The organism is Dyadobacter sp. SRI_021 (assembly GCF_057586235.1).
The window spans coordinates 115,344-230,686 of sequence record NZ_JBYCZM010000006.1 but is presented as its reverse complement, the minus strand read 5'-3'; the positions used below and the strand labels follow the sequence as shown (position 1 = coordinate 230,686).

The 115,343-nt window shown below is 52.2% G+C and carries 89 protein-coding genes (2 of these 89 cut by a window edge); 42 read left to right on the top strand and 47 right to left on the bottom strand.

Features of this window, described 5'->3' with window-relative positions; genetic code table 11:
- Together AC2YIT_RS19935 and AC2YIT_RS19930 are read left to right on the top strand one after the other, a co-directional pair.
- Positions 1-2,391: the 3' portion of a caspase family protein gene (locus AC2YIT_RS19935; RefSeq protein WP_487280330.1), read on the top strand. The gene continues 1,665 nt to the left of window position 1, outside the view; 2,391 of the gene's 4,056 nt are visible here — the last part of the coding sequence; its start codon lies beyond the left edge, outside the window; its stop codon occupies positions 2,389-2,391.
- Positions 2,392-2,494: 103 nt separating this feature from the next.
- Positions 2,495-3,280, top strand: a complete 786-nt coding sequence (locus AC2YIT_RS19930) for a hypothetical protein (RefSeq protein ID WP_487280329.1) — start codon at positions 2,495-2,497, stop codon at positions 3,278-3,280.
- Between the two features lie 68 nt (positions 3,281-3,348).
- Here AC2YIT_RS19930 and AC2YIT_RS19925 read toward each other — a convergent pair whose 3' ends face one another.
- Positions 3,349-3,672, bottom strand: a complete 324-nt coding sequence (locus tag AC2YIT_RS19925) for a winged helix-turn-helix transcriptional regulator (RefSeq protein WP_487280328.1) — start codon at positions 3,670-3,672, stop codon at positions 3,349-3,351.
- Positions 3,673-3,784: 112 nt separating this feature from the next.
- Between AC2YIT_RS19925 and AC2YIT_RS19920 the strand changes: the two genes are divergently transcribed.
- The 3 genes from AC2YIT_RS19920 to AC2YIT_RS19910 all read left to right on the top strand — a co-directional run bounded on the left by AC2YIT_RS19920 (position 3,785) and on the right by AC2YIT_RS19910 (position 8,912).
- Positions 3,785-4,228: a DUF6194 family protein gene (locus AC2YIT_RS19920; protein WP_487280327.1), complete on the top strand. Its 444-nt coding sequence runs from the start codon at positions 3,785-3,787 to the stop codon at positions 4,226-4,228.
- 584 nt (positions 4,229-4,812) lie between these two features.
- Positions 4,813-6,336 carry a sulfatase family protein gene (locus AC2YIT_RS19915; RefSeq protein ID WP_487280326.1) on the top strand — a complete coding sequence of 508 codons (1,524 nt, stop codon included), beginning with the start codon at positions 4,813-4,815 and terminating at the stop codon, positions 6,334-6,336.
- A gap of 194 nt (positions 6,337-6,530) precedes the next feature.
- Positions 6,531-8,912, top strand: coding sequence for an ABC transporter permease (locus AC2YIT_RS19910; protein ID WP_487280325.1), 2,382 nt, complete (start codon positions 6,531-6,533; stop codon positions 8,910-8,912).
- A 17-nt stretch (positions 8,913-8,929) separates the two neighbouring features.
- Here the strand turns inward: AC2YIT_RS19910 and AC2YIT_RS19905 are convergent, their stop codons facing one another.
- Positions 8,930-10,510, bottom strand: a complete 1,581-nt coding sequence (locus tag AC2YIT_RS19905) for a Na+/H+ antiporter (protein ID WP_487280324.1) — start codon at positions 10,508-10,510, stop codon at positions 8,930-8,932.
- Between the two features lie 151 nt (positions 10,511-10,661).
- On the opposite strand from AC2YIT_RS19905, the gene AC2YIT_RS19900 reads away from it, so the two are divergent.
- The 4 genes from AC2YIT_RS19900 to AC2YIT_RS19885 are packed head-to-tail and all read left to right on the top strand — an operon-like array spanning position 10,662 to position 15,398.
- Positions 10,662-11,612, top strand: coding sequence for a tyrosine-protein phosphatase (locus AC2YIT_RS19900; protein ID WP_487280323.1), 951 nt, complete (start codon positions 10,662-10,664; stop codon positions 11,610-11,612).
- Between the two features lie 55 nt (positions 11,613-11,667).
- A complete protein-coding gene (locus AC2YIT_RS19895; RefSeq protein ID WP_487280322.1) occupies positions 11,668-12,762 on the top strand; it encodes a PCMD domain-containing protein in 1,095 nt (364 codons plus the stop codon).
- 12 nt (positions 12,763-12,774) lie between these two features.
- Positions 12,775-13,518: a porin family protein gene (locus AC2YIT_RS19890; protein WP_487280321.1), complete on the top strand. Its 744-nt coding sequence runs from the start codon at positions 12,775-12,777 to the stop codon at positions 13,516-13,518.
- A gap of 17 nt (positions 13,519-13,535) precedes the next feature.
- Positions 13,536-15,398, top strand: a complete 1,863-nt coding sequence (locus AC2YIT_RS19885) for a M61 family metallopeptidase (protein ID WP_487280320.1) — start codon at positions 13,536-13,538, stop codon at positions 15,396-15,398.
- Positions 15,399-15,434: 36 nt separating this feature from the next.
- Here the strand turns inward: AC2YIT_RS19885 and ppsA are convergent, their stop codons facing one another.
- The 4 genes from ppsA to AC2YIT_RS19865 all read right to left on the bottom strand — a co-directional run bounded on the left by ppsA (position 15,435) and on the right by AC2YIT_RS19865 (position 26,450).
- Complete coding sequence (gene ppsA / locus AC2YIT_RS19880; protein ID WP_487280319.1) at positions 15,435-18,035, bottom strand: phosphoenolpyruvate synthase; 2,601 nt, start codon at positions 18,033-18,035, stop codon at positions 15,435-15,437.
- A gap of 3 nt (positions 18,036-18,038) precedes the next feature.
- A complete protein-coding gene (locus tag AC2YIT_RS19875; RefSeq protein WP_487280318.1) occupies positions 18,039-18,500 on the bottom strand; it encodes a MarR family winged helix-turn-helix transcriptional regulator in 462 nt (153 codons plus the stop codon).
- 149 nt (positions 18,501-18,649) lie between these two features.
- Positions 18,650-23,941: a S8 family serine peptidase gene (locus AC2YIT_RS19870; protein WP_487280317.1), complete on the bottom strand. Its 5,292-nt coding sequence runs from the start codon at positions 23,939-23,941 to the stop codon at positions 18,650-18,652.
- A gap of 100 nt (positions 23,942-24,041) precedes the next feature.
- The gene (locus tag AC2YIT_RS19865) at positions 24,042-26,450 is read right to left on the bottom strand and encodes an ABC transporter permease (RefSeq protein ID WP_487280316.1); all 2,409 of its coding nucleotides are present in this window, start codon (positions 26,448-26,450) and stop codon (positions 24,042-24,044) included.
- 365 nt (positions 26,451-26,815) lie between these two features.
- Here AC2YIT_RS19865 and AC2YIT_RS19860 point away from each other — a divergent pair, with 365 nt between their 5' ends.
- The 7 genes from AC2YIT_RS19860 to AC2YIT_RS19830 are packed head-to-tail and all read left to right on the top strand — an operon-like array spanning position 26,816 to position 38,819.
- Positions 26,816-27,493, top strand: a complete 678-nt coding sequence (locus AC2YIT_RS19860) for an RNA polymerase sigma-70 factor (RefSeq protein WP_487280315.1) — start codon at positions 26,816-26,818, stop codon at positions 27,491-27,493.
- 45 nt (positions 27,494-27,538) lie between these two features.
- A complete protein-coding gene (locus tag AC2YIT_RS19855; RefSeq protein ID WP_487280314.1) occupies positions 27,539-28,582 on the top strand; it encodes a FecR family protein in 1,044 nt (347 codons plus the stop codon).
- Between the two features lie 20 nt (positions 28,583-28,602).
- Entirely contained in the window at positions 28,603-31,980 is a 3,378-nt protein-coding gene (locus AC2YIT_RS19850; protein WP_487280313.1) for a SusC/RagA family TonB-linked outer membrane protein, read from the top strand.
- Between the two features lie 32 nt (positions 31,981-32,012).
- Positions 32,013-33,626, top strand: a complete 1,614-nt coding sequence (locus AC2YIT_RS19845; RefSeq protein ID WP_487280312.1) for a RagB/SusD family nutrient uptake outer membrane protein — start codon at positions 32,013-32,015, stop codon at positions 33,624-33,626.
- Positions 33,627-33,631: 5 nt separating this feature from the next.
- Entirely contained in the window at positions 33,632-34,735 is a 1,104-nt protein-coding gene (locus AC2YIT_RS19840; RefSeq protein ID WP_487280311.1) for a glycoside hydrolase family protein, read from the top strand.
- 59 nt (positions 34,736-34,794) lie between these two features.
- A complete protein-coding gene (locus AC2YIT_RS19835; RefSeq protein ID WP_487280310.1) occupies positions 34,795-36,804 on the top strand; it encodes a beta-L-arabinofuranosidase domain-containing protein in 2,010 nt (669 codons plus the stop codon).
- A 41-nt stretch (positions 36,805-36,845) separates the two neighbouring features.
- Entirely contained in the window at positions 36,846-38,819 is a 1,974-nt protein-coding gene (locus AC2YIT_RS19830) for a glycoside hydrolase family 127 protein (RefSeq protein ID WP_487280309.1), read from the top strand.
- 3 nt (positions 38,820-38,822) lie between these two features.
- On the opposite strand, the gene AC2YIT_RS19825 is transcribed toward AC2YIT_RS19830, so the two are convergent.
- Positions 38,823-41,249 carry an ABC transporter permease gene (locus AC2YIT_RS19825; RefSeq protein WP_487280308.1) on the bottom strand — a complete coding sequence of 809 codons (2,427 nt, stop codon included), beginning with the start codon at positions 41,247-41,249 and terminating at the stop codon, positions 38,823-38,825.
- 283 nt (positions 41,250-41,532) lie between these two features.
- Between AC2YIT_RS19825 and AC2YIT_RS19820 the strand changes: the two genes are divergently transcribed.
- Genes AC2YIT_RS19820 through AC2YIT_RS19810 form a run of 3 tightly spaced genes read left to right on the top strand, consistent with a single transcriptional unit; the run spans position 41,533 to position 44,954 of the window.
- Positions 41,533-41,922, top strand: coding sequence for a YybH family protein (locus AC2YIT_RS19820; RefSeq protein ID WP_430849576.1), 390 nt, complete (start codon positions 41,533-41,535; stop codon positions 41,920-41,922).
- A 32-nt stretch (positions 41,923-41,954) separates the two neighbouring features.
- The gene (locus AC2YIT_RS19815; protein ID WP_487280307.1) at positions 41,955-43,886 is read left to right on the top strand and encodes a hypothetical protein; all 1,932 of its coding nucleotides are present in this window, start codon (positions 41,955-41,957) and stop codon (positions 43,884-43,886) included.
- 24 nt (positions 43,887-43,910) lie between these two features.
- Positions 43,911-44,954 carry a ferritin-like domain-containing protein gene (locus AC2YIT_RS19810; protein WP_487280306.1) on the top strand — a complete coding sequence of 348 codons (1,044 nt, stop codon included), beginning with the start codon at positions 43,911-43,913 and terminating at the stop codon, positions 44,952-44,954.
- Positions 44,955-45,002: 48 nt separating this feature from the next.
- On the opposite strand, the gene AC2YIT_RS19805 is transcribed toward AC2YIT_RS19810, so the two are convergent.
- A complete protein-coding gene (locus AC2YIT_RS19805) occupies positions 45,003-45,920 on the bottom strand; it encodes a VOC family protein (protein WP_487280305.1) in 918 nt (305 codons plus the stop codon).
- Between the two features lie 145 nt (positions 45,921-46,065).
- On the opposite strand from AC2YIT_RS19805, the gene AC2YIT_RS19800 reads away from it, so the two are divergent.
- Together AC2YIT_RS19800 and AC2YIT_RS19795 are read left to right on the top strand one after the other, a co-directional pair.
- A complete protein-coding gene (locus tag AC2YIT_RS19800; RefSeq protein WP_487280304.1) occupies positions 46,066-46,467 on the top strand; it encodes a DUF3574 domain-containing protein in 402 nt (133 codons plus the stop codon).
- A gap of 106 nt (positions 46,468-46,573) precedes the next feature.
- Positions 46,574-47,047: a hypothetical protein gene (locus tag AC2YIT_RS19795; RefSeq protein WP_487280303.1), complete on the top strand. Its 474-nt coding sequence runs from the start codon at positions 46,574-46,576 to the stop codon at positions 47,045-47,047.
- 62 nt (positions 47,048-47,109) lie between these two features.
- On the opposite strand, the gene AC2YIT_RS19790 is transcribed toward AC2YIT_RS19795, so the two are convergent.
- A complete protein-coding gene (locus tag AC2YIT_RS19790; protein ID WP_487280302.1) occupies positions 47,110-47,961 on the bottom strand; it encodes a glycosyltransferase family 2 protein in 852 nt (283 codons plus the stop codon).
- A 38-nt stretch (positions 47,962-47,999) separates the two neighbouring features.
- A complete protein-coding gene (locus AC2YIT_RS19785; RefSeq protein ID WP_487280301.1) occupies positions 48,000-48,470 on the bottom strand; it encodes an Lrp/AsnC family transcriptional regulator in 471 nt (156 codons plus the stop codon).
- Positions 48,471-48,578: 108 nt separating this feature from the next.
- Between AC2YIT_RS19785 and AC2YIT_RS19780 the strand changes: the two genes are divergently transcribed.
- Positions 48,579-49,493, top strand: coding sequence for a DMT family transporter (locus AC2YIT_RS19780; protein ID WP_487280300.1), 915 nt, complete (start codon positions 48,579-48,581; stop codon positions 49,491-49,493).
- Positions 49,494-49,587: 94 nt separating this feature from the next.
- Here the strand turns inward: AC2YIT_RS19780 and AC2YIT_RS19775 are convergent, their stop codons facing one another.
- The 4 genes from AC2YIT_RS19775 to AC2YIT_RS19760 form a co-directional block, all read right to left on the bottom strand.
- The gene (locus AC2YIT_RS19775; protein WP_487280299.1) at positions 49,588-50,001 is read right to left on the bottom strand and encodes a rhodanese-like domain-containing protein; all 414 of its coding nucleotides are present in this window, start codon (positions 49,999-50,001) and stop codon (positions 49,588-49,590) included.
- Between the two features lie 219 nt (positions 50,002-50,220).
- Positions 50,221-50,817 carry a DUF6134 family protein gene (locus AC2YIT_RS19770; RefSeq protein WP_487280298.1) on the bottom strand — a complete coding sequence of 199 codons (597 nt, stop codon included), beginning with the start codon at positions 50,815-50,817 and terminating at the stop codon, positions 50,221-50,223.
- 318 nt (positions 50,818-51,135) lie between these two features.
- Positions 51,136-51,966 carry a sterol desaturase family protein gene (locus AC2YIT_RS19765; protein WP_487280297.1) on the bottom strand — a complete coding sequence of 277 codons (831 nt, stop codon included), beginning with the start codon at positions 51,964-51,966 and terminating at the stop codon, positions 51,136-51,138.
- A gap of 341 nt (positions 51,967-52,307) precedes the next feature.
- A complete protein-coding gene (locus AC2YIT_RS19760) occupies positions 52,308-53,144 on the bottom strand; it encodes an SDR family oxidoreductase (protein WP_487280296.1) in 837 nt (278 codons plus the stop codon).
- 120 nt (positions 53,145-53,264) lie between these two features.
- On the opposite strand from AC2YIT_RS19760, the gene AC2YIT_RS19755 reads away from it, so the two are divergent.
- The 3 genes from AC2YIT_RS19755 to katG all read left to right on the top strand — a co-directional run bounded on the left by AC2YIT_RS19755 (position 53,265) and on the right by katG (position 57,308).
- Complete coding sequence (locus AC2YIT_RS19755) at positions 53,265-53,864, top strand: Crp/Fnr family transcriptional regulator (RefSeq protein ID WP_487280295.1); 600 nt, start codon at positions 53,265-53,267, stop codon at positions 53,862-53,864.
- Positions 53,865-53,920: 56 nt separating this feature from the next.
- Entirely contained in the window at positions 53,921-54,820 is a 900-nt protein-coding gene (locus tag AC2YIT_RS19750) for an SDR family oxidoreductase (RefSeq protein WP_487280294.1), read from the top strand.
- Positions 54,821-55,034: 214 nt separating this feature from the next.
- Positions 55,035-57,308, top strand: coding sequence for a catalase/peroxidase HPI (gene katG, locus AC2YIT_RS19745; RefSeq protein WP_487280293.1), 2,274 nt, complete (start codon positions 55,035-55,037; stop codon positions 57,306-57,308).
- A 53-nt stretch (positions 57,309-57,361) separates the two neighbouring features.
- Here the strand turns inward: katG and AC2YIT_RS19740 are convergent, their stop codons facing one another.
- The 15 genes from AC2YIT_RS19740 to AC2YIT_RS19670 form a co-directional block, all read right to left on the bottom strand.
- Positions 57,362-58,897: an AMP-binding protein gene (locus AC2YIT_RS19740; RefSeq protein ID WP_487280292.1), complete on the bottom strand. Its 1,536-nt coding sequence runs from the start codon at positions 58,895-58,897 to the stop codon at positions 57,362-57,364.
- On the bottom strand, positions 58,878-59,891 hold the full coding sequence (locus AC2YIT_RS19735; protein ID WP_487280291.1) for a hypothetical protein: 1,014 nt from the start codon (positions 59,889-59,891) through the stop codon (positions 58,878-58,880). Before AC2YIT_RS19735 ends, AC2YIT_RS19740 begins: the two co-directional genes overlap by 20 nt.
- Positions 59,888-60,541 (bottom strand): diacylglycerol/polyprenol kinase family protein, encoded by a 654-nt coding sequence (locus tag AC2YIT_RS19730; protein WP_487280290.1) that lies wholly within the window; start codon positions 60,539-60,541, stop codon positions 59,888-59,890. Before AC2YIT_RS19730 ends, AC2YIT_RS19735 begins: the two co-directional genes overlap by 4 nt.
- A gap of 19 nt (positions 60,542-60,560) precedes the next feature.
- Positions 60,561-61,658 (bottom strand): DUF3419 family protein, encoded by a 1,098-nt coding sequence (locus tag AC2YIT_RS19725; RefSeq protein ID WP_487280289.1) that lies wholly within the window; start codon positions 61,656-61,658, stop codon positions 60,561-60,563.
- A complete protein-coding gene (locus tag AC2YIT_RS19720; protein ID WP_487280288.1) occupies positions 61,655-64,135 on the bottom strand; it encodes a PEP/pyruvate-binding domain-containing protein in 2,481 nt (826 codons plus the stop codon). Before AC2YIT_RS19720 ends, AC2YIT_RS19725 begins: the two co-directional genes overlap by 4 nt.
- Positions 64,135-65,106, bottom strand: coding sequence for a UbiA prenyltransferase family protein (locus AC2YIT_RS19715; RefSeq protein WP_430849618.1), 972 nt, complete (start codon positions 65,104-65,106; stop codon positions 64,135-64,137). The genes AC2YIT_RS19720 and AC2YIT_RS19715 overlap by 1 nt, the downstream gene beginning before the upstream one ends.
- Entirely contained in the window at positions 65,103-66,380 is a 1,278-nt protein-coding gene (locus AC2YIT_RS19710) for a hydroxymethylglutaryl-CoA reductase (protein WP_487280287.1), read from the bottom strand. The genes AC2YIT_RS19715 and AC2YIT_RS19710 overlap by 4 nt, the downstream gene beginning before the upstream one ends.
- Positions 66,381-66,475: 95 nt before the next feature.
- Positions 66,476-66,868 carry a DUF3471 domain-containing protein gene (locus AC2YIT_RS19705; protein WP_487280286.1) on the bottom strand — a complete coding sequence of 131 codons (393 nt, stop codon included), beginning with the start codon at positions 66,866-66,868 and terminating at the stop codon, positions 66,476-66,478.
- Positions 66,799-67,794, bottom strand: coding sequence for a serine hydrolase domain-containing protein (locus AC2YIT_RS19700; RefSeq protein WP_487280285.1), 996 nt, complete (start codon positions 67,792-67,794; stop codon positions 66,799-66,801). Before AC2YIT_RS19700 ends, AC2YIT_RS19705 begins: the two co-directional genes overlap by 70 nt.
- A gap of 81 nt (positions 67,795-67,875) precedes the next feature.
- Positions 67,876-73,197, bottom strand: a complete 5,322-nt coding sequence (locus AC2YIT_RS19695) for a S8 family serine peptidase (RefSeq protein WP_487280284.1) — start codon at positions 73,195-73,197, stop codon at positions 67,876-67,878.
- A 414-nt stretch (positions 73,198-73,611) separates the two neighbouring features.
- A complete protein-coding gene (locus AC2YIT_RS19690; RefSeq protein ID WP_487280283.1) occupies positions 73,612-74,877 on the bottom strand; it encodes an erythromycin esterase family protein in 1,266 nt (421 codons plus the stop codon).
- A gap of 78 nt (positions 74,878-74,955) precedes the next feature.
- Entirely contained in the window at positions 74,956-75,852 is an 897-nt protein-coding gene (locus AC2YIT_RS19685; RefSeq protein WP_487280282.1) for a histone deacetylase family protein, read from the bottom strand.
- A gap of 225 nt (positions 75,853-76,077) precedes the next feature.
- Positions 76,078-77,790, bottom strand: a complete 1,713-nt coding sequence (locus AC2YIT_RS19680; RefSeq protein WP_487280281.1) for a SusD/RagB family nutrient-binding outer membrane lipoprotein — start codon at positions 77,788-77,790, stop codon at positions 76,078-76,080.
- A gap of 23 nt (positions 77,791-77,813) precedes the next feature.
- Positions 77,814-81,158 carry a SusC/RagA family TonB-linked outer membrane protein gene (locus AC2YIT_RS19675; RefSeq protein ID WP_487280280.1) on the bottom strand — a complete coding sequence of 1,115 codons (3,345 nt, stop codon included), beginning with the start codon at positions 81,156-81,158 and terminating at the stop codon, positions 77,814-77,816.
- A gap of 51 nt (positions 81,159-81,209) precedes the next feature.
- Positions 81,210-81,401 (bottom strand): hypothetical protein, encoded by a 192-nt coding sequence (locus tag AC2YIT_RS19670; protein ID WP_430849635.1) that lies wholly within the window; start codon positions 81,399-81,401, stop codon positions 81,210-81,212.
- Between the two features lie 445 nt (positions 81,402-81,846).
- Here AC2YIT_RS19670 and AC2YIT_RS19665 point away from each other — a divergent pair, with 445 nt between their 5' ends.
- From AC2YIT_RS19665 to AC2YIT_RS19655, 3 genes are all read left to right on the top strand, one after another.
- Positions 81,847-85,026, top strand: a complete 3,180-nt coding sequence (locus tag AC2YIT_RS19665) for a SusC/RagA family TonB-linked outer membrane protein (protein ID WP_487280279.1) — start codon at positions 81,847-81,849, stop codon at positions 85,024-85,026.
- A gap of 19 nt (positions 85,027-85,045) precedes the next feature.
- A complete protein-coding gene (locus AC2YIT_RS19660) occupies positions 85,046-86,593 on the top strand; it encodes a SusD/RagB family nutrient-binding outer membrane lipoprotein (RefSeq protein ID WP_487280278.1) in 1,548 nt (515 codons plus the stop codon).
- A 136-nt stretch (positions 86,594-86,729) separates the two neighbouring features.
- Positions 86,730-86,852: a hypothetical protein gene (locus AC2YIT_RS19655; RefSeq protein ID WP_487280277.1), complete on the top strand. Its 123-nt coding sequence runs from the start codon at positions 86,730-86,732 to the stop codon at positions 86,850-86,852.
- 86 nt (positions 86,853-86,938) lie between these two features.
- On the opposite strand, the gene AC2YIT_RS19650 is transcribed toward AC2YIT_RS19655, so the two are convergent.
- Together AC2YIT_RS19650 and AC2YIT_RS19645 are read right to left on the bottom strand one after the other, a co-directional pair.
- Positions 86,939-87,124 carry a RagB/SusD family nutrient uptake outer membrane protein gene (locus tag AC2YIT_RS19650; protein WP_487280539.1) on the bottom strand — a complete coding sequence of 62 codons (186 nt, stop codon included), beginning with the start codon at positions 87,122-87,124 and terminating at the stop codon, positions 86,939-86,941.
- 18 nt (positions 87,125-87,142) lie between these two features.
- Complete coding sequence (locus AC2YIT_RS19645) at positions 87,143-87,385, bottom strand: hypothetical protein (protein WP_487280276.1); 243 nt, start codon at positions 87,383-87,385, stop codon at positions 87,143-87,145.
- Positions 87,386-87,411: 26 nt separating this feature from the next.
- On the opposite strand from AC2YIT_RS19645, the gene AC2YIT_RS19640 reads away from it, so the two are divergent.
- On the top strand, positions 87,412-88,449 hold the full coding sequence (locus AC2YIT_RS19640) for an alpha/beta fold hydrolase (protein ID WP_487280275.1): 1,038 nt from the start codon (positions 87,412-87,414) through the stop codon (positions 88,447-88,449).
- Between the two features lie 195 nt (positions 88,450-88,644).
- Here the strand turns inward: AC2YIT_RS19640 and AC2YIT_RS19635 are convergent, their stop codons facing one another.
- Complete coding sequence (locus AC2YIT_RS19635; protein WP_430849645.1) at positions 88,645-89,001, bottom strand: winged helix-turn-helix transcriptional regulator; 357 nt, start codon at positions 88,999-89,001, stop codon at positions 88,645-88,647.
- A 104-nt stretch (positions 89,002-89,105) separates the two neighbouring features.
- Between AC2YIT_RS19635 and AC2YIT_RS19630 the strand changes: the two genes are divergently transcribed.
- Positions 89,106-89,858: an SDR family NAD(P)-dependent oxidoreductase gene (locus AC2YIT_RS19630; RefSeq protein WP_487280274.1), complete on the top strand. Its 753-nt coding sequence runs from the start codon at positions 89,106-89,108 to the stop codon at positions 89,856-89,858.
- Between the two features lie 398 nt (positions 89,859-90,256).
- On the opposite strand, the gene AC2YIT_RS19625 is transcribed toward AC2YIT_RS19630, so the two are convergent.
- Positions 90,257-90,745, bottom strand: a complete 489-nt coding sequence (locus AC2YIT_RS19625; RefSeq protein WP_487280273.1) for an SRPBCC family protein — start codon at positions 90,743-90,745, stop codon at positions 90,257-90,259.
- A 102-nt stretch (positions 90,746-90,847) separates the two neighbouring features.
- On the bottom strand, positions 90,848-91,465 hold the full coding sequence (locus AC2YIT_RS19620; RefSeq protein ID WP_487280272.1) for an FISUMP domain-containing protein: 618 nt from the start codon (positions 91,463-91,465) through the stop codon (positions 90,848-90,850).
- 149 nt (positions 91,466-91,614) lie between these two features.
- On the opposite strand from AC2YIT_RS19620, the gene AC2YIT_RS19615 reads away from it, so the two are divergent.
- Positions 91,615-91,764, top strand: a complete 150-nt coding sequence (locus AC2YIT_RS19615; RefSeq protein WP_430849653.1) for a hypothetical protein — start codon at positions 91,615-91,617, stop codon at positions 91,762-91,764.
- Positions 91,765-91,770: 6 nt separating this feature from the next.
- Here the strand turns inward: AC2YIT_RS19615 and AC2YIT_RS19610 are convergent, their stop codons facing one another.
- From AC2YIT_RS19610 to AC2YIT_RS19595, 4 genes are all read right to left on the bottom strand, one after another.
- Positions 91,771-92,247, bottom strand: a complete 477-nt coding sequence (locus AC2YIT_RS19610; protein WP_487280271.1) for a GNAT family N-acetyltransferase — start codon at positions 92,245-92,247, stop codon at positions 91,771-91,773.
- 86 nt (positions 92,248-92,333) lie between these two features.
- Complete coding sequence (locus tag AC2YIT_RS19605) at positions 92,334-93,167, bottom strand: DUF2306 domain-containing protein (protein WP_487280270.1); 834 nt, start codon at positions 93,165-93,167, stop codon at positions 92,334-92,336.
- An 84-nt stretch (positions 93,168-93,251) separates the two neighbouring features.
- Complete coding sequence (locus tag AC2YIT_RS19600; protein WP_487280269.1) at positions 93,252-93,854, bottom strand: Crp/Fnr family transcriptional regulator; 603 nt, start codon at positions 93,852-93,854, stop codon at positions 93,252-93,254.
- Positions 93,855-93,876: 22 nt separating this feature from the next.
- Positions 93,877-94,881, bottom strand: coding sequence for a virulence RhuM family protein (locus AC2YIT_RS19595; RefSeq protein ID WP_430849661.1), 1,005 nt, complete (start codon positions 94,879-94,881; stop codon positions 93,877-93,879).
- Between the two features lie 240 nt (positions 94,882-95,121).
- Between AC2YIT_RS19595 and AC2YIT_RS19590 the strand changes: the two genes are divergently transcribed.
- From AC2YIT_RS19590 to AC2YIT_RS19580, 3 genes are all read left to right on the top strand, one after another.
- Entirely contained in the window at positions 95,122-96,111 is a 990-nt protein-coding gene (locus AC2YIT_RS19590; RefSeq protein ID WP_430849663.1) for a TonB family protein, read from the top strand.
- 103 nt (positions 96,112-96,214) lie between these two features.
- Positions 96,215-96,964 carry an OmpA family protein gene (locus AC2YIT_RS19585; RefSeq protein WP_487280268.1) on the top strand — a complete coding sequence of 250 codons (750 nt, stop codon included), beginning with the start codon at positions 96,215-96,217 and terminating at the stop codon, positions 96,962-96,964.
- A gap of 133 nt (positions 96,965-97,097) precedes the next feature.
- Positions 97,098-98,087 (top strand): beta-ketoacyl-ACP synthase III, encoded by a 990-nt coding sequence (locus AC2YIT_RS19580; RefSeq protein WP_487280267.1) that lies wholly within the window; start codon positions 97,098-97,100, stop codon positions 98,085-98,087.
- Positions 98,088-98,157: 70 nt separating this feature from the next.
- Here AC2YIT_RS19580 and AC2YIT_RS19575 read toward each other — a convergent pair whose 3' ends face one another.
- Positions 98,158-98,571 carry a LytR/AlgR family response regulator transcription factor gene (locus AC2YIT_RS19575; protein ID WP_430849669.1) on the bottom strand — a complete coding sequence of 138 codons (414 nt, stop codon included), beginning with the start codon at positions 98,569-98,571 and terminating at the stop codon, positions 98,158-98,160.
- 339 nt (positions 98,572-98,910) lie between these two features.
- Between AC2YIT_RS19575 and AC2YIT_RS19570 the strand changes: the two genes are divergently transcribed.
- Genes AC2YIT_RS19570 through AC2YIT_RS19560 form a run of 3 tightly spaced genes read left to right on the top strand, consistent with a single transcriptional unit; the run spans position 98,911 to position 101,851 of the window.
- Entirely contained in the window at positions 98,911-99,981 is a 1,071-nt protein-coding gene (locus AC2YIT_RS19570) for a sensor histidine kinase (protein ID WP_430849671.1), read from the top strand.
- Complete coding sequence (locus tag AC2YIT_RS19565; RefSeq protein ID WP_487280266.1) at positions 99,978-101,057, top strand: sensor histidine kinase; 1,080 nt, start codon at positions 99,978-99,980, stop codon at positions 101,055-101,057. The genes AC2YIT_RS19570 and AC2YIT_RS19565 overlap by 4 nt, the downstream gene beginning before the upstream one ends.
- Entirely contained in the window at positions 101,054-101,851 is a 798-nt protein-coding gene (locus tag AC2YIT_RS19560) for a LytR/AlgR family response regulator transcription factor (RefSeq protein WP_487280265.1), read from the top strand. The genes AC2YIT_RS19565 and AC2YIT_RS19560 overlap by 4 nt, the downstream gene beginning before the upstream one ends.
- 6 nt (positions 101,852-101,857) lie before the next feature.
- On the opposite strand, the gene AC2YIT_RS19555 is transcribed toward AC2YIT_RS19560, so the two are convergent.
- Positions 101,858-102,457 (bottom strand): RNA polymerase sigma factor, encoded by a 600-nt coding sequence (locus AC2YIT_RS19555; protein WP_487280264.1) that lies wholly within the window; start codon positions 102,455-102,457, stop codon positions 101,858-101,860.
- Between the two features lie 406 nt (positions 102,458-102,863).
- On the opposite strand from AC2YIT_RS19555, the gene AC2YIT_RS19550 reads away from it, so the two are divergent.
- Positions 102,864-103,937, top strand: a complete 1,074-nt coding sequence (locus tag AC2YIT_RS19550; protein WP_487280263.1) for a sensor histidine kinase — start codon at positions 102,864-102,866, stop codon at positions 103,935-103,937.
- Positions 103,938-103,948: 11 nt separating this feature from the next.
- Positions 103,949-104,677, top strand: a complete 729-nt coding sequence (locus AC2YIT_RS19545; protein ID WP_430849681.1) for a LytR/AlgR family response regulator transcription factor — start codon at positions 103,949-103,951, stop codon at positions 104,675-104,677.
- A 6-nt stretch (positions 104,678-104,683) separates the two neighbouring features.
- On the opposite strand, the gene AC2YIT_RS19540 is transcribed toward AC2YIT_RS19545, so the two are convergent.
- A complete protein-coding gene (locus AC2YIT_RS19540; RefSeq protein WP_487280262.1) occupies positions 104,684-105,631 on the bottom strand; it encodes a hypothetical protein in 948 nt (315 codons plus the stop codon).
- A gap of 230 nt (positions 105,632-105,861) precedes the next feature.
- Positions 105,862-106,542, bottom strand: a complete 681-nt coding sequence (locus AC2YIT_RS19535) for an outer membrane beta-barrel protein (protein ID WP_487280261.1) — start codon at positions 106,540-106,542, stop codon at positions 105,862-105,864.
- 211 nt (positions 106,543-106,753) lie between these two features.
- On the opposite strand from AC2YIT_RS19535, the gene AC2YIT_RS19530 reads away from it, so the two are divergent.
- Entirely contained in the window at positions 106,754-107,122 is a 369-nt protein-coding gene (locus tag AC2YIT_RS19530) for a VOC family protein (protein ID WP_487280260.1), read from the top strand.
- Here AC2YIT_RS19530 and AC2YIT_RS19525 read toward each other — a convergent pair.
- The 3 genes from AC2YIT_RS19525 to AC2YIT_RS19515 form a co-directional block, all read right to left on the bottom strand.
- Positions 107,119-107,805: a hypothetical protein gene (locus AC2YIT_RS19525; protein ID WP_487280259.1), complete on the bottom strand. Its 687-nt coding sequence runs from the start codon at positions 107,803-107,805 to the stop codon at positions 107,119-107,121. The genes AC2YIT_RS19530 and AC2YIT_RS19525 overlap by 4 nt on opposite strands.
- 153 nt (positions 107,806-107,958) lie before the next feature.
- Positions 107,959-108,861 (bottom strand): dihydrodipicolinate synthase family protein, encoded by a 903-nt coding sequence (locus AC2YIT_RS19520; RefSeq protein ID WP_487280258.1) that lies wholly within the window; start codon positions 108,859-108,861, stop codon positions 107,959-107,961.
- Between the two features lie 52 nt (positions 108,862-108,913).
- A complete protein-coding gene (locus tag AC2YIT_RS19515) occupies positions 108,914-109,375 on the bottom strand; it encodes a cupin domain-containing protein (RefSeq protein ID WP_487280257.1) in 462 nt (153 codons plus the stop codon).
- A 100-nt stretch (positions 109,376-109,475) separates the two neighbouring features.
- Here AC2YIT_RS19515 and pdxR point away from each other — a divergent pair, with 100 nt between their 5' ends.
- Positions 109,476-110,897, top strand: a complete 1,422-nt coding sequence (pdxR, locus tag AC2YIT_RS19510) for a MocR-like pyridoxine biosynthesis transcription factor PdxR (protein ID WP_487280256.1) — start codon at positions 109,476-109,478, stop codon at positions 110,895-110,897.
- Between the two features lie 107 nt (positions 110,898-111,004).
- Here the strand turns inward: pdxR and AC2YIT_RS19505 are convergent, their stop codons facing one another.
- Positions 111,005-112,042 (bottom strand): sugar phosphate isomerase/epimerase family protein, encoded by a 1,038-nt coding sequence (locus AC2YIT_RS19505; protein WP_487280255.1) that lies wholly within the window; start codon positions 112,040-112,042, stop codon positions 111,005-111,007.
- Between the two features lie 24 nt (positions 112,043-112,066).
- Positions 112,067-114,805: a PQQ-dependent sugar dehydrogenase gene (locus AC2YIT_RS19500; RefSeq protein ID WP_487280254.1), complete on the bottom strand. Its 2,739-nt coding sequence runs from the start codon at positions 114,803-114,805 to the stop codon at positions 112,067-112,069.
- Positions 114,806-115,038: 233 nt separating this feature from the next.
- Here AC2YIT_RS19500 and AC2YIT_RS19495 point away from each other — a divergent pair, with 233 nt between their 5' ends.
- A protein-coding gene (locus AC2YIT_RS19495) for an NUDIX hydrolase (RefSeq protein WP_487280538.1) crosses the window boundary here: on the top strand, positions 115,039-115,343 show its beginning. Its footprint extends 460 nt past the window's final position; the window shows 305 of its 765 coding nt (coding positions 1-305); the start codon lies at positions 115,039-115,041; its stop codon lies off the right edge, out of view.

The following is a 115,343-nucleotide window of genomic DNA, read 5'->3' as shown; positions in this document are numbered from 1 at the left end:
GCCCAGTTGGCACAGCTAACGGACGTCAATGATGAAGCCGATATCCGCTATCAGAATTTTCTCCTGCGCGTACTCGTCCCCTACATTGCGTACAGAATGGAAGATAAGGGCAAATACGCCATTACGATCCGCAAACTCGCCGATCCTACTTTCAATTTCAAAACATTACTGGATGAAGCATTCGCTGAGCTGGATACCGAAGAACTAACGGAATTGTATCCGGAATTCGAAGGCAAACGAAGGGAACTGGGCCTGGGCATACTCACCGGCCTGGACGAAAAAGAGCAGCGCTCCGGAAAAGTAAAGCAGTTCCTGGTCGAGCGCCTCCGCGTACTGGTCATGGAAGGTGACGATCTCCGGTTCCTGCACCAGAATTTCAGGGACTTCTTCGCGGTATGCCATATACGCAACATGACGGAGGCCGCAATGGTGCGACGGGTACTGCCCGATGTGTTTTTCAGAAACTATATCCCGGTGTACCTCCGGCGGCTATTGGGAGAAATAGAGGGAGAACATCAATCGGTACCGACCTGGAATACCTCCAAAGGTCGCTTGGAATTGCTGGAAAGGGAAAACATGCTGTCGCGCCTGATGGATTTGTGCCGGACTGATTCGGGGATCACCGCGGGAGAAGCAGAACGGGCATTTGTGATCCGGAATGTGATGATGATCTGGCTCGATCTCCGCCAAAGCCTTGCCGGCGCCAATCTCACCCGGCTTGACTTACGCCAAATCCAGTTTAACGGTCTCCCGTTAACTCGCCACCAGGGCAGCGCCTACCTTCCCGCGCGGTTTGAGGGCAGCGTACTCGACGGCGACAGCTTCCTTTTTAAAGGACATTACGGGCAAATTAACCAGGTGCATTACAGTCGTGATGGCCAAAAACTGCTCACGGCGTCGGATGATGGTACCGTCAAAGAATGGCTTGCAGCTACGGGTAAACTTTTACAGACGTTTTCGGGCCATAGTGATAAAGTGGTATCGGCCAGATATAGTGCCGACGACCAGAAAGTGGTTTCAGCATCCTACGATACGTTCGTTAAAGAATGGTCGGTAAGCAGCGGCATGGAACTGGCCAGCTACGAACATTTGCATTCGAAGGTCAACGACGCGGTCTATTCGCCGGACGGCACGAAAATCCTCACGTGTGCCGACGATAAGCTGCTCCGGGAATGGAGCCTGGTTACACGGGAATGCATTACTACCTACGCCGGCCACAGCAAGAATGTATCGGCGGTGTGTTACAGTCCGGGGGGAGATAAAATCCTCTCCGCTTCCGCGGATGCTACCGTCCGGGAATGGTCTGTCAAAACAGGAGAATGCCTTCGGGTATTCAACGGCCATACCGAAAAAGTCAACAGCGTTTGTTACAATCCCGATGAAACGCACATGCTATCGGCATCCGACGACTGCTCGATCATCGAATGGTCTGCGGAAAGCGAAGCTCCCTCCCGCTTTTTCAAAGGACATTCCGACCAGGTATATCATGCCGTTTACAGTGCCGACGGCCAAAGAATCCTCTCCGCATCGAAAGACAAAACCCTGAGGGAATGGTCGGTCAAAACCGGTCTGGAGAGCCGCACGTATTCAGGACACACGGACAGGGTGAACTTTGCAAGTTATTCGCCCGACAAACCCCGGGCCGTTTCTGCTTCCGACGACAAATCGATCCGCGAATGGAGCCTCGAAACCGGCATACAACTCTTCGCGATCAGCGGGCAGTCCGACTGGGTGGTTAACAAATGCGTCGTTAGCCCGGACTCCAAAAAGTTGCTTACCGTTAACTACGATCGTACTTTCACCGAAATATACATCACATCGGGCATTGCCTTGCAGACATTCCGTGGGCATGAAAAATGGCTGCACCGCGCAAGGTACAGTCCCGACGGCACGAAAATCATCTCAACCTCCGACGACCTCACGATCCGTGAATGGCTCGTCGACACCGGGGAATGCATTCGCATTTACAGAGGCCATTCACGGGGCGTCGAGGATGCGGTTTACAGTGCCGACGGCACCCAAATTTTCTCCCGGGATTTCGGGCACAACTTCCGCATTTGGTCGGTAGCTACGGGTGACTGCCTGGAAATCGTGGACGACGACCCGAAAAAAAAGCAACTGCAATCGGATATGCAGCTGTTGATCACGGAGGCTGCCAAGCCATTCAATATCAAATGCCGGTACACGGAAATCACGGTGAAAGACGCGGTCTCAAAACCCCTGCTTTCGTTTGTGAACGTCTCGGGACTGCTTGTACAAGGTTGCGATTTCCGGGATGTCGATCCGGCCTCGAATTTCTCCGAGGCCGTCAGGAAAAGCCTGAGAAGTTACGGCGCCATTTTCAGCGACGCGGACGAGGCCGCCTGGGAGCGCGCAAAAGAGGTATTATGAATAACTCCCTTATCATTTATCGAATGGTTTCGTAGAAATAGTCCTATCTTTCCACTCCATGGGCAGCACTGAAATACCGTAAACTTATAACACTATCACCAAAATGGAATCCATCGATCCAAAGCAGTACGTCAGAGAACTTGTACTTCAAAATTCCAGGGAATCGTTCATGACCGAAAGCGAGCGCGAATTCCTTTCGCGAGATCTCACCAGCACCGAAATCGAAACACAAACCAATGTCGAACAGTCGTTTATGAACGACAAAAGCCTGGTATCGTTTGTATCGGAGGTGTCGGAACAGCGGCGGCAGGACGTACTGCATTCTGTATTGCTGGCGCAACTGGCCGCCAACAAGAAATTTCCGGAAGAGGACCAGATCAAAGACTGGTATGATGAATTCGTGAATGTGCTGAGCAACATCGGCTGGGCCTTTCAATCCGCGAGTTTCACGCCATTCACTTCAGAAGGCTCTACGATCGAAGTCGATAAAGCCATTATCGATCTCGTGGCCGGTGCCGTCGGCGGCTCGGCGCTCGTACCGCTCGTGACCAAAACCCTGGACGCCATCAAAGGTCTCAGCGATACCAGCGGCAAGTTTATCGCATTCGAGAAAAATACGCACACCGCTACCAAAGGGGCATTCCAGATCGGGATTGCCCAGGAGGTGAACGGCACGGTGTCGCTTCAACTGGGCACCTTCCTGATCACCTCCTCCGACACGATCAAGCAGATTCTGTTCTTCAAATCATCCACCAGCCGAACGACCCTTGAATTCTGCTCGCGCGTAGGCACGCTGGATGACACCACATACGCAATGGTCCGGGACGCAGTTCAGGCTAAACTAGGACTGAAAGCAACTGATTTTATTGCAGGTATTGATTTGAGCTAAATGCGATTCTACGACAGGCCGCATTTGTGCCGCGATCGGGAGTCCGGTGCTGCATGAATGCGGTTACGTCACATCTCGTTTACCGACCATTGCTGTACCGCCACAATCACCGGCTGCAAAGCCCTGCCTTTCTCGGTAAGACTGTATTCCACCGTTGGCGGGACGGTCGCGTAGGCCTGCCTGTGAACCAGTTCTTTGGATTCGAGGAGCTTCAACTCCTTTACCAACATTCGTGTGTTGATCCCCGTCACGGCTCTTTCCAACTGTTTGAACCGCATCGTTCCGCCCATCAGGGTATTGATGATCGACATCGTCCATTTGCCTGAAATCAAGTCCATAGCCGCCTGGAATGGACATTCAGTGTTCGGTAATTCCATTTTTTCTTCGGCCATAACCATCTGTAATTCAGCAAAGCTTTACTTTTCACCCCTAAGGAACAAAAGGATAACTACTTGCAAAAGTAACCGTATGCGGGCAATTTCGCATTAAACAAACAACCAGGTTATGCAATTGACAGCTATCAGAGACCGGATCCAAAGCGAATTTGAAAATGTACGAGAGGTGGAGGCCGGCGGCGACTATTTTTTCATGTATAAAGACGAAGAGAAATTCCCGTTTGCCACCATTGTGACGAGCGATAACGACTTTGACAGTGTGTCAAACCTCAATCGCGAGGGTTTTTACCGGCTCAATATCGGTATCGACAAAGCGACTTTCCAGCATTTATTTGCCTCTATACCTGCTAAACCGGGAATCGGCGGTTATATGGATTCCGGAATTGATTTCACCAAACAGGATACGCTCTTTCCTCACCCATTCTACGGAACAATGTATTGGGTAAGCATCGTCAACCCAACCGAGGAGTCGTATCCGCAGCTCAAAGGGTTCCTGGAATATGCCTATGCCAAGGCTAAAAACAATTATGAAAAAGGGCACCCTCCGGCTTAGCCTTAACTCACCTGATTATGCAAATGATCGTCATTTCAGGAAACACGTACCCTGGCTGCGTAACAAGCGGGTTTAGTCTGGACTCGGATGGATTACAGCTTTTCCTGAGGTCGATGCATTCAGGCCGATCCGGCTTGCCGCATAATATAAAATACTGATTATGAAAACAATTTGCCTGATCGATAGGCGAAATGGCGCGAAGGTCTGCCTTCATGACTAAATATCCACAGGCCTCCGGCCAGTCAGTACCGAAAAGGCGTTACTGCGGTATAGACCGGCCAGAGGCCTGTGAATAGTATGTGCAAATCAGGAGATTTGCACCAGTGCAACACGTGATCGGCCAAGCATTCAACTTTACCGGCGCCGATTTCGAAAAATGGACGAAAGAAGCCGGTTTCCACAGAGTCGAAGTGATCCCCTCGCAGGCATGTCCAGTGAGGCTGTTGCTTGTAAGTAAAATACCGTTAACTAATAAATTCACATCAAAGCGGTTAATTCCTTCTACAATTTTCCTTAGACAGTAAAATTAGTTCGTATTTCCTGCAACTGATTTTACTGTCACCTTCAATTCAACAACCGCGAAAATGACTTTTAAGGAACGCCTCAGTAACCTGTCCGGCAAGCCGGATATTCTCATCATCCTGACCGACCAGGAAAGAGCCACGCAGCACTTTCCCGAAAACTGGGAACAGGACCATCTCAAAACACTCACCTTCCTGAAAAAGAATGGTTTCAGCTTCGACAGGGCATTCTGCAACACCTGTATGTGCTCGCCCAGCCGCTCGACGCTGCTCACGGGCCTTTACCCTGCCCAGCATCACGTGACGCAGACCCTCACCGAAGGCGGCAGGTATTCACCGGCCGAAATCGAGTTGGATAATACCCTGCCCAATATCGCCCGTATGCTTTTTGAAGAAGGCTACGACGTGCAATACCGTGGAAAATGGCACGTCAGCAAAGGTTCGGATGGCGGCAGTCCGGCGGCTTCCGATATCGCGATGTACGGTTTCAGAGGCTGGATCGCCCCCGATGCGGGTGAGGACACTGCCCCCGAGAATTTCGGCGGCGGATTTGCCAATCACGATAAGGCATACGTGCAGCAGGCCATTGCTTACCTGCAGAGCGTCCGTGAAAGAAGGAAAAAGGGTGACAGGCAACCCTACTGCCTTGTGGTGTCGCTCGTGAACCCGCATGATGTACTTTGTTATCCCAAAGGCTTCAATTATGGCTATGGCAACGATTTTCTGAATGGGCCTATCGGGCTGCCGGCGACTGTGAATGAAGACCTCGCAACTAACGGTAAACCTTCCGCGCAGGCGCAGGTGAAAGCGACGGGCGCATTGAGCCTGGGCCCGCTCCATACGCAGGATAAGCAGACCAATTACATCAATTTCTACGGAAACCTGCTGCGTGTAGTCGATACGGAGATAGGCTTTCTCATTAAGGAGCTTTACCGGGAAGTGGAAGGCAGCAAACTGGCCGATCAGGCGCTGGTAATCCGGCTGGCCGACCACGGCGAAATGGGTATGGCGCACGGAGGCATGCGGCAAAAAGCATTTGTTGCCTATGAAGAAGCAACGCGGATCCCAATGGTCATTTCCAATCCGGTCCTTTTCCCCGAAGATGCCAGTCACAAATCCACCGAACACCTGTCTTCACTGATTGATATCCTGCCTACGATCGCCGCATTTGCCGGCGCGACACCGCCGCAGGGAATAAGGGGTATAAGCCTGTTGCCCCTGCTTGAAGAAGACAAACCGGTTCAGGAAGCGATCCTTTTTACTTTTGACGATACCAAAGCCAGTGCTTCCAACAAGCCCAGTGTAGTAAAGGCAGCCAACCGCATCCGTGCCGTGCGTACGAAAGACTGGAAATACACGCATTACTTCGATGCCCTCGGCGGCTATCCCGATGAATATGAACTGTACGACCTGCGCCAACCCGACGCTACCGAGTACGAAAACCTCGCCCACAAACCTGAATTTGCTGACATCCGGAAGAAAATGGCATTGCTGCTGGAAGAGCAGGTAAGGCAGAAGCTCCTTCTCAACCCCGAACCATTCGATAAGGAGAAATTTCTGGAATGGTACGAGCGGCAGGGAGAGTAACACGGCTGTCGGCTGTCGGTTGTCGGCTGTCGGCTGTCGGCTGTCGGCTGTCGGCTGTCGGCTGTCGGCGAACGTCCTGGTTTGTTAAACGTTCATTTTCGAACAGGAATATCCAGTTATTTATCTGTTAATCAGTAAATTAAAAATCGGGAATAAATTTTGCACGGGCCGTACCGAACCCTATCCGGACTTCTATGCTTAAAAACTATCTCAAACTGGCTTTTCGTAACCTGGTTAAAGACAAATTTTACAGCCTGATCAATATTCTCGGGCTTACCATCGGCGTCACCTGCGGCATGCTGCTGTTCCTGTACGTGGTGGATGAGCTAAGTTACGACCGGTACCACGAAAAAGCTTCGAGGATTTACCGGATCGTTTCGTACATTCGCGAACCCGACAAAATCAACAAATGGGTCAGCACGCAACCACCGCTGGTTAAAACTCTGAAACAGGATTACCCGTTCGTGGAGAGCTACGTGCGGTTTTTTCCCAACGGACGGATGGCATTCCGCCAGGGTGAGCGCCGGTTTTACGAGGAGGATATTTACGCGGCCGATTCCACGGTCTTCGATGTTTTTACCTACCATTTCATAGAAGGTAATGCCAAAGCGCTGCAACAGCCGGGCAGCGTGGTGCTCACGCGTCGCGTTGCGGAGCGGTTTTTCGGCAAATCCCCGGCCCTGGGCCAGATACTTCAAACCAACGACAGTACTTCCTACAAGGTGACCGGCGTGATCGAAAACGTTCCGAAAAATTCGCATTTCACATTCAATGCATTGGTGTCGCTGGACCAGAACCAGCGCAATGCCGACGGATGGGGCGGTTTTTATATCAACAGCTATTTGCTGCTGTCTAAAAACGCAGACCTGAAAAAACTTGAAGCGGGCTTCCCCGGGCTTTACGAAAAATATATGTCAGGGATTTTCAAACGGATGGGCATTCACATTACGTACCAGATGCAGCCGCTCACGAGCATCCACTTGTACTCCAAATTCGATGGCGAATCCAACGGCGATATCGGGTATGTGTACACGTTCAGCGCGGTTGCTTTCTTTATGCTCTTGATCGCCAGTATCAACTATATGAACCTCGCTACCGCGCAGTCGGCCCGGCGGGCGAAAGAGGTGGGTTTACGGAAAGTAATGGGCTCGCTAAAAGGCGCGCTCATCCGCCAGTTCCTCACCGAATCCATCCTGATCACGCTCATATCCCTGGTAGCCAGCCTCATTCTGGTGGCATTGCTGCTGCCATTTTTCAATAATGTCTCCGGCAAAGCGATCAGCTACATGCAATTGCTAAGCCCCCAATTTATGCTCATCGGGCTGGCCGTGGTGGTGTTCACCGGGCTGGTCAGCGGCAGCTACCCGGCATTCTACCTGTCGTCATTCGAACCGGCCAGCGTATTGAAAGGTACATTCAAGGCGCGCGGCGGCGGTTTTTTCAGGAAAGCGCTGGTAGTCACACAGTTTTCGATCTCGCTGATCATGCTGATTTGCACCTGGATCGTCTACCAGCAGCTCAACTACATGCGGAACAAGGACATGGGTTACGACCGCGATCAGGTGCTGACGATCGACTACCAGGACGCTCAACCGAAAGACAAATACAACGCATTCCGGAAAGAACTGCTTGATAATCCGAATATCCAGAGCGTCGCATCCGCGTCGGCACCGGTGAGCAACATTGGCGGCAGGATCATATTCACCGTCGAATCCAATACCGGAATGAAGGAAATGGCTTTCAAACCGACGGCGATCGATCATGACTATCTCAAAACAATGGGCATGAAACTGGTCGCAGGCCGGAATTTTTCGGACGAACTGCCTGCTGATACGGCTAACAGTGTACTCGTCAACGAGGCTGCCGTGAAGCGGATGAACTGGAAAGACCCGATCGGCAAGAAGGTTATGCTCGGTACCGTACCGGCCGACGGCAAAAATCCGCCGCCGACGACCCAGGTAGCAGGTGTAGTGCGTGATTTTCACCAACAGTCGCTCTATAACCCGATCGAACCGATGATCATGGTGTACCGCCGGGCCAATGGTGTGATTCACATCAAAATCAAGACCCGGAATACCGCCGAAACCTTGGCATACATTGAAAAAAAATGGCAGCAAACGTACCCCGACAAGCTGTTTGAGTACCGTTTCCTCGACCAGGATTTTGAGAATGCCTACCATGCCGACGAGCTGCGCGGGAAAATCTGCACCGCATTTTCCGGCCTCACCATCCTGATCGCCTGCCTCGGGCTCTTCGGCCTCGCCACATTCACGACCGAGCAGCGCGTGAAGGAAATAGGCGTCCGGAAAGTGCTTGGCGGCTCGGTTTCCAGCGTGGTACTGCTGTTGTCCCGGGACTTTACGCGGCTCGTGCTGCTCTCCTTCCCGATCGCGATACCGGTGGCTTATTTTGCTATGAACCGCTGGTTGCAGAGTTTCCCCTACAAAGCGGACATGAGCGTCTGGATTTTTATCGCTTCCTGCGTTGCTACGCTGCTGATCTGCTGGCTGACGGTCATTTACCAATCCCTGAAAGCGGCACTGGCCAATCCGGTCCAATCGCTGCGTTCGGAATGACGCATTCGGAGGATATATCACTGCATTTTTAACCGTTCTTCTTCGAGGTCAATCAGGAAAAGCTGCTCCCGGATGATTTCTTCATCCATGGCAGGGTCCTTATTGGCCTCGACGATAAATTGGCGCTGGGTTTCTAGCATTTCGAGAAATATCACTTTGGTTTTTTGATTCATCCAGTCGTCGTCGGACGCTTTGAGCTTCTCCTCCCAATGCTGCAAAAGCTTCCGCATGCCGTCATGGCCATCGAAGTCGCGCTCGTACTTGCCCCGCAGGAATGCGTACGTATGCTCGCGCAAGCCTTGTTTCAGGCGCTTCCGCATGTCCTCGGGCGATTCGACGGCCAAACGTTCGAAAATGTTGGCGTGCTCGATGATGTACGGCAAGGTGAGGCCCTGAACCAGTAATGTGAGCAGGATTACCACGAAAGTGATGAACAGTATCAGGTTCCGGTAAGGGAATTCGGTTCCGTCTGCCAGCATGACCGGTATCGACAGCGCGGCAGCCAGCGATACCACGCCCCGCATACCTGTCCACCCGAGGAACATCGGAATGAGCCATTGCCTTCGCCGGGAGCTTGCGCGAGGTACCACGCCGGGCCGGAAGATCATCGTGGCAATCATCGCGGCATAAGAGCTGATCAACCTCGCCACTACCAGCACGGCCGTTACCAGTGCGCCATAGCCGATGGCTGTCTGCAATGGGATGCCTTTTGACCTCAGTCCCTCCACAATTTCAGGCAGTTCCAGGCCGATCAGCAGGAACACAATGCCATTCAGGATAAACACAAAGCTCTCCCAAACGCTGTAACCGCGGATGCGGCTGGAACTGCTCAAAAATTGCAGACGCCGGTTAGCCATAAACAGCCCTCCGCTCACCACCGCCAGCACACCCGAGCTATGCAGCTGCTCGGCTATCCAGTAAAGAAAATAGGGTTCTATTAATGTAAATGCAATGTCCGAGGGCGCGTCGGTGGGTAAGCGCCGGTGCGCCTGCACGAAAAACCAACCCAGTGCCAGGCCGATGCCCACACCCCCGATCACCATCCAGAAGAAGCTCAGCGTCGCATCCTGCCAAACGAACTGCCCCGAAGCCACCGCCAGCAATGCGAAACGGAAAATAATAAGCGAGGAGGCGTCGTTCAGCAGGCTTTCGCCCTCCAGAACGGCCGAAGTCGAAGTCGGGATCTTCACAAACCGGGTAATGGCACCGATGCTGACCGCATCCGGCGGCGAGACAATGCCGCCCAGCAGAAAGCCCAGCGCCAGCGTAAAACCAGGGATGAAATGGCTCGTAACGATGGCGACGGACAGTGCGGTGAAGAAAACCACCAGAAAGGCAAAGCAGCTGATGATCCGCCACCACTTTTTCATTTCCTTGAATGAAATTGACCACGTCGCTTCAAAAAGCAGGGGCGGAAGCATGATGAAAAAGATCAGGTCCGGATCGATTTTAACCACGGGCAGCCCCGGAACAAGGCTGGTCAGCAACCCCGCCACGACCAGTAATATGGGATAAGCAACCCGCAGCTTGTTGGCCAGCATACCCAGCAGGACAACTGCCGCGACCATCGCCAGTAAAAACGGTAAAATACTATGCATGAAAATCGGCGTTTCTTGATCATGCAAAATAGAAAAACGCGCGGAATCCGGCCGCTTTTCCAAACCTAATTCCAGCGTATTCTGTTGCTCATTTTACATGGCCCCATTGCAGCAAGCAAAATAAAGGGCCTTCTTACATCAACAACCTGTCATGAACACCCATCCATACAGCAATACCCTCATTAAAATACCACAATTCCGGGCCTGGTGGCTTTACGCAACTCTCGGTAGTTTCATGCTTTCCTGCAAAGTGAGTGTGCCTGCGGAACACGACGGGAAGGCGGCATATCACAACCTCCTTACCCACGGCGGCGACTCGGCTGCGGTTGCCCAACGCTACCTGGGTTTGGAAAACACCGTTAATTTCAGAGATCTTGGCGGATTAAAAACGAAGGACGGCAAAACCGTTCGAAAAGGGCTGATCTACCGTTCCGACAATCTTTCGAAACTCGAATCGAAACAATTCGATCAATTCAATGCCTTGCGTATTGCCAGCGTGTACGACCTGCGCACCGACCACGAAATCGAAGGAAAAGAAGATCATTTGCCATCCAATGTGCGCTACCGGCATACTCCTGTCGTGGAAGATAACGCCGGGGAGATCAAAGGATTAAAAAAACGGGTACTCAACGGCGAAATCACCGAACAGCAGGCAAAGGACATGACCGCCAGGTTCTACGCCGACGCGATAACCGTGCACGTGGATACAATTAGGAAGATCTTAAATGACATAACCTCCTCCGACCAGCCCGTACTCTACCACTGTTCGGCCGGGAAAGACCGGACGGGCATTGTCTCAGCCCTGATTTTGTCCATTTTGAATGTCGACCGGCAGCTGATCGTCGATGATTATATGCTATCCAACTACTATCGTCGCAACCGGGCCGAAAAAACGCTGGGCAAGGCAAAGCTGGGCCGGATTATCAAGCCAAAACTGAATATGGACGCTATCGAGGTTCTTTCCACCGTCGACGAGCGCTTCATCCACGCTACCTTCAACGCCATCGACAGTACTTATGGCGGGATCGACCCATTCATCGAAAACCAGCTCGGAATCGACCAGGCAACCCGATTGAAATTGGTGGCCAAGTTTACCGAATGATCGATACCGGCGGTGATAAAATTCCCCTGAGCGAAAAAATTGTTTAGTATTGCGTATGAAAAGTACAGTACTATTGGCCATGCTGGGCACGTTCCTGACCGTATCCGGGTGTATCAAACCGGAAGCGGAAAACATGGAAGCGGACATTCTGGTGATGACTTTACCTGATTCAGTACTGATATCGCCCCCGTCCATTACCAATACCAGCGTTACCGCGTTCGTCAATTTTTCAAAGCTCAATATTAAAGCCGTCGCACCGCAGTTTACTATCACGGAGGGCGCCAGCATACAACCTGCCTCCGGTATGCCGCAGGATTTTTCCAAACCTGTGACTTACACCGTTACCTCCCAGGATGGCCAGTGGAAAAAGCAATACCGGGTGAGCCTCCTGCAAAACCTCGCGCCGGACTATTTCACGTTCGAAAACTGGACGGTCAACGCCGATGGTAACTACTATGTCCCCTATGAGCTGGTCGAAGGCGAACACCAGAATATCTGGGCTTCGGGCAACAGCGGTTTTTCGCTGATCGCGCCGGAGAAGCGGCCCGAAGCCTACCCTACCCAACGTAGTACCGATGCTGCGAAAGGCCAGTATGCCGCTTATCTTGAAACCAGGTCGACCGGCGCGTTGGGTGCGCTGGTGGGAATGCCCATTGCGCCGGGCAATCTCTTTCTGGGCAGTTTCGACGCTGCCAAAGCGCTGACGGCTCCACTGGAAGCCACTATTTTCGGCGTTCCTTTCAACAAAAAGCCGCTGCGGCTGACGGGTTTCTATAAGTACGTCTCGGGCGGGCCGGTTACTGATAAAACAGGTAAGCCCGTTACACCGGAGCAGCAAGACGTTTGCGACATTTATGCCGTGCTTTTCAAAGCGAGTGCGGAAAAACCGTTCCTCAACGGCGCTAATATCCTCATCGATCCCAGCGTGGCAGCTGTTGCGCAGCTGGCTTCGGGTACACCCACATCGGGCACCGGTTACCAGGCTTTCGACCTCGCATTCAACTATAAATCCGAAGTTAACCCCGATGACCTGGCTGCATTTGCCTATAAAATTGCTATCGTGTTTTCTTCCAGTAAAAACGGCGCGGTTTTTGAGGGAGCCGTCGGCAGCAAATTGTATATCGACGACGTGAAGATCGTTACGCAATAATATTTCAAAATCATGAAACGTCTCCGTTTGTTGCTCCTTTTGCTGACCATTGCGCTCGAAACTACCGCTCAGAACGGGAAGAAGCTTTCGCTTAATGCCCGGGCGGGATTTTCCATCGGAGCAGCAGCGCCCGCGGGCATACCGGCGTCGATCCGGGAAATTGAATCCTACAAGCCGGGTTTCCAGCCCAGTCTGGAAGCAGGGCTCGGTTACCGGTTCTCGACGCATTTCGGATTTGCTACCGGCCTGCGCTGGGAGCAAAAAGGGATGACGACGGATGCGCGCGTTAAGGCTTACTACACCACGTTCAACGAAGCGGGCAACGACGGACACGAGTCGGTTACCGGCTATTTCTCCGGGCGCGTCAAAACCAGGGTAAGGAACAGTTACCTCACGCTGCCATTGCATTTGACCTTCCATAACAACAGTTCATTCACATTCAAAGCAGGCGGGTTCGTGTCGCTGCTGCTGGATAACCGCTTCGACGGCGGCGCGCGCGACGGGTACATACGTAACGAGACGCCCATAGGCGAGCGGGAGGACATCGATGCCGCCTCGTACGACTTTTCGGAGAATGTGAGAAAGATCAATGCCGGTATCGAAATCGGTACCGACTACCGCATTAATTCAGGCCTTTTTGCATCGGCGAACCTGAACTATGCATTAACACCCTTGATGGAGCCCGGTTTCCGGAGTATCGCTTTCGGGATGCACAATATTTACCTTAACCTCGGAATCGGATACCGGTTTCACTGAACGCTATTAAAATCCCTATGAAATCACATTTTTTGCCCGGGCTGTTGCTCACCGCCATTCTGTACTCCTGCGCAGGCAGCAAACCCGGCCCCGCTTCCGGTTCTAAAGCAGTGGAAGTAAGCATTGACCTCGTCAATGTCGATGCCGATCGTGTGCGCGTTACCGTCACGCCGCCCGCGCAAACCGGCGATGTTGCTACCTACAATTTTCCCAAGATTATCCCCGGCACCTACGCCATTGCCGACTACGGCCGGTACGTACAGGATTTCCAGGCTTTCGATAAAAAAGGCAAACCGCTGCGCGTAACCCGTACCGACTCGAATACCGTCAGCATTTCACCCGCCAAAAAACTCGCCCGCATTTCCTACCTCGTTGGCGATACCTTCGATACGGAAGTGGAAAGTGACCCTTTTGGCGAAAACAATAAAACCATTTTTTCGCCTGCCGGGACCAATATCGAGGCCGGGAAGCATTTCCTCCTCAATATGGCGGGGTTTGTGGGTTATTTTTCAGGACAAACCGAAACCCCGTACCGGATTACCGTTTCACACCCTGGGACGCTTTACGGCACCACGGCGCTCGTAGACACCGACAATGACGCTCGCAAAGATGTGTTCCAGGTCCCGCGCTACCCGGACGTGATCGATAATCCCGTGATGTACGCCGCGCCGGATACCTTTTCTTTCAAAGTGGACGGCATGGAGGTGCTGTTGGGTATTTACTCGCAAAGCGGTAAAACGCAGGCGTCGTCTTTGAAGCCCGATCTCGAAAAGATGATGCGCGCGCAGAAGAAATTCCTGGGAAAAATCAATGACACACCGAAGTACGCCGTGCTCACCTACGTATCGTCGGGTGCCGCCAACGACGCCAAGGGCATAGGCGCGCTGGAACATAATGCCTCGACGACGGCGGTTTTCAGGGAGCCGATGAAAAGCAAAGACCTGATCCACGTGATCAGCCATGAGTTCTTTCATACCATCGCTCCATTGAAAGTGCATTCGAAGGAAATCCACTATTTCGACTTCAATGCACCCAAAATGAGCCAGCATTTGTGGTTTTATGAAGGTGTTACCGAGTATTTCTCCAACCTTTTCCAGGTCAATCAGGGGCTCATCGGCGCGGATGCTTTTTATGATCTGATGGCTAAAAAAGTAGAACAGTCCCAATCGTATTCCGATAGCCTTTCTTTCACCGAAATGAGCCGGAATATCCTGGATCCCAAACTAAAACCCCAATACCCGAATGTTTATGAAAAAGGCGCACTCATCGCCATGTGCCTCGATATCGTGATCCGCGAGAAAACCCAGGGCCAGCGCGGCCTGCTGTGGCTCATGGGTGAATTGTCCCAAAAATATGGCTCTCAAAAGCCGTTCGACGATGCCGAACTGATTCCGGTCATCACGCAGATAGCCGGTCCGGAAGCAGGTGCGTTTCTGGACAAACACGTGGTCATGGGCGAACCAATCCGTTATGAGGATTTCGTCGGCAAGGTAGGTCTCAAAAAACAGACCATTCCCTTCCCCGAGCCGATCGTTTTTCTGCGCGATGACGTCATTTACATTAAGCCCGACGCCTCGCGCACCCACGTACTCGCACACGCAGCCGACAACCAGAATGAGTTCTACAAAAGCCTGGGAATACAGGACAACGACATTTTCGTGGAGTTTAACGGAATACCCGTTGACCCCAAAAACCTGATGGCCCTCGTTTACCTCGGCTACGACCTCGACGAAGGCAGTCCGATCACCGTTAAGGTGAACCGCAATGGCCAGGATGTGGAACTGAAAGGTACCGTAAAACTCAATTACAAAGACGGCGACGGCTTCCGGTTCGGCGACGAGTCGAAAAAGGCGCTGAATGAGGCCTGGTTGAAAAACTAAGCAATTATTTCCTGCTTAACCCGTGTGTACGTGACCTTAAAGGAGCTCGATGTATCCTTCCGTCCCGTGCACACGTATTTTTTGCCCGTCAGTGATGAGCCGGGTCGCATGATCGACTCCCACCACAGCCGGCAGACCATATTCCCGGGCGATCACCGCCCCGTGGGTCATCAATCCGCCCACTTCCGTTACCAGTCCTTTGATAGCCACAAACAGCGGCGTCCAGCTCGGGTCCGTAAACGCGGTGACCAGGATATCACCTGGTTCCAGGTCGGCATCTTCCATTTTCAGTACCACGCGTGCCCGCCCCTCGATCACGCCCGCGGACACGCCCAGACCTGCGATGGCGCCCTCCGGCAGGTTCTCATGGCTATGTTTTCCGGTCACGACTTCGCCATCAGAGGTCATCACGCGCGGCGGCGTGAGCTTTTCGAAGCGAGCGTAGGCTTCTTTGCGCTGGTCAATAATATCGTAATCTGCTTTCCCCGAAAGGATCACCCCGCGTATTTCTTCGAATTCCAGATAATAAATATCCTCCTTCTCCCGGAGTACATGGGCGTCCACGAGCCGGGCAGCTTCCTGCATTAATGCCTTTTTGTATACGAAATACCTGTTTACAATGGCATATTTGGGGTACTCGCGATAACCCGCCAGGCTACGCATCAACCCGATCATCCGCTGGGTCTCCTCTGCCTTTTGCTCACCGTCGGGCAATTCCCGCAGGCGGCTCAGCAGCTCCGCCTCTTTCCGGGCGGCCTCCTGTTGGCCTTGTTCGAATTTACGTTTGCCGGCGCCGGGTTCCTGGTTCCTGATATTACTCAGGATCAGCGGAACCAGAATGGAGGGATTTTCGCTCCAACGGGTCCTGGTGATATCGATCTCGCCCGCGCAACGCATGCCGTATTTGACCAGAAATGCATTGATCGCGTCTATTGCCTCCCTGCCGCCATGCAGCTCCCGCATTCCGTCCATGAAGTGATCGTCATTCACATCCCGTAGGTAGTTTACTACTTCCGGATACGGCCTGATCGCGTCGGCTACATCCAGCAATGCCAGACCCATTTCGGATGTGACATTATGGGGGACCGATTGCGAAAGCGTATCCGCCACGTTTTTCTCGCCTAGCCACTCACTCATTTTTTCATTAATCCAAAGGGCGGCATTCATCGCCGTCACGATCACTCCAAAGCTCTCCGGATCGGCCTGGCTCTTCCTTTGCTGGAAATCGTCCAGGATAAAATCGATCAGCTCTGTCCTGGACCGGGTGCGGATGTTTTCCTCTAATGCCGCTATCGATGCCTCGCTGCGACCGATCAGTTGCTGCACAATGGACGGATCGTAGTGGTTAAGCGCAAAAAAATCGTGTGGCGGCGGCCCCTGAGCGGGTTCGCCGACGGGAGGTTCATTCATATTAATGTCCAGGAAATCCCCGCGTTCCAGAATTTCCATCACCGCTTTCCGCACCAGCGGGTCGGATTTGCCCAGCACATCCAGCACCACTTTTCTGCCCATAGGCGAAACCAGGTCCTGCGCGACATCCACGAAAATTCTTCCCCCGGCAACGGCCATTTTCCGGGGCGACGTCAACTGCCACGTCGACAAGCCCAGCGGCTTCATCGCGTCGGTCATCATTTGCTGATGGCCTACCGATACGTAAAGATGGTTTTGCCCGTCGTTCGCTTCGGGAATAGGGTACAAAGTCGTAATCGGCCGGCTTTGTACGATGTGAAATGTGCCATTGGCGAGGCACCATTCAATATCCTGCGGGCTCCCGAAATGTGTTTCGATCCGTCTGCCCAGGCGTTCTAGCTGCAAAATCTGATCGTCCGTGAGCGTTTGAAGCCTTTGTTGTTCCGGTCCGAGTTCCTTCTCGTACGTACCACCTGCCTGAGATGCATAAATCGCCATTTTCTTGACGGATACCTTCTTTTCGATAATCTCGCCTCTGCGAACTTTATACACATCCGCATTCACGAGGCCGGAAACCAGTGCTTCGCCAATCCCGAAACTGGCATCGATAGAAACGACCTTCCGGTTTGAACTCACCGGGTCCGCTGTAAACAGAATGCCCGAAGCCTGTGGGAAAACCATCCGTTGAACCACCACCGCCAGGCTCACTTTGCGGTGATCGAAGCCATTCTGGATCCGGTAAGCGATCGCCCGGTCGGTAAACAGCGACGCCCAGCATTTGCTCACGTGCTGCAAAATGGCATCGCTTCCGACGATATTGAGATAGGTATCCTGCTGCCCGGCAAACGACGCATTCGGCAAGTCCTCCTCAGTCGCGCTCGACCGCACGGCATAGGCATCCCCTTCGCCAAGCTTTGTGAGGTGATGAAGGACCTCCTCCCTGACATTCCCCGGGATTGCTGCCGCTTCGATCACACCGCGGATTTCGCGTCCCAGTGCCATGATTGCCTGCGTATCCCCCATCTTTACGTTGGCCAGCCTTTCCAGCAGGCTGCCGATTTCCACACCGCTGATCACCTCGCCAAATGCGTCGGTCGTAATGCAAAAACCATCCGGTACTTGAATTTCGCCGATCCGAGCGAGCTCGCCCAGGTTAGCGCCCTTTCCTCCCGCTACCGCGATCTGCGTTTTATCAATCTCTTCAATACCAAGAATGTAAGCCCCCATAGTTCACTGCTGTTTAGTATTGAATTTACTGGTCGTGTCATTCATCACTTCAATCGCCTTCGAGAAGTAGCTTTCTATAATCTTCAATTCCGCCTCTGAAAAAGAAGCGATCAGCTCACCCGACCGCTGTCGGAACTCCTTATACAACGGCTCGAAAACCGCCATGATCTTTTCATTATTCGGTTCGACGATCACCTTCCGGCGATCGCCCTCGCCAAACCGCCTCCTGACCAGGTCTTTCTGTTCAAAACGGTCGATCAGGCCCGTTACGGCGCCCGTGGTAAGGCCGGTCAGCTGCGAAAGCTCACCGGCTGTCATCTGCCCTTTCTGCATGATGAAACCCAGGTACTTGTGATCGGTACCGGACAGCCCGGCCTGCCGGCCAATGGCTTCGTGCATCTGGATGGAGTCGAATGCGTATTGCTGGCTCAGCTTCCGCACCCGTTCAGTCAGCTCCTGGCTCATATTTATCTTTGTTTCTAAATATCTTAGTTGCAAAGATACTTTATTTCAAATAGTACTTCAAATGGCGAGGGAAATTATTTTCTTCCCAAAACCAAAAATCCCCGCCAGCGCGCGCCAGCGAGGATTTGATTTCTGGTAACTACTGACTTTTACTTCCTGATGATTTTAAAAACCCGCTCGCGATCTTCTGAAACGACTTTAAGCAAATAAATGCCAGGCACCGTCGCTTGCGTGGAAAGGCCTATTTCCTTTTGCTGTGCACGTCCGTCAGCCACTGCTTTGTCTGTAAAAACAACCCGCCCTCCGACATCGAAAACACTGAAATGTAGCACCTTTCCGGCTTTTTCCTCGAATTCCACAAAAATCCGCTTCTCCGCCGGGTTAGGAAATACCTTCCATAACTTTTCGCCTTCGAAATTGACAGCACGGACGCTGGAATACGCAAAGCTCCCATCCGTATCGACCATTTTCAGGCGGTAATAACTCGTACGTTCCGCCAAGGGCGCATTATCCGTAAATGCATACCGTGAATTTCCGCCCTGCCCAGGCAACTCGCCGACTTTTGTAAACCTGTTCTCCAGAAGCCCTTCCTGGTCCTTCGCCACCTCGACCTCGAAATGACTGAACGCCTCCTCGCGGGCCGTTTGCCATTCTACCAGGACCGTTTGTTTGTTCTCCGCATCCGTGCGGGGCTTGGCGGTGAAGGTGGTGAGGGTAACCGGCATTGGGTCGCCAAGCCCCAGAAATCCCTTCGCCAGCCAGAATTCGGAGAAGGATTTGGTTTGAAATTCTGCGTAGTAGCCATCGTAATACGGCACTATTTTTACGTCCGATGGCCGATAATACGCCCATCCTTTCCCGGTATTATTCGTCAGGTCGCCGTCTTCGTTGCTGCCCGAGTACTTGGTTATCCCCAATTCAAATGCGGAGCCGGGTTTGAACACACCCGTTATGTCCGGCGCGCTGACCAATCGTTCAATGTCCGAATCCGCAAAATACAGACGCACTCCCACCGGCTCGGGGAAGCTCGGTTGCGACATGGTGAATTTGAAATTTCTTCCCAGGTAGTATTGCCCGTTAACGTGATGGGCTTCACCATAATTGACATACGTGTTGATCACGATCTTCCCCAAATTCTGTCCATTCGGATTGATCGATGCGGTAATGCCAAAGTTCACCATATCTATCCATTTGTTTCCGCTGGCCTCGTCCAATACGCTCGTTTCCTGGCCGTAAGGGTTGTAATAAACCGGACTATATCCGCTATGTATATGAATATCGTCGATGGCAATCCCCTCGGTACCGAATCCCTTCCTGGTTTTTATCACAAACCTCAGTCGGAAGTACTCGCCGGAGTTTGACAGATAAGCGGAGCCTACACGCCAGCGACTTCCATCTTCGGGATATACCGAACTTGTCGCATATACTTTCTGCCAGCCATTCCCGTTGGACATTTCAATTTCGAGTAAATCACAAAACCCATTTTCGCAGACCTCGGGGTCTATAGCATAACTGAAACTCAAACGAGCCCATTCAATAGACCGCGCGAAGAAGCAGGGAGAATAAAGATACGCTACACTGTCGCGCGGATCCACTCCGCCAAAGTCGGTCGCCCACGCGGTCACACCGCTTGCCGCATTTTTGATTTTAACCGCATTAGGTGTTCCCAATTGCCAGACAGGCTTTGTGTCGATCGTTTGCCAGCCGCCAGGGCCATGCTCGAAGTCTTCCAAATATGGAAATTCCGCTATAACCGGGGCACTGATCAGCACAGTTCGCAGCGCATTGTCTGCTGGGTTGACGTCAGACATTTGTGTAGCCCGAGCCTCTACGACGTGGTCGCCTTCCGCACTCATACTGGATTGAACATCGCACATGACCAGCGAACTCTCACCTGCTTTCAGCAAGAATTTGGGAAAGTTATACCATTCAACTCCGTCGACAGTTACCTGTAACGGCACATTATACAGATCATGCGCACCTTTATTGGTCACTTCTACACCGACCCGGTAATCGCTGCTGCAGACGGGGAGTTCCGGCCTCTCGACCCGCGTCACGGCAACATCTGTGCGGGTTGTGTACAGCCTCACGTCATCTATCAAATGCCACGACTCAGAACCGGTGGCCACATATTGGTGCCACTTAACCTGAAAACTGGTTGAAAGCTCCTGGGAATTCCTTTTCAGCAGTTCAGTTACCATGACTGTCCCCAGATAAAAATTTTTGTCGACCGGCAAATTCCACATATAATGGTAGTCAAAAGCAAAAATCCAGGGATCGGTGTCCTTTCCTCTTATGTACACGCCCTCGTCGGCGTTAGGGGAGTAGTAAATACTTCCCGCAAACCGGAAATCGAGGCGTACCTCTTTCCCCTGTGCCGCGTAATCTGCCAGATTATACGTGCCAATAACCGTCGTTGAATACAAACCGTTATTCCTGGAATCGGTATCCAGGATCAATGCCTTGTCTCCCGAGTAGGTAACATCGGGACCAATATAAGTTCTCAACCGGGCAATGCTTTTTTGCGATGAAAAATCGTACCCGGGTGCATTGTCTAAACCGGATCTGTCGGAACGCACGGTTGAAACCGGCAATGATTCAAAATCCTGCGTGTGAGGGAGCGTAATGGCGGGATTGGGAAGATGCCTTGCCTCTACGACCAACTGATTATTGCCCAGGGCAAGATCATCATCCATTTTTACAAAAACATTGACCACATACGCCCCGATCGCTTGCATGTCTGCCGTTTTGGTAAATGTATAGGCAAGATACCCCAGCGCAGGAATTCCGGAAGTAACCGTCTCCCAATGAACAGCCGCCCCGGCCCCACCAATTGAATACCCTACCTGAAAAGGCTTTGTTACGGGTTGGTCATCGAAATTTCGGATGCCAATGGTAATCGCCTGGGTCGGTGAAAAAGCGGTTGACGTCAGCATTCTGCCGGCTGCTTTGGGCGATACAAGTGAGTCGATACTTATATCGTTATCCGAAATACTGCCCACACAGGTGCCGCTGTCAGGCTTGTACTTGATGGCGACCGCTCTCCGGCCGGGAATCCCATTCAACCGTGGCCGAACAGAAAAATAATATGTTGAATCACGGGATAGTGAATTGAACGTGTATTTCAGTTCTGTCGTTACGTCGACCGGTTTCATTTCAGCACCCTGTAAGCGCATTACTTCGTAGTCCGTGGCACCGTTGACCTTTGTCCATTGAAGTGCCGCGTAACCGGGGCATTGTACCAGCTGCATTGTAACGACCGGCAGCGCCATAATGGAAAACGCACCGCTCTCGCGGATGGCGCCCGTTTCGTTTTGAACCAGCCTGATTTTTGCCGTCGTCGTAAACGCGTCGGGCACTGTCCAGCTGAAACGTGTTGTCCCGGCTGGAATAGCCGCATTGATCGAAGACCAGGAAGCGCCGTTGTTGAGTGAATAGGAAAGCGCATAGGTACTTGCGGGATTTTCGTAGCTATCCCAAGAAAGGTTGACCGCATCTCCCTTTGTGAATCGCTCTCCGCCGACGGGATAGGTAAGTACCGTAGACCTTTCAATGATATCGTACACAACGAAATACTCCTGCGAACCCGTCGGGATATTATGGCCGGCGACTTTAACCGTATAGGAACCTGCTTCCGGGTTGGCGATTGCGACCTGCTCCGCGTTGTTAATGCTGTCCGACGATGCAACGGCTGGACTTGCCGGAGCTGCGGGATTCGGAACTAGCGGGAGCTGTACGCCTCCGCCCGGCCGTACCAGGTGAAGGTCCAGGTTATTGACCAGCTTTCTGCCCCCAGCCACCACCGCCGAAGCGGGGTCGTGCCAATACAACATCACTTTCAATACAGAAGTACCGGCAGGCACGTTTACCTGGAACTCGGCAGTTCCCTGATTGGCCAGGGTACCTGTAAAATAGTTTCCTTTTTCCATCATGATAACCGAACGAAGCAAGTTCATCATCCCGAAACCGTGAACATAATCCGGTCCTGGTAATCCCCAATCGCTTGCTCCATTCAATAACAGAGCTTTGACCAACCCACCCTTGGGATTGTTTTGACCATTGAGTTGCCGATATCGCTGATAAAGCAGAGCTGTCCCGCCAGTCACCGCCGGCGAAGCCATACTCGTACCCGAACCCGACTGATACGCGTCATTCGGTATCAAAGAGAAAATAGATCCCCCCGGTGCGACCAACTCCGGTTTGATCCGGCCATCCGAGGTCGGCCCGCGGCTGGAAGCAGGAGAAATGATGCCGTTTGCTCCCGTCCTGCCAACGGTGATCACATTTTTTGCAGTTGCATCGAGTCCTTGCACAGTTCCATATCCGACCGGTAATCCGCTGATACATGAAGCTTCCAACCCACTGTTCCCTCCGGCAAAAACATGCAGCAAGTTTGGGAGTTCACCTGCCTGCCTGTCCAGAATACTGCTGCTTTCGAAGTAATCGCCGAACCACGAGCAATAATTTCCCATACCATAAGCACTATTGGTGACGACCATCCCGAAATCGCGCACATGGGCCGCAGCCTCGAACCAAATCCCGCCAGGAAGCCGCTTCACAATTTTTGCCTTGGGTGCATAACCGCGGTATTTTTCATTGACAATACCTGCTCCGGCAGCTGTCCCCGCAATATGCAGTCCGTGCCAGTCGGTTACCGTCGGTGTAGTGCTGATTACACGGCCCGTCAGATCCGCATGGTCGTCGAGGTTACCGGTGTCCCCAATTCCGATCGTCACGCCTTCCCCATCCAGTTTACGCCCGCCGGGAAGGGTGGAGTTCAACACATTTGCCCTGCTGTCGGCCACGCTTTTGTCGTTCAACAGCTCTAATGGTGGCATAATGGCCTCGATATACTCCACCCACGGCAAGGCCGCGAGCTGTTCCAGCCGATTCGTATCCAGCCGAACTTCGAGCACCTGGTATCGGCTCAGGGTTTCAGAAATGATTTCGAAATTATGCTTTTGAAGATCCTGCCTGGCATCCGATAAGGAAATAGAACGCGGGTAACTGATGGAAACATCCACTTTACCGGGCACTTTCAGGGTGTGTGCAGGAAGTGTCGGGGCAGTTAATGCCGCATGAATTTTCTTGTCGGCCGTGAGTTCGATAATGGCCCGGGCATTGGCTGAAACGAGCAATGCGGCATCCGGCGCCTGGCGGATTACAGTGGTGTATGCATTGTCGGGAACATATTCCAGCAGCTCGATGCCCGCATTTTTCAGCTGTGCAACAGCCTTTTCGCCGGGTATGTCGTTGAATTGGATAATAACCAGCTTTCCGATTGCGGGTAATGCATTTTCGCGGAGCGTTGCACCGGCTGCCGCACCCGACAAATTAGCCGGAGGCGAAAATGTCCCGTTTCTCAAATACAGCTTGTAATTAGCATTTTTCTGAGCAAAAAGGGCGTGACCGTACAGCAAGGCGACAATTAGCCAGGTCAAGTGGCGGAATTTGGGCAAACACATACAGAAAGAGGAGACGCAAAGAGTTATTTTCCTTCAAATCTAAATAATCTTTTTGTCTACTCTCTGTTACAAAAATTTATTCTGCCCGCAACGACACCACCGGACTGATCAACGCCGCCTTGATGCTCTGAAAGCTAATGGTACACAGGGTGATAATCATTGCGCCGAGCCCGGTAGCCGCGAAGATCCACCACGAAGGCTCAATACGATAAGTGTATTTTTCCAGCCAGTGACCCAGCAGGTAATAGGCCACAGGCGAGGCCAGGCCAAATGCGATCGTGACAAGCATAATGAACTCGTTCGAGAGCAGTTTCCAGACATTGAAAACCGATGCACCCAGCACTTTCCGGACGCCGATCTCGCGGGTGCGCTGCTCGGCAATGAAGGACGACAAGCCGAAAAGCCCGAGGCAGGAGATCAAAATGGCGAGGACGGCAAAGAAATAGGCCAGCTTGCCGACACGTTCCTCGGCTGCAAATTTCAATGCATAGTCGTCGTCGGCAAACTTGTATTCGAAAGGTGCGAGCGGGATCAGCTTTTTAAATACGGACTCAATGCGGGGCAGGGCTTCGCTGACGCTCATGTTGGGATTGATCCGGATATGCATCCAGTTGGGGCCACCATGCGCTCTGATCATGAACATCGTCGGCGCGGTAGGCTCATAAGGCGATTCCATCACCACATCCCTGATTACCCCGATGATACGGTAATGCATCACAGGCCGGTCCTGGAATTTCCAGCTTACCGGCTCCCCGATCGGGTCTTTCAGCCCCATGTATTTCATTGCTGCTTCATTGATCACCATTCCCGACGAATCCGACGCCAGCGTTTCGGAAAAATCCCTGCCCTGCACAAACTTCCAGCCGACAGTGCGGCCATATTCGGAACTGACCATCAGTGTGCCGAAACTTTCATTGGCAGCAGGGCTTTTTCCACGCCATTCGAACCCGTCGTTGCCGGACCACACTTCGGTAACTTTCCCCATCGATTCGGCGATATCGGTTACGGCGCCGGTACTCCGCAGCTCGTTTTTGAGCAAGTCGTGCTTGCCGTAAAAATCCCCCGACTTCATCTCTACCATCAGCAGCCCTTCCCGCGTGTACCCCGCAGGGCGGTTTTTCGCAAACTGGATCTGGCGGAATACGATAATGGTGCCGATCACCAGCGTGACGGAAACCGTGAACTGCACTACTACTAGCACTTTACGCGGAACCGATGCAAAACGGCCGACGCGAAATGTTCCTTTCAGAACCTTCACAGGCTGGAACGACGACAGGTACAATGCAGGGTAGCCTCCCGCAAGCATACCCGTGAGCACTATAAAGCCCAGGCTCACCGCCCAGAAACCTACATTTGTCCACGGGATCGATATTTGCTTGGCCGCCAGCTCGTTGAACCACGGAAGCGCCAGCGATACCGCCCAAAGCGCCAGAAGGAATGCGAGAATCACCACGACAAACGATTCACTGAAAAACTGGTTGATCAGCTGCTTCCGTACCGAGCCCATTGACTTACGTATGCCAACTTCCTTCGCCCGTTTTTCCGATCGGGCGGTGGAAAGGTTCATGAAGTTGATACAGGCAAGCAATAGCACGAATGCGCCGATAATGCTGATCAGCCACACCATTTGCAGTGGACCTTCATCAGGCTGGCCGCGTTTGAAGTTATGCAAATGCCAGTCGCGCATAGGCAGCAGAAATACTTCCGGCTTGTTTTTAGCTTCGGCAGGAAAGCCTGCCAGGTTCTTCATTTCGGCGTTCTTAATATCCGCAGAAACCAGCTCAAAGTCGGCATCCGGACGGAGTTCGACATAAATTTTCATGAAATGATTCTGCCAGTCGGTCATGGCACGCTCCCTGATCCACGGATTGTCTAGCTCCCAAAGCACAAATGGTGCCAGAAATTTGACCTGGTTGAACTGGGTGTTCTGAGGAAGATCTTCGTAAACGCCCGTAACCTTGGCATCCAGCTTGTTGCTGATCTTAACAGCCCGGTTTACCGGGTCGATATCTCCGAACAATGCGAGGGCAGTCGATCTCGAGAGCATGATCGAATGCGGGTCGCGCAGGCCCGCGCGGGTACCGTATACCATTTGCAAAGTCAGCATTTCGGGCGCTTCCGGGTCCATGTAGAGCCCTGAACGCGAAATCTTGCTTTCTCCTGCCGACAGCACGGCACCTGCGTCCCAGGAAGCTGCTATGATGTGCTTGAAGTACGGCCTGTAATTGGCCTTCAGTTCGGTCATCAACGGATATTGCACCGACGAATTGATCCCTACCCCATGCTCGCCGAACTCCCGCGAACGCACCTGTGCAATGCGCGCGTAATTTTCGTGATAGGTATTGAACGAAAGCTCGTCGTAAACCCAAAGCCCGATGAGCATGGCCACCGCCATACCGGCAGCCACCCCGCCGATATTAATGAAGGAATACACCCGGTTTTTAGCCAGCTGGCGAAGCGCGATTTTCAGATAGTTACGTAGCATGGTCCGAAGCAGTTTAGGGATAGATGGTCAGGGGTGGTCAGGTGTTGTTTCGTTTATCAAAAAAAGTAAGCCTAATACGTTGAAAGCCGGTTCTGGCGTGCTGAAAAGCTTTTATATCAAGAAGTTGTCCAAATACGGACACTCGGCGTTCATCAGCGGACTGCTGGTAGAGGTATATAATTGATTGTCAATGGAGAATACAATGCGGCTCAGTTGATAGAAATTGTCGCCAGCCTGGCCCGGGGAGGCGGACAAAACCGCATTCAGGTCGCAAAAAATCCCAAAAAAAATAAAAATTTCACAAAATGACCGAGGGTAGCGTCGGCGCAGAGTACTCTTATGAATAACCTACTTACATGATTTGTATGAACCAGAAGTATTCCGCAGAAAATAAGACTGGTGCAAGCGAGCCGACGGGGCCGGGATTCGATTTTCCAGGTATCCGGAAGCCCCCGGCGGACTTTGTCGATTCGGAATTGTTTATCAAACAGGCATTCATCACCGATCCCGCTCGCGGGTACGAGTTGCTTTTCAAGCGCTACTATAAGCAGCTTTGCAGCCATGCGGTGCGGTTTGTCTATGCCCGCGACGTCGCTGAGGATCTTGTGGTGGAGGTATTCAGCCAGTTTTGGTTGAAGCAGCTGCATACGGCAGTGACTACCTCCTACCGTTCCTACCTGTTCACGACGGTCCGGCATGCGGCATTTCATCATATGCGAAAGAATTTCGGGAAAGAAACGGTCACCGATGGACTGGCCGATCTCCCGCTCGCTACACCGGCCAGTTCGCCCCAGCAAGAACTGCAATACCAGGAGCTGGTACTGAAAATCGAGCAGGTAATCCGGTCGTTATCGCCTCAGAACCAGAAGGTGTTCCTGATGAGCCGCTTTGAAGGGAAACGCAATACGACCATCGCCGAAGAGCTCGGCATTTCAGTCAAAACCGTCGAAGGACACATTACCAAGGGGCTGTCGATCCTGCGGAAAGCATTGCAGGATCACGGGCTGCTCTCACTGATCCAGATTTTACTCCTGTTCGTCTGACGGTCTAACGCCCTCGGATATATGTCATACAGAATTTAACGAAGCATGAAAAAAACACTTCTCTCCAAACAGGTCATCCAGAACTTCTTCGAAGGGAAAACTACCCGTATGCAGAACATTCTGATCGGGGAATGGCTGGAAAACCCCGCCAACCGCGAGCTGTATTTTCAGTGGCTCGACGAATGGGAAACCGAAAATCCGCAATTCACACCGGATGTAGAGCAGGCCTATCAACGTTCATTGTATACCGTTCAAAACAATATGGGTGTTCCGCAGCCGGATAGTGCCGCTGCCGACACGTCGGTGAGAACCTACCGGGACGTATTGAGAGGTCGGCTCTTAGTATTCAAATGGGTTGCCGCTGCTTCCGCTGCGCTCATCATGGGCGCTTATCTGCTGTCCGATTTCTGGTTTTACAAACAATATGAAACCGGTTACGGAGAGATTAGGACGGTGGTCCTGCCCGACAGCAGCCGTGTCACGCTGAATGCTAATTCCGTGCTTAGCGTCCCCCGCTTCGGGTTCGGCGGCGGCACGCGCGAGGTGAACCTGAAAGGCGAGGCGGAATTTGCGGTGAAGCATACCGTCGATCACAGCAAGTTCATCGTCCGGACACCGGACAAGCTGGAAGTCAAGGTACTAGGAACGGAATTCATCGTATATAGCCGCGAACGCGGCTCCAAAGTGGTACTTAGCCAGGGCAGCGTGCAATTGCGTTCACTGAAAGAGGCAAATCCCAAACCGATGCTAATGAAACCCGGGGACGTAGCCACGATGTCGTTGCAAGGTGCACTTACCCTCAAACACAGCGGGAGCCTCTCAGCGCATCAGGCCTGGAAACAGCGCCTGTTCATGTTCGAAAACACCCCTGTTTCGGAGATCGCGTACCAGATCAGCGAGCACTTCGGCGTGAACGTCGTGGTAGCCGATTCCACACTCGCCCGACGAACCATCGGCGGTACGTTCAATGCAAGCGACCCCACCAATGTCCTGAAAGTCCTTTCCGATGTCCTGAATGCACGGGTAACCCACTCGCCCGCCGGAGCCGACCACGGCGAGACTTTCGTACTTGACACAAGCCATTTGTAATTTCTTAATCATCCATAATCATGACGAAACTATTACACGTTAAAGTTCTGGTAACCTTAATGGCGGGATGTCTGTTGAATGGCGCCCCAATTAAAGCCCAGCTCATGGCCCAGAATCGTCCGCCCAAAAGCAGTACAGCGCCCACGATCATCCCGGGCAGCCGGATAGCGCTGCGGGACGCCCTGATGCAAGTTAAAAAGCAATACAAAGTCGATATCCTGTTTGAAGAAAAGCTGTTGGAGGGCCTATTCGTATCACCAGCCCAGGTGCAGGCCGGACAAACGATCGAGAACAAGCTCAGCAATATTCTGCCGGCCGGGCTGCGCTATAAAAAGGTCAGCAAACAAACTTACCTCATCCTCACGACCGCCGAAGAAGGCAAACCCGGCGCGCAACAAATCGAGCTGATTGCCCCGGAGGAAACCCCGTCTGCCACACAGCAGACATTCACAATGTCGCTCCAAAGCAATCACTCCCTTTTGGAAATGGCCCGGAAAGCGGCGGACAGAACCATTTCCGGCGTCGTGAAAGGAGACGGCGGCGAAGCGCTCCCGGGTGTGAGCGTGCTCATCAAAGGCACTACGCGAGGAAGCACCACCGATGCCAATGGTAAATACAACATTGCCGTCAGCGACGATCCCAAGGCTGAAATAACGCTGGTATTCTCGTATGTCGGCTATCAGAACCAGGAGGTGATCGTCGGCAGTCGCTCCGCTATTGACATTACGCTGGTCCCTGACCTGAAAAGCCTCGCAGAAGTGGTGGTAGTAGGTTACGGAACGCAGAAACGCGAGCAAATCACCAGCGCCGTTGCGAGTGTCAAATCAGAGGACTTCGTAAAAGGCCCGGTGCAGGACGCAGCCCAGCTCATTCGCGGAAAGGTAGCCGGGCTGAGCGTCATTACGCCCAGTGGTGACCCTACCGCCGTTGCGCAGATCACATTGCGGGGCAATGCCACCATCAATGCGAGTTCAGACCCGCTCGTGCTCATCGACGGCGTGCCGGGAGGGCTCAACACCGTCGCGCCGGAAGACATCGAATCCATCGACGTGCTGAAAGATGGCTCGGCCGCCGCTATCTACGGTACCCGCGGCACCAACGGGGTAATCCTGATCACCACCCGGAAGGTGAAAGGCGAAACCCCTCCGACTTTGGAAGTGAACTCCTATTTCACCACACAAAGACTTACTCGCAAGCTCGATTTCATGGATGTAAATCAGTACCGCGCCCTGGCCGCCCAGGGTAAACCCGGCGCCATCGACTACGGCCATAGCACCGACTGGCTGAGCCAGGTAACCCAAAAGCCATTATCTCAGGTACATAATGTCAGCCTCCGCGGCGGCTCGCGCACCACCAACTATATCGTGAGCATGGAATACCGCCGGCTGAACGGCATTATGAGGAAATCGGACAATTCGACGGTGTTTCCGCGCATCGAGGTCAACCACTCGATGTTCGACGGTCTGCTGAAAATCAATGCGAACCTGAGCGGTTACCAGCAGAAATACTTCTCCGTCGACGGCGGCCCGTATTCCGGCCTCGTTTACCGCAATGCACTCACATTCAACCCGACCGAGCCTTTGAAGGACGCAAACGGCAAATGGACCGAGCGCACCGACAAAACAGATTACATGAACCCCGTTGCGCTGATCGAGGAAACGAATGGGCTGAACCGCAACAACAACCTGCGCACATACGGGACCATTTCGCTCGCGCCGGTGGAAGGACTGGAAATCAAAGCTTTGCTTGCGCGGGATATGTTCAACAGCACGCGGGGATATTATGAAACCAAAAACCATTATTCCACCAGCCGCAACGGCCGGAACGGCTTTGCCTCACGCGGTACCACCCGCACGCAGGACGATCTGTTCGAGTTCACGGCGAACTATAACAAGTCCATCCGGGATCACAACTTCGTCGTCCTCGCGGGGCATACCTGGCGGCGCTACAATACGGAGAACTACTGGATGCAGAACTGGGATTTCCCGACCGACAATTTTTCCTACAACAACATCAACGCCGGGCTTGCATTACGTCGCGGGCAGGCTCCGGAACTGTCGGAGCAGTCGGAGAACAAGCTCATCAGCTACTTTTTCAGGGTCAATTACAGTTTCATGAACAAATACCTGCTCTCGGCGAGTATCCGTCATGAAGGTTCCTCCCGCTTCGGGGCTAATCACAAATGGGGCAGTTTTCCGGCATTCTCGCTAGGCTGGAATCTAAAAAAAGAGGCATTTCTGGAAAAAGCCAATACGGTTTCGAACCTGAAACTCCGGGCAGGTTATGGTGTGACCGGTACCGAGCCGGGCAGTTCTTATATTTCTTTGAATAAAATCAATTTCAATACCAATGTACTGATCAACGGCCAGTGGGTGCAGACGATCAACCCGTCGAACAATGCCAACCCGGATCTTCGCTGGGAACGCAAGGAAGAAGTGAACATCGGTATCGACTACGGTTTCCTGAACGAGCGCCTGTCAGGCTCGATCGACCTCTACCGTCGCACCACCCGCGACCTGATCGCCAACTTCCCCGTGCCTACGCCGCCCTATTTGTACAGCACCATCACGGCCAATGCGGCTTCCATGGAAAACAAGGGGGTAGAAATCCAGGTGAATGCGATCCCGTTCCAAACCACGGCATTCCGCTGGGTCACGTCCGTCAATTTCTCTACCAATGCCAACAAGATCCTCTCCTTATCGGACGACAAGTTTGCATTAGCCAGCGGCTACTTCGATACCGGCAACACCGGCGAGCCCATTCAGCAAGCCACACACCGCGTGCAGGTAGGGCAGCCGCTTGGTAATTTCTGGGGTTTCAAAACCATCGACATCGACGAAACCGGCCACTGGATCATCGAAGGCAAAAACCGTGAGCCCAAACCCATCGCCCAGCAGCAGGCCGACGACAAGCAGATCATCGGAAATGGCTTACCCAAGCGCTATTTGAATTGGAATAACACATTGACGTACAAAAACTTTGACCTGAACATCACTATGCGCGGTGCATTCGGCTTTCAGATTCTGAATATGACCGAGATGTTCTGGAGCGCACCCGTGATGCTTACCCGCGGGAATCTCCGCGCCAACGCCTACGACCCTATTTACGGCAAACGTCCGCTAGCCGACGACCAGTCGCTGAACTACGTGAGCTACTATATCGAAAACGGCAACTACTGGAAGATCGATAACATTACTGCGGGCTACAATCTCCGGTTGAAGAACAAATACCTCCGCCACGCCCGCATTTACCTGGCAGTCGCCAACCTCTACACGATCACCGGCTACAAGGGGATCGACCCGGAAGTGGGTATCAGCGGGATGGCACCGGGCATCGACGATAAGAACCGCTACCCCGCCACAACCAGCTTCACCGCGGGGGTCATGCTGACATTCTAGTTTTATTCAAATTCCTCAAAAGACTATTGACAATGAAACCATTGAAACAATATATAGGAACTGCGTTTTTGCTCATGATCGCTGCAAGCGGCTGCAACAACGACCTGACCGAAAAAATCTACTCCGAAGTAACGGAAGATACTTATAACTATTCCAGCGCCTACCAGGCTATGAGCATCGGGTACGCCAATATGCGCAGCCTGATCTCGCACACGCACTGGTACATGGCGCAGGAGTCGACAGCCGATGGCATTGTAATGCCTGCTAACGCGTCGGGCTGGGACGATGGCGGGATTTACAAGCGTATGCACCTGCACACGTGGAATTCGGAAAACCCGCAGATCAGCAACATGTGGAATACCTTCTACTCAGGGGTGATCAATGCGAACCGGCTCATCGACCAGCTATCGAACGACAAAATCGCCATTCCAACAGGCGTTACCAAAGAGGCGCTGATCTCCGAAATGCGGGCGGTACGGGCATTCTTCTACTGGCTCATTTGCGACAACTTCGGCGATGCCCCGCTCATTACCGACCGTTCCGACGCGTTGCTTGAAAAAACAGCCAGAAAGGACATTTACCAATTCATTGTCAAGGAATTAACCGAATCAATCCCTACACTCAGCGAAGACCGTAACACGCTGCTGTATGCGCGGTTCAATAAATGGGCGGCCAAAACGCTGCTCGCGAACGTGTACCTCAACGCCGGCATTTATGCAGGAGAGACCAAGTGGGAGGAGTGCCTCTTGCAGTGCAACGACGTGATCGCTTCTGGTAAATACCAGTTAGAAACGGGTCTCGCAGCGCCTTTTGTTACCGAAAACCAAAATTCGCCCGAGATCGTGTTTGCAATCCCGTTTGAAGAAAACCTGGCCGGCGGATTCAGCGCCCATATGTTTTCGTGGCACGCTTCGCTGAAAAACAAAGTCAATATGCTGGCCACGCCCTGGGGTGCAGGCTCGGCGAAGGGTGTGCCCCAGTTTATCAATACGTACGATGCCGACGACCAACGCCTGAAATCGACCTGGATGATCGGTCCGCAGTTTGCCGCGGATGGAATTACCCCGCTGAAAGGCTCGTACGATCAGGCCGGCAAGAATGTCGTGCTCACCAACGAGCTGCCGGACGGACTGTACACCGGCGAGGCGGAAGGTTACCGGATGAATAAATTTGAAGTAAAAATGCAGGCGCAGGGAAGCCTGGGCAACGATTTCCCGGTGTTTCGGTATGCGCAGGTGCTCATGATGAAAGCCGAATGCCTCTTGCGTACGGGCAAGGCCAACGACGCGGCCACGCTGGTGTCGCAGGTACGGGCACGGGCGTTCGCCGCCAAACCCGCTAAAGCGACGGTGACCGGCACAGACCTTCAAAAAGGCAGTGCCTACCAATATGGGTATGTTGAAAATTACAAAGTAGTTGATCCCGGCGATGCCAAGGCGGTACAGTACGGCAGGATGCTCGACGAGCTTGGCTGGGAGTTTGCCTGGGAGGGCTTTCGCCGGCGCGATATGATCCGGTTCGGGGTTTATACCACCAAAAGCTGGCTGTCGCACAAACCCAACGGCGCTTTCAGGGCCGTATTCCCCATCCCGCAGATCGCCATTAACTCCAACCCGAAATTGAAACAGAACCCGGATTACAACTAGCAGATATGAAGAAAGTGCTGATCGGCTGTGCATTGTTTTTGACGGCGGGCTTTGTTTGGGTCGGCGGAGCGGTTGCCCAATCGGGCGATGGCCGGTCTGGCGACGAAACCAAAGTCCCGCAACAAGTAATGCAGTACATTTTTGAGGAAGTAAAAACCCCTTACAAATACGGTGTGGTGATCCCCCAGCCCGACAAAGACAAGATGGTCGACAGCCCGACCGTGTTCCGGAAGGGCGGCATCTGGTACATGACTTACATTATATTCGATGGCAAAGGTTATGAAACCTGGCTCTCCAAAAGTGATAACTTACTGCAATGGACTTCGCTGGGCAGGATTATGTCTTTCACCGAAAACACGTGGGACGCTACGCAAAAAGCGGGCTATGTGGCCCTGATTGATACTGAATGGGGCGGCAGCTACGAAGCCGAAAAGTTCGCAAACAACTATTGGCTCTCCTACCTCGGCGGCTCTGAAAAAGGTTACGAGGCCGGCCGGCTAGGCATCGGCATCGCTACCTCCCCCGACTTGACCAAACCGAACGAGGTAAGCCGCCTGCCAAAACCCGTACTCTCGGCCATTGACAAGGACGCCCGCTGGTACGACGACAAAACGATTTACAAAAGCCTCGTCATCCGCGACAAGGCCCGCAAAACAGGCCATCCGTTTGTGATGTACTACAATGCCAAAGGCGAAAAAGGCGACGACAAGGGTAACGGCTTCGAAAGCATCGCCATGGCCGTCTCCGACGACATGACGAATTGGGAACGCCTCGGCGACAAGCCATTGATCACACGCCATACCGGCATTTGCGGCGACGCTCAGATCGCGAAAATCGGCGATGTATATGTGATGTTCTATTTCGGGGCGTTCTGGAAACCGGGTGCATTCGAACGGTTTGCCTGCTCCTACGACCTTCAAAACTGGACAGATTGGGCCGGCCCCGACCTCATTTCCCCGACAGAACCCTACGACAAAACCTACGCCCACAAGCCCTGGGTCGTCAAATGGAACGGCGTGGTATACCATTTTTACAACGCAGTAGGCGAAAACGGCCGCGTCATCGCACTAGCCACTTCCAAAGATTTAAGAGCCAAAACCAATCCCTGACCACACCTGACTATTCGTGTACAATTCGTGCCTTCGTGGTATTCCAACTAAAACCGAAAATGAAAAAACTCCTATTGTTCGCGGTGCTGCTGGCAACCCTGCAAACCACAGCCCAACCCACCAAAGAAGCCACCTACACCCAGGCCAAAGCCCCGCTGAGGCCCAACCCATACAGCGAGCTGCCGCTAGGCGCCATTAAACCGCAGGGCTGGCTCAAAGAAATGCTCGTTCGCCAGAAGAACGGCTCCACCGGTAAGCTCGACGAACTGTACCCGCTCGTCATGGGTAAACGCAACGGCTGGCTGGGCGGCGATGGCGACCAGTGGGAACGCGGCCCCTACTGGATCGACGGACTGCTCCCTCTCGCCTACATCCTCGATGACCAAGAGCTCATCGCCAAAACCAAACCCTGGGTGGAATGGGCCATTGCCAGCCAGCAGTCCGACGGCTATTTCGGTCCGTCCAAAGACTACGGTCACGAGCCGGGCGTACAGCGTGATAACAGCCGCGACTGGTGGCCCAAGATGGTGGTATTGAAAATTTTAAAACAATACTATTCCGCTACCGGCGACCAGCGGGTCATTACTTTGATGACCAACTATTTCAAATACCAGCTCAAAGAACTCCCTTCAAAACCGCTCGATAACTGGACATTCTGGGCGAGGTACCGCGGCGCGGATAACCTGGCTGTCGTGTATTGGCTTTATAATATTACCGGCGACAAGTTCCTGCTCGACCTCGGTAACCTTATCCATTCACAGACCTTCGACACCAACGCATTTCTGAACACGGATATGCTTTCGACGCGCGGCAGCATACACTGTGTCAACCTCGCCCAAGGTATCAAAGCGCCGCTAATCTATTTTCAGCACCATCCTGAACAGAAATACCTCGACGCCACCAAAAAGGGCTTCGCCGATCTCCGCAAGTTCAACGGCCTGGCGCACGGCCTGTACGGCGGCGACGAAGCATTGCACGGGAACGACCCTACTCAAGGCTCAGAGCTTTGCTCGGCCGTGGAAATGATGTTCTCGCTCGAAAGCATTCTCGAAATCACCGGCGATGTAGGCTATGCCGATATGCTCGAAAAAGTGGCGTTCAATGCTTTGCCGACGCAGGCTTCCGACGATTTTATGACGCGCCAGTATTTCCAGCAAGCCAATCAGGTAATGATGACCCGCCACCAGCGTAATTTCGATGTGAACCACGGCGGCACCGACGTGTGCATGGGCCTGCTCACCGGCTACCCTTGTTGTACTTCCAATATGCATCAGGGATGGCCGAAGTTTGTCCAGAATCTCTGGTACGCCACCGCTGACAAAGGTATCGCGGCACTTACTTATTCTGCCAGCGAGGCGAACATCAAGCTGCCTGGCGGCATCAGTGTGGCCGTGAAAGAGGAGACCTCCTACCCTTTCGAAGAAACCATTAAATTCACCGTGAATCCTTCGTCGAAAGCGGTGTTTCCCTTCCATATGCGCATTCCTGCGTGGTGCAAAAAGGGGGCAGTCAAGGTGAATGGCAAGCTCTGGCTCGAACCAGACGGCAACCAGATCGTGAAACTCACGCGTGAATGGGAAAAGGGCGACGTGGTGGAACTGACATTACCCATGCATATCTTTAAAAATACCTGGGTTGAAAACTCGATTTCCGTGGAACGTGGGCCACTTACTTATGCATTGAAAATAGGCGAAACTTCCAAACTGGTGAAAAACGACAAAGACCCGATCGATTACGGTGCGAGCTATACGGAACTGCGGCCGACCACGCCCTGGAACTACGGATTGATCCTCACGCCCGACAACAAACTGGAAGAACAATACAAATGGGAGGTGGTGAAACCGGTTTCTAATTATCCCTGGAACCCGGAGAATGCGCCTTTGCAGATCAAAACCAGGGCACGCCGTATTCCTTCCTGGGGATTGTATAATGAAATGGCCGGCCCGGTTCCGTACAGTTTGACGTACCAACTGGAAACCGAAGACAGAGAGGAGGACATTGTGCTCATCCCTTACGGCTGTACCAATCTGCGGATCTCACAGTTTCCTTTGGTGCACCGGAAAAAGTAGAGTCCTGAAAAGCAGGATTTTGAATTAAACCAAACCTTGAAATGCATTTAATCTCCAAAATATACGCTACCGCCGCGCTCGCATCGTGCCTGCACGCGACGCCATTCCAGGTACAAGCCCAGCAGCGCATTCAACCCGTGCGGTTCTCCGAAGTCAACATTACCGACCATTTCTGGAAACCCAAACAGGAAAAGGTAGCCACGGCCACATTGAATGCCTGTATCATTCAAACCGAGGAAAAATCGGGCCGCATCCGGAATTTCGAGAAGGCGGCACGCCGGCAGGGGGAAAAGCACGAAGGCATTTATTATGACGACAGCGATGTGTATAAAGCCATCGAAGCCATGGCCTATTCACTCAAAAATCGCCCCGACGCCGCATTGGAACGCAAAGCGGACGAATGGATCGACAAAATCGCGGCCGCCCAACTTCCGGACGGCTATTTGAATACCTATTACACATTAACCGACCTCAAACAGCGCTGGACCGACATGGAAAAGCACGAGGATTATTGTGCCGGGCATTTGATGGAGGCAGCGGTGGCTTACTACAACACCACCGGCAAACGCAAACTGCTCGATGTCGCTATCCGCTTCGCCGACCATATTGATTCTACCTTCCGCGTGGCCAACCGGCCGTGGGTATCCGGCCACCAGGAAATCGAGCTGGCGCTGATGAAAATGTACCACCTCACCCAGGAAGACCGCTACCTGAAACTCGCCGACTGGTTCCTTGACCAGCGCGGCCACGGATATGGCAAAGGCAAGATCTGGGACGAATGGAAAGATCCCAAATACTGCCAGGACGATGTGCCGGTAAAGCAGCAGAAGGAAATCACCGGCCACGCCGTACGCGCGATGTACCAGTACACAGGCGCAGCCGACGTAGCGTCCGTTACGCAGGACCCCGGCTATATGAACGCCATGACAGCCGTGTGGGAAGACGTCGTTTACCGCAATATGTACCTGACGGGCGGTATCGGCTCCTCCGGCCATAACGAAGGATTCACCGACGACTACGATCTTCCGAACGGTTCCGCATACAGCGAAACCTGCGCCTCGGTGGGCATGGTGTTCTGGAACCAGCGCATGAACGCGCTCACCGGCGAAGCCAAATACATCGACGTCCTCGAACGCAGCCTGTACAATGGCGCGCTGGACGGCCTGAGCCTGAGCGGTGATACTTTCTTTTACGGAAACCCGCTTTCTTCGATGGGTAACAACGCGCGCAGCGCCTGGTTTGGAACGGCTTGCTGCCCTTCCAACATTGCCCGGCTTGTGGCGTCCGTCGGGGATTATATTTATGGTAAATCAGATGGGAAGATTTGGGTAAACCTTTTTATAGGCAGCAATACCAGTTTCCAGATGGGTAAAACTGCTGTCCCGCTCAAAATGGACACCAATTATCCCTGGGACGGGAATGTAAAAATCAAAGTTACGCCTGCACAAAAAGTAAAATATGCGCTGAATATCCGCATTCCCGGTTGGGCAGCCGAAACCACCGTTCCCGGCGGGTTATACAATTTTGCAGGCGCCGGTAACAGCAAAATCGAAATACTGCTGAATGGCAAGCCTGTCAATTATCAAACGGACAAGGGTTATGCGGTGATCGACCGCACCTGGCAAAACGGTGACGAAATCGAAGTGAGACTGCCCATGGAAGTACGCCAAATCAAGGCGCGCAATGAAGTGAAAGCCGATGCCGACCGGATCGCCCTGCAACGCGGCCCACTGGTGTACTGCGTGGAAGGCGCCGACAATGCAGGTGAAGTATGGAGCTTGCTCGTTCCCGAAAACCCTTCATTCAACATCCAGAAAGGCCTGATCCTGAACGAGCCCGTCGTCTCTATCCGGGCCAACCTGCAAGTTATAAAACCCACGCCCGATGGCCTGAGCGTAAAGTCGGAACCGCAAACCGTCACCGCGATTCCATATTATACCTGGGCCAACCGTGGCCGCGGCCCAATGCAGGTGTGGCTGCCGGTGAAGATGAAAAATATCAGGATTGCGGAGTAAGCCCTATTCACTCCGCAAACTCCTCACCGGATCGAGCATCGCCGCCCGCAGGCTCTGAAAACTCACGGTAACCAACGCGATGGCGGTCATGAGCGAGCCCGCCGCCACGAAAAGCCACCAGGATACGGAGATTTTAAACTCGAAATTCTGCAACCATTGGTCCATCAGGTACCAGGCAACAGGTGAAGCGATGATGATCGCCAGCAAAACCGGTTTCAGGAAGTCCCGGGAAAGTAAAGCCACAATGCTGCTCACGGACGCTCCCAGCACCTTTCTTACGCCGATCTCCTTGATCCGCTGCTCGGCGGTGAAGGTTGCGAGACCGAACAGCCCCATACTCGCTATCAATACCGCCAAAATGGTCGCGACCTCTATAAGCCGGGCTGTGCGGGTTTCGGATTGATAGGCTTGTGCAAGGGTTTCGTCCAGGAAACTGTATTCAAAGACCTGGTCGGGGAATGCCTTGGTCCAGGCTTTTTCAATGTCTGCCAATGCGGTTTGAATAGACGTTGATGTAGGATTTTCGCTTTGTAACTTGATGCCGGCCTGGTAAAAATTATTAGGAACGACTTGAAAAACGGTCGGATCGATCTTCTGATGCAGCGAGTTAACATGGAAGTTGCGGACGACACCCGCGATTGTGGCAAACTCGTTGCCATCGCCGTAATAGACCCTCTGCCCGACTGCCGCCCGGGGATTGGTGATGCCGATCCGGCCGAGAAATATTTCATTGACAATAACCCTGAAATTCCTGGTGGTATCGCTGTCTTTCAGCGGCTCACCGGCCAGCATTTGAATGCCGTAAGTATCAAAATAATGTGAATCGCCCATTTTCATCTGGGTTTTCACCTGAACCACCTTCGGCCCCTGCCGGTATTCCATCGCCTGTATCCAGTTGCTTTCGGCGGAGGCGCTGTTGAATGAAAAGCTCACGTCCCTGATTTGCGCGGAACGGATCAGCTGTTCGCGAAAAGTGTGCAGTTTTTCGGGCCTGTTGTCGGGCAAACCTACGGTAATGATGGCCGATTTGTTGAAACCGAGGTCCGCGTTGCGAAAGAAATCCAGCTGCCGGTCGATCAGCATCGCGCAGCAAATCAGCACGAGCGAAACAGCGAATTGCACCACTACCAGCCCTTCCCGCATTGAAAACCACTGGCCGGCAGGTACTATCGCATGGCTTTTCAGCGCCCAGATCGGCGCCATGCCCGACAACCGTAAAGCAGGATAAATCCCTGATAATAAAGTAGTTAACAGCAACAGAAAACCCGCAAACAGCGCTGTGGAGCCTGTAAAAAGATCGTCCAGTGTCAATGGGATGGCAAGCGCCGCCACCAGGACCGGCAATAGCAACACGCTGATTATCAATGCCAATACGCCACCAAAAAGTGTAACAAAACCTGCTTCGGTGAGGAATTGGTAAATCAGCGATTTGCGGCTACTGCCCACCGCCTTGCGTATGCCCACCTCCTTCGCGCGCTTGAATGCACGCGCTGTGCTGAGGTTAATGAAATTGAAGCAGGCAATCAACAGAACGAGCGCGCCTATAACCGAGAGTGTTTTCAGCAAGCCCACATTCGCGCTCCTGCCGCCGAGGTTACCCGTGTAATGGATCTCAGACAGATGATTGAGCTTGAAACGCTTGTCGGGAAGCGCCTCCCTACCCATGTATTTCACTACTACCGATTTGAAGCGTCCGGTGAGCTGCTCCGGGGCAACGCCTTTTTTTAACACTACAAATACCTGAAAGTTGTCATTCCAACCATTCCATTTATTCTCCTCGAAACCGGGGTCTATCTGCTTTACCGTTGTGAACGACACCAGCATGTTGAACGGGAAACTCGTGGTAACCGGGTAGTCCTCTACGACGCCGGTGACGGTCAGGTCCTGCTTATTATCCATTCGGATCGTGTTTCCGAGCACATCGACAGTCCCGAAATACTTTTCCGCGTAAGCGCGCGTGAGCACGATCGCGTTCGGTTGCGACAATGCGCGGGCGGGATTGCCTGCGACCCAGGTATAGTCGAGCGTTCGAAAGAGGGCATTATCCGTAAATACGACCGATTCGCGGAACCTCCTTTCCCCGGCGCTCCGACGGCCGTAGGCGGTCGCGCCGCCAGCTGCCATCGTCTTGCCGTCTCTCTGCATAATCGGGGCGATGGCTTCGGCTTCGGGCAGGTCTGTGCGGAGCGCATTAGCCATGCCCGTATAGGTACCAGGGTAAGTATGGTTTTCCTTGATATTTTCGGTTTCAACCCGGTAAATCCGGTGCAGGTTCGATTGCGACAAGTCGTAGCTCGTCTCGTGCCGTACTACCAGAAAGACCATTAATGCGCAAGCCATTCCCACGGCGAGCCCGGTTACATTGATGAAAGAATAGCCTTTGCTGTTGAAAAAGCTCCTGAAAGCGATGGTAATGTGATTTTTGATCATGACCGGGCCGGAAGTTTTAGATTCATTCCCGCACCACTAATGGCGTGCCTGTCTTGGTAAAACCTTCCCATGAAGCTGAGGCCCTACTTTTTATCAAAAGACTTTACAAAAATGTCCGCTTTTGAACGGCAGGCGTACCAAAACGGACAGAATATCTGAAAGCCGCACGCACTACCGAACCACGCCCTTGGAACCGTTTAATAACTAATTCTACAAACAAATAGAATTAGTAAGTAAATAATAATACACCAACCACTTCCTTTTCCAAACAATCTTTATCTCCATGAACATAGACAACGACAGACAACAAATTGAAAAACTGCGGCTGATCGTCCAGGAAGCGGAAAACACCGGCAACCTCGAAATGATGACCGCCATCCTCGCTGATGAGATCACCGTCATTGCTCCCGGTTCTCCGGTTATCCATACAAAAGCCGGCGGCGTTGAATTCCTCCGTGCGTGGTTCGATGCATTTTACATTCAGATATCCTACGAATCACAGGATATCAAGGTCCGCGGAGATCTTGCTTATGAATGGGCGATTTATCAACAGACTACTACCGACAAACAAACCGGTGAAAAAGCCTCGGAAACCGGCAGGATGCTTTGGATCTACAAAAAATACAACGGAGCATGGCTGCAACATTTCATCATCTGGAATACAGCCGCTTAAAGAATTTTATCCTCACAATAAATTAAAACACCATGTCTTATCTTCATGCGCCAAGGCTCGTGTTCACGGGCGATTTCCTGTCCGATGTCAGCACGGTCAACAACGACACGGCCCACTACAACAATGCCACCTTCCAACCCAACTTCCAGGACCCGGGCCAGGGTGCGACCAATGGCTGGTGGAATCCGGAAGGAGGCGCAGTTTTCGATTTTCAGAACTGCACGGTAAAGCAGATTTTCCTGCCGGATGGCATCACACAGACTTCGCAGTCCGACGACATTATTATTGGCCAGGCCGTAGCGGGTGCCGAAGGGCGCCCCACGGGTAAAATGGTAGACCTCGACCCGGATGCCCAGATGTACTCCGCATTATGGTGCGTCCAGCTCCGCATTTGCACGGCCAATGGCGACCTGCTTTTCAAAGGCGATATCACCACCACCTCGTTCCGCGATCTTCAAATGAGACAGCTCGATGGCGGTAAGAGCAACGGACAGCCGTTGGGGGCAACCTGGACCTCGGTGATTACCAACATCGAGTGGGGTCCCCTTGCGGAACAGTCAGTTTTCCTGAAAACATTGCGCGCGACTACGCAGAACAACACTCTTGCCATTAACATGAACCCGTTCGGCTATTATTACAGCCATAACGACGGCCGTTTTTCGCTGGGCAGGATCATCGGTTCTATCGGCCCTTATTTCGAAGGCGAGCCGCTCACTTTTGCGCCCGCGCGCAGGTTGTACGGTATCAACTATACGCCAAGCGCCCGCGGTACCTTTTTCAGCACGTCGAATTTCCTGGTAGAACCCGGTCCCAATCGCGTAAGCATCGACTTTGGGGCGAGCTTTCCGGTAGCCGATTCCATTGGCACGATTAATTACAAACAAGATCTCCGCCTGGCCGTCAGCAAAGTGCCGCAAACCGGCGTAGCAAGCCCCCAGACGCCCACTTTTTACATTAGTCCAAATGATTTTATCGAAATCGGGGCACTGGATTATCAGTCCGACCCGAATTGGCTTAACCAGACAGGCGGGATCGTTTCTTTCAGCAATTTGCCGGACGCGACAATTTCAGCACTGAGCAACAGCCAGTTGCTGTTAATTACACCATCGTCAAGCCGGCCGGAACAGTTTGCGATTATCGCACGCGAGGCCATCGACGGGCTCGTAGCCCGGGCCGATAATTTCATCCAGCGCCTGGATGACGGTCAGTCGGTGAATATCGATTTTTACGCCTACCAATGGGGCAAACCGCTCCCGGACACCGGCATCACAGTTACGGTAGACCCTCCCACCCCGGATACCCCCAAAGGCCCGAAAAGCCCGATCTCCGAAGTTTACGGCAATAATTTCCCGACAGACGGGCTTTCTTTCAACGGCCAGATCTCCACCGGCCCGGATGGCAAAGTACAAATGCCGATCACCGGCAACGCCATTTACAGCCCCAGGGTTTACATCGACGGGCAGATCTACTTCATCACCTACCAGACCGCAACCGTCGACCCGGCATTCGGTACGGAACAGGTCGTGGTGCACCTGCGGGACTATTTCGAGGAAATCGCGAACCCGGTTTGGGGTGATATTTCGGAGATGATGATCCAGTACAGCAACCTGTACCCGATTATGAGCAAATATGTTGTGAACCTGGCCGACCCTGTGGCACTCGCAGAGAAAAAGAAGATCCTGATTTTCGCTTTCTCGCGCGATATGAATGACACGATGCACATGCCGGTAACGCGCGACTTGTCGTCCACGAAGCGCAATACCATTCTCAACTGGCTCAACGACCCGCAAATAGCTCCAAAACCGGTGGTAAGATCCGAAGCCAGAGAGGCCGGGGCCGCCAATCCGGTGGCACCCGGCACAGCGCTGACCGACAAACAAATCCGTTACCGGGAAGCTGTGAAAGCGAAAAACGGGTCGTTCCCAGGCTTCTCCGCCACCAACGATTTGTTTGAAAATCTGTGATTTACGGTTTAAAATTCATTCACCATGCTACAAATAGATTCAAGATATATTGAGAAGGCATTGAGCGCCAATGACCTGGAAGAACTCTATCCGCTCGTTCAAAACGCCATTGAACTCGAACATTCGACGATCCCGCCGTACCTCACGGCGATGTTCTCGCTGCACCCGGGCACCAACGCCGTACAGCGGCAAATCATCCATTCGATTGTGATCGAGGAAATGCTGCATATGACCATCGCCGCGAATATCCTGAACGCCCTTGGCGGCCGCCCGGTAATCAACAGCGCCGATTTTGTACCCGAATATCCAGGCCCATTGCCGATGGGCATTGGTAACGGGCTCATCGTAGGGCTTGAAAAATACTCGGTGGAAGTGGTCAAAAATGTGTTTATGGAAATTGAAGAACCTGAGAATCCAATTGTTTTCAAATCGGTTAGTCTTGCTGAAATGCCCACATACAGCACGATCGGGCAATTTTACCAGGCCATTCAACAGAAGATCGAAGAACTGGCGCCGGATCAATTGCCGGGCGACAAAAGCAAACAAGTCACTTCCTCGTTCTTTCCTGACGACGAGCTTTTTCCTATTTATACCAAGCAAAACGCGATCGACGCGATTAACATCATCATCGAGCAAGGTGAAGGCACTTCCACCTCCCCGCTCGACCAGGAAGATGAACTCGCGCATTACTACCGTTTTGAGGAACTCTACAAGGGAAAGAGACTGGTAAAAGACGACGCCGCGCCGAATGGCTACTCGTTCTCCGGGCCGGCCATTCCGTTTTCGCCGGACGGTGTTTTCCCATTATTTCCCAATACCAAAACCAGCATGCTGCCCGTCGGCAGCGAGGAATGGAACCGGATGAACGAGTTCAATACGAGCTATTATTCTTTGCTTTCAGGGCTTCACACGACTTTCAACGGCCAACCCGGAATGCTGGACAATACCGTGGGCGTCATGTACGACCTCAAACTGACCGCCCAGAAACTGTGCGCCACGCCCTTCCCGGGCAAACCCGGCTACAACATCGCGCCATCATTCGAGTTTATCGTTCCTGCCGGAAGTTAGATAGCTTTTTGTTGTCACGCTCAGTGTGAGCGTGACAACAAAAAGAACTTACTTTCCTTCAAATGCACGTTTCAGCGGCGCTATTTGGAGCCTTTTCATGGGCATGAATGCCTGGGTTACCCGGTTGACCTGCTCGCGGGTGCCGTTTACCATCATTTCTTCGAGTTCAACGGGAGAAATTTGCCACGACACACCAAATTTATCCTTGATCCATCCGCATTGTTCAGCCTCCGGCACGGCCGATAGTTTCTGGGTAAAATAATCGAGCTCCTCCTGGTCATCGCAATTCACCACCAGCGAAATCCCCTCATTAAACCCAAATTTGTGCTGATGGGCGCTATCCATAGCAGTGAACCAGGAATCTTCGAGCTTGAAATCCGCGAACATGACGGTACCCGGCTTGTCCGGTGCATGACCTTCGGGATAGCGATGGAGTGAGCCCAGTTTGGATTTTTCGAAAACAGAACAATAGAAGTTGATGGCTTCCTCAGCCCTGCCGCATTGGTCGCCGACAAACAGCAGCGAGGTGATGATCGGCGGCCTCGGCTCTCCCTCGGCTTTTGTGAGGATGAGCTGCCACGAAACACCGTACTTGTCCTGCACCCAGCCATAGCGCTCGCTAAACGGGTATTCGCCGATCGGCATCAATGCATTTCCGCCGTCAGCCAATTTGTTCCAGACCTCGTCAATTTTCGCGCGTGCCGACTCCTTCGAACCGCCGAACAGCAACGGATCGAAATTGACCATGAATGAAATGGAAGGATTGGGTTTGAAAATCGGGCCGGCGCTGATGGCCATGAATTTCTGGCCCCAGAGCTCGAATATGACCATATCGGCATCGCCGGAAGGCGTATCTTCCATCCGTGTGACGCTCATCACCCGGGATTCCGGAAACACCGACGCATAAAACTCCGCCGCTTCTGCGGCTTCCTTATCAAACCATAAATGCGGGACGATTTTTTGCATGACCATTGGATTTTAGTGGATGATTCTAACGGGATGCACTGACCGGAGAGCCCCAAAGGTAAGAAAATCCGGGTTAGTAACTTGTTGCATGGATATGGGTACATTAAATTACAACACGAAATTTTGGCTCTCACCGACCTGAACGATGATCAACTTTACATGCATACAAAAATGGGCAGTCCTCGGCTGCCTGGGCCTCGCTTCCTGCGCGAGCTACCAGCGCAGCGACCTCTACTTCGGCCGGGACATTCCGGGCGGCGGGACCGTGAGCGAACAGCAGTGGAAGAATTTCAGCGACAGCGTCATTAGCAATTACTTTCCGGAAGGCTACACCGAATGGGACGCCAACGGCCGCTGGAAAGATACCGATACCCGACAAACGATCACCGAACCGACCAAGGTTGTGACATTTTTTGGCAAGAAAACCAGGCAAAGGAGCGCCGCCCTCGACAGCATTGCCCAGCGCTACCTTCGCCGCTTCCGCCAGCAAAGTGTGCTCCGCACCGATGTTAAGTCCAAAGTTAAATTTATCAATAAAACGCCCTGACCGGACAATCGTCGGACATTGAAAATCCACACGCATTCCGACAAATCGTTGGCACAATTTTTGGCTGTATTCAGGGTAGGAAATCAACAACTAACGGATAAATAGTATGAAAAAGATAATGATCACCGCCGCCATGGTATGCTTCTGCGCGACGACGGCAGCGTTTGCACAAAGTACCAGCAGTTCCACCGACAAATCGAAAACGACGAAGGCTACGGGGCAGGGCGTGCAAACACCTACACCCGAAGGCGAGAAAAAAAGCACCGACCAATCGGGTAAGCCCAACCCTACCGACCAGGTCGCTCAGAAAAGCAGCGAAAACGACGGCAGCAACCGCCCCGGAGGCGCCACCCATGAAAACGCCAACGACGTAGGCCGGTATTCCGACCGCGAAGACAACAATTCGATGCTGTTTTCCAAAGAAGCTATTGCGATACGCCGAAAAAACCTCACCGAACCGGATGTAACCGTGAAGGAAGGCAGCGGCTCTGCGCCTAAAAACACCAAAAACCACACAGGCACCACCGGCAATTACCGGAATCTGGCGACGCAAACCAGCGGCGTGCCATCAAGGGAATAGAACTGTGATTATCGGCATAAATAAAATCCCGGGAATAGTTTCCGGGGATTTTATTTACAAATTCAGCTGTTTTGGGATGATTTCAACTTCTCTAAAACCCTTAGAATCGTCCTGTCCTCCACCACATTGGATTCGTTGTCGTGGTTGTGAAATTCTTCCAGTTTGCGTTTGCGCTTCGTATCGCTGATGCCCCGCTCCACCTTTTGCCGGTATTCCTCCAACGACCGGCAATAGTAATGATTCAGCTGGATCGTATCCACGCTTACATCGGCCAGTGCCTCTTCGATGGGCACGAAATGTTCATTCACACAGGAATATCCCGGCTTGAATTTAAAACAATGCGATTTGTAAGCCGACTGCACAAAACGCGGCTGGACAATACTTTTAATATGGCGGTTAGGCGGGAAAGAAACCTCCGATCGCCGGGTAAAATTTTCCAGTTGGCTGCCGGCGGGTTTTTCAATATGATTATTCGAACCAAATATTAACCACGACAGCCCAAGGCCGCCGTAATTTTCATATTTTTCAAGTAATCGGGGCAAGCTTGCACTTTCATTTTTGGGTACGATAAACTCGTCCATATCAATGAATGCGATCCATCTCGAATTATAACCGAAGTTATCGAGGCAATGCTGGTAAGCTTTCACGTGCATATTCTGCCCGGGAATACGCGTAACCGTCACCCATTCGCTGTAACCAAGCGCGGCAATGGCATCCTGAACAGGGCTCTTGCTGCCATTATCATAAATATAGAAATGCTCGACCCCGATTTTCCGATGGTAATCCAGCCATTCGGCCAGGTAATCATTTTCATCTTTTACAATGCAGCAAACGGATAAATAATACTGAGGTTCAACAGATTGATCGGCATGGGAGCCACGGAACCGGGAAAATAAATTCTTAATCGAAAACATGATGGCTAATACGATTTTGTCGATGACGCGCGCCAAAGTTATGGCTTATTGATCGGAATACTCAACCCGGCTTTTACAATATCCAGTACGATACTCGTTTTAAAGCTCTTAACATTGTTGTTCCCGAAAAACAATTGCTGGGTCAGCTCTTCATATTCTTTCATGCTATAAACGACCAGTATCAGGATAAAATCCACATCGCCCGTCACGTAATAGCATTGCTGTACCTGCGGGGCGTTACTGAAAATCGCCTTAGCCTGTTTGATAATCTCCACCTTCTCCACTTCCATCCTCACCTCCGTAAGAATGGTGATCGGCCGACCCAGTTTTTCGGGGTCGAGCACCGAAATGTCCGCTCTGATCACGCCCGTTTCCCGAAGTCGCTTGATACGCCGCTGCACGGCAGGCGCCGACAGCCCGATCCGCTCCCCGATATCGCGCTGGGGCGTGGTGTTATCGGCTTGCAGGATCGCCAGAATGGAAATGTCGAATGAGTCGAGTGTAATCATAAGGATAGTGCAACGAAACAAAATTGCAAATTTGGCCCCAAAATCGAGGAAAAATTACGCCTGACCAAAATTAATTTTGCGCAACAATTTAATTCTATGCAAAGTCAAATGCGTAATCGGGCGGGGAAGGGAATCGCTATGGTGCTGATGGCCGCCAGTTTGTGGGGCGTATCAGGCACATTCAGTCAGTTTTTATTTCAACAGCAGCACATCAGCGTCGAATGGCTGATGTCGGTCCGGATGCTCATTTCCGGGATAGTCCTCGTGGCCATCAGCAAGGCCCGAAAAAATGCGGATACATTCGCCCCCTGGAAAGACAAACGCGATGCGATCCGTCTTTTGTCTTTCGGTATTCTGGGCATGCTCACCGTCCAGTACACCTATTTCGCGGCCATTAAACATTCTAATGCGGCCACCGCTACTATATTACAGTTTACCAGCCCTATTATCATCGCCGTTTACCTGGCGGTTAAGTTCAGAAGACCATTGCGGCCGCTCAACCTGGTGGCCATCGCCGTCGCCATGCTGGGTACATTCCTGCTCGTAACGCACGGAAAACCGGGCGAGCTCGCCATCTCGGGTACCGCGCTGGCCTGGGGCCTCGCCTCGGCCGTAAGCCTGGCGATGTACACCATCCAACCGGAATCACTGCTCAAAAGGTACCACGAAACCACCATCATCGGCTGGGGCCTCCTCATCGGCGGCATCGGCATCTCGCTCGTGCGCGCCCCCTGGCACACCGACGGCATCTGGGACATGCACACATACGCCTACACCGCATTCGTTATCCTTTTCGGCACGCTCATTCCCTTTTACGCCTACCTCACCGGCGTAAAACTGATCGGCAGCCAAAAAGCAAGTCTCCTCACCTCCGCCGAACCGCTCTCCGCCGCGCTGCTTTCCGTGAGCTGGCTTGGCGTGCCCTTCCTTCTGATGGACTATATCGGCGCCGGGCTGATTATCTCGACGGTATTCCTGCTCGCCATGGAGCGGGATGTGGCGTTGGAGCCACCAGTGGCGTAACATATTGAAGTGATATATGTAAGCAAAAGCCAGGCAATCAGGTTCCATTGGCCGGCTTTTGTTTGTATTTGGGGAGGCGTAAACAATGTCGGGACTACTTTCTGGATGCGCTGGTTTGCAGTTGTTCGGCCGGGAAACCGTCGGCTTTCAACTGCTCAAAACCGCCGATGTTGTAATAAGAGTGAAAACCGAGTGTTTTAAGAGTATCGGCCGCCTTCCCGCTACGGTTGCCGGAGCGGCAATAGAGGTATACCGGCTTGTTTTTATCGAGTTTGGCGATCTGCGCTTTAAAGTCCGGACCGTTGAAATTGATATTTCGGGAGTATTGCAAATGCCCGCCGTCGAACTCCTCGGGCGTACGCACATCCACGAGATAGGCCTTTCCGGCCTTGATCTGCGCCAACGCCTGCGGATCGGGTTTCACAATGTTTTGAGGCGCGGGATGTTGCGCCTGCACGGCCGCGACCGACGCCAAAAAGAGAATAATCAGAAAAGATAGCTTTTTCATGAGATAAAATAATCTATTATTTTTATAGATTTAATATACAAAACTAGGAAATTAAACTGCCCGTCAACGATTTTCACGCGGGGACGTATTCGAAAATCCGGCATTATACCAGCGGGCATTTTTCGACCGGCCTAGTTAAGCGACCGATTGGCAGTAATCAATGTATAGGTGTACAGCGAACGATATAGAATATACGAGCACCTATCTACTTCAAAATACCTACAAAGGCCGCTGCTTCCTTACGATGCTGAGCTTCACGCCCGCCAGCTCCGTCACCACCCGCACACAATGCCCGTGCTCGTAACTGTAAACACTCTCCTTCCCATTGGGCAGCTCCACGCTGTAACTGCCGTTTCCGAGCTTTCTAACTTTGCACATCGCCCCGAACTTCTCGGAATATACTGCCTGCACCTGCGCCGGCTCCTGGTAATACAGGCCCGTGATCGTGTGTGCAATCGGCGCCACGACCTCCCATTTCCGGTTACGGTCGGCTTTTTCGGACAAATCGAAGCGGTAATGCTGCGAGGCGAGCCGCGTGGTAACGGTCTGTTCGCGCCGCTTCCCATTCACGGTCTGCTCGGTCAGTGAACTATGCAGGGCGCCATCGGAAAACTGGTTTTCAGCGACAAAACTGCCGGAATAAAACGGTATGCTGAACTCCGCCTCGATCCGCTTGCGCAGCCGTGCGCCGTCGTCCTGCGGCAATACTTTCACCGACCCGATGGTGTGACCTGCCATCACCACATCGAATGTCGCGACCTGGGCGTTGCCGGCGAACGACGCCAACAGCAATAGTATCAATAGAATTTTCGGCATAAGTGGTCAGTTTCGAAGATGTGTAGCGAACAAATCGCGTAGCGATGTAATATTGGTAGATGTAAATAGATCAGATGACCCGAAAATCCCGTGAGGGATGCAACAGCATAGTGCCAAAGCCCTGTTATTACATGCCCAAAAGGCACTAGCAGAATGTTCCTCTATCTTTATTTGATTTTAAATGACCGAATAGTCAAAATGTAGTCAGGTATTGTCATTGATGGTCAGAAATTGTTGTACATACATGTTTAAAAATAATGTGTATGTAACAAAGTCAAATCTGACAACATCTGACTATTCCTGACCATACCTGACCATTCACTTCGACAGCTCACTCCGCTGGTCGCTCGACTTGAACAGCGGGTAACCCAATTGCACGTACCACGGCTCTTCCTGGTAGTCTTCGAGGCCGATGTGTTCCGAAAACTGCCTGGTGATCTTAGCCGTACCAAACAGCATATCCCAGATAAAGAACATGTTGCCATAGTTCCCGTTGATCACCCCGATGCCATCGGCGTCGGTGGCGGCGTGGTGTGCGTGGTGCGTCGCTGGGGTCGAAATGGTACGTTCGAGGACCCACATCAGCGGATGAAGCCATTTGATCGCGTAAAGCGGCTTGTCCCAGCGCACGCTCGAGTGCGCAGAGATACCAATCAGCGCCTTGAAAAAATACCCTATCAGGAACGCCTGGCCGAAGCCGAGGAATATCAGGACCGTCGAAACGATGCGTGGGGGAAAGAGCAGCAGGTACACCCAGGAGTTGCGGCCGGTGAGGAACACGCTCATTTCCGGCGCACTATGATGCACACGGTGGCCCTTCCACAGCCACGTGTAGGTATGCGCGGCACGATGCCACCAGTATTGCGTGAAATCTTCGAGTAATGCAGTAATGAGCACGCCCGCCCACAGCGGCACGGCTTCGAATACATTATAGTAGTCGGCGAAAAAATAGTTGAGCACGTAAGCCGAGAGCAGGAAACTAAGCGGCCGTGTGATGACGCTCGACAGGAAAAGTCCCGCAAAATTGATATACCACTCATTTTTAGACCATTTTTCACTTTTGTAGAGACCTGTAAATGCTTCCGCAAGGCTGATCACCGCGAAAAGGATGAGGATTTCGTAATAAATATGGCTGTCTGTGAACTTCATGTTGCATAGAAAGTCTGTGTCGCGCGGCTGGCGGGCGACGTATGGATAATGGGAAAAACGAGGCTTACCGGAAGGCTCCGGCATGCAGGGACTCAGCTAGCAACAACAACAGCCTGCTCCGTAAGAAACAAGCGGTACAACATTGGCACGACGGCCGGAGAAAGGGGCACTATGGGCAGTTTTAATCGAACGCATATGCGATGTCGTTAAGAAATGGACACAGCTTCGGGTGGTTCTCAGCTCGATTGGATGATAAGGTTGCATGCAAAGTTAATGTAACAGCCACCTAACTTCCAAGCATTTGACTGAAAAAGTATTTAAAATCTATGGATTTAATAGAATTATATCAAAACCGTCTCTGTGAGAGCCTCGGAAAACGCCCATAACTCGCGTGCGAGTGCGCGGCTTTTCGCTTTGGGGGAAGACCTGGCCGGTTTTCCATCCGCGAAGTACTGCCCCGTTACGTCGTTCAGCTCCGGTGCTGTGGCCACGTGTACAATGCCCGTAGCGGCTTGTTCAGGAGTGCGGAAAAACGGCTTGAAAACCTTCATAAACCATGCGGTAGCGCCGTTGCCGTCACCGCCGAAACTACTCGAAACCGTTCCGGGATGCACAGCATTGGAAGTGATGCCAAATGGCGCCAGCCGTTCCGAAAGCTCGTTGGAAAAAAGGATATTGGCCAGCTTGGAGCGGCCATAAATCACCAGGTCGTGGTAATGCGGCGGATTGGCCAGCTTGGCAGTCTGGTACCTGAATGCAAAGAAATGCGCCTCGGATGCGACGTTCACGACCTTCGCAGATTCAGCCGCCTTGAGCAAATCGATCAGGCCGGTGGTGAGCACAAAAGGTCCCACGTGATTGGTGGCAAAAGTCATTTCGATACCGTCGTCGGTCGTTTCGCGATGCTGAACGATGAGCCCGGCATTGTTGATCAGCAAATCGATCTGTGAATAATTGTCCCGGATCTCATCCACGGCCCGTTTGACGGACGCAATGCTGGAAAGGTCGCATTGGACAAAGCCGGTACTCACACCAGGTCCGATTTCCTGTTGCAGCTCGCGGGCCTTCGCCTCGTTACGGGCTACCAATATCAGATCATAACCCTTTCGTGCGAGTTCGAGGGCGGTAAAACGGCCGATGCCCGAAGTGGGCCCGGTAATCAGTGCTATTTTACGCATTGAATTCAATGAAAATGTCGCAAGTAATGCTATCGGAAATAACGGTGGCTCTGGCGCCTAAGGTAAGAACGGAACCCGATATATGCTCCAATCGGGGCTGCTTTTTTCTATCTTTGGTAAATGCATACCGAATTCGAACACTACATGGCCTCCCAATCCGGCCTGCCCGCCGGGACGATCAGGCAGATCAGCAGCCTGGCTACCCTGCGCCGCCTGCACAAAAACGAGGCGTTGCTCACCGCCGGGGAAATATGCCGGCACAAGGTATTCATTGCCAGCGGGCTGCTCCGGACTTACCATATCAAGCCGGATGGCAACGAGCATATCCTCCATTTTTCGCCCCAACACACCTGGACGCTCGATGTCGAAAGTTACGACAAGCAAGCCCCGTCGCTGGTGAATATAGAAGCGGTGGAACGGAGCGAAGTATTGCTTTGGGCCAAACCGGACTTTGACAAATTGCTGAGAGACGTCCCGGAACTCAAAACGTTTTCGGAACGGCTCATTTCCCGTACGATCTATAACAACCGCAATCGTATCCTGACTATTCTGAGCGGCACTCCCGAAGAACGCTATGCCGATTTTGTCAATACCCATCCCGACTACCTCGCACGCCTGCCGCTCCGAATGATAGCCGCTTACCTCGGCATTTCCCTGAAAACCCTCACACGCATACGCCACGCGCAGCTGCAACGCGACGCTCAAAGTATGGTCAAATGACCTTGCTTGTCCATTAGCGTCCTGTCAATTTTGCATCAAACAAAATTGAAACCAACATGCGTGTATTTGTAACAGGGGCCTCGGGATTTGTGGGCTCCGCCATCGTAGACGAACTTTTGAAAAACGGCCATGAAGTACTGGGGCTCGTCAGGTCAGAGAAGTCAGCAGGACAACTGGCTGCCACCGGCGCTACGCCGCTGCTGGGCGATGTGAACGATCCTGAAATACTCCGCCGTGGTGTGGCCGGATCCGATGCCATCATCCACACGGCTTTCAACCACGATTTTTCCCAATTCAAGGCAAACTGCGAAGCCGACAGGAAAGTCATTGAGACATTAGGCCAGGCATTGATTGGCTCGGGAAAGCCGCTCGTGGTCACCACGGGCATAGGCCTTTTGCGCTACCACCGGCCCGTAACCGAGGACGACGCTGTGAATGCAAAGTCTGACGAAATCCCACGCGCCGCTACCGACGAGGCCGCGAATGCCGTAGCAGCCCAGGGCGTGGATGTTTACCTGGTGCGCCTGCCCCCGAGCGTGCATGGCGCCGGCGACCACGGTTTTGTGCCTATGATCATCGAGATTAGCAAAGAAAAGGGTGAATCGGCGTACATCGGGGACGGCGGCAATCAATGGCCTGCCGTGCACCGGCACGATGCCGCGGTGCTGTACCGGCTGATTGTGGAGCAACGTCCGGCGTTGAAAGTATTGCACGCTGTGGCCGAGCACGGTATTCCGTTCAGGGAAATCGCAGAGGCGGTCGGTACAGGTCTGGGCCTGCCTGTGGTAAGCAAAACCGGTGATACGGCGGCAGCCCACTTTACCTGGTTCCAGCATTTTGCGGGCATCGGCTGCGTCGCATCCAGCGAAAAAACCCGCCAGGCGCTGGGTTGGCACCCGAGTGCACCGGGATTGTTGGAAGACATTGCGACGGCCGGCTACCTCCCCGCTTCTTAGCGCCCTCCAACATTCCGGAAACAGCTTTCGAAAAGTTCATGTGTTAGCCGCCAAACCTTCGCAACCGCAACAGGCTGACAATGCGACGAAATAGATTTTCACTATTGAATTATAGAATTAATCAATTTTGACAATCAATTTCAGTATTATACCTTTATCCCGCTGCACAAATACCAGAGGCAGGCAATATGGTTTAACACATGAACTTATCGTAATGGAAAACGGATCAAACGACATTAGCAAATGTCCATTTCACAATGGGACACTGAATCACAATGTAGGCGGCGGCGGTACCAGAAACCGCGACTGGTGGCCAAACCAGTTGAAATTGAACATTCTGCGTCAGCATTCGTCCCGCTCCAATCCGATGGGAGAACAATTTGATTACGCGGAAGCGTTCAAAAGCCTCGATCTGGAAGCAGTTAAAGCAGACCTTCATGCACTGATGACGGATTCGCAGGATTGGTGGCCGGCCGACTTCGGGCATTATGGCCCCCTGTTCATCCGTATGGCGTGGCACAGCGCGGGTACCTACCGTGTGTTCGACGGCCGTGGCGGTGGTGGTTCGGGCCAGCAGCGCTTTGCTCCGTTGAACAGCTGGCCGGATAACGTCAGCCTCGACAAGGCCCGTCGTCTGCTTTGGCCTATCAAACAAAAATATGGCAACAAAATTTCCTGGGCCGATTTGATGATCCTAGCAGGGAACATCGCACTCGAATCGATGGGCTTTAAAACATTCGGCTTCGCCGGTGGGCGTGTGGATGTGTGGGAAGCCGACGAAGACGTATATTGGGGATCGGAAACGACCTGGCTCGGTAACGATCGCCGCTATGCACACGGCAAGCCGGGTCTCGACGAGCAGGGTGTAGTATCAACCGACGAGGATCCCAATGGCCGGACCCATTCCCGCCACCTGGAAGAACCGCTCGGCGCGGCGCATATGGGCTTGATTTATGTAAACCCCGAAGGACCGGACGGTAACCCCGACCCCATTGCTGCCGCACATGACATCCGCGACACATTCGGGCGGATGGCTATGAACGATGAGGAAACCGTTGCATTGATTGCCGGCGGCCACAGCTTCGGTAAAACGCATGGTGCGGCCCCTTCCGATCACGTCGGAGCAGAGCCCGAAGGTGCGGACCTCGAACATCAGGGCCTGGGTTGGAGCAACAGCTTCGGTTCCGGAAGAGGCGCCGACACCATCACCAGCGGTTTGGAAGTGATCTGGACCACCACTCCTACCAAATGGAGCAACAACTTCTTCGAAAACCTGTTTGCGTTCGAATGGGAGCTGACCAAAAGCCCCGGCGGTGCACATCAATGGGTGGCCAAAGACGCCGGCGAGATTATCCCCGATGCGTACGACAGTTCAAAAAAGCACCGTCCTACGATGCTGACCACCGATCTCTCGCTGCGTTTTGACCCGGTTTACGAAAAGATCTCACGACACTTCCTCGAAAATCCGGACGCATTTGCGGATGCATTCGCCCGCGCGTGGTTCAAACTCACGCACCGCGACATGGGCCCACGTGCCCGCTATCTGGGTCCGGACGTACCAGCGGAAGTGCTGATCTGGCAAGATCCGATCCCGGCGGTTGACCACGAACTGGTAAACGACAGCGATATCGCCGGTCTGAAAGCCAACATCCTCGCCTCCGGCCTGAGCGTTTCCGAACTGGTTTCGACCGCCTGGGCTTCGGCTTCGACGTTCCGTGGCTCCGACAAGCGCGGCGGTGCAAACGGCGCGCGTATCCGTCTCGCTCCGCAGAAAGACTGGAAAGTGAACAACCCGGCACAGCTGCAAAAAGTACTCGGTATACTGGAAAGCATTCAGCAGGCGTTCAACAGCACGCAGTCAAGCGGCAAGAAAATTTCACTCGCCGACCTGATTGTATTGGCTGGTGCAGCCGGCGTAGAGAAAGCCGCGCAGGACGCTGGTCATGCTATTATCGTTCCATTCATCCCCGGCCGGATGGACGCGACACAGGAGCAGACCGACGTCGAATCCGTGGGCTACCTGGAACCGATCACCGACGGTTTCCGCAACTACCGTGGTGTGAAATCCAGCGTGATGACCGAAGAGTTGCTGGTGGACAAAGCGCAGCTGCTCACACTTACCGCTCCTGAAATGACTGTGCTCCTGGGAGGTTTGCGGGTATTGAACACGAACTTCGACGGTTCCAAAAACGGTGTATTCACGCAGCGTCCGGGTGTGCTCACCAACGACTTCTTCGTGAACCTGCTGGATATGAACACTTCCTGGAAAGCGATGGGACCGGATAGGGAAACCTACCTGGGAACCGACCGCGCCAGCGGCCAGCCCAAATGGACTGCTACCCGTGCCGACCTCGTATTTGGCTCGCATGCCGAACTCCGGGCGATTGCCGAAGTGTATGGCAGTTCCGACTCGGGCGATAAGTTCGTCAAAGACTTCGTGGCGGCATGGAACAAAGTAATGAATCTCGACCGGTTCGATCTGGCCTGATTCGTCAATTCACCTTGAACACAGCCGGCCGGGAGTGACTCCCGGTCGGCTTTTTAATTTCCGCGTGACAGCAAAATCCTCAGCTTTTCGTAATCAATTTTGGAGTTGTGCCGCGGGTCCCGCGGAATTTTAGAAACAAAAACAATTTCCCCGAATGCCTCGGATAATGACTTGATCGCTGCCGCAACGGCATTCCGTTGAGCGCTATCACCCAGCTCGATTATTGCTGTAAGCTGACCATCCAACTGCATCACCGTGCCCATTTCCACACCGTTTATGGTCTGAAACTGATTCTCAAACAAGAATGTCGACAGCAGTCCATCCGACGTGTGGATAAGCGAGGTACACCTGCCGGTCAGGAAGAGGTTCCCATTCAGGAAGCCGCTATCACCGGTTCGATGCCAGCATTTATCTCCTGTAAAAATTTTATTGCGTTTCAATGCCTCCGGGTTATTCAGGTAATCCCGCAGTACATGCTTTCCCGAAACGATGATCTCCCCGATCTCGCCTGACGCGACTTCGAGTGCGGAAAGTGCCTCTTCATTCGTTGCAGTAATGTTATCGTCGCTGATCGCGATGATTTTTATGGTCGCCGCCGGCTCCACTTTTCCTACATTCAGCCCCCTGCCCAGTTCGGAGGCAATCAGCTCATCGACGGTAATCATACTCATCGGTTCCGCTTCGGTAGAACCGTACACAATGCCGATATGCGCCTGTGGGAACGCATCACGGTAAAGGACGGCTTCCGCCGGGAATACAGGCGCGCCGCCGGTCAGTATTTTTTGTATGGTATTTAAAACCAGTCCACTACCCTTCAGGTACCGCGACATTTGCCTGACAAAAAACGGCGAAGCAATGATGGTAGTAACGCCTAACCCCCTAACCTGCGCCGCGATGCGCTCGGGCTTCATGGTATCCGGCTTCCGTGGATTGAAATCAGCGATCACCGAAGTGACGCCGGCGCCCAGGTTAATGAGCAAAACAATAGGCAAAACCGGCATACAAATATCCCCCGGGCCCGGATCGATGAGCGGGATCAGCGCCTGGAACTGTTCAAAAAGCAAGCCATGCGTCCGGATGGCCGCTTTGGGTGTGCCAGTACTGCCGGTTGTAAATGTAATGAGGGCAACATCGTCCCGCTTAGTTTCAGGAAACGGCAGAACGGTCCCATCCGTATTGTATTTCAAACCCAAATGCAGCGGAATCGACCGCAAACCGGGTAAAAGCCGGGCCAGGACACGTCCCTTGAACGTCCCGATAAATGCGGCGCATTGCGCCAGCCGGCAGCATTCGACGAGCCGTTTCACGCTCACCCATTCGTCGAGGAACACCGCCACCGCCCCGATCCGGAATAGTGCCAATACGGTCCGGTATAAGTCGTCGCTCATGGGGACGAACACCAGCACGCGGTCGCCCTTGCGGATACCCTTGCGCAGAAAATGGGCGGCGGTCTGTGTTACCGCCGTTTCCAGCGCCCCGAATGAAATACGCTTTTCACGATAAATAATCGCGGGCTTGTCCGCATTGACGCGTGCGGCCTCGTGAAAAAGGTCGGTGATGTTGAACCGGTCAGGCAAGGTGTTTTCCATACAAAACGTAGCTCCTGTAATGGGTACCGGAGAAATGCGTGGACAATTTCGTGGAAGTGCCCTGCTCGTAGATGAACGAATGAATGGCACTTGTATAACCTAGTTCCACGGCTTTGTGATAAATTAAGTTGCCGATCACGTGCCCCAGCCCCCTCCATTCCGGCGCCGGATGCCTGGCCAGGGTTTTGACGATCAGCGTTTTATTTTGAGTATTGTAAAAATCATGAATGCAGAAAAAATAGCCGACCAGGTTACCCATTTTATCCTCGGCCATTAGCGTAAGTTCGGGATTGATATAGACCTTTGTTTGCAAATACTTTTTCAAAAAGGCCTCCCTGCTGATGGGCGTATAGAGAAAATTCGTCTTGAAAGCCAGCAGGTTAAAATCATAAACCCGGTTAACTTCCGCTTCAAAGTCCGAAAGGTCTATCGGTCTGATGGTCACTCCCTGCGCCTTCAATTCTCGCTCCCGGGCCACTAATTCGGAGTGATCCAGCTCCATACCGCGGTCGATATTGCTGTAATAATGCGCGATCGGTTCCAAACCAGCCGCCTGGAATTGCCGGTTGTAGTACAAGTGATGGTGAGGTTCCGTAAAAAACAATGGATTGGTATGATCGGCCAGAAAGCGGTACCCCTCCCAGGTGCTGCCATTCATAGGGCCTATTAAAAAGGTACCTCCCCAGCTTTTAACAGTGGAAACAATATGCGCCAGCAACGCCGAAGCATATTCATCCCGGTCGGCGCATTCGTAATTCCCGACCGAAAAAGCATGCTGCCCGGCATACCGCATCAGCGGATTGTCGTAAATACTCGCTCTCGCAACGACATTTTCGCCGTCCCTTACCAAAAAACAGGCTCTCAAAAAGTCGGTCGGAATCGTTTCCGGTGTTTTGAGCCGAATGCTGCCCGTCGGGTAAATACGCCCGGGCAAATCCGTAAACAAGTGAAAATCCGGATTGCCGGGGCCAGTTTCAGTGATCGTGATCATCATATCAGACAAAGGGTTGATACCACACTTGCGGGAATAGTAAAATTATCCATTCCCCTGACACCCAGCGCCTCGGCGATCGTTGCCATCAAGGGAACCACCAGGATCAGCAGCATCCCGGAATGTGCGCCATCGAATGCCGAAACAGTAACGGCCGTCACCAGCAACGCGCTTGCAAAAAATGCCAGCGAACCAGCCGCCGATTTGCCGCTCCCCATTATCTGGTACTTCCCGAACGGAAACCGTTTCCCGACCAGCGCCGCCACCGGGTCGCAAATCGCAAGGACCAGGATCGGCAGGTAGAAAACGATCAGGCCCCTGTCCGCCATTTGAAATACCAGAAAAAGCAGGTAAACAATGACAGGAAACAGGATGCTGCCGTACGAAAAACGATCGATTGCGTTGATGGAAGGCAGCCAGCCGAATTTCAGACTAGCCAGCAGGATCAACAGAAAACTCGCACAAAGGAACAAAACCTGCCAGTGACTGACCAGCACGACAGGGAAAAGTAATGTGAGCAGTCCAGTCCCGATGTGTACGATCTTGCGCGTCCATTCGGCCCCCAACTTTCCGAAATGGTACAGTAGTTCGGCCACACCAAAAAGTAAGAGAAAACAACAGGCGAGAATAAGCGGAGGGATGATTTCTTTCATAGCTATATAATGCGGCGGATTATCGAATAACCTGGTCGACGATGAAACCGTTGTAAAAAAAGCCTTTATCCATAGCTGTCAAGCGCTCGGATTCGGTGTGTATGTATCGGACATTTTCGGGTAAAATCTGCGAAATCCGGCGTGGTACCATCAGGTTCCAGTATGCCAGCCGCCCGCCCTGTTCGCTGCCGGCAATCAGCGCACGGGCCGTCTCCCCGAACAAACCGGTATCCATATATTCAAAAATGTCCGAGAGGTTCATGCAATGAAACTTCCCGTAATGCGCAATGGCTCCCTGTGCGTAGCATTCCTTCATATGCAGCCGATCGATGTTGGCGCGTATCCTCGGGTAATGCTCCTTTTGCAGGTAATGCGGCAAGAGGCCGTCAAAACTGCCTGTGAGGGTGTATCTCAAAATGTAGTTGTCCTGCGCGGCCACCGAGGCAAGCTGGGACGCAGCTTTTTCAAAAATAAACTTCGAAACAGAACCCTGGACCTGTTTCTGAAATTCGGGATCGCGCCCGTATTTCCCCATCACATACCTGCTGAAAAAGATACGGAACAGCAGCCGCCAGCGCCAGGTATTCCATTGGTTTTGATAGAAATACGCCTGCTCCTCTGCCGTTTTTGGTTTAAAAAGTGCTTCTACCACACGCTGGGAATGGATCCAGGGCAGTATTTTCCCACTGAAAAGCTGAAAGTACCGTTCGAACTTTCCCTGGTGGATGACGCCGTTGGCGATCAGCGCCAGGTTCGACTCCCAATAGGCCCTGGTGGCGCTGCTCAGCTGACTTTTCAATGCCTGAAAACACTGCAACCTGCCCTCCGACTGCCTGAAACCAAGAAAACTCAGCGCCTCTTCCCATTCCAGGTTTTGGATGCAAACCTTCTTCAATTCGATCAGAAAAAGCTGGGTAGGGTTAATATCGACGGCCGCGACCAGTTCGGGATCGGTGACGAGGAAAGAAAAACTATTATCACCCGCCGAACCGATCGAAAGCACCTTGCTTCCCGGCGCGGGCGAAAGGCCGGCCAGCAGAATATCCGCGTCTTCCCAGCAGTTGGCATACCGGATCATATTAAAATTGACCCTCTTTGTTAAATCCGCTTTCGTCATCGGGAAATAGTCCTGATTATGCCCGTACTCCCATCCATTTCAATTTCATCGCCTGTCTTGAGGCCTTTCAACAGACCCGTTACCCCCACAATGCATGGTTTGCCCATTTCACGGGAAACGATCGCCGAATGGCTCAGCAAGCTACCCCGCTCAACGATAATGCCCGACGCACCCGGGAAAAGGGTCACCCAGCCGGGGTCGGTGCTGGTGGTGACGAGGATGTCGCCATTCAGTGAAGGCACTTCCGCGGGGTCGGCTACTACCCTTACCCGCCCCCTTACCCTACCGGGTGAGCAGCCAATGCCCTTCAAGTCACCCTCCGGCCTTTCGACCCGGTCGATATTGAAAAAATCGTTGCCGTTATAAGGCGCACCATAGGTAGCAAACCGCTCCGAAAGCGGGCCCAGCTGCTGATAATGCTGAAATGCCTGCTGCCGCAATGCTACCAGCGCCTTAATGTCCTGCGTCACCGCCGTGCCTTCGATATAGCTGAAAATCTCCTCTTTCGTGAGGTAAAAAATATCCCGCGCATTAACGAGAAGGCCATCGGCATAAAACCGCTTTCCAATAAAGGTGAAAATCTCCCGCACGATCCCGAATGCGCGCGTACGCTCGTAGCGCAGGTTCTCGCGGGCGCTGACGAGCTCGCGCGTGTAGCGCAGCGTGAGCCGCATTTTCCACTGGCCCATGACTTTACCTTTCAAATGCCTGGCTATTTCCCGCTCCGCATTCGCACGGATTGTGTCTTCCCGCTCGCCGGAAAACTGCTCGTCGGTAATGCCCGTTTCCACGTAGGATTTCAGCACTTTAATGAACCGGACCGGCTCCTGGGCGTATGAGATCGTTTCGAGTTTCAACTCGCCTACACAGCGCTCGCCGAAATCGGCAATGTAACGGTCGATATCGGCCTTTATCTCAACGAACTCCGGATCGCTGCCCGCTCCGAGCATTTCGTGGATGGCATATTCATTTTTTGTCAGAAACAAATCCTTCAACGCCGGAACCGCAGCAATGCGCGCGGCGATGGCAATGCTTCGATGCACGGGCTGTACGGAAATAATGTCGTTACTCCCGCATAGCAGGTCGTTATGAAGGTTGGGGTTACCGCCGCCTGCAAACTGCCCGCATTGTTTCTGGAGCATTCCGAACCAGATCATGGCAAAAAAGTCGTTCAGCAACGGGGCCTTCCATTCGAGCAAAAGCTTACGTTCGAAATCGAGGTACAAATGCATGAGCTCGTCGGCACTCTTCTCCGCGAAAGGGATGGCCTTGTATTCGCTGATCGTCCCCTCCACGAGCTGCATAAACTCCCGTCGCTTCCGCGGCAGCGCCCTGAAACGGTACAGCATTTGTACTGCCATTTTCACAATGCTCCACCACGCCTTCCCTTTCGGCAAGCGGTAGGACTCCGGGATATCGAACTGCTCTTTCACCCCCATCATTTTCTCCATGTACCGCGCATTAATGCTGTACCCCGGCAGCATAGCCAGCATGTGGTACCAGGTTTTAAGGTTATAGTAAACCCGGCCGTTCAAAAAACCGAGCGTATTGGCAAACACTCTTTCATTTTTCCTGATAACCAATTCACTCACACCCAGATAAGCGCTGAAAAGCCTGTAAGCCACTTCATAGGATTTGCTGATAAACGAGAATGTCAGCGGCGTGGTTACGCCGGGGTACGATTCAATGATATTACTGTTATCCCAAAGAATGTAATTGCCCGCGGGCCTGGCCTTCAATGTGGTAATGGGCCTGGTTTGAAGCAAATAGATCTGGTCATTTCTGACGGCGAACTCAATGTCCTGCGGATGCCCCAGCGCTTTTTCGAGTGAATCGAGTATCTGGCCGAGCCGGTGAATCTGCTCATGGGTAAGCGCCGGTCCGGCCTGCTTTCCATCCGCGAGGACAGACCGTATTTCAGCCCCCTCCAATACAAACTCGTCGGCATTGACTTCCCCCGAAACCAGGCGGTCGCCCAGGCCGGAAACCGCGTTGATTACCTTCTGCTGCCGGTTGCCTGTGAGCGGGTTAGCACCAAATGCCACGCCGGCCGCATCCGCATCGACCATTTCCTGCACAATCACCGCCACACCACCGGCACCGGAAAGCCCGTGATGTTTCCGGTAAGCCATTACCCGTTCCGAAAACGCCGATTGCCGGACATCCGCTATCCGCGCAGCCAATTCGCCGGGCGTGACGCATAAGTAGCTTTCAAACTGCCCCGCAAACGAAAACGCCGTGCCATCTTCCCCGGCGGCCGACGAGCGCACGGCGAAATGGCGGGTTCCTTCAAAGGCGCTCAGCAAGCTGCTAATAAGCCCGGATTCGGAAATATCCTCACGCAATGTCTCCCACGGGATCACCACAAAGTGCGGTACCGGCAAGCCGAGTTCCTTCAAACGAAACAGGTTTCCGGCCTTGCCGCCAATCGCGACGCCGGTTGCTTTGTGAGGTTCGGTATCGGAAACGAAATACATCAATGGAACAGCAGTTTTGAGATCATCGGCCCGGCACCCAGCGTAAGGTACATCGCGATCGTCCAGAGCGCCGATGCATATTCGACCATTTTTGAAAGTTTTGCAGTCCTGGCCTTCCGGAACCATACTGCCGGCAATGCGCAAACCAGGAACACAACGCCTAAAACCACCAGCACCACATAGCCATAACCGGCAAATACCGAAGCGGCCATGCTCAGCAAAAGGGTTACCACCAGTGCTGCGAGCCATAATCCGATTGCCCTGGGTACGCCCAGCATCGAAGTATAGGTGAGCACTCCCTCCGACTCCTGTTGCGGGGCGCGGATTTTGCGGCCCACTTCCAGCACAATGCCGTTCATATAAGATACTGCAAAAAAGAAAAACAGGCCTTCGGGCGCCTTCACGCCAGCCAGGAGCCAGTCGAGACCGCTGGCGTAGATGTCGATCAGCGGGATGATGAACATATGCGAAGTAACGTACCAGAACTGGTGCTTTTTGAGCCATTCGGCTACAAAAAATTCTCTCCCCATCAGTAAAAGGTACCCGATTACCACCGCGTATATCCAAAGCATTTTGGGAAAGAAAATCAGGTTTACCAGCACTTGCGCCACAACGACGACGGCACCCGTGAGCGCCAGCTCGCGGAATGTGACAAGCCCGCGGGGAACGGGCAGTTCTTTACGAAAGCGGGCGTCGTCTTCCGCATCTTTGAATTCGTCGAAGATCCTGACCAGCAGGAAAAGGGATATCGTCGTAAAAACCCCCACCGCAAATGTCCGGACATCCACAAACCCTTCCGTGCCCCGGCATATCCGCGAATAGGAAATCGCGGAGAAGCTGAATGCCGCCACGAGCAACCCGTGGCCAAGCAACGGGAACCGCTCCTTTTGATAAATATAAAACCGGCGGAAGAACGGTGCGCTGTTCTCCCGGGCATTGCTGAATGCATTTCCCTGGGCAGGTAGCTTCATCTTTTGCGGCCAAATTTCTGGTGTGCTGCGGTGAACCGGCCCGCCGAAAGGGCGGCCGCAATGGATATTTCGCCCGCCAGCACCAAGGCACCGCATATTTCAGCAAATTTCCGGGTCTTGCCGGCACCAGCACAGCCGATCAGTTCGAGGCACTCCTTTTGAGTTGGCAACCCTGTGCCGCCACCGACTGTCCCGACGATGAGGTTGGGTAGCGTAACCGACACGTACAAGCCGCCGTTAGCCGTAAGTTCCATGCGTGTAATGCCCACCGAGGCCTCCGAAACGCAGGCCACATCCTGCCCTGTGGCGATGAACAATGCCGTGAGGCCGTTGGCGTAATGCCCCTGCGCGCCGATCGAACCGCTTTGAATGGTGCCGATCGTCGATGACCGCCAGTATTCCGCCATAGCTTCCGGACTCGTTTTCAGTACGTCGTGTACGATTTTTTGCGGGAGCGTAATTTCGGCGGTGACTTTCTTGCCCCGAACATTCGCGAACGACTGGGAAGTCGCCTTTTTATCGCCTGAAAAATTGCTTTCGATAAACCAGAACTGCGGCTGTACCGGGGCATTCTGAATGATGTACCGGCAAATGGCGTCCGTGCAGATCGTCACCATGTTCTGGCCGGATGCATCGCCCGTGTGATATTCGAATGTGAGAATGAGGTGGTTGCCTTCAATATTGGATTTCATGTCGATCAGCTTTGCATAGCGGCTGGCCGACTCGGTAATGCGACGAAATTCTTCGAGCTGGCTGATAATCCACACCAAAAAAGTGCCGAGATTGCCCAGGTTATCGAACTTGAAAACCGGAGACCGCTGCACCCCGTCGATCAGGCATACCGACGTAGCGCCCCCCGCCAGGTAACACGCCCGCGCACCGCGGTGGTACGATGCGAGCAAGCTGCCTTCACTCGTCGCCAGCGGTATATAAAAGTCGCCTTTCGCCATAGAGCCGAGCACCGACACGGGGCCGATCACGCCCGTGGGCACCATCGACATCCCGATATAGTTCTCGATATTTCCTTCCAGTCTTGAAACATCCGAAAACTGCCGCTTCCCGCTCAGATAGGGAAAATCATGGCCTGTTTTTTCCAAAAGAAATGCGAGCCGCTTCCTGATCCCTTCGACCGAAACGGGTATTTCGGAGGGTAAACTTTCCGGCAGCGATTTACTTAACGGCTTATTTTTGATCTCGTCCAGGAGCTGTTCAAGGTCTTGCAGGGCGCTCATAGCGTGGAGCGCCTTTTTCGTGGTTTCGCTGGTAGAAGACATAGGATAGACAAGTGATTGATAGCAAAGGGCTTGCACCAATAGATACACCCATTGGCAACCGCTAACATACTAAATTTCACATACCTATCATACCATCACTTAGTAAACAGAAAGGCTTGCCCAGCCTGCGTAATGGTCGCTTCTTTTTGCTCCGGCCGGAACTCCATCGTTAGGTCCACAGCATCAATTTTAAATACGTCTTTTTTAACGGGCGTAAGCAGAAATGCAGGTTGGCCGGTCGCTTGGAGGAACAGCTTGTTATCCTTATGGCTGATCGTCACTTTTAACGGGATTTGCTTGCTCTCGTAAACGCCCTGGTACCGTTCAGCCTCTTCCGGACTGATCTGCATGGTATTAAAGTCGGGGATAGCCACCGGTACTTTATAGTAGGCGCTGAACATGGCGATCAGGACGTCATTCAGCGGATAATCGCCCCCGTTCGAGAAAACAGCTCCTGCCAGGCTATCACCGGGGAAATAAGCCACCATGGTCCGGAAACCGTCCAGGCCACCGGTATGGCCGTACCCTTTTTCTGGTAAAAAGGCATTGGCGCTAGTCCTATTCCAAATATATCGACGATCTTGGTCATTTGGGTCAGACTCTGTTGCGATACCAGTTTACCGGTAAAAAGCGCATTCATGAACGTTAATACATCGCCCGGAGTCGAAACAATGGCACCTGCACCTGCCGGCTGGCTCAAATCGGTTTCCTCCCGCTTTTCCCAGCTTTTTGAAAACGAATAGGAATAAGCATCACCGCGGGCCGGGTCGATCTTTCCGCCAAAAGACGTGGTTTTCAGGCCTATGCGTGAGAGAATCCGCTCCTGGAGGTTCTTTTCATAAGACTTTTTAGTGATGTCTTCGATGATATATCCCAGGAGAATATAGCCACTATTACTGTACTTTGCCTCGGCGTCGGGAACGAAGTCGGGTTTATACTTTGCAAAAACAGCGAGCATTTCGGCACGTGTCCTGGGTTGTGTCTGCTGTTTCCAGTAAGCCTCGTCATCCGTAAAATTGTGGATACCGCTCCGGTGGCGCAGCATCATTTCGATCGTAATCTGGCTTGCATTCGGGATATCGGGAAAGTATTTATCCAAATGCGTATCCAGCGTAAGCTTTTTCTCTTCTACCAGCTGCATGATCATCGTCGCGGTGAAGGTCTTCGTAATCGACCCGATGCGGTAGCGGGTTTGCGGCGTTGCTTTGACACTGCGGGTACTGTCGATCACCGCGTAACCGATTGCCCGTTCGTACACTTTCTGCCCCTTGTGCATCAGCAGCACGCTCGCCATCGACTGATCATGTACGGTAAGAGAGTCGAAAAGGCGGTCGAGGTCGGTGGTATTGACTTGCTGGGCCGATGCGGAAAACGCAAAAAGCCATGCGACGATCGGTATCAGTTGGATTTTCATGAGAGGATATGGTCTTTTTTGCAAATAAACCATATGCCCGATATCTGAGGTAACCGATCGTCACATTTTTGTTAATTTACATCAATGCAAAATCACAATCTTGTGACTGCTTTGGGAACCGTCGGCATAGTGAATGGTCACCCAATGCACGCCGGAAGTCAGCGCCCCCACCTCCACTACCGACTGGTTTTCAGCAGAAGTGTAGAGGCGTATACCTGAAAGTGAATGCAGCTGAACGCTCGAAAACCGCCTGTTACCGCTCCGGATGTACAGTTTGTCGGCCACCGGGTTTGGAAACAGCATCACCGGAGAGTTTCCGGTAGCTGCAAAATCGACCGAAACAATCTGACTATATGCAAACGTTCCGTCTAAGTCTATCATTTTCAGCCGGTAGTAACCCACTCCTGCCAATGGCGAGGCATCGATGGTTTCGTAGCGATGCCCGCTTTCGCCTATTGCCGGCGTGTTCATGGGCAGCGAAGTCCAGGTGCGGGCATCCGGGCTTCGTTGTATTTCAAAATGGCTTACATTCTCCTCTTCGGCTGTGCGCCATTCCAGATACGTGCTGTTTTCGACGGGCCTAGCCGAAAAGCTCGCAAGCCGCACGGGCAGCGGCGTCCCGAACCCGATAAAATCCTTGGCGAACCAGAATTCGGAGAAGCTCTTCACCGTAAATTCCAGATAGTATCCCTGTGCATAGGGCACTTTCCTTACCGCATTGCGAGGATAGAAATTCCAGGCGACACTACCGTCATTGGTCAAATCACCGTCCTCATTGCTACCCGAATACTTGGTTACCGCCAGCTCGTAAGCCGATGCCGGCTTCACAATACCTTCCTTTCCGGGTGCCGAAATAAGCCTTTCACTTTCCTCGTCCGTGATGTAAAGCCGCACGCCCACGGGTTGGGCAAAGTCGGGCTGGGATGCCGAGATTGTGAAACTTCTGCCTAAGTAGTACAGCTTGTTTTCGACCCGCATAGGCCCGTTGTCCTGAAAAACCTTCACCGAAACCTGCCCCAGCGACTGCCCGTGCGGGTTGATAGCCGCCACCAGTGAATTATTCAGCTTGAATGGCACCCATTCATTGCCCTGCACATTGGCGGATGCCTCCGAAGTTTCCTGCAACGCATTGAAATACACCGTGGCCTGCGAATCATAAATATGGATATCGTCAATCGCGATACCAGCCCGCCCGCCTGCCGATTTGCTCTTAATTACAAAGCGGAAACGGACATAGCCACCGGGAAAATAACTGGGAATCGGCGTGGTGGCCACGTGCCATCTGGTATAGTCCTGGACGTTCCACACGTCCGTACCATCCTGCCGCGAATTGTACCAGTTGGTACCGCTGTTGATTGCCCCCAGGCGCACCCAGGTATTGCCACTCACATTGTATTCCACATATGCCACGTCGCACGCACTACCTGTACACGCGGCGAGGTCGATCGACACACTGAAACTCAGCGACGGCTGGGCCATGCCGCTCATCGCAAAACAGGGCGAATACAAATAGGATATGGTCTCGCCCGAGCGCACACCACCCAGGTTGGTCGTCCAGGCATTGCTACCGCTCGCAGCCGTCGTGACCTTACCGGTACCAGGCATACCAAACACCCACAGCGGGTTCGATTCGGTCAGATACCAACCGCCCTGACCATTTTCAAAATCCTCAAGATACGGGAATTGCGAAATCACCTGGGCCGCTTTGGCAGTTATAACCGCCGCATCGTTCCCTGCATTGTTGTCGAACGCCTTTTTGACTTTGACCTTCACATTGCGGTCGCTATTCATGAACAGCGTAGAAGAAAAGTTGAAGGCGAAAAGCGTGTCGGTACCCGCCCTCACCACCGGCACATTTCCCTGATAAGCAAGCTGATCGTTGATCAATACTTCGAAAGGCACCCGAAAGCCATCTTGGGCGCCATTATTTTTAACCAGCATACTATATTCCTGATACCCGTTGACATCACAGGAAGGGATCGCCAGCGCACTAACTTTCACGACCTCCATATCACTGTTGGTGGTATAGAGGCGTATATCGTCGATCGTCGCACCGTCCGTCTGCGCGGGGTATCGGAAACTTTGCTCCCACCTCACCTGGAAACTGGCGCTGAAATCCTTCCCGTTCCGTTTCAGCAAATCGCTCACTTCGACGGACATCAGCCAGTAGTTGTTGTTTTTGGTAAAATAAGGAACAGTATTGCTCTCCAGTGCCTCGATCCAGGGGTCGGTATCTTTCCCCCGGACGAATACACGCAACGGCCACGCAGGCCAGGTCGTGGCATAGAGCCGGTACCGGAACGACAAGCGAATTTCGTCGCTGTCAGCATGGTAAGTCGCCAGGTTATACGTTGCGTCCAGGTAGGTCGGATACTGCGAATTGTTGCCGCTGTTAGCGTCTACCGTAAATGCCTTGGAGCCCGAATAGGCCAAACCAGGATCGACCAAAGTCCGTAGCCGGCCCAGGTCACGCTCTTGCGAAAAATCATACCGGTCGGTTCCGGCAATGCCTATGGTGTTCACATTCACCTCGGCGCTTTGCAGCGATTCGAGATCATCAGAAAATGGCAGGTTAACCGGCGTATTGGCAAGCTGACGGACCAATACCGATTTCCGGTCGTTATTCGCAACCTGGTCGCCGTCCAGCTTCACCATCACCGTGAGCGGATATGAACCCGCATTGCGCATGTCGAAAGCTTCGATGAATGTATAATCGAGGTAACCATTGGCAGTGACATCCGAATGCACCGTCTCCCAGTGTACCGCCCCGTTGCCCACGGAATAACCTACCTGAAACGGTTGAGTCACGGGCAGATCGTCGAAGTTCCTGAGCCGTATTTTTATCAACTGGGATGCGCCAAGGCTGTTGGAAGTGAACAACCTGCCCGACCCGGATGGCGAGACGATTGCGTCCACAGCCAGGTCGCCGTCCGAAATAATGCCCTCGCAAGTACCGGAATCGGGTTTCCGGCTGATCGCCACCGCCCTTCGGCCAGGCACGCCGTTCTTGCGGGCCCTTACAGAAATATAATAGGTCGAATCACGGGAGAGCCCGCTGAGCACATATTTCGGTTCGCTGGTAGTGGCCACTGATCGCATTTCCCTCCCCTGCAAACGCATGACCTCGTAATCGGTGGCGCCGCTTACCGCAGTCCATTGTACGGCAGCGTAGCTTTCGCATTGGTTTGCAGCTAAGGTAATTACCGGAATGTCCATAATCGTAAACACTGCGCTTTCCTTAACCACTCCGGTGCTGTTTTGGGTAATGCGGACTTTGGCAGTGGTAGTGAATGCGTCAGGTACCGTCCAACTGAGCTGGCTGGTACCTGCCGGTACCGCGGTGTTCAGGTTCGTCCACGACGCACCGTCATTGAGCGAATAGGCTACTGAAAATGTGCTGCCGACGTTGCCATAGCTATCCCAGTAGATATCAATCACATCACCTTTGGTGAATCGCTCGCCCCCGGCAGGGTACGTCAGCACTGCGGAAGGTTCGATAATGTCGTAAACAACGAAGTACTCCTGCGGGCCGCTAGGCACCTTTTTGCCTGCCACATTCACAACGTAAGTCCCCGCCAGGGGCGCTTCGAGAACGATCTGCTCCACATTATTAACGCTATCCACACCCGGCTCAACTGCCGCCGCCGGATTGGCCGCCCTGGGAAATGCGGGCTGTATTTCAGTACCACCCGACCGGGCTACCGTCAAATCGAGGTCATTGACCAGCGTTTTCCCGGTGAGCACCGCCGGGGCAGGGTCGTTCCAGTACAGCATGATTTTAACCAGCGCCGTATTGGCCGGCACCGGTATTTCATAGCCATTCTTTCCCCCGTTGGCAACCGTGCCATTGAAGTATTGCCCTTTTTCCAGCATCGAAACCGATCGGAGCAAGTTCATCATGCCAAAACCATAGGTAAAATCCGGCCCGGGCAGCCCCTTGTCGGTAGCCCCGTTACACAGCAGCGCCTTCATAAGCGCATTCCTCGGGCTATTTCCGCCATTCAACTGCCTGTACCGCTGGTACAACAATGCCAGCCCTCCGGTGACCGCAGGCGCTGCCATGCTGGTTCCCGAGCCTCCCTGATAAGTGTTTCCGGGAAGCGTTGAAACAATGCCGGTCCCCGGAGCAACGATCTCCGGCTTAATGCGTCCATCCCTGGTAGGACCTTTACTCGAACTGGCGCTAATAAGGCTGTTCGCGCCGGTCCGTCCGGTGCTGATCACACTTTTAGAAGAAATACTCCCTCCGATTACATTGCCAAAACCTGCCACAAAGCCTTCGCATGGAGCTTCCAATCCGCTGTTCCCGGCTGCAAATACGTGTTGTAAACTGGGCAGATCGAACGCCTGGCGGTCGAGAATGTAGGAATCGAACGTATAGGAACCATAGTCGGGGCATACGCTTCCGCCGTACGAATTATTGGTTATCATTAATCCGAAATCCCGGACAAGATTCGATGCCTGTTTCCATATCTCTGAATTGGTGCGTTTGATCAGCGACGCTCCGGGGGCATATCCCTTGTACCGCTCGTTCATAATGCCGCCGCCCGCAGCCGTACCCGCAACGTGAACGCCATGCCAGTAACTGCTCTCGGGATTGTAGCTGATAACCTTCGTGGCCAGGTCGATATGCTCCAACAGGTACCCGCTGTCGCCTATCCCGATCACCACACCTTCACCGGTAAGCTGCCTTTGGCCTGGCAACAGCGACGCAAGCACGTTCGCCCGCGTCGCTGCTTCGCTCCTGTCATTGAGCGGCTCCTCCGGCGGAGGCACCGCTTCTATATATTGCACCCATGGCTGGCCTGCCAATGCAAGCAGTCTGTCCACGGGAACCTGCACTTCCACGATCTGATAAGGACTCAAAGCATCGGAGAGCAGCAGGGCCCCATGCTTATCGATCGCTTGCCGCATGCTGTCGGGATTCCAGGTTTTTACATAGCTGATCCGTACATTCACTTTCCCTTCCTCCCGCACCGCATGAGACGGCAGGTTAGATCCCAGCAATGCCGGCTGGATCTTCTGTTCAGGCTGCAACTCGAGAATCGCCCTCACCCCCGCCGCCTGCAACGCATCCCGGTCAGGTTCGCCATGCACGAGGGCCGTGTAGGCGTTCTCCGGAATGTAGTCAAACAGGGTGATTCCTGCATCCTTAAGGCGATCGATCACCGGTCGTTCAGGAATTTTAAAAAATTGGATTATTACAAATTCTACTTCACCACCGACCGCGGTCCGGAATGCGCTATCCGGTCGCTTTCGTACAAGTTCAGTTACAGATACCGGTGTGATTGTACCACTTTTGAGGTAAAGGTTGTAAGCCCTATTTTCCTGGGCCGTAACGTTAGTTAGGTGCTGCACCAGTAATACTACTACGAGGGCGCAGCGATACTTCAACGAACACATATAGAGGAGTATTGAAAGGGTCAATATTTACTTCAGAATATCGAATGTACCCCTTTTTTCAATATTTCAAACAACATGTAACTATTTGTTTTTCAATAGAAAAACCTCATAAATTCGACACAAAGCGTGAACTATTTATTGTTCCTGGCAGATCAGCCGCATAACTATCCCCTGGGTTCAACCAAGCTCTTAGGCTGCATGCATCGGAAGCAAAAGAACGGCCGGCCGGAGCGTTCCAAGGACCCCGTGGCGATGGTCATCCGAACCGGGTTTTAAAGTATATTTTTAGTTGAAACCAGGGCGCCATTTTTTGCAGGCGCAGGGCGCGTCATACGGCCGACCCAATAATTTACAAATCAAACGCCAGGAGAACGCTTGTTTAAAATATCAAATAAATACAATTTAAAAAGGAGGCTATTTTAGATAAAAACTGTGGTTGCCGGATGTTTGCCTGATGTGAAGAATATAATCGAAATCATCGGGAAGAGAGCCGTCAAAGAACTGGTTATCGGGCAAACCGTAGACCAGCAGTCTGTATCGACCTGGCCAACGGATGCCTTTCAGCTGCTGCTTCAAAACAGCTGTGTTCATAAAGAAGACTGGTTGAGGAAGTTTCGAGAAATGGTATTCCCAGGTAGTACTGTCGCCGGCAAAGACTTTGTTTTGATCGGTAATATGGCCCGCCTTGGGGTTAAATGTCGTGTAGAAACCATAAGCGGTTGTCAGCCCAACACATTGATAGGCACGTCCCAATTTCCGAGCCAAATACGAACCGATACTTTTGGAAAAAATGTTCGGTGTTCGCTGCAAATGCGCGTTGTGTGCCAGAATGACCATCTTTTTGCCTGGTTCAAGTTCCGCCAGTACGTTTTCGGCCATCAATGAATCCCTTATTTCCGACTGTATGTCCATCGCATGAGCATGCCTGGAATCGTTCAAAAGCAGGAATTGCCGGTAATTGTGAATGCTTTTTCTGACCAGTTCATGGGTCCGCGCCTTCTCTGCCAGTTTAGTCAGCACCTGATCGCTCAGTGTTTTTAACTCCGCAAAATCCGTCGCACTGATACTGTGATTATAAACCTCATTACTAAGCAATTCATAATAATGCAGGAGGCTCTTCAGCGAATCCGAAATGTCGCTGGCTCCCCCGGAATCCCTCAGGTTTTGTAGCGACTGAAACGGGCTCTGCATATCAAATCCAAAGAAACGAATGGCTTTCCCGCGTGCTTTGCCCATTTTGCCCACGCTTTCGATCAAGTCCACAAACTCAGCACATTCATATCCATACAACCTGAACGAACGCAAAATCGCTTCCAAGTCGCCGCGACCTTCCAGCAAGTAGTCATTCAATTGCTCGACCTCGGCCATGGGCGCTTCCAGCGCGATTTTCGTAAGCGCCGGGTCCGCGGCCAGCGCCTTGATCAGCAGCAACCGGGCTGTAAAAAACTCCGAAGTGCCATGCGACTGCTCTCCTATTCCCAAAATCTGAAATTCCCTGGGCAATGCCTTGCTCATAATGCGCACATTACTTTCGCCTGCAAGATCGAGCGAATCCAGCGCCACGACATGGCTTTTTAACTGATTAACCAAACGATTGTCCTGGCCGTTGACCAGTCCCGGAGCACAGCTAACGCACAAGAAAGAAAAAATCAGCACAAAACGAAGACAGGATAGCTTCATAAAGAAGAAGTTAAATTCATATATATAATTAATTTTTATATAAAGAATTTATAACTTGCTGTATACTTCTTTTTCAAATTACAATTGCTTCGCCACCCTGTAAGTATTCGCGTGCGCCTCGATGATCGTTTTGATCTGGGGCGAGTAGCCTCCGCCCATACTGCACTGGATCGGTATACCGAGCCGGTGAGCGGTTTGAAGGATAATTTCGTCACGTTGGCGGCAGCCGTCAATGGTACACGAGAGCCTTCCAAGCTTGTCGGTTGCCAGGATGTCGACACCGGCCTGGTAGAAGATAAAATCAGGCTTAATACGCTCTACGAGATTTGGGAATGTTCCGCGGAGCAGGGTAAGGTAAGCATTGTCTTCCATGCGGTCGGGCAGTTCCACATCGAGATCGCTCTTCTTCTTACGAAATGGGTAGTTATTCTTCGCGTGCATCGAGAATGTAAAAACACGCGGCTCGTTGGTAAAAATGTCGGCGGTGCCGTTACCTTGATGTACATCGAGGTCTGCGATCAGTATTTTTCGAGCTTTCCCATGATCCACCAGATATTGCGCAGCCACCGCCTGGTCATTAATCATGCAAAAACCTTCGCCCGCATCGCGCGAAGCATGGTGCGTACCACCGGCAATATTGAATGCAATACCCGTATCAAATGCTCTGAGCGCGCCATCCACGGTTCCACGGGCGATGCGCAGCTCCCGCTCCACAAGCAGGGGCGTCTGCTCAAATCCGATACGGCGCATCTCGGGCCGGCTAAGCATGCCTGCCACGAAGCGGGCGGCATACGCCTGGTCGTGCACGGCGTACACGGGAGGCATATCGATAGGCTCGGGACTGAAGAAATCGGACTCTTCCGCGATACCCTCGCGCAGGAGCTGCAAAGGCAGCAATTCATATTTATCCATCGGAAAGCGGTGACCTTCCGGAACAGGATATTTGAAGACAGGATGAAAGGCAATAGGAAACATGCAAATGGACGATACTAAGTCCCAAATTTGCAAAAAAGAAAGCGACCCTCCGAAAAGGGCCGCTTTCAAAAACGGGTGCTGGATTATTCATTGTCTCCGGCAATTACGCCAAACTCCGTGAATTCAGCACAATTAATTCGATGGTATGGGGCAAATCCCCCTGGCATTGGGGCGAACATCCGGAAACCTGGGATGAAAAATTTCACCCCACGGCCGAAATTCATTCTACCATGGCTTGCCCGTTCCCTGTACCAGCCACGGCTTCGACCACTGGCTGTTTTTCTTGCGGGGACCGGAGAAATTAGTCTCTTCCAGCTTTTCAATCGCACTGCGAACATTGTCGCCGTTGTTATTCAACTCATTATTGCTGTAAATGAAACGGAGCGGCAATGCACGGGAAACCGGTGCTACACCCGGTACCAGCGCAGGCAACGCGGTGCGGCGGTAGTCGAACCAGGCTTCGGTAGCCGCCGTCCAGCTGGCGATCCATTTCTGCTCCATAATCTGGGCCAATGTGCCTTTGTAAGCCACCGTTTTCACATAGGCATCGTATTGATTAGCCACACCCCAGGTTTGCAGCGATTGCTTGATGCCGTTATTATAATGCACTTCCGCACCTCCCGTGGCCCATCCTTTTTGCGCCGCTTCGGCGAGGATGAATGCGCTTTCGGCAGCCGATGCAAGGCGGGCTTTCAACAAATCGCCTTTCGAACCCTGATACGCATAGCTCAGCTGCGACGCGTGCTGGTTCTGTACCTGCTGACCGGTCGTCGGGTTTTCGTTATAGTAGGTTGGATCGATCATACCGGCCGGGATACCCACATATTCACCGGTGTTGAGCGGCCCGTTAAAAAGGTCCGGACGTGCAGGCTTGTAGGTTGCAGGATTAAAATGGCGGGTAAACTTATGTCCGGCCGAAATCTCCGCGCGCAATTCCTGCTCTGTCAGCGACTTTACGCCGGTTTGGATCACACCATCTTTACGGATAAACTCATCCACACCGGTTTTCAATGTAGGATCCGACACCCAGCGCACATGCACCGGCTGGAACCACACTTTCAGGCGCGGGTCATTGCTGGCCACCATGGTATTCAGCAAAGCGGCGGCCGGGCGTCTTCTCCGCCAGTTCGACTGGCTTACGTCGAATGCAATGGCAGTAGGCCACGAATCCCCGGAAGCCGTGCCGATGTAGTCCATCACGGCGTCGTCGGAGGCTTCTTTGAGGTAAATGCCTGAGCTGTAAATCTGCTCGATACCGGCTTTGGCAATATCGGGCAACTTGGCCGACACCCTCATGTAATAACGCAGCAACAGCGAGTTGGCGAACTTCTGCCATTTCAGCTTATCGCCATTGTAATACACATCATAACCCGGCGCATAAGTAGAAACATCGGCGGTCGCGAACAGGGAAGAAGCCTGTTTCAAATCTTCGATAATGCCTTTGTAAATCACCTCCTGGCTGTCGAATGCGGGCAGCATTTCACCCGCGTCGCCTTTCAGCGCGTTGGTATAAGGCGCATCGCCCCACAGGTCGGCGATGGTCCCGAAAATGAACGCTTTCATCGTCAGCGCGACGCCCTGGTGAAACGTAAAACCCATTTCGACCGAGCGTTTGTAGAGCAGGTTATTGTTTCGCAGGAAACCATACCACGCCTTCCATTCATCGTCCTCCTCGGTCCAGTTATAGTCATTGAACCCGTCTTTCCAGGCATCTTCCTGCGTGTGCTGGACCACCCCCGCGATACGGCCGTAACCCAGTTTCAGGTATTGCGTTCCCACGCCCGACATGACCGTCGGCATGAGCAAATTCGGATTGGCGGTGTTGGGGTCAACACCGTTCGGGTTTTCGTTGATCTCCGTGAGGCTTTCCTTACAGGACGAAGCAACCAGCACGGCCAGTACGAAAACGATTTTGGGGATATATTTAAAAATTTTCATCGCTTTGAATTTTCAGGAATGAATCAGAAATCGAAATTAAGCTTAAAACCGAATGGGATCGTCCATGGCATGACGTTCTGCCGCTCGATACCCTGGCGGAAACCGCCTTTGCTTGGGTCGGCCCAGAATGCGCGCTCCGGATCGATACCAATCTTGGCCGCATTCCAAAGCATGATGTTCCGGGTGTACAGCGACAAACTCGCATTGCGGATCGAATTGAAAAGCATCGGGATTTTGTAAGTCAATGTGATTTCGCGCAATTTGACGAACGACGCATCGAAGGTTACCTGCTGGTTGAAACTCCAGGGATACATGGCTGTAATCGGCATGTATTTGGTACCGGCACCGCCCAACCACTCGTGGTAATTGCCATCCTTATCTTCCCAAACGCCGGGGATGAATGCACCGTCGCCGTCAGCTCCGAAACCACCGGTAGCGGCCGTGTGCCCTCCTACCCGCGGAAAGTTTCCGTTTTGCGGGATGATGTATTTTTCAGGATCCGATTTCAGTAATGCAACCAGCTGATCCGGCGAATAAAGGCTGCCCGGGATCAGGTTGTCGATCTGGCGCTGCGATTTCCAGTCGGATTCGCCGTAACGGTAGGTGAACGACATAAATTCACCGCCCTGGCGCCAGTCGAGGCTCAAACCGAGCGAGAAGCGTTTATAAGAAAGGTTAACCTGACCGCCCACCATAAAATCGGGATTATAGTTACCAACCTTCACGTTGTTCTGACGGCCACCGAGCGATTGCCAGTCCATATCACCGCCCTCGCCATCATACGCGATGATCGGCCAGCGGTAGTAAGGTGAGTTCGGATCGGTAACGGTCGCGAAACCGCGGCTATAAATATTACCGATTTGCTCGCCCACGTAGGTATACGCGCCCGCGCCGTTTTCACCCCATTGTTCTATAAACTGAAAACCGGTCGGTAATCTCTTCACCGTCACCCGGTTACGGCTGAAATTCGCATTCACATCGAGGGTCCAGCCATTGAGGTTACTGATAGGCGTACCGCCGATTCCGATCTCCCAGCCGCGGCTCACGAGTTTTCCGGCGTTGATATTCCTGTTCTCAAAGCCAGTAGCAAAAGAGGTGGGAACGGTAAAAATCTGGTTGGTGTTCGCGCGGTCGTAATAAGTAAGGTCAAAACGCAGGCGATTGTTGAACATATTCAGGTCCACACCTCCCTCAGTCGAAGTTGCGATCTCCGGCAGCAACGTCGGGTTGAGCAGCGTTCCACCCACGTAGGTGGTAACCAGGTTACCCCATGCCCCGGTTCCTAAATTGTTATACAACTGATATGGATCGGTATCATTACCCACCTGCGCCCAGCCTCCACGCAATTTCAGCATCGAAATATAGGATGGCATGTTGAAAGTCGTGCTGGCCAGCCAGCTGAGCGATGCCGAAGGATAGAAATACGAACGGTTCGATTTGGGCAAAGTACTCGACCAGTCGTTGCGCGCGGTCAAATCGAGGTAAAGCTGGTTTTTGAAACCAAATGACCCCAACGCGTACAAACTGTAAATCGACTTTTTGTAGCTGCTGTTCCCCACGATGCGGTTAGCAACGGGGATATTGGAAATGTTGTACAAACCAGGTACGGAAAGATCACGGCCTCCCAGGTTGGAACTGTTCCCTTTTTGCCGCATGATGTTACCACCCGCGGAGAGACTGATATCAAAATCACCGGTCTTGATCGTCTTCGTAACCAGGAAGTCGGCATTACCTTCGTTGCGGCCTACGTTTTCGAGGTAATATCCCCCTTTGGCCATGCTTTTATAGCTCCATGGAATTTTAGTCTCACGGTCCTCATCGTACATGTCATGCGAGTAGCGTACGAAAGCCGTCAAACCGGGAGCGATGGTCCAGTCGAGTTTCAGGTTTCCATACAGGCGGTCACGTGTGAAGGCGTTCGTGAGGTGTTTGGCAAGAAAATAGGGGTTATCCGTTTCACCCGGCGCGACCGTAAGCTGCTCGATCTCCTCGCGGCCTGGCTTCCAAACGCCTTTCAGGTCGCGCACATCGTAGCTTGGCGAGTAATACACCGCCTGCAATGGGTTACCGTCGCGCTCCGACGTCTGCGGGCGACTGTTGGAGTTCGAACGAACGAAATTGAGATTGGAACTCAATTTCAGGTTCTTCGACATATCGAACGTCAATGCCGAGCTCAGTGCATTGCGGTACAAGTCCGAATTCGGGATCAGGCCGCGGTTGCTCATATTATTGTATGAAATCCGGTAGGTAGCCTTGTCGGTAGAACCCGAAACGGTCAAGTTATTGGTAGAAGTGATTCCCGTTTGAAGGAAGTTCTTCATGTTATTCTTATACGATTTCAGCTCGGTCGGGATCTGTTTGCCATCCGCACCGACAGGTGAGTTCCACTGTATTTCTTTGTTACCCGCGTCCAGCGGCAGACCGCCCCAATAGGCCGATGATTCGTCCAACTGGAACGGACGCTCTCCATTGGCATATTTGTAATGCAAATCAAGGAAACGGTAAGGCTTTTCGAACACATTGGATGTCGAGAACGAAACACCCAGGCCCTTGCCTTTCTTACCCGACTTGGTAGTGATCAGGATCACCCCGTTACCGGCGCGCGAGCCGTACAATGCTGCCGCGCTAGGGCCTTTCAGCACCGACATACTTTCAATATCGTCGGGGTTAATATCGGAAATCGCGTTACCGTAATCGACCTTGTTGCCGCTCCCTTTTTCGCTGACGTTCGCGAGGCTGTTCGCCAGCGGCACGCCATCGACAACGAACAGGGGCTGGTTGTTTTTCAATGAAGCCGCACCGCGGATTACAATGCTGATCGACGAACCGACACCGCTGGTCTGGTTGATGGAAACACCCGAAACACGGCCGGAGAGCGACGTCAGCACGTTTTCGTTCGCCACGTTAGCCACCTCGCGGCCTTCTATCTTACCCACATTATAACCCAATGAGCGGGTTTCACGCTTGATACCCAAAGCCGTAACAACGGCCTCCTGCAAAGTGGCCACGTTTTCGGACAACACCACATCCACCACGCTCTTGCCGCCCACTGTCACCTCGGTGGTATTGAAGCCGATATAGGAGAATACAAGCACTGCATTTTTTGAATCCACATCAAGGGAAAAATCCCCCGTTGCATCGGTAGTGGTACCGATCTGGGTGCCCTTCACGAGCACGTTCACGCCGGGAATCGGCGAACCGTCGACAGCCGACGTAACTTTTCCTTTAATCCTGTCGGCCACAGGAAAGAGTGCATTTTTGCCCGGAACTTCCGCCCGGGCAACCATATCCGTGGCCGGCGGAACAGATAGACAGATTGCGGCCAACATACATCGTGCCGCCGTTTTCAGGGTAGCCTTTGGTTTCATAGTATTAGTATTAGGCGAGTAGGTAATAAATACAGTTGTTTTACACCGCTTCTAGTCCGGCAGGTTACGCCGTTTGTCCGACTCCTCAGCGAGCAACCGATTGAAGTACATTTCCAGCGCATCCGAATAGGCCTGCTGCACAGCCTCATCGTGGGTGCCGGCGAGCAATTCAGACAGTTCTTCCGCCGAAAGACGGTTGCTGATCAGCTTTTCAATCAATATTTGAGCCCTTGAAACTGACATCCTGTTGACTGTCGCGGTATGTAGAGGATACTTTACCACTGCCGCAACGGACTACTATGCGGATTATCTTTCGTGTTAAATAAATGTTACCCGGCCGACGAAAACCCCGTATTTCCAACGGAATGAAGGCGTTCCGGAACAAATACCCGTCAGCGGATACAGCATATCCCGCCCAAAACCGCTCAACTAAGAACAATCCAACTTTTACCCTTTCTAATATTTTAATCTATTATCCCGATAGGTAATAGGCGTTTTAATTCATTTTTAATACATTTACAAAATATTTAATAATACAAACTTTATAATAACTTCATATTAATCGATTTTACGGAATTTAATTTCCTTAATTCAAGTTTACAGAAAATCAATTTTAATATTCATTAGCCAAAAACAGGAGAAAATTTCAAAACAACAAAATCAACGAATCCTCACCAAAATACAATTCATGAAAACGAGATTTATCTACTTCATCCTGGTGACTTTATTGGCGACCGGGCTCGCCCATGGGCAGCAGCGGACTATTACCGGTACTGTCACCGACGCCAATGACGCCAGCGGCCTGCCCGGGGCGTCCGTTACCATAAAAGGAACGTCGACAGGTACATTGACCGACGCCAACGGTGGTTTCAGCCTTGATGTCAACGGCGAATCGCCCGTGCTGGTCATTTCATTTATCGGCTACGTTACCCAGGAATTACCGGTGGGTACCAGCGACAAAATCGCCATCGCCCTGAAACAGGACGCCAAAATCCTGAACGAGGTGGTGGTAACTGCATTAGGCATTTCGCGCGAGAAGCGCGCGCTGGGCTATGCCGTGCAGGAAGTAAAAGGTGAGGCATTACAAACGCGCCCTACCAATGCCCTGAGCGCGTTATCCGGAAAAGTGGCCGGCTTGCAGGTGGTTACCTCGGGTGGTAACATGGGCGGCTCGTCGCGCGTGTTGCTCCGCGGGATCAACTCCATTTCGGGTAACAACCAGCCATTGTATGTGATCGACGGCACGCCGATCGACAATGCGGACCTCAACAGCGCAGCGACCAGCGCGGGAAGCGGCGGCAAGGACGTCGGTAACATGATCCAGGACCTGAACCCCGACGACATCGAGAATATCTCCGTACTGAAAGGACCATCCGCAGCGGCACTTTATGGTACCCGCGCCGCAAACGGTGTGATTTTGATTACCACCAAAAAGGGCAAGGAAAACAGCAAGGTGAATATCACACTGACCACAGGCGTGGAGTTTGAGAATATCGTGCGCCTGCCGAAACGCCAGCAGTTGTACGGCGGTGGTTTTTCAAGCACTTTCCAGAAAGCGACCATCAACGGCACGGAATATAACATCGCCGAATATGCGGTGGACGAAAGCTGGGGGCCGAAACTGGACGGTACGCCTGTACTGCATTGGTACAACCTCGATCCCGAAAACACGGCCGAATACCTGAAACCACAGCCGTGGGCCTACCCCAAAAACGACGTGCATACCTTCTTCGAAACCGGCGTTTCGAACACCAACAGTCTTGCCGTGAGCGGCGGTAATGCCAACTCGACCTACCGCATTTCATTTACCAATAAAAATGTGAAAGGTACTGTTCCGAATTCATCCCTGAAACGTAACTCGATCAATTTCTCGGGCTCTACGACGGCGGGCAAATTCAAGTTTTACAATAACTTCAATTATATCAAAAACCAGTCGACCGGAAGGCCGTGGACGGGTGCTACCAACCGGAATATCATCCTCGAAGCATTCCAGTGGGGACAAGTACAGGTGGATTACGAGAAGCTGAAAAACTACAAACGTGCCGACGGCAGCCAGATCCTCTGGAACCGCTCGGGCTACCAGGATACCCCGGCGGGCGAGGCGGCGAAGTTTATCGATAACCCGTACTGGTCGGCTTACCAGAGTTATCTGGAAGAAAACCGTGATCGTTTTTACGGCAACGTAGGCGTGGTCTACGACGTGAACAGCTGGCTCAAACTAAGCGGAAAAGTGAATGCGGATGTGTACCAGTACCAATATCAGGACCGCATTGCCGTGTATTCGCGGACGCAGTCGCAGTATCAGGAGTACAACAACAATTTCAGCGAGTTCAACTACGAATTGCTCGCGTCGGCGACCAAGAGCTGGGGTGATATTTCATTGAATGTCAATGCTGGTGGCAACATTATGAGCCAGCGCCGCCGCATCAGCGACGCCGTTACACAAGGCGGATTAATCATTCCTGAATATTATAACCTGAAGAATGCGAGCTCGGTACTGGTGAATTCGAATGCTTATCGGAAGCAGATCAGTTCCATTTTCGGTAGCTTCTCACTGGGCTGGAAGAGCCTCCTGTTCCTCGACGGAACGCTGCGCAATGACTGGTCTTCTACCCTGCCATTGAACCGCAACTCATTCGCATATCCTTCGCTCACCACCAGTTTGATCCTCAGTGAACTGAACGGCGTGAAGGATATCAGCTGGCTGGATTTTGCCAAAGTACGCCTCGGCTGGGCGCAGGTGGGTAACGACACCGATCCTTACCAGCTGCAACGTGCCTATGAAGCGAGCCAATCGTTTGACGGGCTGCCTTCTTACAAACTGCCTGCACAGCTGAACAACCAGGCGCTGAAACCGGAGATTACCAGCTCGTGGGAAGCCGGTTTGAATATCCAGGCATTGAAAAACCGCGTCGGCCTCGACATTACCTATTATGACAATGTAAGCCGCAACCAGATCATCAACATCCCGGTGTCGTCGGCATTTGGCTATGACTCGAAGGTGATCAATGCGGGTAAGATCAATAACAAGGGTATAGAAGTAACACTCACAGGTACCCCGGTCCGCTCGAATGGTTTCGAATGGAATTCGAGCCTCAACTGGTCGAGAAACCGCAACAAGGTGATCGCACTGGCTCCGGGCATCAACACGTTCCAGCTCGCCAACAGCCTCGTTACGCTCGTGGCGCGTGAGGGCCAGCCGTACGGACAAATCCTCGGTAACGACTTCGTGTACGCGGCCGATGGCCAGAAGGTGATCAAAGCCGACGGTACCTACGAGCGGGCGCAGCAGCTTACCCCGCTGGGAAGCGTGTTGCCGAAATACCTTTTCGGTTTCCAGAACAACTTTACATACAAAAACTTCAACCTGGGCTTCCTCGTCGACGGACGCGTAGGCGGCAAGTTTTTCTCACAGACCTACAAAGTGGCGATGTACGCCGGTGTTTTGGATAAAACCGCTGCGAACAACGTGCGCGAAACCGGGGTGGTGCTAGATGGTGTGAAAGGTACCGTTACCTACAATGCCGACGGCACCTACCAGGTGACCAACACTACACAAAACGACACCCGCATTACGGCGCAGGCATGGGCTCGTGGGGAATATAGCGGCCCTACCCCGCAGACGATCTTCGATGCGACATTTGTGAAACTCCGCGAGATCACATTCGGGTACAACCTGGCGCTCAACAGCAAGGCTGTAAAACAGGTTTACTTCGGGATTTACGGTCGTAACCTGGCCAATATTTACACTGCCAGCAAGTACATCGACCCGGAGTTTACCAACGGCGGCGGCAATATCCAGGGCCTCGAAGGCGGTAACATTCCAGTGCCTGCCACGTATGGTCTGAATGTAAATGTGAAGTTCTAACCACCTCAAACTGAAAATTATGCAAAAGTTCATATATCAAAAAGGCATTCTAACCCTCGGCATCGGCGCATTGCTGGCCAGCTGCTCCGACAGCCATTTCGAGGACATCAACAAGGACCCGAACCGGCCGCAGAACGTGACCACAACCACTATCCTGCTCTCAGCCGAAAAACAGGTGATCGACAACATCCGCAACGAGAACAGCTCCCTGCGCGGCTCGCAGCTTTTTGCCCAATATTACAGTCAGAATATTTACAGCGACCAGTCGCGCTACGACATTCCGCGTTCGTATTCGGATACCTATTGGAGCAATGCATACAAGGCATTGAACAACCTCAACGAGATCATCAAGCTGAATACCGACCCGGCGACCAAAAGCATCGCTACCGCCGGAACAGCGGGAACCAACGCCAACCAGATCGCGATCGCGCGCATTCTGAAAGCGTATGCGTTCCAGAACCTGACGGATGTTTTTGGCAATATTCCCTATCAATCGTACGGCAACCAGGATCCCGAGTTTCAGGCATTGCAGCAGGAACCCGAGAACCTGAGCCCGGCCTATGCGAGCCAGCAGAAGATTTACCTCGACATTCTCAACGAGCTGAAAGCTGCCGGCGACACGCTGATCAAATATAAAACCGCAACGACGTTCGGTGCTTACGATGTGATCTACAAAGGCAAGAACGAACTTTGGGCCAAGTTTGCGAACTCCCTGCGCCTGCGTATCGCGACGCGCATCCGCAAGCAGCAGCCTGCCGAATCGAAAACGCATTTCGACGACGCCCTGGCAAAAGGTGTTTTCACTTCCAATGCGGATAATGCCGTGTTCAAATACCAGTCGCTTGCTCCGAACGAAGCGCCCCTTTACCGCGCAACGGTGACTGCGAACCGCAAGGATTTCGCCGTTTCGCACGTGATCATCAACGTACTGAAAGGCGAACTGGGAACCGTAAAAGTGCAAGATCCCCGCTTGCCGGTGTACGCCTCTAAAAATGCAGCCGGTGACTATGTAGGTCAGCCATACGGGCTTCCTGTGGCAGCGGCCGGGTTGCTTACGGCCACCGATGTGAGTCTTCCCGGCGCCGTGGTGAATGCGGCCAATTATGGAGAAGTTTTACAGGAATATGCCGAAGTGGCATTCCTGATTTCGGAATATAAAAACTGGGACCAGCAGGAGTACATCAATGGCGTGACCGCTTCCCTGCAAAAATGGGGCATTGCACAGGCTGATATCACCACCTATCTCGCCGCACTTCCCAAGGCCGACAAGGCCAATGTACTGAACCAGAAATATCTGGCGCTTTACACGCAGGGCGACGAAGCCTGGGCCGAAATCCGCCGCACCGGCTATCCCACCTTTCTGGTGAAACCCGGCGACGTCGTCTGGCGGCGTACCGTGGATGGCCAAACCACCGATTATAAATTCCAGCCGTTGTTCGGCGAAGGGGTGCCGCAGCGCTTGTATTACCCGCCGAAAGAGCAAAGTGTAAATCTGGCCAATTACCAGAATGCGGTGAAGGCGCAGGGCAATGACGATATCACTACGGCCCTATGGTGGAATAGATAAAAATCCATTATTTGTAAAAAAGGCTGCTCATTTAACGGTGAGCAGCTTTTTTTGTCTGATGTTAAATTTCTCTGACTTATCTTTGTGGTACAACTTTTATCTATTTGTAGAATAAGTTGTACTTAACAATTCTCCGATGAAAAATTTTTCCAACGATGACATCCTGAAAGTGGCGGTTTTGCTACCGGTGCTGGTGCCTATTTACCTCGCCTATGCGTGTTTCAAGGCGTTGAAAGCACTGCTCGAATTTCAGGACTGATCCGCCGGCAAGAACGAGGATTCATGCCAGGCAATCGCCGCTGAACGGATCGTAGCATTTACTCCACAAAGCTGTGTATCCGCCATCTACCAGTTCGAATTTTGCCGCATATTCTTGTTGGCGTTCAATTCTGTCAGCGGGATCGGCCACACATAATCGCGGCCGGAATTGAATTTCCGCTGCTCCACTACCACCGGTTTACCGATAGCCGGGTCCGCGGCATCATAGACCGTGCCGTTCAGTACCTTCTCCTCTATTTTCCAGCGGCGAATTTCAAAGAGCCGTTATCCTTATGCCAGCTCGACCTGCCGCCCGCGACGCACAAACTCACGCATTTTGATCCGGAATCCGGTCTGGGTCGATTGCGTCTGTCCGATCAAATCCACACCTGTGGTCGGGAACGGGCCCATTTCGGATACGCCACGGGAAATGTCCAGCCCGCCCGCGTATTTGTCCGGTTCGGGCAGATTCCCATTCCTGCCGGGCAGAGGTGTGGCTAATTTTGAGACATTCAAACGGGAAATCGTATTCAAACCATCGATCTTAAAAATCTCAGAAAATGGAAATCAGCCGTCAATACAGCCGCCGTAACTTCCTGGGCCTTGCCGCACTTACTTTCGCCGCAGCACAAATATTGCCTTCAAAAGCAATGGCCCATGCGAAAGCCCATCCGTTACCGGGTAGCACCACCTATACATTTGGAGAAATCAAACAAATAGAAGCGGGCGTGTTGGACATCGGCTATGCCGAAACCGGCCCGGTTAACGGGCAGCCCGTCATATTGCTGCATGGCTGGCCATACGACATTCACAGCTACGCCGAAACCGCCGAATTGCTCGCCAATGCAGGTTACCGGGTGATCGTGCCGCATCTGCGCGGACATGGGACCACCCGTTTCCTGTCCGACAAAACTTTCCGCAATGGACAGCAAGCAGCCGTAGCACTGGACATTATCGCCCTCATGGACGCGCTCAAAATCAGACGGGCCATCCTCGGCGGCTTCGACTGGGGCGCACGTACAGCGAACATTATCGCTGCACTCTGGCCCGAGCGCGTGAAAGGGATGGTGTCCGTCAATGGTTATCTGATCAACAATCTCGAAAAAAACCAGCAGCCGCTTTCACCCGTTGCCGAATGGGGCTGGTGGTATCAGTACTATTTCGCTACCGACCGGGGCCAGAAAGGCTACACCGCCAACTGGTACGACTTCAATAAACTGATCTGGAAAAACATCTCACCCAAATGGGCTTTCGACCAGGCGACCTACGACCGCTCAGCCGAATCGTTCAAAAACCCCGATTATGCGGCGATCGTAATCCATAACTACCGTTGGCGGCTGAGCATCGAGCCGGGCGAGAAGCAATACGACGAAATGGAACAAAAACTGTTCGCCGGACCTGCCATTTCCGTTCCGACAATAACGCTCGACGGCGATTCGGACGGCGTTGTTCCCGCAGGCGACGGCTCGGCGTTCGCCCGCAAGTCGACCGGCAAACATGTGCATCACGTGGTGAAAGGCGCAGGACACAACCTGCCGCAGGAAGCGCCGCGGGCATTTGCCGATGCCATTATCGAGGCCGACAATCTCGCAAAATGACTTTAAGCCACATTGCTTCCGCCCTTCCGGTTTTGCCGGGGGCGTTCTGCGAAACGGACGATTAACGGGCGCACGGCTACATCGAAAAGACGCAGCTTCAATACACGTCCGTGAACACGTTCCGGCGACGTATTTTCGAAAAGCTGAATATTGCCGACCGTAAAGGGCTCATGCGACTGGCCGACGCCTGCAAGCTCAATTGAACAACTTCCGGTGCTTTCCGCCCCATTCACTGAGCTGCTCGAAGATCGGACCGAATGCCGCTGCCATTTCAGTAAGCTCGTATTCCACGCGCGGAGGCACCTCGGCGTAAACCGTGCGTTTGACCAATCCGTCCTGTTCGAGCGCGCGCAACTGCAAGGTCAGCATCCGCTCGGTGATATAGGGAAATTCCTTTTTCAGCTCTCCAAACCGCATCTTCCCCTTTTCCAGCTTACTAATAATCAATATTTTCCACCTTCCTCCGATCTTGTTGACGGCGTAGGTCAGGTCACATTCCACAATGTACTTCTCATTGCTGGTATAGGTCGAATTCTGTTTTCTGGCAGCCATTACTTACACTTTTGTTAGTACCCTACAATTGGTTGTATAGCATCCAAAATTAGATGCTTCCAGCTACGTTTGCAACCAGTTTTTAACACATTCGAAATACAGTCATGGATTTGCATTTAAAAGGGAAAACGGCCATAGTAACCGGCGCCAGCCAGGGAATCGGCCGGGCCATTGTAAAGGAACTGGCCAGAGAAGGCGTGCGTGTATTTGCGACCGCCCGGAACGAGAAACTGTTGGACAACCTCAGGGAGGAAGTAGCGGCAGAGACGGGCATTACGCCGGTTATCTTTGCCCAGGATTTTATCGCATCGGATGGCCCGCAGCGCATCGCACAGGCTGCCAGGGCTGCATTGGGTGAGATAGATGTTCTCATCAATAATGCCGGACAAAGCCGCCCGGTAGCCATTACAGGCCCCGAACAGCCCTGGAATGATTCGATGGCGCTCGACTTCGACAGGCCACGGCAGCTCACCCAGGAACTACTGCCGCATATGATCGGGCGCCGGCAGGGTGCTATCCTGAACCTGACCAGCACTTATGAGCTCCGCAGCATCAATGTGTCGGCCGTTGCCAAGGCCAGCATGGCGGTTTGGTCGAAACAACTGGCGGCACAGGTGGGACAGTACAACATCCGCGTCAACACACTGCAACCCGGGCTTATCGACACTGCCAACATCCGCCCCTATTTTTCCGACGAAGAGCGTAAGGCATTTGCTGAAAAAGAAATCCCGATGGGTGATTTTGGTGTTCCGCAGGATATGGCCGACATGGCCGTGTTCCTCGTCTCTCCTCGTGCACGTTATATCACCGGGGCGGCAGTGGTCGTTGATGGCGGAATGCGGCATTATCCGTTTTAAAGCGGCTGACGCATCAACGGGAAACCGCCTTAAAACGATTGTCGGGAAGTACTGAAGAAAAGGCGCCAGTTTGGTACTGGCGCCTCCGTAGGAAAATTAATCTGCCGTTTGAAAATCGGTTTGCGTTACTATTTGGAATAAACACCAAATCATTTAAATATTGGTTATCAACGCCTTGACCGAATTCGGCCACATTGGCTTATTAATAGGTGGCGATAACTATGACCCTTCCCAAATATCAAATTCAACAACTAAAAACTTCCGACTACGAGGGATATCTTACGTTTCTTGAGGTAGCATATGCTTGCAAATTTTTCAGCTCAGAGCCTTTATTAGACTCTCGAAAAATACCTAAAGCCTAAGCAGTAAAGGTCCGTTTGCTTTTGAAAATCCAGCTGTTATTCCGCAGCTACAATCGTCTTCTCGTTCTCTGTTTGGGGTTTGCCGGTGGCATTCGGTTTCCCGGTACCAGTGGTAATCAGGTTGTACAGGCTGTCTTTGATATAGAAGCTCCAAGCGTCGCGGCAGATGTTGAAGCATTCGAACTCCGGTACGAGTCCCTGATGAGTCATGCGCAGCTGCGTCTGGTTGCCGACGCGGGTAATCTCAAAGACCACATGTGTGCCGGTCCACTCCTTTTCATCTTCGGTGAATTTGAAATAATTATCCACGATGAGCCACACTACCTTTTGGGCAGGAACTACTTCTACCAAACGGGCATGGCAGCGGTGCACATCTTCATAATGGTATTTGAATTCGTCGTTCAGGGCCGCCGTGTTTCCCTCAATCTCTTCGGACCACCATCCGCGAACATTGGTTACTGCTTCGAAAACCGCTTCCGGTGTCTGATCCACGAGGATCGTTGCGCTGAAATCTTGTGCTGACATAATCAAGTGATTTTAAGTGGATGAACAACACAAATTTACAGCCTCCATTCTCAGCAAAGACGGTGTAAAATGGACATTATCGCGGGGGAATCCGGACAGATATCAACGCTTGGGCAATGTCCGGATACAACGAACCGAGGCCCCCTCGGGTTTTTCCATTCCATCCTGGCAATGCAATGCTCTGCCTCCGGCACCAAAATTGAAATTCCATGCCGTCACGGCATCTATTTCCGTAGATGTCCAATAGAATCCATGGGCATTCAACCGGGCATATTTCCTTCCCGTCAACTCGCGGTTGCCGCCCAATGTGGCGTTGAAACCCGATCCCCCTCCCGTTTGCAGTGCCTTAAAAGCAGTTTTACCCCCGTCCTTCGACTTGTTACTGGCTCCTCCATAATGATCGGACAAAACCTCCCAATCCTTGCGCGACGGCAGATGCCACCCATTGCCCAGCATCTCACAGGCTCGCGCTGCCGAGGCATAGGTATATAGACGTCCGTACATCTTGCACTTGGCCGGATCATCCGCAAAGCACCAGGAACTATCTACCCGAACATTCAAATCCTGCGTCATCCATTGGTTTCCGTCCGGCATAATCTTGACGGAATAGGTATTTCCATCAAGATCGGATATTGTTTCAGGCGTCTGGCACTTGGCCACGTCGGCCATCAATTGAATGCAGACATTCAGTAGCAGCAAAGTCAACAGTCTGTTTTGCATGGCATGACACGCTTCTATGTTCCCCTAATTTAAACAAATGTCAGGATCAAGCCCATCCGTAAGGCTCAGTCTACCGCAGGTATAAATATTTTAGTCAGCAATAGATAATAGTTTAATTTAAAGCACATTATTAATCAACCTTCAAAACTATGGCTGGCGCACTGCTCATTTCTTTGTTCATTCTGACCTGGTACTGTGTGAAGGCATGCAGGGAAAATCCCAAACGCCCGGATTGGAACAAGGCGATCGTTACGGCCCTTTTCTGGCCACTATCGTTGCTCATGAGGCGCTATCGCTAAATTTCCTCAAAGTAGCTTTTCCATATAGATGGCATCGGCATGCGGATTGACATAATAAGCCGGTATCACCTCAAACCCAAACGACTCGTATAACCGGAGCGCGCCTGTCATGCTGGGGAGCGTATCGAGTCTGAGTTTTTCGTATCCCAAATCCTTTGCGATGGAAACGGAACGTTCCAGCAGCAACTTTCCCAATCGGTGCCCGCGAAACTCGGGCCGGACGTACATCCGTTTCAGTTCAGCGATCCCCGCACCCTTGTTCCGCACACCCGCGCAGCCCACCGCACGCTCACCCGCATACGCAAGCACCAGTCCGCCCGACGGCGGCCCGTATTGCTGCTGCACGGTATCAAGTTCTTCGTCGAAACGCTGGAAAGCGAGGTCTATCGGTAATGATGCGGCATATTCGCGGAACAGCTTTTTCCCTTCCTCGAAATGTGCTTCATTATCTGCGATAATCAATTTAACGGCTTCGTTCATCATAAACACGTGACTGTATTTCCGGCAAAGCTCATAAAATAGGCTTAATATGAACAGATACAGATTCCGGATTATTATAGAGAACAGTCCTACCCGATCCTCGGTAACCACATACCCGCGATCGCTCCGAAAATACCGATAACCATCAGAGCTGTCATCACGAATATCAGCAGCGCAACGGCTGTTGTGATGCCGCGTTTCGCCTCTTTTTGTGCATAAAAATACAATTCGAGGATTCCCAGCGGCACCGGCAGCGCATAAACCAATACCGCAAGGGCGGTGAGGAAAGGGCCACTGAATGTACGAGGATCAAAACCCACCGGGCCACCGTTCAGTACGAGCCAGCACATCAGTCCAATCCTGAAAAACCACACGCCGCTTACAACCATAAACAGCCGCAATGCCCATTTACGGTGCAGATCGAACCGCCCCGCACGTGCGTATCGCCACGCGAGCAAGGCAAAAAGTATAATGTAGATGGTCTGAATGCTGATACTGACATGCTGCACCAGATCGCCGACAGCACCTCTCGTCCATACCATTACCAAACCGCCCGTGGCGACGATGACTGCCGTCGTAGCATATAGACGCCCCAGCCAGCGGTGAAACATGGGTGCGCTATGGCGGATTACCGGAAGTAGCTGCAACGGCCCTCCCAATACCAGCACTGCGGCCAGCAAAACATGTAGCCCTACAACGAGGTTGCCCGTCCAATCGCCCTTTACATAGCCGTGCGGCAATACCTGGTTCCATTTTTCCAGGTCGCCCAAGGCGGTACTTTTGCCATAAAAAGCGATGATGTAGCCTCCGAATGCCCATTGGCCGATCGTGGTGGTGATCAACCACGTCGTGGCAGCGAGATTGAGCAGCTTTTCCGCCCGGTATTTAACTTGAATGGAAGGAGTGGAAATTTGTTCGGTCATGATGTCGGAGATTTAAGTTCGGTCAAACTTAAAGCCGGTCATCTCCTGCGTCGTTAGACAAATGTCCAATGCGGATAAGCGGTTCTATTTCTGTGTGGGAGTATCGGACGAGCTATCGCTGCGCAGCCGGCTCAGGTGCCGCTGGGTAATGCCGAGGTAAGAAGCAATGTATTTAAGAGGCACATGCCGGATAATATGGGGGTTCGTCCTGACAAACTTCGCATAGCGCGCCTCTGCCGTCAGATTAGCCATGTCGCTAATCCGTTCCTTGTCCTTTTGCAAATGTTCCTGCAAAATGCGGATCGTATAGTCCTTCTGGGTAAAACTGCGTTCCGCAGTGGCATCGACATCATCCCGGCTGATCCGCAGCAGTTCACAATCCGTAATGCAATGCAGGTTCTCGTTCGAAACCGTCCGGTTCATGAAATGGAAGTAGGATGTAAAAAACCGCGGGCCGTCGTTTAAATCCGTAGTGATCTCATTGCCATCCTCATCCGAACGAAAATTCCGCATAAATCCGGACACAATAAAATTATGATAAGCAGGCACTTCACCTGCTTTCTCTATGATGGTATCCCTCGGCACGAACACCGGTTTAAACGACAGGCGTATCGACTGTTGATCGGCATCCGGCAAAGTAATCACGCCGGAGATGTATTCAAAAAGGGTTGTGTAGTAATGCTCCATGGTCAGTTGAATCTTGGAATTGCTACGTCAACTTCCATTTTTTCAGCTCCCTATCAAAATCACTTTCGAAATTTCTATCCTGCTCCACGCGAAATTTCTCGAATTGCTCTTCCGCGAGCCGAATGGCCACTTCATGACTGACCTTACCCGCGTCTTTCAGGATTTCGTACTCATTAAACTGCAAAAAAGCGTCCAGCTTACCCGCCCAGTCAGCCATTTTCATCGGGATTTGCCTGGCCGCCTGATTTTCCGCATAATCCAGGTACATCGAAACAATACGTTCCAATTCCTTTATCTCTTTTTCTATAAGATAGTTTTTCGCTATCCCTATATCCGCTCTTTGAATCTTACCATGAGGTGCATTTTTGAAAGTTTGCAAACCCATATTGGGCTTTCCTGCGTTTGCCCGTTCAGCGATAATAGCCGCGGCTGTTTTTCCGGAAATGGCGAAATGCAGCTTATTCTGAACGATCTTGAAGAATTTTTGAGTATCCGGCGAATCCTTCACATAGTCGATACTGCATTGTTCGAAAATATCGGTGATTTTAAGATAGAAGCGCCGCTCGCTTGCCCTGATTTCACGGATCCGGTCGAGCAATTCGTCGAAGTAGTCTTTCCCGAATCTTTTCCCTTGCTTCAGACGTTCATCATCGAGCACAAAACCTTTGATAATAAACTCTTTTAAAGTCCTGGTTGCCCAGATACGAAACTGCGTCGCCTGAAAGCTGTTGACACGGTAACCTACTGCAATGGCGGCATCCAAATTGTAGAAATCGACTTCACGCGCCACATCCCGGTTGCCTTCCTTTTGAACTATTCGAATTTTTCGAATAGTTGCCTGCTCTTCCAGTTCTCCGGATTTGTAGATTTCCTTTAAATGATAGTTGATGGTATTTACCTCCACCCCAAACAGCTCCGCCAACCGCTTCTGGTTCAGCCAGAATGTCTCATCATTAAAAATAACCTCGACCTTAACATTCCCGGCGGGTGAATTGTAAAACAGGATGTCCGCTTGCAGATTTTCCATAGAAAGCGTGCGTGAATAGTGTTGTTGAAGGATGATTAATTACTGATGGGCCGAATGTAAAATCTTTTTCCAAATTAAACCCATTCCGATGACCCACCGGCTGACGCCCGAATCACCAATTTTTTTCAAAAAAATTACACATTCTGCTGCTATTTGCGTATCCTATATTTGAAATACAATCGTTTATGGAAAAAAGGTATAGTTGAGTGCATATCGGCCATTTCAAACACCTGGAAACTCATGCTGCAAAGAATACCTCGACCGCTGTTTCCCCAATACATCTCCCTCGCAATGTTCTCCGTTGCCGCAACCTGGGGTACTCTTGTGACCGGGCACCCGGTTTCCGATAGCCTGGATATCCGGGCTGCTTTTTTTCAAACCACCCGGATCGCCGGCAAAATCACCGACGAATCCTCACGACCGGTTGTCAACGCTGCGATCCTGATCGCCGGATCGGAGCGCGCCACTGTTACCAATCTGACAGGTAGCTTCGAAATCGCCGATGCGCCGTTGAATGGTACGCTCATTATTCAACATCCCGACTACGAGCCACGGCAAATCCCGATTGTCAAATCGACAACGGAATATCTCATTGCACTGAAAACACGACCCCAGGTATTGGCCATGCGCATGAAGGGCCCGGCAAAACCGACAAAGAAAGAGGTAGAGACAAACCAGGGAAATGAAACGGGCTCGTCCCTCAGGCTCGACCGCTGGCCGTATTTCAAAGGATTGACGAAATTTCTTGCCAATAATCTGAAATACCCCCAGGAAGCGCTGCAATCGGGCGTGCAAGGGCCTGTACAGGTTTCGTTCCTGATCGATGAAGACGGCAACGTCAGCAGCGGACGGATCCTCAAAAGTCCCGGCATTGAACTGGACGACGAAGCGCTGCGGCTCATACGCATCATGCCCAAATGGACGCCCGCCCAAAAGGATGGCAAGCCCATTGCTGTTTGGTACACGATCAGCATTCAATTCGACCCTGAACTCGACAAGTTGCCGCTGAAAGTCAAGGAGGAAGTGCCCAGGCTTTTCAGCAGGAAAATAAAGCTGGAACCCTGGAAGGCGCCTTTCCTGATCAAAGATGAGTTCGAAAAGCTATTTCGAAACCGCAGAGTGAACCTGTCGGCCCACGAACCGCCGCAAACGAAACTGTCGGTGTACGGCTATGGCGTAAACCCTGCTCCCCTGTACGTTCCCCGCGCCAGTTTCAAGGTACTCCCTTGAAAAAATCAGTCACATATTATATTACCTATAAATAACCTTCATATATTTATAAAAACAGTTTCCTGCTTGTAAAATACGATTGTTCAACCTAACCGGAGTTTGAATGAAAACTTTTACAATCATCCTACTCATGTCGGCTGCAGCGGCCTTTCCCGCGCACGGACAGCAACAGGCCGATGCGGCCCCGAACCAGCAAAAAATCATCCCGCAACGCTCGCGCGTATCCGTACGCGTTCTCGACAAATATACCCTGCGCCCCATAGAGGCAACGATTATGGTGGTAGGACAACGTCCGGAGGACCTTGTTGTCCCGCTTTACGAGGATGGCGCCTATCAATTTAAGATGTCCGCAAAGGACATGGGTGTTATTTCGATCCATGCCAACGGTTACGAAACTCACTCCGAAGTCATAGCGGCCCGCACACTTCGCCCAACGAAGATTTTTTATTTAACACCGATAGAGAACAGCGATTCCTGCAAATCTGCGCCCGTAGTCTTGTCAGAACTAGATTTGAAAGAGGAAATCGAAACTGTTTTGCTTTTTACCCAAAGCGAGCCGGCGATGTTACCGGAGAGCAACCAGGAACTGGAAATCCTGGCCGACTACCTTGTCAGAAACCCTGTGCCGCGGATTGAGCTTTCAGGGCACACCGATGACGTGGGCGATCCGCGGAAAAACCTCCTGCTTTCCTATGACCGCGTCGACGAGGTCAAAAAGTTCCTGCTATCGAAGCGTATCGAGACGGGCCGCATTCGCGGAAGAGCCTTTGGCAGCGGACTGCCCGTCGCGCCGAATGATTGCGAAGCCAACCGCAGGCTCAACCGTCGCGTCGAAATACGCATTGTTCCGTAGAATTTTCCTTTTCAAATTAACTTCCCAAAAAATCCACTGAAAGGTGGAGAAATGCGCACTTTTGTGGTGCATATTTGTTGTTTAGGGCAAAAGAATCCCCAAACAGCGAAATTTACCAGTATTAGAATCGTATATGAAACAAGTAAAAGCCTCCATTTCAGGCATCGAAGGATATGTACCCGACTATATTCTCACAAATGCCGAATTGGAGACACTCGTTGATACCAGCGACGAATGGATTGTGAGCAGGACCGGCATTAAAGAACGCCGCATCCTGAAAGAACCCGGACTCGGAAGCTCGCACATGGGAGCCCGCGCCGTGAAGGGCCTCCTCGAAAAAACCAACACCGATCCCGCTGAAATAGACCTCCTCATTTGCGCCACCATTACCCCTGATTTCGTTTTCCCAAGTACCGCCAACCTTATCTGCGACCAGCTGGGTATCCGTAACATCGGTAGTTTCGATGTGAATGCCGCCTGCTCGGGCTTCGTTTACGGCCTCGAACTCGGTGCGCAATTCATTGAAACCGGCAAATATAAAAAGGTAGTGGTAGTGGGTACCGACAAAATGTCGGCTGTAATGGACTACACCGACCGCCGCACCTGTATTCTGTTCGGTGACGGCGCCGGAGCGGTGCTGCTCGAACCAAACTCCGAAGGTTACGGCGTGATCGACACACTGATCCGGGCCGATGGCGTGGGTTACAACAACCTGCTGCAACGCGGAGGCGGAAGCAGGTTCCCTGCCACCCACGAAACAGTGGATGCCCGCATGCATTACCTGCACCAGGATGGCCAGCAGGTTTTCAAATCGGCTGTCCGGAATATGGCCGACGTTTCAGCGGAAATGATGGAAAGAAACCATCTCACCCACGACGACGTGGCGTGGCTGGTGCCGCACCAGGCCAACCGCCGGATTATCGAAGCCACGGCCAACCGCATGGGCGTAGGAATGGACAAAGTGATGATGAATATCGCCCACTACGGAAATACCACGGCCGCTACCATCCCGCTTTGCCTGTGGGACTACGAAAAGCAGCTCAAAAAGGGCGACAACCTGATTTTCTCCGCATTCGGCGCCGGTTTCACGTGGGCTTCCGCCTATGTAAAATGGGCCTATTAAGAAAATAGCCGTCAGGATTGGTGATGTTCATCAATCCTGACGGCGAATTATCTGCATAAATTAAAAATCCCTACGCCGAAAGCGCCATTCTTCCCAATATCTCGTGCGTTTCACGGATGCGCCTGCGGGCGATGGGAATCACCTTGCCGCAACTCAGGTGAATATAATCGGGCCAGCGGGATGCGATATGGCGGGCGTTGATGCTGTATGATTTGTGAATACGCAAGAAATCGCTGCTGAGCTCATCCTGTACTTCTTTCAGACACTTCGAAACCAGATGCTTTTCATGCCGGGTGTATACAAACGTGTAATTACCAACACCTTCCAGGCAAGTAATATCGCTGGATTTAACGGAGATCGCTTTCCCAAACTTGTAAACAGTAATCGTTGGGACGTTCTTGATTTCAACGCTAGCGCCCGACGGAACGCCGCCCGACGGAACAGATTGGTTTTGCATGGGTGAAAGGACGGCTTGATTTTTCATGGATTGATCGGATGATTGGTTATTTACTTTCATGGCTAAAATTTTGATAGACTTTTATAGCAAACGGATGTTTCGTCTGGCTGCGATACAAAAGTGGTATAAGAAGAGCCCGCAGAAAACACCGACCCGGTTGAATTGTAACATTTACCTCATGAATACGCTAAATCGGCGGGTAAACTGAAACAGCCATTTACTCAATTGACAGTGCCTTTTACTTGTTTAAATCAGATTAGACAATGTTTTGCGACGATTTGGGCTATAAATACGACGGTTAATCCCGCCCCATTTCCGATTGGTTTGTACCCGCTCTATTTTTGCATGAAATGAAAATGCGTGCGCATGCTCCCTGAAAGCTATATGACAAAAATCGGTCGAAGGCCCGTCGGAGTTACCTCCTCGGTGCTGGTATTGACCGGGGCGGCTTTACTGGCCGGCCTTGGGCTCTGGCAAGAGCGCTACTTTTCAGATTCGCGCCTGCTTTTGGCCGGCAGCATTATCAACATCGTTGTTATAGGGGTGGCCTACCGGATCAATATGGCACTTTCACCAAGAGTGACCACTCTGTTTCCGGATACAGACCAGTCCATTTACCGCGTCGCCTTGTGGTTCGCCGTTTATGGCGTGGTGAACGTGGCGCTTTTCTGGGTCGCATTGCCGGCATACCATCAAATCGGGCTTTCCGGGCCAGGTTTCGACCTCTTCTGGGCGCTGCGTGTGAGCTTTTTTATCCTGAGCGGGTCGCTTATCGGGGCTGGGCTGACCGAGCTCGCCTATGCATTCAGGCAGTGGCGGACCAATCAGAACGAAGTGGAACAAATGCAGGAAAAACAGCTGCAAACCGAGCTGGAAGCCGTAAAACAGCAGGTCAACCCTCATTTCCTTTTTAACTGCCTTAATTCGCTCTCGGTATTGATCACCGACGCGCCGGGTACTGCGGAAAAATTCGTGGATGAAATGTCGAAAGTGTATCGCTATCAACTGAGCGCTAACGGCCCCGACAAAGAGGATATTCTGGTGACGCTCGATTCTGAGCTGCGTTTTATCAAATCCTACATTTACCTTCTCGAAGCGCGGTTCGAAAACGGGATCAGCATTGTGCTTGACTTGAACGAAGTGTTTTTCAACGGGCAAATGGTACCGCTCACGTTTCAGATTTTGATCGATCACGCTATTCATTACAATATGGTGTCCTCAGCCCGTCCGCTGCACATCAGCATTGCCACCACCAAAACCGGCCAGCTGGAATTTCGGCATAACCGCCAGCCCAAAATGCTCACGATCCCACCCGATACGCCGGGGATCCACGTGCTGATCAACCGGTACAAGTTCCTGTTCAACCGCGCCGGGGCAGTTCAATTGAAAGAAGACCACCACGAGTTTGCGATCATCCTGCCCCTGATATTCACATGACCCCGACCCTCATTTCCAACAGAATCGGCCGGCAGATATGGCTGAGCCTATTCGGCAGGTGGATTTTCGCATTGCTGGTACCCTGGTTTGTGCCGACGATCAGCTATCTGCTCATCGGCGAACCCTACCTTGCCAGTCTGTACAACTTCGCAGGCGGCACGCTGATGATCTTTCTGATGACAATTCTCGCATTCGTTCCGCACGACTGGGCAGCGCGATACGTTGCCCGAAAATACCCGTCGTTCGATTCGTCGGTCAAACGGAGCGCGCTCACGGCTGTTGCATTCTGGATACTGACGTTTGTTTTTGTTACTTCCTACATGGTTTTTATCATGCATTTCAGGCCGTTCCAAGCGCAGCTGGATGCGCGGATGATGGTCAATGTCTACATTTTCGAGTTCGTGGCGGTGCTTCTGCTGACGGGCCTTTACGAAATCAATTACTCATTAAACAAATGGAAGACCTTGCAAATCAATAAGGAAGCGCTCCGGCGCGCGGGTATGCAGGGACAGTTGCAGAGCCTGAAAAGCCAGGTTAACCCGCACTTTTTGTTCAACAGCCTCAATACGCTATCCGCGCTGATCGCCGACGAACCCCGGCGGGCAGAGCAGTTTGTGGATGAAATGGCCAAAGTTTACCGCTACTTGCTTCAAACCAATCAAAATGAACTGACGACACTTTCGGCCGAAATACGGTTTATCAGCTCCTATTACCACTTGCTCCGCACCCGGTACGATATCGGTTTCGACCTCGTGATCGAAGTCGATGATGAGGATTTGGATAAAAAAATACCGCCGCTGACCTTGCAACTGCTGCTGGAAAACGCCGTCAAACACAATAGTATCCTGGAAACCAATCCGCTGCGGGTGTCGATTCGCTCGATGGGCGACGACCTGCTCGAAATCAGCAACAACCGACTGATCAAATCAACGCCGGTAAAGTCCACGCGCCTTGGGCTGGCCAACATTATGGCGAAATACGAACTGCTTTCCGAGCGTACGCCTGTTATCGACGACGGTGCGGAGTTCTTCAAAGTTACCCTCCCGTTGATCACGCTGAAAACCACAAATGCATGAATATTTTAATAGTTGAGGATGAAAAACTGGCCGTGCGCAAGTTGACCAAGTTACTGGAAGAAACCGCTCCAGAGTTCGAAGTGCGCGGCATTACGCCCAGTATCGCTGCAACCGTCGAATGGATTACTGAAAACCGGGCGAGCGGCCAGCCGGAGCCGGACATTATTTTTATGGATATCGAGCTTGCCGACGGGCAGAGTTTCGAGATATTCAACCGTGCCGAAATCCGGAGCACAGTCATTTTCACCACTTCCTACGATGAATATGCGTTGCAGGCATTCAAAGTGAACAGTATCGATTATTTGCTGAAACCCGTGCAGCAGGAAGATCTCCAACGTGCGGTCCGCAAGTTTTACGACCTTGTCGCTCCCGGTAAAGCTACTCCCGCAGCCTCGTCGCAGCTCAACCTGGAAGCTATTTTAAAGAGCCTGCATTTGCAATCTCCGGTACCTGAGTACCGTAAGCGGTTTCTGGTCAAACAAGGCGCACGCCTGCTGTCGATCGAAACGTCGGAAATTGCCTACTTCTACATTGACAATGGCCTGACATTTTTCAAAAACCACCTGGGGCAGAAGTTTGTAGTGGATTATAAAATGGATGAGCTCGACGAATTCCTCGATCCCAACCACTTTTTCCGCGTCAACCGCGCGTTGATCGTCACGCACCAGGCGGTGGCCCAAATGCAGGCATACTACAACCACCGGTTGGCGCTTACGCTGTACCCGGCACTCGACAAGGAAACGATCGTAAGCCGCGAACGCGCTCACGACTTCAAGGTCTGGATGGGAAAATAATGGGACTTAGAATGACAGTACCGCGTACTGCCCGGCGAGTTCGGGATAATGCAAGATGATCACCTCCTGCAACTGCGCTCTCGCGCGGGCGTATTGCGAGCGCACGGTCGCCTCGTTGATTTCCAGCATGGTAGCAATCTCCTTATGGCTGTAACCGTCGACGGCGTACATCAGGAAGACTGTTTTGTAGATGGGTTTCAATTCGTGAATGAGCTTCATGATTTCACTTGCCGTGATTTCGGAAACCGCGTCGTCCGCAACGCCCGGCTCGGGGATCTCGTCGAACGCCGTCCGGGTGGCATAGTGCTTTTTATTCCTTCTGAAATAGCTGATCGCATTGTTGACCATCACCGTCCGTAACCACGCCTTGAAAGGCTGCTCCGGATCATACCGTTCCAGATTATTGAAAACCTTGAAAAAGCCCTCGTTCAGCACTTCCTCTGCTTCTTCCGACGAATAGGTATACCGAAGGCAAATGCTTTTGGCATAACCGAAATACTTTTTAAACAAAATATGCTGAGCCTGACTGTTCCCCGCAATGCACGCCGCGATAACCGAGCGGAAGTCGTTCGGATCGAAAATGATTTTATTCAGGAATTTGAGCATAGTTTCTTACTTTTCAATGGATCATTCAACGGGTCTACCTGTCGCTTCGGGAACTGCGCGTCTGCGAACTGCGCGTCACGGACTGCGCGTCACGGATTGCGCGTCACGGATTGCGCGTCGCGGACTGCGCGTCGGCGGACTGCGCGTCGGCGGACTGCGCGTCGGCGGACTCCCCAATACAAAGAGAATTAATGTAACCCGTGAATAAAAACCGCCTGGACGGAGAGCCCGAAAGTGTAGCTGAATGGGCTCTTTTACCCGATAAACCGGCTGGGGAAAAAGGCATTCCGGCAGGTATACCGGCCTGTCGCCAAAGAGCGGCCCTTTAACCGGCAAAAACCACGATACGTCGAAACACCGTTGAGGCATTATTAAATACAGTGGTTTGCCTGCTATTTTTACGTCAATGACCAGAGAAAACACAAAAGGCGGCGTAGTGGTTGCCATGCATTTGCTTGCATGGGCTTTGTTCGGCTTTGTACTCGTATTTAATCAGCCGCTATCGTGGGGGGTGAGCCTACCTGCGGTATTTTGGGTAAAACAATTCCTGAATTTTGCCCTGCTGGTAGCGCTGTTCTACTTCAACTCCTATTACCTTGTCCCGAATTACCTGCTAAAAAACAGGATCTTCGTATTCATCCTATGTGTGATCGCGTTGGCCATATTCATGTTGGCCGCCAGCAAAATAGCCGATCAACAACTCGAAATTCGCAAGCATATGGAGCACGTTATGCCCCGCCCGAAGCACCGCGGCGGCCCTCCCAAGCCCCGGCATATCATCGACGCCATCCTGCTGATGACGACACTTCTGGTGATCGGTGTCAGTACCAGCATGGCCGTGATCCAGCGCTGGCAGGCAGATGCACGCCTGCGCGACGCGGTGGAGAAGCAGAACATTACCTCCGAGCTTGCATTGTTGAAGGCGCAAATCAACCCGCATTTCTTCTTCAATACACTCAATAATATATACGCGCTGTCGTACACCAACGTCGAAGAATCGCGCGAGGCCACGCTTACGCTCTCGCGCATGATGCGCTACCTGCTCTACGAAACGCAGCAGGACGTGGCCCCGCTCAGCCGTGAGTTCGCCTTTATCGACGACTATATCGAATTGATGAAACTGCGCGTGCAGAGCAGCAGCAACGTGCAATACTCCCGCGATGAGCCTGTGCCCGACTACCCCATTGCGCCGATGCTGTTGCTGCCCTTCATTGAGAATGCATTCAAGCATGGGATCAATGCTTCGCAGGAATCCGAAATCAGGATCCATGCCGGACTATCAAACGGCGCGTTGACGCTTCATGTAGAAAACCACATTTTTCCTGTGCAAAATGTAGCGGGAGCGGAAAGCGGCGGCATCGGCCTTAGCAATACGCGCCGCCGCCTCGACCTTTTGTATCCCGAAAAGCACCATCTGGAAATCCATACCGACGAACGCGCGAACACCTATACTGTAGACCTGACCATCAACCTGACGTAACCAAACCCGGCATGACCCTGAACTGCATTACCGTTGACGATGAACCGCTCGCATTGGGCCTTGTGAGCTCATTTGTGGAACAAACGCCATTTCTGCATTTGCACGGCCGGTATATCAATGCGCTGGATGCGCTCGAAGTGATTACGAAGGAAAATATCCATTTGGTCTACCTGGATATTCAGATGCCCGAGCTCACGGGCATGGAACTGGCCAAAGTCCTCAGCCAGGCACCGGATACGAAAACGCGTATCGTGTTTACGACGGCCTACAACCAGTTTGCCGTGCAGGGGTACGAGGTGGATGCCCTTGGTTATCTGCTCAAACCATTCGGCTATAACCAGTTTCTGGCGACGGCCATGAAAGCCAAAAAGTATTTTGAAAACCTAAGGGAAGGTTCGAACGAGCCGGAACTGGATTCGAGTGAGAATTATTTATTCGTAAAGTCCGATTACAAGCTGGTAAGGATCGATTTCGACGCCATTCTTTTCATCGAGTCGTTCAAGGATTATGTCAAAATCCACCAGGCTAACGGCAGCCCGGTGGTTTCGCATAGCAGTTTGAAAGCGATCGAGGAAAAGTTACCGTTAGGAAAATTCATCCGCATACACCGCTCATTCATAGTAGCCGTAGGAAAAGTGGACTCCATCAGCAAAAGCGCCGTGCACATCGGCAGCGTGGATATTCCGGTTGGGGATCTTTACAAGGATGCTTTCAAGGAGCTGCTGGCTAAATGGCAGTAATGCATTTCAGAACTTGTGCGTAAAACTTAATGCTAAGCCCGACTTGCCATTTGCATCCGGGAAGCTGCGTACATCCCAGGCGGAGCGTCGCGAGATTGGCCGGTTGTTCACGGCAAGGTTCCAAATGCCCATTCCGATGCTCAACGACCCCAGGCCCATATTAACCATCGATACATTTCGCTGCGTTTTACCGGCATACCATGTGCCGCTGGCATAATCCACCTGATTTTTACGGTTGAGACCTATCGCACCCGCGACAAACTGGCCAGCCCCACCCACGATCCCCAGCACAGGCGTAGCATTGGTGCGACTGCCTCTACCTACCTCAACGGCATTGATCACCGATGATGCACCGTTCAAACCCATCAGCACCGAAGATGTGATTGCATATGCAGGTTTTATTTCTGGTTTGTAACCGGAAATCGGGGTATAAGTAGGCTGGATCATCGCACATTCCTCCTTGCTAAGGCCGCTTTTTGCGATCCAGTTATCGACGTTTTCATCTTTCATTTCAAATATCGTCGCATACTGGAATCTGCTGTTGATGTCTTCCGCTGCTACTCTGCCGGCGGTCTGCTCGATCAGGTAACCCACCGCACAAATGGTACCATCCTGATCGATGAAACAGGGCTTTCTGTCCGGATACTTATAGTTTTTGGGAAACAGGCCCGCCGAGCGGTAATTATGAAGCAAATCGAGAAGATGTGCACGCTTGCTGCGCATTTCGGGCGACAAATTGGATACGTCCCGCTTTCTCAGCTCCATTTCCACATATTCGAGGTGCGCGGCAATGCGGACCTGGTCATCAGTATGCTCATCCGGTACGGTACCATATTTTTTCTCGAAACTAATATCGCCGATAATCGGGTTGATAGTACCGTCCGTGCTCCGGCGCTCCGTCCACACGCACAGGAACAAAAGTATAGCAAAAGCAGTGGTAACAAATGTCTTCATGGCAGCGGTATTTAATAGTGGTCACATTCGCTTGCATGGACAAGAATCCGGGTGGGTTGCGTTGCATTAATGGATGAATTTTGAATGAGTGAATAAATAGTCACGTATTGTCAGATGTGGTCAGGTATTGTTTTGAATATTTAATCAATTCCTAACCACGAATGACTTTCTGACTAATCCCATTCCATCATTCAAAATTCATTCGCTCCTTCGCTTCGCCATGGATGCCTTCAAAATGCCACGCCGGCCGTCACCTGTACCGTCCGCGCCTTCGGCAACTTATATTCCGAGCCCGTACCCGGATCCAGTATACTTTCTCTTTTCTTTAAGTTATCCAGGACGCGAACGGTGATCTGGATGGTTACTTTACCCATGTCGATCTGTACGCCAGCACCTGCTAATGCATTGAATCGGTTTCCTTCGAAATTTGCGTCGGTTCTTTTTATTTCAAAAGGGTAGCATCCGCCGTCGCGGCAATCCAGCCCTGATCCTCCGACGGATGAATGCCTCCATACATTCCAGCTCGCCCCGATTTCTGCAAACGGCCTGATCTTGCCATCCGTAATCGTGTAGCGGACGAGCATCGGGAGGTCGGCATACTGCGTTCTCCACTTAAATTCCATATAATACCCTGTGCCGTATGTCCCCGACTTAGAGGTATTTCTAATCGTGGTAAAGTTAGGCTGCAAACGCAATGACCAGCCTCTGGGAGAGTTTTGGAAGTCGTAGCCGATATCGAGACCTGCCATTGGACTTTTAATCGCCTTATAAGAATCGTTTGGAGAATAAGTTACAAGGTGGAGCCCACCCATAACACCAAAATGCCATCGCGGGGAGCTATCAGCCGATTGCCCATGTGCAAAGTTCTGAAGGAAGAAAATCAAAAAGACGGAGAGGGAAAGTCTTTTCATGGCTATGCAGTCTGGTTGTAACCTATTGACACATAAATGTAAATATTTATTGCATTAGAACAGAGTAGATTATACTTTTTTAATAAAAAATGTAAAAATACACCATCAGCGCAATTCCCACGCCAGAAATAGGGAATCGCATAGCGATGCACCGTTGATAATGATATGCAGGTACCGGGAAATCCCCGTTGGAATATAAAAGCAAAACACCATGGAATTCCAGATTAACCAAATCACCCCTTTGCTTTTGGTACGCAATCTCGAACGCGCCATTACATTTTACGTGGAGCAACTGGGCTTCTCGCTGACATTCCGCTATGAAGATTTCTACGCGGGCATTGAAATGAATGGGAACGTTATTCATTTGAAAACGGATTATCAGTGGACAGATAAACCCGAACACCGCAACAACGACGACGTCGATCTATTGTTTTCGGTCGATAATGTGGAAGCGGTATATGAAGAAATCTCGAAAAAGCACATTGAAATCGTCCAGCCGCTGCGGGAAATGCCTTACGGAAAAGAGTTTTACATCGCCGATCCCGACGGGCATGTGATTGCGTTTGTAGAGGCAATTTAATGAATGCTGACTCCCGCTGTTACTTGTACAAATTTGGTTCTCAAATCGGAAGGAACCCGGGTAAGGCCCAGGTCGCCGGAAACTTTTGGTTTTATGAAACTGTCGACAAGTTGCAGGCTGAGCGGGATAATGAATTTTCCCGCATCTATCTCCACACCCACGCCTGCGAGAATACCCGCTTTGTCTTTATTCGCTACATTTTGAATGCTTTCACTGCCGCCGACTGCATTACACGATACAACGCCGCAGATCGTACCGGCCCTCCGCACGAAAAGCGCCGTTCTGAACCTGAAATTGAACCCGAATTCTACAAACGGCCTGACAGCACCCGTGGATAAAGTATAACGGAAGGAAAGCGGCAGGTGGATCGCCTCCCATTTCCATTTCGATTCAATAAAGTATCTGCCGTCCTCCTTTCCGTAGGTTTCCGTCTTTTTAAAAGTGGTAAAACCTGGCTGAAAATGCAGCGAAGGGCCGGATTTGCGATCTTCAAAGTAGTAACCGAGATCCGCAGCAACCACCAGCCCCGAAGCCGGTTTCATTTTGCCGCTGTCATATATCTTCCCGACCACCGGACTTCCTGCCGACACGCCGAACCTCCACGGCTTTGCCACCTTGCCTGTCTGGCCATGTACTTGTCCGGTGAAAATAACCACGCATAAGAAGGTGTAAAGTGTTTTCATGGGATGGGTTTTGTTTGTAACCAAAAGACCTTTAAATACATACATTGGTTGGACATGATCAATAATACAGAGGACATTTCATTACCTGTACCCCGCTACAACAACAAAGGGCGCTTTCGTGAGAAAGCGCCCAAGACAGATTCCAATGGCGGACTAATGCTGCGTCGCGAGCGGTGCCAGTTTCGCGAGCAATGCTTCCAGTCTCGCAGCGTCAGACTCTCCGAGCGGTGCCAGCGGATTCCGCAATCCGCCTGCTCCCACGCCAAGCATTTCCAGCCCGGCGGCTATTGTCCTTGGCAAACCTTTCGAGGTGATGAATTCCAGCAGCTCCTGCTGACCGTAGAAAATTTCCCGCGCATTATTAAGATCATTCGCTATAATCGCATTGTACAAAGCCAGATTCTGATCCGGGATCAGGTTCGGCGCGGCGGTGCACCAGCCCACTGCCCCCGCCGAGAACGCGGCAAGTGCCAGCGGATTGGAGCCGTTGAAAAAAGCCACTTCCTCGCCTAGCACGCGACGCAGGTAATGCATTCGCTGCACATCGCCGGTGCTTTCCTTGATCATCGTCACATTCGGGATTTCGAGCAGGCGTTTCAGCAATGCAGGCGACATGTCGATACCGCCCGTGGCCGGGTTGTTATAGACCATGATCGGAATGGAAATGGCTTCGGCCACTTTGCGGTAATGCGCGAATATCTCGTCGTCCGTCAGTTTCCAGTAGCTCATCGGGATGATCATCACCGCCGTTGCACCGGCCGTTTCGGCAAAACGGGCATGGTAAATCGTCCGTTCAGTCGTGAGATTGGAAACGCCGGCCACTACCGGTATCCGGCCCGCTACTACCGCTATGGTTGCCTCTACGACGGCCTCTTTCTCCTCGTCGTTCAGGTACGGGAGCACACCAGTGCTTCCCAGCGGTGCAACAGCATGCGACCCGGATGTTACCAGCCTGTCGGTGAGTTTTTTAAACAAATCAATATCCACCTTATCGTCCGCGTCGAACGGTGTAATGGGATAGGCAATGATTCCCCTTAATGTTTCTGACTTACTCATTAGTTTATAATAGTTTGTATTTCAAATGTTTAATATCAATACATTAAACCACTTAAAGGTCGCGTCCTTCTTCCTCGCGGAGCGCTACGCCCAGGTTTTGAAGCTGCGGCGCATTCTCGCAGGCCAGGTAGCGGGCAGGTTCGGTGTCGCTCAGGTTCTGGTGACGGTGCCATGCCCAGCTCGGAATGTAAACCGCGTCACCAGCCTTCCATTCCACGCGTTCGTCTTCGACTTCGGTATAACCCTTTCCTTCCAGCACGTACAAAACCGTTTCATAGGTATGGCGATGGCGGTTGGTAAGCTGGCCGGGCAACAGGCCGCCGACGGTCATGCTGACATTTTTGGTGGGCAGGTCCACGAAGAATACAGGATGCTTTCTTTCAGTCGAAAACTGGTTGTGCTCGCCCGCTTGCTCCACATTGCGGTGAATGAGTTTTTCGGGCTTCACGTATACGGGACGCGCGAAGGTCCGGTGAAAATCTTTGGAGCTGAATTGCTGCGTTTTTGTTTCCATGGTTCAGAGATTTTGGATGTTGTTGCATGATTGCGATACAAAACAACCGTATCTTTGGACCAGCTTACTGGTTCAGAATTCACAAAAACAAGTAGTCCAGATGTTGAGACCCTGGGAACTCGTCATACCGCTCCACCGCGGAGATGAAAAGGCCGTGTATATGCAGATTGCCGATGCAGTAATTGCTGCCATTCAGAGCGGAAAGCTCGTTGCAGGCAGTATTTTACCGGGGAGCCGCCAGCTTGCCGCACAACTGAATGTGAACCGCAACACAGTCGTGGAGGCGCTGGATGTGCTCACTGCGGAAGGCTGGCTGGTGTCGAAAGAGCGGCGCGGGATATTTGTGGCGGATGTGCAGCCGGCGACTTCCTTGGAAAAGTCATTGGTCAGGAAGTCAGGGATGGTCAGGGAGTTGGATGTGAAGCCTTTGGTTGTATTCGATGACGGCCTGCCTGACAGTGCTTTGGCACCGATTGACGAGCTGGCCCGTGCTTACCGGCAAATTTTCGCGCGCAAAGGGCGTTGGCAAATGATGGGCTACCGGCATGAGGCGGGCGATCCCGAGTTCCGGAAGGCCATTGCGCAAATGTTGAATTACAAAAGGAGCATGCGGCTGTCGGCAGACCAGGTATTCATCACCCGCGGCAGTCAGATGGCCATGTTCCTCGCGGCACATGCATTGCTGAAACCCGGCGACCATGTGCTGATTGAAAATCCGGGCTATAAACCGGCCTGGGAGGCTTTCGCGCACGCGGGCGCAAACCTGCTACCCGTGAACGTAGACGCGCACGGGATCGTGATCGATGAAATCAGGGATTATCTGAAACAATATCCTGGCATCAAGGCAGTGTACATCACCCCGCACCACCAGTTTCCTACGACAGTCACGCTCAGCCTGAGGCGCCGGATGGAGCTCGTTGCATTGTCGAACGAACACGGTTTTACGATCATCGAGGACGATTATGACCACGAATTCCATTACAGCCCCCGGCCAGTAATGCCGGTAAGCAGCCTCGAACAAGCGCGTAACTACGTGTACATCGGCACGATGAGCAAGATCGTGGCGCCTGCGTTGCGGATCGGGTATCTTGCGTCGTGCGTGTCGGTCATCGACAAGGTGGCCAACCTCCGGAAAATCATCGACGTGCAGGGCGACTATATGATGGAACAAGCTGTATTTCAATTAATTCAGGAAGGGAAAATCCGCAGGCATTTAAAGAGGACTACATCACTTTACAAATCCAAAAGGGATAGTTTTGAGAAACTGCTTCTGCAATGTCTGGCTGACAAAGTAGATTTCACCAAACCGGAAGGCGGACTGGCGTTCTGGGTCACGCCAAAGAAACCCGTCGACCTGGTGCAACTTGCGGCGATATTGAAGCAAAAAGGCATTGCACTGATTTCGCCAGACACGTTTTGTTACAAAGGCTTCGCAAATGGCTTCCGGCTCGGATATGCATCGCTATCCGAGCCACAAATGCAGGAAGGTATCAAGGCCATCGCCACCAACTGGCCCGCATGACCACACCCGACAAAACCCAGCTACGCCAGATCACATATAACTACACCTGACTACACATGACCACACGTGACAACTCCTGACCAAAACCTAACCATTCCGGACAATCCCTACCCCAACTCCTCCAACACCTTCTCCAACAGCGCTTTCGTTTGCCTGATGCCTTCGTCGTTGGTAGGTTTCGTGGTGTCCCCGCCCATATCGCGCATGAGCCCACCTTCGTATTCAATTCCTACAATACCGTTGTTCCAACCGGAATCCTTGATGATTTTGAAGATTTTGATAAAATCCGTCTCCGGGTCATTGCCATTCGCATCGAACTGGTGGGTTTTAGCACTAATACCTTTCGCATAGGGCATCATTTTACGCACACCGTCATATTTATCGTGCTCTTTCACACATTTGGTGGCCATAAAACCCTTGATATCCAGCGTCTCGGGCTTGCTCCTTTCTGCGCAGAAGTTCCCGAAATCGGGCAACAGGCCTTTGTTCGGCGCTTTTAGCTGTTTCATAATACCCACCAGCCAGTCGGGATCGGTAGAAACACCGAAGTGGTTCTCCACGATCACATTCAAACCCGCTTTCCCGGCATATTCGAGCAGCTTGCCGTAGCCGTCCACAGCGGCCGTGGCGAGCTGCGCAGGCGTACCTTCCTCCTTTTTACCCGACATCATGGCCATGGCGTCGCCCAGGTTCACCCGGATCGACGTGCAACCGAGGAACTTGGCCGCGTCCACCCACGGGTAATGTGCCTCTACCGCCTTCATACGCGCCGCATCGTCCAGAGCCGTCAAGTTCTCACCATCGACCATAATGAGGTGGTTTCTCATACCCAGATCGTCGCAGCGCTTTTTCAGCTCATTGAGGTAAGTCTGGTCCTTGTGTTTGTTATTGAAAAACCCGGAAACGTATTCCAGTATCGTAATGTCGTAATCATTCTTCGCGCGGGCGGGGAAATCCATATTGGTCATCTTGCCGCTGAAAAGCTCGGACGCAAACGAAAATTCAGCCAGCGATATGTCAAAACTGAATTTGGCGGCCGCCGTGGCAGCGGCCGGCGCACCGATTAAAGTATCCATTGAAACCAAGCCAAGCCCGGCGGTAGCAAGCCCGAATTGGCCCAGAAATTGACGACGTGAATTGTTCATGAGTAGATTAGTTAATATGGAAAATCATTTTGAAATAAATGTGACCGAGAACGGGACAAACAAAGCCCCCTTTGCATTGTCGTTCTTAAAAACAAAATACAAATCCCGGGCACCACTTTGAGGAGAAATAGGTACGTGGAATGGCTTGGGCGGGGTTTTGGAAGTAAATGCACTGGCGTCATCAGTGGGTGGTATCCACTCGGTTTTCCCCAGCAATGCACCATCGGGCGAGCCATCGTGTACCTCTACAATGCCACCTTGCGCGTTCAGCTGGTCCTTCGGCGCGGCCACCACCATATCGAGCGCGGTAATGTCGGTCAGATCAACCCCTTTGAAAATGGCGTGGGTATTGGGCTGCGTGACGATCAGCAGGTTATTCTCGCCCATTTTGAAGCGCATGATATTCTTCGACGCGTCATCTGCATTGCCGAAAAGCAGCGTCGGGTTCTTCAAAACGAGGGTTTTCTCCGTAGTCTGGGCAGGCATTCCATTTGCCCCTTTGTCGGTGTAGCTGGCTATGAACTTGTAAATACCCTTGCCGGCATCGCCGCCGTCGGGGATTTGGGCGATCACCTCCCCTACCGGTTGAAGCGTTTGCACAGCCTGTTTTTCATCAGCCAGGCTTAGAATATACTTCACCATCTGCCCGGCTTCCGGCAAGCCGATGGACGGGTGTGCCGACATGGCCGTTTCGCCCCAAACACCCGCACCTCCCTTGATGATCTTATCCGAAAGCGAGGCCACCGCATTGGCGTCGGCGCGGTATTTAGCCGCAACATCCTTAAATGCCGGACCTATGGACTTTTTGTCCGTGAAATGGCAGGCCTTGCAGTCGCTTTTTTCGATCAGGGTTTTCCCGGCCGTAAAAGTGACCGGAGCCTCCTGATGGCCGCCCGGATCGGGCGCCTGCTTATCCTCTGCATCCTGGTAAGCGGCAGTAATCCTCACTTTCGATGCAGCAATGGTGTTTTTCTCCAGACTTCCATCCTCGCGATCCGACACATTCACCTTGTAATGAATAGGTTTATCAGGAAAGAAAAATGTCTTGTTTCCCCCTGTCAGTTCCAGCGAAACCTGGGGCGGTTCATTACCTGCCTGGACGGTCAGGCTCTGCGAATCTTTCAACCCTTTGGAATCCGTTACTGTGAGCAAAACCTTGTAAATACCCTTCTTTTTAAAAGTGTAGGCGGGATTTGGCTCGTTCAAAACAACCGGTGCCCCGCCGCTTGCCGGTGTGATCTTCCATTGGTAATGCAAAGTATCTTTATCAAAATCCTCGGTACCTGTCGATGAAAACCGCACCTGGAATGGCACTGCACCCGCTCTTTTATCGACCGACGCCACCACCGACGGCTTGCGGTTACCGGCATTGTACTCGATCCGCACCAGTTTCGACTCCGGATTACCCATAAACCAGCCCTGTCCGTATTCGAGGATATACAAGTCGCCATTCGGTCCGAACGCCATGTCGATCGGATGTTCCAGTTTCAGGTTGGGCAGGAAGCGCTCCATTTTTACATAATCACCCTTGGGACTGAGCGTTACGGCCATAACCCAGTCGCGCATCCACTCATAGATGAACAATTTCTTATCGTAATAGGCTGGAAATGCACGCTTTGCACTTTTGAACTGATCGGCATAATAAACCGGCCCGGCCATCGCACTGCGCCCGCCCGAACCAAGTAACGGAAAGCGTTTCGTCTCTGCGGCGGTGTACCAGATCAGCGCCTTCTGTGCGGGCGGTAACTCCTTCAATCCGGTATTGTTCGGGGAGTTGTTGACCGGCTTTTCGGGGTTGAATCGCTCACCCGACTGCTTCGTTTCGAAATTGAAATCCCAATAAGCCTTGTTATCGCCCACGAAATACGGCCAGCCGTAGTTTCCTGCCTTGCGCGCCTGCCCGAACTCGTCCTCCGCCGCAGGCCCCAGGCCGGTCGAATCCTTGCCCGCGTCCGGCCCGACATCCCCCCAATAGAGATAGCCGTTCTTCCGATCCACCGAAATGCGGTACGGGTTCCGGTGTCCCATCGTGTAAATCTCCGGCCTGGTTTTGGGATCATAAGCGCCAGAGGCATTCTTCGGAAAGAGGTTACCCTCCGGGATCGTGTAGGTTCCGTCGGCCTCCGGGTGAATGCGGATGATCTTTCCACGCAAATCGGCCGTATTCGACGACGATTTCTGTGCGTCGAACGGGCTCCGGCCCGGCCGCTCGTCGATAGGCGCATACCCGTCCGACGCGCGAGGGCTGGTGTTGTCGCCGGTCGAGAGATAGAGGTTGCCCTGAGCATCCCAGTCGATCGAGCCGCCGGTGTGGCAGCAGTTATCACGCTGCACGGGAATCCTCAGGATCACCTTTTTAGAAGCAAGATCGAGCGCATTACCTTTCAGCTCATACCGCGCGAGAATGTTCTCTGGCGTGCTGCCGGCCGGCGAATAGTAAAAGTAAATCCAATGATTTTTGTTAAAGTTCGGGTCGATGTTCACGCCCAACAGGCCGTCTTCGGCCTCGGAATCATCACTATACTTCGTGCTGACGGGTATAGTGGCGATCACCGTCGTCTTTTTAGACACGGGGTTGTACAACTTCACCGTACCGTGCCGCTCGATAAATAGCACGCGCTCATCGGGAAGTACTGTCAGTTCCAGTGGCTCGTTGAGGTTCTCTGTCAGGACGACCTTCCGGAACCGGTTTTCCTCCGGCACCTGCGCTTGGGCGAGCGTAGCGCATAAGAGCAGGGAGAAAAGTGTAGAGGTTTTGTTCATGAAGCAATTGTTGTTAGTTAGGTTTGTTATGTTAAAAGGGTCAACCTATGTCAGGAGCGGAGTCGAAGGCGTCTATGCAAGACGCCTTCGACTCCGCTCAGGCTGACAATCGGTGACTATTTTCATAAAAAATTGAATTTTATCAATCCAAAATATGGATACAATGATAAAGAAAATTTTCTTTGTGTAAAATTTACGCATTGAAAATTTTTCTCATTGCCAGCTTATTACCGATGGAGCACAATTTGAAGGAGTTTTTTGACAAGGCATTGAAGGAGGTTTCGCTCGACTGCACCGTGTTCGGGTTTCATGAAGGCGAGCTGAAAGTGCTGCTGCTGCGCTGGAAGGGCACCGACGAATGGAGCTTGCCGGGCGGACATATCCTGCTCGACGAGTCGGCCGACGACGCCGCGAACCGCATTCTCACCCAGCGTACAGGCTTGAATGATGTGTACCTGCAACAGTTCCATACATTCGGAAATGTGAACCGATACACTTACCACCCCGAAAAAGAACTGCTTGAAAAATTGGAAGCGAC

Coding starts and splice junctions, on each gene's coding strand:
- AC2YIT_RS19930 (WP_487280329.1), top strand. CDS start 2,495: ATGGAATCCATCGATCCAAAGCAGTACGTCAGAGAACTTGTACTTCAA.
- AC2YIT_RS19925 (WP_487280328.1), bottom strand. CDS start 3,672: ATGGCCGAAGAAAAAATGGAATTACCGAACACTGAATGTCCATTCCAG.
- AC2YIT_RS19920 (WP_487280327.1), top strand. CDS start 3,785: ATGCAATTGACAGCTATCAGAGACCGGATCCAAAGCGAATTTGAAAAT.
- AC2YIT_RS19915 (WP_487280326.1), top strand. CDS start 4,813: ATGACTTTTAAGGAACGCCTCAGTAACCTGTCCGGCAAGCCGGATATT.
- AC2YIT_RS19910 (WP_487280325.1), top strand. CDS start 6,531: ATGCTTAAAAACTATCTCAAACTGGCTTTTCGTAACCTGGTTAAAGAC.
- AC2YIT_RS19905 (WP_487280324.1), bottom strand. CDS start 10,510: ATGCATAGTATTTTACCGTTTTTACTGGCGATGGTCGCGGCAGTTGTC.
- AC2YIT_RS19900 (WP_487280323.1), top strand. CDS start 10,662: ATGAACACCCATCCATACAGCAATACCCTCATTAAAATACCACAATTC.
- AC2YIT_RS19895 (WP_487280322.1), top strand. CDS start 11,668: ATGAAAAGTACAGTACTATTGGCCATGCTGGGCACGTTCCTGACCGTA.
- AC2YIT_RS19890 (WP_487280321.1), top strand. CDS start 12,775: ATGAAACGTCTCCGTTTGTTGCTCCTTTTGCTGACCATTGCGCTCGAA.
- AC2YIT_RS19885 (WP_487280320.1), top strand. CDS start 13,536: ATGAAATCACATTTTTTGCCCGGGCTGTTGCTCACCGCCATTCTGTAC.
- ppsA (WP_487280319.1), bottom strand. CDS start 18,035: ATGGGGGCTTACATTCTTGGTATTGAAGAGATTGATAAAACGCAGATC.
- AC2YIT_RS19875 (WP_487280318.1), bottom strand. CDS start 18,500: ATGAGCCAGGAGCTGACTGAACGGGTGCGGAAGCTGAGCCAGCAATAC.
- AC2YIT_RS19865 (WP_487280316.1), bottom strand. CDS start 26,450: ATGCTACGTAACTATCTGAAAATCGCGCTTCGCCAGCTGGCTAAAAAC.
- AC2YIT_RS19860 (WP_487280315.1), top strand. CDS start 26,816: ATGAACCAGAAGTATTCCGCAGAAAATAAGACTGGTGCAAGCGAGCCG.
- AC2YIT_RS19855 (WP_487280314.1), top strand. CDS start 27,539: ATGAAAAAAACACTTCTCTCCAAACAGGTCATCCAGAACTTCTTCGAA.
- AC2YIT_RS19850 (WP_487280313.1), top strand. CDS start 28,603: ATGACGAAACTATTACACGTTAAAGTTCTGGTAACCTTAATGGCGGGA.
- AC2YIT_RS19845 (WP_487280312.1), top strand. CDS start 32,013: ATGAAACCATTGAAACAATATATAGGAACTGCGTTTTTGCTCATGATC.
- AC2YIT_RS19840 (WP_487280311.1), top strand. CDS start 33,632: ATGAAGAAAGTGCTGATCGGCTGTGCATTGTTTTTGACGGCGGGCTTT.
- AC2YIT_RS19835 (WP_487280310.1), top strand. CDS start 34,795: ATGAAAAAACTCCTATTGTTCGCGGTGCTGCTGGCAACCCTGCAAACC.
- AC2YIT_RS19830 (WP_487280309.1), top strand. CDS start 36,846: ATGCATTTAATCTCCAAAATATACGCTACCGCCGCGCTCGCATCGTGC.
- AC2YIT_RS19825 (WP_487280308.1), bottom strand. CDS start 41,249: ATGATCAAAAATCACATTACCATCGCTTTCAGGAGCTTTTTCAACAGC.
- AC2YIT_RS19820 (WP_430849576.1), top strand. CDS start 41,533: ATGAACATAGACAACGACAGACAACAAATTGAAAAACTGCGGCTGATC.
- AC2YIT_RS19815 (WP_487280307.1), top strand. CDS start 41,955: ATGTCTTATCTTCATGCGCCAAGGCTCGTGTTCACGGGCGATTTCCTG.
- AC2YIT_RS19810 (WP_487280306.1), top strand. CDS start 43,911: ATGCTACAAATAGATTCAAGATATATTGAGAAGGCATTGAGCGCCAAT.
- AC2YIT_RS19805 (WP_487280305.1), bottom strand. CDS start 45,920: ATGCAAAAAATCGTCCCGCATTTATGGTTTGATAAGGAAGCCGCAGAA.
- AC2YIT_RS19800 (WP_487280304.1), top strand. CDS start 46,066: ATGATCAACTTTACATGCATACAAAAATGGGCAGTCCTCGGCTGCCTG.
- AC2YIT_RS19795 (WP_487280303.1), top strand. CDS start 46,574: ATGAAAAAGATAATGATCACCGCCGCCATGGTATGCTTCTGCGCGACG.
- AC2YIT_RS19790 (WP_487280302.1), bottom strand. CDS start 47,961: ATGTTTTCGATTAAGAATTTATTTTCCCGGTTCCGTGGCTCCCATGCC.
- AC2YIT_RS19785 (WP_487280301.1), bottom strand. CDS start 48,470: ATGATTACACTCGACTCATTCGACATTTCCATTCTGGCGATCCTGCAA.
- AC2YIT_RS19780 (WP_487280300.1), top strand. CDS start 48,579: ATGCGTAATCGGGCGGGGAAGGGAATCGCTATGGTGCTGATGGCCGCC.
- AC2YIT_RS19775 (WP_487280299.1), bottom strand. CDS start 50,001: ATGAAAAAGCTATCTTTTCTGATTATTCTCTTTTTGGCGTCGGTCGCG.
- AC2YIT_RS19770 (WP_487280298.1), bottom strand. CDS start 50,817: ATGCCGAAAATTCTATTGATACTATTGCTGTTGGCGTCGTTCGCCGGC.
- AC2YIT_RS19765 (WP_487280297.1), bottom strand. CDS start 51,966: ATGAAGTTCACAGACAGCCATATTTATTACGAAATCCTCATCCTTTTC.
- AC2YIT_RS19760 (WP_487280296.1), bottom strand. CDS start 53,144: ATGCGTAAAATAGCACTGATTACCGGGCCCACTTCGGGCATCGGCCGT.
- AC2YIT_RS19755 (WP_487280295.1), top strand. CDS start 53,265: ATGCATACCGAATTCGAACACTACATGGCCTCCCAATCCGGCCTGCCC.
- AC2YIT_RS19750 (WP_487280294.1), top strand. CDS start 53,921: ATGCGTGTATTTGTAACAGGGGCCTCGGGATTTGTGGGCTCCGCCATC.
- katG (WP_487280293.1), top strand. CDS start 55,035: ATGGAAAACGGATCAAACGACATTAGCAAATGTCCATTTCACAATGGG.
- AC2YIT_RS19740 (WP_487280292.1), bottom strand. CDS start 58,897: ATGGAAAACACCTTGCCTGACCGGTTCAACATCACCGACCTTTTTCAC.
- AC2YIT_RS19735 (WP_487280291.1), bottom strand. CDS start 59,891: ATGATGATCACGATCACTGAAACTGGCCCCGGCAATCCGGATTTTCAC.
- AC2YIT_RS19730 (WP_487280290.1), bottom strand. CDS start 60,541: ATGAAAGAAATCATCCCTCCGCTTATTCTCGCCTGTTGTTTTCTCTTA.
- AC2YIT_RS19725 (WP_487280289.1), bottom strand. CDS start 61,658: ATGACGAAAGCGGATTTAACAAAGAGGGTCAATTTTAATATGATCCGG.
- AC2YIT_RS19720 (WP_487280288.1), bottom strand. CDS start 64,135: ATGTATTTCGTTTCCGATACCGAACCTCACAAAGCAACCGGCGTCGCG.
- AC2YIT_RS19715 (WP_430849618.1), bottom strand. CDS start 65,106: ATGAAGCTACCTGCCCAGGGAAATGCATTCAGCAATGCCCGGGAGAAC.
- AC2YIT_RS19710 (WP_487280287.1), bottom strand. CDS start 66,380: ATGTCTTCTACCAGCGAAACCACGAAAAAGGCGCTCCACGCTATGAGC.
- AC2YIT_RS19705 (WP_487280286.1), bottom strand. CDS start 66,868: ATGGTGGCTTATTTCCCCGGTGATAGCCTGGCAGGAGCTGTTTTCTCG.
- AC2YIT_RS19700 (WP_487280285.1), bottom strand. CDS start 67,794: ATGAAAATCCAACTGATACCGATCGTCGCATGGCTTTTTGCGTTTTCC.
- AC2YIT_RS19695 (WP_487280284.1), bottom strand. CDS start 73,197: ATGTGTTCGTTGAAGTATCGCTGCGCCCTCGTAGTAGTATTACTGGTG.
- AC2YIT_RS19690 (WP_487280283.1), bottom strand. CDS start 74,877: ATGAAGCTATCCTGTCTTCGTTTTGTGCTGATTTTTTCTTTCTTGTGC.
- AC2YIT_RS19685 (WP_487280282.1), bottom strand. CDS start 75,852: ATGTTTCCTATTGCCTTTCATCCTGTCTTCAAATATCCTGTTCCGGAA.
- AC2YIT_RS19680 (WP_487280281.1), bottom strand. CDS start 77,790: ATGAAAATTTTTAAATATATCCCCAAAATCGTTTTCGTACTGGCCGTG.
- AC2YIT_RS19675 (WP_487280280.1), bottom strand. CDS start 81,158: ATGAAACCAAAGGCTACCCTGAAAACGGCGGCACGATGTATGTTGGCC.
- AC2YIT_RS19670 (WP_430849635.1), bottom strand. CDS start 81,401: ATGTCAGTTTCAAGGGCTCAAATATTGATTGAAAAGCTGATCAGCAAC.
- AC2YIT_RS19665 (WP_487280279.1), top strand. CDS start 81,847: ATGAAAACGAGATTTATCTACTTCATCCTGGTGACTTTATTGGCGACC.
- AC2YIT_RS19660 (WP_487280278.1), top strand. CDS start 85,046: ATGCAAAAGTTCATATATCAAAAAGGCATTCTAACCCTCGGCATCGGC.
- AC2YIT_RS19655 (WP_487280277.1), top strand. CDS start 86,730: ATGAAAAATTTTTCCAACGATGACATCCTGAAAGTGGCGGTTTTGCTA.
- AC2YIT_RS19640 (WP_487280275.1), top strand. CDS start 87,412: ATGGAAATCAGCCGTCAATACAGCCGCCGTAACTTCCTGGGCCTTGCC.
- AC2YIT_RS19635 (WP_430849645.1), bottom strand. CDS start 89,001: ATGGCTGCCAGAAAACAGAATTCGACCTATACCAGCAATGAGAAGTAC.
- AC2YIT_RS19630 (WP_487280274.1), top strand. CDS start 89,106: ATGGATTTGCATTTAAAAGGGAAAACGGCCATAGTAACCGGCGCCAGC.
- AC2YIT_RS19625 (WP_487280273.1), bottom strand. CDS start 90,745: ATGTCAGCACAAGATTTCAGCGCAACGATCCTCGTGGATCAGACACCG.
- AC2YIT_RS19620 (WP_487280272.1), bottom strand. CDS start 91,465: ATGCAAAACAGACTGTTGACTTTGCTGCTACTGAATGTCTGCATTCAA.
- AC2YIT_RS19615 (WP_430849653.1), top strand. CDS start 91,615: ATGGCTGGCGCACTGCTCATTTCTTTGTTCATTCTGACCTGGTACTGT.
- AC2YIT_RS19610 (WP_487280271.1), bottom strand. CDS start 92,247: ATGATGAACGAAGCCGTTAAATTGATTATCGCAGATAATGAAGCACAT.
- AC2YIT_RS19605 (WP_487280270.1), bottom strand. CDS start 93,167: ATGACCGAACAAATTTCCACTCCTTCCATTCAAGTTAAATACCGGGCG.
- AC2YIT_RS19600 (WP_487280269.1), bottom strand. CDS start 93,854: ATGGAGCATTACTACACAACCCTTTTTGAATACATCTCCGGCGTGATT.
- AC2YIT_RS19595 (WP_430849661.1), bottom strand. CDS start 94,881: ATGGAAAATCTGCAAGCGGACATCCTGTTTTACAATTCACCCGCCGGG.
- AC2YIT_RS19590 (WP_430849663.1), top strand. CDS start 95,122: ATGCTGCAAAGAATACCTCGACCGCTGTTTCCCCAATACATCTCCCTC.
- AC2YIT_RS19585 (WP_487280268.1), top strand. CDS start 96,215: ATGAAAACTTTTACAATCATCCTACTCATGTCGGCTGCAGCGGCCTTT.
- AC2YIT_RS19580 (WP_487280267.1), top strand. CDS start 97,098: ATGAAACAAGTAAAAGCCTCCATTTCAGGCATCGAAGGATATGTACCC.
- AC2YIT_RS19575 (WP_430849669.1), bottom strand. CDS start 98,571: ATGAAAAATCAAGCCGTCCTTTCACCCATGCAAAACCAATCTGTTCCG.
- AC2YIT_RS19570 (WP_430849671.1), top strand. CDS start 98,911: ATGCTCCCTGAAAGCTATATGACAAAAATCGGTCGAAGGCCCGTCGGA.
- AC2YIT_RS19565 (WP_487280266.1), top strand. CDS start 99,978: ATGACCCCGACCCTCATTTCCAACAGAATCGGCCGGCAGATATGGCTG.
- AC2YIT_RS19560 (WP_487280265.1), top strand. CDS start 101,054: ATGAATATTTTAATAGTTGAGGATGAAAAACTGGCCGTGCGCAAGTTG.
- AC2YIT_RS19555 (WP_487280264.1), bottom strand. CDS start 102,457: ATGCTCAAATTCCTGAATAAAATCATTTTCGATCCGAACGACTTCCGC.
- AC2YIT_RS19550 (WP_487280263.1), top strand. CDS start 102,864: ATGACCAGAGAAAACACAAAAGGCGGCGTAGTGGTTGCCATGCATTTG.
- AC2YIT_RS19545 (WP_430849681.1), top strand. CDS start 103,949: ATGACCCTGAACTGCATTACCGTTGACGATGAACCGCTCGCATTGGGC.
- AC2YIT_RS19540 (WP_487280262.1), bottom strand. CDS start 105,631: ATGAAGACATTTGTTACCACTGCTTTTGCTATACTTTTGTTCCTGTGC.
- AC2YIT_RS19535 (WP_487280261.1), bottom strand. CDS start 106,542: ATGAAAAGACTTTCCCTCTCCGTCTTTTTGATTTTCTTCCTTCAGAAC.
- AC2YIT_RS19530 (WP_487280260.1), top strand. CDS start 106,754: ATGGAATTCCAGATTAACCAAATCACCCCTTTGCTTTTGGTACGCAAT.
- AC2YIT_RS19525 (WP_487280259.1), bottom strand. CDS start 107,805: ATGAAAACACTTTACACCTTCTTATGCGTGGTTATTTTCACCGGACAA.
- AC2YIT_RS19520 (WP_487280258.1), bottom strand. CDS start 108,861: ATGAGTAAGTCAGAAACATTAAGGGGAATCATTGCCTATCCCATTACA.
- AC2YIT_RS19515 (WP_487280257.1), bottom strand. CDS start 109,375: ATGGAAACAAAAACGCAGCAATTCAGCTCCAAAGATTTTCACCGGACC.
- pdxR (WP_487280256.1), top strand. CDS start 109,476: ATGTTGAGACCCTGGGAACTCGTCATACCGCTCCACCGCGGAGATGAA.
- AC2YIT_RS19505 (WP_487280255.1), bottom strand. CDS start 112,042: ATGAACAATTCACGTCGTCAATTTCTGGGCCAATTCGGGCTTGCTACC.
- AC2YIT_RS19500 (WP_487280254.1), bottom strand. CDS start 114,805: ATGAACAAAACCTCTACACTTTTCTCCCTGCTCTTATGCGCTACGCTC.